Here is a 90,258-nt window from a genome sequence, read left to right on the forward strand (position 1 = left end):
GGAAGAGATGAGAGCGGCGGTTGAGATCGCCGACATGGGAAGAGATGAGAGCGGCGGTTGAGATCGCCGACATGGGAAGAGATGAGAGCGGCGGTTGAGATCGCCGACATGGGAAGAGATGAGAGCGGCGGTTGAGATCGCCGACATGGGAAGAGATGAGAGCGGCGGTTGAGATCGCCGTCGTCCTACACCGCCGAATCGCCCTCGTCAGGATCTCCCTGCGTCCAATGGATCTGCGCTAGCACCACAGGCAACGACTCCTCCGCGCGCTTCAAAACCGGATCATCGACGGACCATGCCCAGCCGCCCCGCGCCTTCAGCTCGGCGGCCGATGCCACCCACCCCGGCAGCGCCCCAGACTCCAAATTCGGCTGCCCCATGTTGATATCGAACGAATCGATCCGCGTCCGACCGCCCTCGGTGCTCGACAACCACGTCGCCCGTATCTCGTGTTCTCGCAGCCACGCCGTCCGCGTCGCCGAGTCCGATCTTTCCCACCACGCCCGCACGGTCTCACCGGTGCCCTCGTACCGCCACGACGGAGCCTCGACGGGCCGGGCGCGCAACTCCTCCTGCCGCTCCGTCAGCGCCGCGATGCGCGCGTCCAGCCGTTCACGCTGCGGCGTGCCGCGCCTGAACGCCCCCGTACCGAGTTGGTCGGTGAGATCCGCCAACAGCTCGTCGACCTCAGCCAGCTCGCTGCGCGAATCGCTGCCGCTGAACCACGTTCTCACCATCCGCTCCATCGAGCCAAGCCGATCCAGGACGTGCGCCTCGACCTCGTGGTCGGCCCAGTCGAGCGGCACGCTCCTGTTGTCGCACGGACCGAGCGCCCCGGCCGCACCCGAACGGTCTTGGGCGTAGGCGCACCGGTACCGCGGCTTACGGCCCGGTCCGCCCTTGAGCCGATACGCCGGTCGCCCGCACGCGCCGCAGAACAGCACCTGCAGGAGCAGGCCCGACTGCACCGTCGCGGTCCGATCGACCTCGCGCGACCGCAGCGCCGCGCCGACCCGGTCGAACACCGCCCTCGTCAAGATCGGCTCGGCCCGCACCACCGGAGCCCCCGTCTCGTCGGTGACGACGAACTCGGGGCCCAAGATCCGCTGCCCCTTGGCGTCACGCTGGATCTCCCCCTTCGCGTCGAGCACGGGGTCGCGCGTAATTACTTGTCCCAGAAGGGTTCTCGATAGCAGCGACTCCTTCATTCGCTGACTCGACCACGCATACCCTTTGACCTCCCGTCCCTTGACCTGGGCGAATCGGTCTTTGGGCGTCAGCACGCCGCGCTTGGTCAGGTCGGCGGCGATCGGCCGCAGCCGTTCGCCGGCCAGGACGCGCTCGGCGACCTCGTGGATGACCTCGACCTGCACCGGATCTTGAACGAGGCGCCAGACCTTGTCGTCGCCGCGCTCGGGCACGTACCCCCACGGTGGCACCCCGCCGCGCCATTTTCCCGACCGGATGTTGTGCGTCGACGCCGAGGCGTTGCGGGCCGAGATCGCCTCAAGTTCCATTTCCGCTGTCTTCGCCACGAGCATCGCGACGATGTCGCCAAATGGCGCGGTCAGGTCCAGGAACGCCTCGGTGGCCGACACGATCGCGACGTCGTGCTCCTGTCCCCAACGGATCACGTCGGCGAGGTCGAGCAGCCGACGAACCAGGCGGTCCATCCTGTACATCACCAGCACGTCGAACTCGTTGTGCCTGTTGGCCAGCCACGGACCCAGCTTCGGGCGCGTGAAAGGTGTTGTGGCACCGGCACTTACATCGAGATCGTCGGCGACGCCGACCACGTCGTAGCCGCGGTCATCGCACAGTTTGCGGCACGCCTCCAGCTGGCGCTCCGGCGATGTGGTCGCGTCGGTGACCCGCGACAGTCGGACGACGATCAGCGCCCTCGGCCTCGATTTCCCCATGTTGGATCATCCTACATGGGCATGAATAACGACTTACTGAGTACGCCATCGGCACCGTGGCCGCCGCCGCGTTCGGGGCGCTGCTGTACACGGTGGTGACCGGGGACTCGATCACCAGCGCGCTCAGCGGCATCATCAGCAAAGCGCTGAGCACCTCGGTCGGCTGATGCGCACCGATCTCGTCACCGACGAGTCCGGAATGGCCACAGTGGAAGGCGCTTTCGTCATCGCCGCCATCGTCACCGTACTCATCGTGTCGGTGGGCGCCGTCACCGCAACGATCGCTCAGATCCGCTGCACCGACGCCGCGCGGGAGGTCGCCCGGCTGACCGCCTCCGGTGACACGTCGGCGGTGTCGGTGGGCAAGCAGGTCGCGGGCGGTTCGGCGTCGGTGGAGGTCTCGGAGGGCACCGACCTGATCGAGGCCACCGTGAGCATGGGCGTCCGGCTGCTGCCCGGCCTGCGCGTGTCCGCCCGGGCCGTGGCGGTGCCCGAACCCGACGGACTCGGGCAGGTGCAGTTCGCGCCCGGGGTGGGCCGGTGACCGGCCGGTTCGCAGCCGACGAGGACGGTTTCGCGACGCTGCTCGGCGCGTTCGTGATCGCCGCGATCGTCGCCGTCGCCGCCGGGGTCTGCTATCTGGGCGCGGCGACGGTGGCCCGCCACCGCGCCCAGTCGAGCGCCGACCTGGCCGCGTTGGCGGCAGCAACCGAGCATGTCGCCGGCGGCGACGGCTGCACGGCGGCAACGGCACTCGCCGAAAGGCAGGACCCGCCCGCCACCGTCGCCGACTGCCGGATCACCGACCCCGACGTGTCGGTGACCGTCGAGGTCCCGGTCCACCTGGGTGCGGTCGGACTGCGCACGGCGTCGGCGACGGCGCGCGCCGGACCGGCCGGAACGGGGTGAACACAACGGAACGGCGCCCGCACCTTCGTGTCGAAAGTGCGGGCGCCGAACCGGATCGGTGCTGCGGCTACTTGGGCGGTTCCTGTCCCGACAGTGCCGCCAGCTCGCGTTCGACGGCGGCCGCGTGTGCGTCGGCGTCGGCCTTGGCCTTGCGCGGGTCCCACCGGCCGGTCATCACGAAGATGAAGGGGATGAACAGGATCTGGGCGATCAGGCAGATCCACCACCACCGCTGCCACTGGTGCGGGCTGTCCTTCTGGGCCTTCTGCACGTCGGCGGCGTGCTCACCCAGGTAGGCCAGGTCCTCGGCCGGCACGGGTTCGGTGGACAGCTGCTGCAACCGGGCTGCCGCCGACGCCGGATCGGTGGCCAGGCCCGCCTTGATGAGCTGACCCACGGCCGCCGCACCGGCGGTGGCATCCGTCGGGTTCTTGGTCAGCGCGGCCAGCGTCGCCGGTTCGACCGCGCTGATGGTCTTGATCTGGTCCGGGTACTGCTCGGCGATCTCACTGACCTTGGTGCCCTTGTCGATGAGTGTCGAGGTGGCGGGCACCGCGAACACCAGCGCGAGCAGCGACAGGCACACGACGGTGCGGACGGTGTAGCCGTAGACGGCCAGGCCGGTCGCGGTGGCCGCAGGGTTGCGTTCTTCCACGGTCTCGGTGAAGGCGGCCATCCACGCGCAGTACGACATGCCCGAGCCGAGTGCGATCAGCACCAGCACCCAGGCCAGCGTGTAGTAGCCGGTGTCCTGCTGGGTCGTGAGCGTCGCGAAGATCGCGACACCGACCATCGAGATGACCGTGCCCAGGAACATCAGCGGCTTACGCACGCGGATCTTGTCGGAGAAGATGCCGGCGATCAGCAACGCGAGGGCGTTGGTGATCCAGTACCAGTTCGCCAGGGAGTTGCCGCGCTGCTCGGTGTACCCGAAGTTCGTCGCGAAGTACACCACGAAGAAGCCGACCGCGATGTAGTAGAACAGCAGGAACAGGCTGATACCGACGGCCGGGCCGATGATGTTCAGGTGGGCCATCTGCTTCCAGTGATTCTGGGCGGCGGCCTCGGTGTCGATACCGCGGGCCTTGGCCTCGATGAGCGCCTGATCTTCCAGGTCCACCATCAACTGATCCCGTAGACTGGGCGACAGTTCCTTGAGCCCGAGCATCGCCAGCACGGCCACGATCAGACCCACAGTGCCGCACACATAGAACTGGAACCGCCAGTTCGGGTGGGCGTCAAGGGTGTTGCTGGAGACCAGGGTCACCACCAGGCTGCCCAGCACCGGGCCCATCGTCCAGAACGCCATCGCCGACGCGCGGCCGACCTGCGGCGAGAAGTCGCGGACCAGGGCGGGCGTGGCCACCAGGATGAGGCCCTCGACGATGCTGAGCGCTCCGAAGGCGATGGTGTACGTCAGGGTGTTGGGCGCGTGCGGCAGAGCGAAGAGCACCAGCAGGCCGGTGATGAACAGGCCGCCGACGACGAGATTCGCCCGGCCCCAGCGATCGGCCAGGCCCGCGACCAGAGACGCGAACGCGCCGAGCAGGTTACCGATGATCGAGACCGTCACGAACATGGTGAAGCCCATGTCGTAGTCGGCGATGATGTGCGTCGCCACCGCGCCCGGGATGTAGAGCTCGTAGTACAGGACAATAGTGGCCAGCACCGTCAGGGCGAGATACCGATAGCGTGCCGACGTCGGTGGATAGTGGGGGAGTTGGCGGTCCCACAGTCCGCCCAATCCTTTACCGGCAGATGACGCTGCCGGGCCGGTGGGTTCGGCAATGATCTGTGCCATTCGGCCTCCTCATCGCGGGTATCCGACATCGGTCCGCAGGGGCCGGACCGCATCGAGCCACGGGCGTATGTGTCCGTTGCCGGTTCAGCATGGTGGACCACCCCGCAACTTGCGGGCGGTTTGAAACCTGACCGGAAGGGCAGTCACCTATGGCAGCGATAGGGAACAGAAGGATTGATACACGTGCTAAGAAGTGGTATAAGTCACAATCCCGACGGTCACAGCGCGCCGCGGATGATTGCCACGAAGGCCTGCCCGGCCGGCGACAGTGTGGCCTCGTCGAACGCGATCACCAGCGGATACGCGAACCGGGGCGAGGCGGTGTAGACGTCGACGGCGTCGCCCGCGGTCTCGGCCACCGCGCGTTCCATGACGGTGCCGCCCATGCCCGCCCGGACCATCGCCAGGCGCGTCTCGGGGTGATCGGTGATCGCCGCCACCGGAGGCCCGCCCGACCCGCGCGGCATGGCCGTCGAGATCTCGTTGGCGATCGTGTAGCGCGCCGACGCCAGCGTCATCGGTACCGGCGGCAGGTCGCTCAGCGGAATCGGTTCGGCCGGAACATCCGTGCCGGCCGGATACACGACGACATACTCCTGCTCGCCGATCTCGACCTGCGTCAGCCGGTCACCGGCCGTCCGGGGGGTGCACACCACGAACTCGCAATGTCCCTCGGCGATCATCGAGTCGACCTCGCTCTCGGCGTCGAGTAGGCCGAGTCGTACCGGGACGCTCGGATGCGCGACGCAGAACTCGGCCAGCAGGTCGGTGAGCTGCCCCGAGACGGTCGCAGGGAACGCCAGGATGTCCAGGCGCCCGGCGAGGCCACCGCCCGACCCCTGAAGCTGGCCCACCATCCGGACATCGCGTAACAGCTGACGGGCCGGGCCGATCAGTCTGCGGCCCGCCGCCGTGGGCACCATGCCGCGGCCGACCCGATGGAACAGTGGGATGCCCAGTTCACGCTCCAGGGTGCGCAGCGCCTGGGACACCGTGGGTTCGGAAATGCCCAGTGCCGTGGCGGCTCCGCTGACCCCCTGATTGTCGACGACGGCCAGGAAGTATTCCGTCTGTCGGATCTCCATGCGCCGCTTACCTTTCCGTTTTCGAGATCGTCGCGGTGGGCCGGTCGACGGCTGCGGCGACGAATGCCGCCGCCGCCGGCGACAACGCGCTCGGCCGGGTCACCAGCCCCCACCGCCGGCGCAGCGGCGGATCCAGCGTGAGGACCCGGGCGCCCGGGAGTTGTTGTGCGGCAAGCCCGCGCGGGAGCACCGTCGCCCCGACGCCGCGGTTGACCAGGGCCCAGATCGCCGGCGGGTGGGCGCAGTCGACGACCACGTTCTTCGCGTCGGTGCCGATCATGTCCGCGAGCAGTGCCTTGGTGGTGCGGTCGCCGTGGTCGATCACCAGCGGCAGTGACCGGACCCGCTCGCGCGGCACCGGCCCGGTGAGGCCGGCGAGCAGTTCCGGAGCCGCCGCCAGGACGAGTTCCTGTGTGCCGACCGGTATTTCGGTGAACTTCTGCTGCTCGTCGGACATTTCGGCCACCCCGATCTCCGCCTCGCCGGCCCGCAACGCCGCGGTTACCCCGGCCGGTGCGGCGACGTCGACGACCCGCACCCACAGTGACGGGTAGCGCTCCCGGAACCGCGTGACCACCGGCACCAGCGGATCGATCCGGAAATCGGCTGCGACAGCGATATCCACGCCACCCGCCTGCAGTTCCCGCACCTGCGCCACCGCCGACTTGGCCTGCTCGACGTCGGCGAGGATGCGCCGCGCCGCGATCTCGAACCGGCGGCCCGCCGCGGTGAGTTCGCACCGCCCGCCGACGCGGTCGAACAGGACCGTTCCCAGCCGGTTCTCCAGCGTGTGCACCGCCTGGTTCAGCGACGGCTGCGACACGTACAGGACCTGCGCGGCCTTGGCGACCGTGCCGTGGTCGACGATCGTCACGAAGTACCGAACGAGGTAAAGCTCCACACGGCGATCCTAGTGACCTCGCCGGTGGCGGTGGGTCATACGGCGACGTCGATGTACCGGTGAGCCCAGGGCGCGGCCTGTTCGAGTTGCGCGGCCAGCGTGAGGAGGCCGCCGTCCGAACCCAGCGCGCCGACGAACTGCACGCCCAGTGGCAGACCGCCGCCGGAATTGCCCGCTTCGGTCCAGTACAGGGGTACGTTGATCGCGGGGCGGCCGGTGAGGTTGGCCAGCTGGGTGTATGGGACCCAACCGAGATTTTGTTCGACGAGGTCGTCGATCATGCCCGTCCGGGTGACGATCGAGCCGCCGTGAACCTTCGCCATAATCCGCGAAACCGATTGCAGCAGTGGTGGTGTGGAGATCTCGCCGATCCTCAGCGGGGGCTTGGCCAGGGTCGGGGTGAGGAAGTAGTCGTAGGTGTCGTGGAAGGCGGACAGCGACTTCACGTAATCATTGACTCGTTCGAAGGCGGAGAACGCGGCGACGACGCCCGCGCTGCGGCCGAGTTCGGCGGCGGCGAGGGTATCCGCCTCGAAGTCCTTGTCGCCCGCGCCCGTCCGGCGGCGCGCGTCATCGACCTGGGAGGCGAGAGACGCGAACCAGATGGTGAGAAAGTCCCGGGACAAGGCGGCGTCGTCGTACGGCGGGTCGATCTCTTCGACGATGTGCCCGAGGTCGGTGAGGATCCCGGCGGCGTGCTCCACCGCCGCCAGTGCCTCCGGATGCACGGTGGGTGTCAGCGCGGACTTCGCCGAGAATCCAATGCGGAGTGTGCCTGGGGGAGTGGCGATCTGGGACGTGAACGGGGTGTCGGGCGTCGGGGTGGTATACACCGACGACGGGGTGGGGCCGACGATGGCGTCGTACAGTCCGGCCGCGTCGCGCACCGTGCGGGAGACGACGCCCTGCACGGCCATCCCGAACATCTGCTCCCCTCCCGCCGGGCCGAACGGGGACAGCCCACGGGTCGGTTTCAGTCCGACGAGGCCGTTGCACGCCGAGGGAATCCGGATCGAACCACCGCCGTCGTTGGCGCCCGCGGCGGGAACGACACCGGCGGCCACCGCCGCGCCCGAACCGCCCGACGAACCTCCCGGCGTGTGGCCCGGATCCCACGGATTGCGGGCGGGGCCGAACAGTGTGGACTCGGTGATCCCCTTCGCCCCGAACTCCGGGGTGTTGGTCTTGCCGAAGATCACCAGGCCGGCGTCGAGGAAACGCCGGGTGACGTGCGCGTGTTCTGCGGCGGGAAGTTTCGACAACGAGCGCGAACCGCACGAGGTCGGATGCCCCTGGTAGTCCTGGGCGAGATCCTTGATCAGGAAGGGCACTCCGGCGAACGGGCCGCTCAAACTCGGATCGGCGGCCTGGGCGTCGGCCTCGTCGATGGCGGCGACGATCGCGTTGAGGGCCGGATTGACGTCGGCCGCTCGGCGTCGGGCGAGTGTCAGAAGCTCGACCGCCGTCACCTGTTTCTCGGCGACGAGCCTTGCCAGCTCGGTGGCATCGGACGCACGGTATTCATCGAGATTCATCGCACCAGGGTAGGACGGTGACCGGCCGGCCGTCCCCGCCTTCAGCCGATGCGGTCGGCGTCCTCGTCGACGACGATCCGCCGCGGATATACCCGGCGCGACTGCATCGGGGTGAACCACAGCTGCCCGAACCGGGTGGTGGTGTCGCCGCGGTAGGCCAGGCTGTACTCGCGGCCGACGGTGGCGATGGGGATGAATGGTTCGACAGCCCGCACGAACGCGGACCAGTGGATGAGCTCGCCCTCGGTGAGGAATCCACCCGCCACGGCCTGATGCTCGCCGGCGTCGTGGACGGCGAGGTACACATCGCCGAGTGCCGGACTGAGCCGCGGCCCCACGATGGCGCTCTGCAGATACCACTGCGCGGTGGACACGACGGTGCGGTCGAGGCGGGCGTCGCACCACGCGTAGTGGATGTCGAGGGCGTCGAGGGCCTCGTCCTCGGTGGCGAAAACGTCCAGCTCACCGATAGTCGACGGCAGGGTGTCGGTGTTGGTGGTGGGCCGGGCGAGAAGGAAGAACACCTGCTGACGGGTGGTGATCAGCCGCGCCGAATCGACCGGCGGCGACGCCTCGGATTCGTCGTACATGGGTCAGTCCTCGTCAGCGGATGGTGGAGAGCTCTCGTGGACGTGCGAGGCACCGCGTGACCGGGAGCCGCACCGCCCGTACCGGACCGCGAAAGCGTGCCCACGGGAGAGCTTTACGCAGAGCTTACTGTATAGCCGTCGTGACGGCGCCCACTGTGAGCGCAGTTCCGTGCGCGGAACGTCAGGCGCCGGACAGCTGGTCGGTGATCAGGCCGAGCACGGCGATCGCCCCCGCCTTGTCCAGGGGTTCGTTGCCGTTGCCGCATTTGGGCGACTGCACACACGACGGGCAGCCCGAGGCGCAGCCACACGACGAGATGGCCTCGCGGGTGGCATCGATCCAGGTGGCGAACGCCTCGTGACCGCGTTCGGCGAAGCCCGCGCCGCCGAGATGACCGTCGTAGACGAACACCGTCGGCAGCCCGGTGCCGGGGTGCGCGGTGGTGGACAGGCCGCCGATGTCGCCGCGGTCGCACGTCGCCACCAGCGGCAACAGCCCGATCGCCGCGTGCTCGGCGGCGTGCAGCGCACCCGGCACCCGGGCCGGGTCGATACCCGCGTCCGCCAGCGCCTCGGGGGTGAGCGTGTACAGCACCGCCCGCGTCGGCAGCGTCTGCTCCGGCATGTCCAGCGGCACCGAGTCGAGCACCTCGCCCGTGAGCAGGGTGCGCAGGTACCCGATCACCTGATGGGTCACCTCCACCTCCGCGAAGGCGACGGTCAGCGGGCCGTACTTGCGCTCGGAGATGATCCGCCCCAGCGTGATCCCGGTCCTCTCGCGGGCCGATGTCGTCCAGTCCGGTTCCTCCGGGTGCGTCAGGGCCAGACCGTCGTCGAGGTCGAGTTCATCGACGACGAACGTCTCGCCCTGGTGGATGTGCACCGCCCCGGCGTACACCGTGGACATCGCGCGCACCGCGTCGACGGTGCCGAGCAGGCGCGAAGTGGTGGTGTCGACGATCAGCACCTCGTCGCCGCTGCCACCGCGCAGGCTGATCTGCGCGTGCGGCTCGATGCCCGCGCCGACGTACCAGCCGGCCCTGCGCCGTTTGAGCTCGCCCCGCGCGGTGAGATCGTCGACGACCGTACGGGCGTCCCAGTCGTCGACGTCGCGTTCGGTGAGCGGCAGTTCGGCGGCGGCGCACAGCAGGTGCGGACCGAGGATGTACGGGTTTCCCGGGTCGGTGACCGCCGCCTCGACGGGCTTGTCGAGGAGCGTCTCGGGATGGTGCACCAGGTAGGTGTCGAGCGGATCGTCGCGGGCCACCAGCACCACCAGCGAATCACCGGAGTGGTGCTGACGCCCGGCCCGGCCCGCCTGCTGCCAGAAGGAGGCGACGCTGCCCGGATAACCGGCGACGATGACGGCGTCGAGGCCGCTGATGTCGACGCCGAGTTCGAGAGCGTTGGTGGTGGCCACCCCGGTCAGCTCGGCGTCGTTGATGGCGCGTTCGAGCCTGCGCCGGTCGTCGGCGAGATACCCGGCCCGGTAGGCGGCCACCTTGCCGACGAGATCGGGTGCGGCTGCGGCGAGGAGCTGCCGGGCCTGCCGGGCGGTGAGTTCGGCACCCACCCGGCTGCGGGTGAAGCACAGCGTCCGCGCCCCCTCGATCACGAAATCGGCCAGCAGCCGGGCTGATTCGGCTCCGGCGGAGCGTCGCACCGGCGCGCCGTTCTCGCCGCTGACCGCGGGCACGAAACCGGGTTGCCAGAGCGCGACGGTGCGTTCGCCGTGCGGGGAGCCGTCGTCGGTGACGGCGACCGCGGGCTCGCCGATGAGCCGGGACAGCGACTGGGCGGGCCGGGCCACCGTGGCGCTGGAGGCGATGACCACCGGGGCGGCGCCGGCGGCCCGCGCGACGCGGAGCAGTCTGCGCAGAACCAGCGCGGTATGTGAACCGAAAACCCCCCGATAATGGTGACATTCGTCGAGTACCACGTAACGCAGGTTGCGGAAGAAGTGCCGCCATCGGGTATGCCCCGACAGAATCCCGACGTGCAACATATCGGGATTGGTGAAAATCCAGCGGGAATGCGCGCGCGCCCACTGCCGTATCTCCGGCTCGGTGTCGCCGTCATATGCGCACGGCTGTAGGTGGCCGAATTCCGGACTGGCCGAGGTCAGTTCGGCGACGGCGCGGATCTGGTCGGCGCCGAGGGCCTTCGTCGGGGCGAGGTACAGCGCCGTCGCGGTGGGGTCGGTGAGCAGTGCGGTGAGGATCGGGAGCTGGTACGCCAACGACTTTCCCGACGCCGTCGGCGTGCTCACCACGACGTGGGAGCCGGTGTGAGCGAGTGAGGCGGCGCGTTCCTGATGGGTCCACGGCCGCGAAATCCCGTGCTGCGACAGGGCTTGCGCAAGGGTACTAGGTACCCAATCCGGCCAATCCGCGAAATTTGCTGTGGTGGAATTGATTACGGAAATGTGGGTCAGGGGTGAGTCTTTGGTCCCGATGTCACCTGTTTTGGCAGTACCGGTTTCGTGGCCGGGACCGGCGGTGGCCCGGACGCTCGTACGCTCGATTCCGTTGTGGGTGCTACCGGAGCGGGACGCCGGTGTGCCAGTCCCCGTGTCCGTCGTGAGCCGCTCCCCGTCCGTTGTCGCGGGGCCGTGGCGGTGGGCGGCGGCGGATCCTGGGCCGGGGAGGGGGCCGGGGAGGGAGTCGGTCAGTACATGAGCGAGGAGTTGCTCTCCGTAGGAGTGGCCCTGGTCACCCCGGAAATGTTGTGTGTTCTGCATTACTCGATCGTCAGTGTGTACGTGGTTGCTCTTCGTGGACGCTGATATTACGTGTCTGCACAAAACGCGAGCGCGACGGCAAGGTTTATGCACAAGTTGGTGTGCTGACTATCGCATGGGCTCAGAACGTGCTTCACTGGTTGCGGTCGCAGCTTTCGAGACCGCCGGAGTACGGGGGTAGCGAGATCGATGTTGCGGTCGTGGTACTGAAGTTGGTTTGCGGGTCTCCGCGGGGCTCTTACGTATGGCGGTCGGAACCGGCCACGGCGCGATACATCTCGCGTCGGCTCAGTTGGAATGCATGAAAAGGATTCAGTAATGGCACAGGGGACTGTGAAGTGGTTCAACGCGGAAAAGGGCTTCGGCTTCATCGCGCCTGACGAGGGCAACGATGACGTGTTCGTCCACTACTCGGAGATCCAGGGCTCGGGCTTCCGCACCCTCGAAGAGAACCAGCGCGTCGAGTTCGAGGTCGGCCAGGGCACCAAGGGTCCCCAGGCCACCGGCGTCCGCGCCGTCTAGGAAGCATTTTCGCACCTGCGAAACCGCTTCGAGCAGCCGCTCCCGACCACCGGTCGGGAGCGGCTCTCAGTATCTGGCACGCCCGTGTGGGAACACGTGCCGGGGAGTGGGAACGGGAGCGTTGCGGGAAGGCAACGTTTCGGCGCCCGGATCGCCGCTCGGGTGGCGCCGCCGGGCCAGGGCAGTAGGGTCAGTGAGGTGGTGCAGTTGTCGTTATTCTCGGCGGACGTCGACGAGCCCGTCAGCGCGGATCTCGCCGGGCTGCTCGCTGCCCACGGACAATCCCAGCACACCGACACCGGCACCCGCATCTCGATCGCCGTCACCGAACCGTGGCGGGCCCAGGCCATCGTGCGTGAACTCCTCTCCACCGGGTTGCCCGCAGAGATCGGCGCCTCCGGCGAGGGCAATCCGATCGCCCGCACCACACCCGGCCGCGAGCTCGACGAACTCGTCGGACGCTGGACGTCCGGCGCGGTCAAGGCGGTTCCGGCCGGCTGGATCCCGTCCCCGCGGGCGCTGCGCCTGTGGGTGCTGGCCTCCGGCCACCCCGAGGGGGACCGCTACCTGCTCGGTCTCGATCCGCACGCACCCGAATCCCACGCCCCGCTCGCGACGGCGCTGATGCGCGCCGGGATCGCGCCGACCCTCGTCGGCACCCGCGGGACCGCACCCGCGCTGCGTATCGCCGGTGCCCGTCGCCTGCAGCGGCTGCTCGAATACGTGGGCCGTCCGCCCGCGATCGCCGGCGCCGCCGCAGCCTGGCCGCACGGCTACGGCGATGTGCACGGCCTCGACGCCCACTCGGCTCGGCACTGACCTTTCCGGTGTCGGCGCGCCGCCCGGGGCGGTAGGGACTTTCGTCCCATTCTTGCGGGCTTCATCGGGTATCTGACCTGCGGAAATTGCCGATCCGGGAATAATGTTCGCGTCGATTCGTGTCACACACGACACGTCGCCGGGTAATGGTGATGTGCATACGGCGCTATACATAAGGTACAAACCGTTCCAGATGACCGACGTGGTGTCGGCGGGCCAGCCGGCCCGTCGCGACCACAGATGACCCGAGAAGGACCCCCGGTGGCAGAGACCAGCACCGCTTCGCCCGCGAGTGGGAAAGCGATTCGACGACTTGTGATCGTCGAGTCACCGACCAAGGCTCGCAAGATCGCGGGCTACCTGGGGCCCAACTACGTCGTCGAGTCCTCCCGCGGCCACATCCGTGACCTGCCGCGCGGCGCCGCCGATGTCCCCGCCCGGTACAAGGGCGAGAAGTGGGCCCGCCTCGGGGTGAACGTCGACGACAACTTCGAGCCGCTGTACGTGGTGTCCCCGGACAAGAAGTCCACGGTCACCGAACTGAAGTCGCTGCTCAAGGATGTCGACGAGCTCTACCTCGCCACGGACGGTGACCGCGAGGGCGAGGCGATCGCCTGGCACCTGCTCGAGACCCTCAAGCCGAAGATCCCGGTCAAGCGGATGGTGTTCCACGAGATCACCGAACCGGCCATCCGAGCCGCCGCCGACAACCCGCGCGACCTCGACAACGACCTGGTCGACGCCCAGGAGACCCGCCGCATCCTCGACCGCCTGTATGGCTACGAGGTGTCACCGGTGCTGTGGAAGAAGGTCATGCCGAAGCTGTCGGCGGGCCGCGTCCAGTCGGTGGCCACCCGCATCATCGTCGACCGCGAACGTGAGCGGATGGCGTTCACCTCCGCCGACTACTGGGACATCGCGGCCACGCTCGATGCCGGTGCGGATGCGACACCGCAGACCTTTCCGGCCCGGCTCGTCGGCGTCGACGACGCACGCGTCGCCACCGGCCGCGACTTCGACTCCACCGGCCGCGTCAAGAAGCCCGAGGGTGTCGTCGTGCTCGACGAGACCCGGGCCCGGGCGCTGGCCGCCGGCCTGCAGGGTGCGGCCCTGACGGTCACCTCCGTCGAGGAGAAGCCGTACACCCGCAAGCCGTACGCGCCGTTCATGACGTCGACGCTGCAGCAGGAGGCCGGCCGCAAGCTGCGGTTCACCTCCGACCGCACCATGCGGATCGCGCAGCGGCTGTACGAGAACGGCTACATCACCTACATGCGTACCGACTCGACGACGCTGAGCGAATCGGCGATCAGCGCCGCCCGCGCCCAGGCCGCCGACCTGTACGGAGCGCAGTACGTGCACGCGACCCCGCGTCAGTACACGCGGAAGGTGAAGAACGCGCAGGAGGCGCACGAGGCGATCCGCCCGGCCGGCGAGACCTTCCGCACCCCCGGCCAGGTGGCCGCCCAGCTCGACACCGACGAGTTCCGGCTGTACGAGCTGATCTGGCAGCGCACCGTCGCCTCGCAGATGGCCGACGCCAAGGGCACCACGATGAGTCTGCGGATCTCGGGCACCGCCGCGTCGGGGGAGACCGCGACGTTCGCCGCATCGGGACGCACCATCACCTTCCCCGGCTTCCTGCTGGCCTACGTCGAGACCGTCGACGAGCAGACCGGTGGCCAGGCCGACGACGCCGAGTCCCGCCTGCCCAACCTGGTGCAGGGGCAGGGCCTGACCGCCGCGGAGCTGACCGCCGACGGGCACTCCACCAACCCGCCGGCCCGCTTCACCGAGGCCTCGCTGGTCAAGGTGCTCGAAGAGCTGGGCATCGGCCGGCCGTCGACGTACGCCTCGATCATCGGCACCATCCAGGACCGCGGCTACGTGGTCAAGAAGGGCAGCGCGCTGGTCCCGTCGTGGGTGGCGTTCGCCGTGGTCGGGCTGCTCGAAGGCTATTTCCACAGCCTCGTCGACTATGATTTCACCGCCTCACTCGAGGACGACCTCGACCAGATCGCGTCGGGCAACGAGAACCGCACCGACTGGCTCACCGAGTTCTACTTCGGCCGCGACACCGCCAAGTCCGACATCGCCAAGTACGGCGGGCTCAAGAAGCTCGTCGGCGTCAACCTTGAGGAGATCGACGCCCGCGAGGTCAACTCCATCAAGCTGTTCGACGACGATCAGGGCCGGCCGGTGTTCGTGCGGGTGGGCCGGTTCGGGCCGTACCTCGAACGCAACGTCGCGGGTCCGGACGCCCCCGAGGAACTGCAGCGGGCCAACCTGCCCGCCGAGATGACCCCGGACGAGCTGACCATCGAGGTGGCCGAGAAGCTGTTCGCGACCCCGCAGGAGGGCCGCGTGCTGGGCGTCGACCCGCTCAGCGGGCATCAGATCGTCGCCAAGGAGGGCCGGTTCGGGCCGTACGTCACCGAGATCCTCCCCGACGAGGACGAAGACGACAAGGATGAGGGCGACGAGGGCGAGCCGCTGACCATCGCACCCGGCCCCACCCCGCGCGACGGCGGTGGGAGCGGCACCGGGCCGGATCCCGCTGTGGTGCCGCTCGATTCGCCGGACGGTTCCGGAGCCACCACCAAGACGGTCCGCAAGACCGCCAAGAAGGCGGCCAAGAAGGCCGGTCCCAAACCGCGCACCGGGTCGCTGTTCAAGACGATGGACATCGCCACGGTCACGCTCGACGACGCCCTCAAGCTGCTGTCGCTGCCGCGGACCGTCGGCGTCGACCCGGCCTCGGGCGAGGAGATCACCGCGCAGAACGGCCGCTACGGCCCGTACCTGAAGAAGGGCACCGACTCGCGGTCGCTCGCAGGCGAGGACCAGCTGTTCACGGTCACCCTCGACGACGCGCTCAAGCTCTACGCAGAACCGAAACGACGTGGCCGGCAGGCCGCCGCGCCGCCGCTGCGCGAACTCGGCAACGACGCCGTCAGCGAGAAACCGATGGTCATCAAGGACGGCCGGTTCGGTCCGTACGTCACCGACGGCGAGACCAACGCCAGCCTGCGCAAGGGCGACGAGGTCGCCACGATCACCCCCGAGCGGGCGATGGAACTGCTCGCCGATCGTCGCGCCCGCGGCCCGGTGAAGAAGGCGGCCAAGAAGACTGCCGCCAAGAAGACCACGACCGCGAAGAAGACGACAGCGGCCAAGAAGACCACAGCGGCCAAGAAGACGACGGCGGCCAAGAAGACCACAGCCGCCAAGAAGGCAACCACAGCGGCCAAGAAGACCACGACCGCGAAGAAGACAACCGCGGCCAAGTCCACGACAGCGGCGAAGAAGGCCGTCGCCGACGACACGACACCACCCTGGTGAACTGATGCCGCCCCGGCGTCGGCCCAGAGGTTCGGCGCGGCGTCAGCTCAGGAGTTCGGCGGACTCCGCCTGGTTCGCGAGCTTGCGATCGAACGTGTACAGCGGTGCGTTTCCGGACAGACTCGCCAGCGACGCCAGGTAGGTGTCGGCGATCGACAGTTTGGGGCGCGTGCGATAGTCGTTCAGCGCGTCCTGCCAGATCTCCCGGTTGATGTCGAGGTTGGCGATCGCGAGCACCGCTTCGATCGAATCGGAAATCGTGCCGCGAGAGAGCCGCATGACGCGTTCGAGTACGTAGACGGTCTCGATCAGTACGACATCGGGAACGACACAGGTGGTGCTGTCGAACAACTTCTGTGCCGCGGCGGTGTGGGCAGGAACGTCGTCGAGCAGCCAGCGCAGCATGACATTGGTGTCAATCGCCGGCACGGAAGTCCTCTGCCCGAGCAGTCCATCCGTCACCGGCGGCCGGAACGATGCCCCAGGTGCCGCGCCTGGTCGCCTCCTCCCGGATGCGAGCCCGGAGGGACTCGACGCTCTCCGGGGCGTCGATGACCAGCGAATTGCCCTCCACCCGGACGCTGACCTTCTGGCCTTCACGCAGCCCGAGAGCCCGCCGTGCCTCGACAGGCAAGGTGATCTGGCCTTTCGACGTGATCGTCGCATACATCGCGGTCATGTAAGGAGTTTACGTCGAGTAAGGTATCGTTGCCAGGAATCGGACTCAGGTCCCGGCCCCGCTTGTGTTGTCCGGGTCTGTGTTGACCGGATTTGGGGTGCCCTCGGCCGGAACCGGGTCGACGGGCACCTCGCCGGGCCGGGCCAGCAGGGTTTCGATGCCGCGTCCGCGCAGCTCCACACCCTCGCCGATCTCCCAGTGCGTCGCCTCCTCGGCGGAGGCCAGGAACACCGCCCGCGCCGACCCGAGCACCCGGGTCGGTTCGTCCTTGGCGAGTTCGGTGAGGCGGGCGGCCTCGTTCACCGGGTCGCCGATCACCGTGTACTCCAGCCGCTGCTCCGAGCCGATGTGGCCGGCGATCGCCTTGCCCGCCGAGACGCCGATGCCGATGTCGGTGTCGCCGAGCGAGTGGAACAGTTCCTCGCGCAGCTCCCGGGCCGCGGCGAGGGCGCACCCGGAGAAGTCGTCGAGGTCGAGCGGGGCGCCGAAGATGGCCAGCGCCGCGTCGCCCTGGAACTTGTTGACGAAGCCGCCGTGCTTGCCGACCACCCTGACGACGACGCGGAAGAACTCGTTGAGCAGCTCGACCACCTCGCGGGGCGGATGGTCGACGGCCAGCTTCGTCGAGCCGACGATGTCGACGAACAGCACGCCGACGTAGCGTTCCTCGCCGCCGAGTTCGGTACCCGTCTCGATGGCCCGGCGCGCCACGTCCTCACCCACATACCGGCCGAACAGGTTGCGCAGGTCCTGGCGTTCGCGCAGGCCGGCCACCATGTCGTTGAAACCTGCCTGCAGCAGGCCGAGATCGCTGCCGTCGTAGATCTTCACCGCGGCGTTGAGGTTGCCCGCCGACACCTCGTTCTGGGCCTTGCGCAGTTGCCGGATCGGGTCGTTGATGGCGGAGACGACGCGGGCGATGGCGACGGTGCTGAACACGAGGGCGGCGCTGGCCATCCACACGATCGGCCGTTGGATACCCACGGCGTCGGTGTTGATCCAGTGCAGCCGCTGCAACGTGATGAGCAGCAGGATCACCGCCAGCGGCACCCCGACGCTGACCGTCCAGAACACCGTGATGCGGGTGGTGATGCTCGGCGCCGACGCGGTGTCCGGGTCGTTGGCCATCGCCGCGACGGTGATGGGCCGCAGCACCTTCTCCACCTGCAGATAGCCCAGTACGCAGGTCACCAGCGCACCGATCAGGGTGGCGACCGCGCCGATGAAGGCGTTCTTCTGTGACACCGCCAGGTTGGTGATGGCGAAGACGCTGCCGCCGAGGAACCACATCGCCAGGTTGAGGCCGGTCAGCAGCATGGGCAGTTGCAGGGCGCGATGCCGGGCGAACTCGTCGTCGAGCCGGGAGCGGCGCCGCTGCCAGATCAGGACCGGCAGCGACAACCGGATGGTGAAGTAGCCACCGATGATGGTCGCGATCACCAGGTAGCTCAGGAACACCGCCTGTGAGGCGCCCGCGACCTCGTTGAACGCCAGCGAATCCTCGGTGGGCATGCCGAACCGGAGGAAGGCGAAGGTGAACAGTGCGCCGACGAGGTTGGCGCGCAGCATGTCGAGGGCGAGCAGAGGCCAGGGCGTGTGCACCAGCCAGCGGGCAAGGTGCACGCCCTTGGACCATCGTGATCGGCGCTCTACCACGACACCACGTTAGCTGGATGCTTGCAAAAGTTACACACTATTCGGTCGTACGTCGGGGGCTGACCAGGAGATTACAGTTGGCGACTGTGACAAATGTCTTTGATCGGCTGATCGGGCAGACCGCTGCCGAGGCGGAATTGCGCGCCGCCGCGCGTGCGGCCAGGGGGGCCGCGGCCCGGCTCGACGAGGCCGCCGCGGGCGCCGTCTCGATGTTCGCCGACCCCGGAGGCGACCCCGACGGTGACACCCCCGATGGGGGCACGGCCGACGAGTTCGACGCCGCCTCCCGGGCGTCGATGACGCACGCCTGGCTGTTCACCGGCCCACCCGGATCCGGCCGGTCGGTGGCCGCGACCGCCTTCGCCGCCGCCCTGCAATGCCAGGCCGACGACCCCGCCGACGTCGGCTGCGGCGAATGCCGCGCCTGCGTGACCGTGATGGCCCAGACCCACGCCGACGTCCGGCACGTCGTTCCCGACGGTCTGAGCCTGTCGGTCGCGGTGGTCCGCGAGATCGTGCAGCTGGCCTCGCGCCGCCCCGGCACCGGACGCTGGCAGATCGTCATCGTCGAGGACGCCGACCGGCTCACCGAGTCGGCCGCCAACGCGCTGCTCAAGGTGGTCGAGGAGCCGCCCGCCCGCACCGTGTTCCTGCTGTGCGCGCCGTCGGTCGACCCCGAGGACATCTCGGTCACGCTGCGTTCGAGGTGCCGGCACGTCGCGCTCGGCGCCCCGGCCGTAGACGCGATCGCCCGGGTTCTCGTCGAACGCGACGGTATCGACGAGACCAAGGCGCGCTGGGCGGCGTCGGTGTGCGGCGGTCACGTGGGCCGCGCCAAACGCCTGGCCACCGACGACGACGCAGTCGCCCAGCGCGAACAGGCCCTCGGCCTGGCCCGCGCCGCCACCCGCGACTCCACCGCCTACGCCGCCGCCGAGGCCCTCGTGCGCTCGGCGGAGGAGGCCGCGAAGGCGCTCAGCGCCCAGCTCGACGCCGCCGAACTCGAGGAGTTCAGGACCGCCCTCGGTGCGGGCGGCGAGGGGAAGGGCACCGCCCGCATGCCCCGCGGCAGCGCCGGGGCCCTCAAGGACCTGGAGAAACGGCAGAAATCCAGGGCCACCCGCGTCGGCCGCGACGTCCTGGACCGGGCACTGGTCGACCTGGCCGCCCTGTTCCGCGACGCCCTGCTGCTGTCGATGGGGGCGCACGTCACCGCGATGCACCCCGACAAGACCGACTCCCTCACCACCGGCATGGCCGACTACGCAAGTCCCGAACAACTGTTGTGCTGTGTCGACGCCGTCCTCGACTGCCGCGAGGCCCTCGACCAGAACGTCAAACCCAAGTTCGCGCTCGACGCGATGGTCGGCAAGGTCAACCTCGCACTCAAACGCTGAACCCTCCGATGCTGAACCCGAGACGCCGGACAACCATGATGGTTGTCCGGCGTCTCGGCATCGGTGTGACTCAGGCGGTGACGTTGCCGAAGCGCAGCCCGTTCCCGAACGGATCCCGGGCACCGAAATCACGACCGTAGTCCTTGTCGCTGGGCGGATCGGTGATCTCGACACCCGCCGCGACGAGTTCCTCGTACGCCGCGTCGACGTCGTCGGTCTGGAACGCCAGCCAGCCGCCGCCCGCCCCCTTGGCGACGAGTTCGCGGACGGTGTCGGCGGTGCCGGGATCCTGGGCGGGCGGCCCCGGGCGCTCCAGCAGGATCTCCCGGTTGTCGCCGGGGACGCGGACGGTCAGCCAGCGCATGAAGCCGAGGTCGGCGTCGGTGCCCACTTCGAGGCCGAGCTTGTTGACGTAGAAGTCGAGGGCCTCGTCCTGGTCGAGAACGAAGATCGAGGACATTCTGGTGTGTGAGAGTTTCATGGGAATGACGCTAGGCGTCGCCGCCGGGGGCGCGCTTCCTTGAAATCGACGGATGTGTGTGGGTGCTCGGCCGGGTCCACCGCTTCACGAAACTGTTGTGCGGGCCGTCGGGCGGATGGTTCGCGTCGTCGGCCCGGTACGCGGACGGCGACACCCCGACAACCGACGAGAACAGCTGGCTGAACGCGCCCAGACTGTCGTAGCCGACCCGCAGGCACACCTCGGTGACGGGCAGATCGGTGGTGCGCAGCAGGAACATCGCCCGCTCGACGCGGCGCCGCTGCAGGTACCGGTGCGGGGTCTCACCGAACGTCGCCGCGAACGTCCGGATCAGGTGGTCGGGCGACATCGCGGCCTGTCTCGCGAGAGTCGCGATGTCGAGGGGGTCGGCGTAGTCGCGGTCGAGGCGGTCCCGGATGCGCAGCATCTCGCGGTTGGCGCGGACCCTGTCCTCGGACGTACCGGCCATCAGTAGAGGGCCCACTCGGATTGGGCGTACCGCAGGATCCGGGGGTCCATCAGCGTCGACGCCGGTACGTCGAGGCGACCGCGGTCCTTCGGGAACACCGCTGCGGCGGCCAGCTCGTCGGGGGTGAGAAAGCGCAACGAGGCCGGGTCGCCGCCCGGGTACCGCATCGTCAGCGCCGGGGTGCCGCGGCCGGCGAGGACGAAACCCCAGTCGCCGAACGACGGCACGTCGACGTGGTAAGGGACGGTGCGCAGCCCGGCCGCCCGCACCGTCGCATCGATACACCAGTACGAGCGTGGTGCGAAGTACGGCGACCCCGCCTGCACGACGAGCCGGCCGCCGTCGGCGAGGTGCGCGCGGGCCAGCGAGTAGAACTCCACCGAGTACAGCTTGGCGGTCGCCGTCTCGTCGGGGTCGGGCATGTCGATGATGATCACGTCGTAGTGCTGCCGGTTCTTCCGCAGCCACGAGAATGCATCCGCGGCAACGATATTCGCGCGCGGATCGGTCATCGACCCCCGATTGAGTGCGCGCAGGCGGGGGTCGTGCCGGGCCAGCGAGATCATCTCCGGGTCCAGTTCGACGAGCGTGGCCTGGCGGACCTCCCGGTAGCGCAGCACCTCCCGCAGTGCCAGACCGTCGCCGCCACCCAGGATCAGCACCGACTCGGCGCGGCCGGCCCCACCTCCCCCGGACATCGCCGGATGCACCAGCGACTCGTGATACCGGTATTCGTCGATCGAGGAGAACTGCAGGTCGCCGTTGAGGAACAGCCGGGTGTCGGGGCCGGCCGGGGTGCCGCGTTCGGTGATGACGATGTCCTGGTAGGGGGTGCGTTCAGCGGCGACGATCGGGTCGCGGAACAGGGCCTGACGTGCGGTGACCTCGAACCGTCCGGACAGAACCAGGGCCGCCACCAGCACCGCGGCCACCGCGCACGCCGCGACGCCCAACAGCGTCGCGACGAGTGGCCGCAGCGCCCGCCGGAACAGCACGAACACCAGAAAGCAGCCGGCGACGGCGTTGACGAGCCCGACGATGATCGCCCCGCGCAACTGCCCGAACCACGGCAGCAGCAGGAACGGGAAACACAGGCCGCCGACGAGGGCGCCGATGTAGTCGACGGCGAAGATGTCGGCGACCGCCGACCCGGCGTCCTGCCTGCGGATCCGCTGCAGCAGCACCATCAGCAGCGGTATCTCGGCACCGATCAGCAGACCGAGCACGAACGCCACCACGACCAGCGCCGGCGTGTAGAACTCCAGATAGGCGAACGCCCAGTACAGGGCCATCACCGACAGGCCGCCGAGCAGCGCCAGCGCCAGTTCGATCACCGCGAACGCGACCGTCGCGTGCCGTTGCAGCGGTTTGGCGGCCAGCGACCCGATGCCCATCGCGAACACCATCACCGACAGCACGATCGACGCCTGGGTGGCGGTGTTGCCGATGAGGAACGAACCCAGCGACACCAGCGCGAGCTCGTACACCAGCCCGCAGGCGGCACACACGAACACGACGGCCAGCAGCGCCGCCCTGGCTGTCGTCCGTCGCCCGGCCGGCTGGGCCGCGGCCGTCACCACTACAGGATCGACACGGCGACGATGACACCGATCGCCACGTGCAGGGTGACGTGCACCCACACCGCCGGATGCGGGTTCTCGTCGAGCAGGATCTCGCCGAGCCGGCCCGGGGTGAGCAGGTCGATCAGGACGAACGCCACCGCCATGATCACCAGCCCGATCAGCGAGTACACGATCGTGTAGATGAGTCCCTCGCCCAGATCGCCTTCGCTGGCGACGATGGCGGCGGCCACGATGATCGCCTCCCCGGCCAGGTTGGAGCTGACCAGGACCGCCGCGTTGCGGTTGCGGGTGCCCCACAGCTGGGTGCTCAACTTGCCCGGGGTGAGGGCGTCGACGACGACGAACGAGACCGCCATCAGCACCACACCGACACCCGCGTACGCGGCGGCCGAATACGAGTTCTCGATCAGGTTGTCCAGCATGCCTCTCCTCTGTCTGCCGCGTTATTTCCCGCTGCCCCTATTTGCCAGTGCCCCTATTTGCCACTGCCGCTGCCACCGCCGCGATTGCCGCTGCCCGACCCCGAGTACGCCGGCGTCGGCACCCAGTAGTGGCCCACGTAGCTGTGGTAGTGGGTGTACCCGCTGCTGTAGTCCTTGCTCACCATCACCCGGGTCTTGGTCGACTGATAGGGGAACAGGCCGATCAGGTAGTCCGGGTACTGCAGGAAGGTCCCGGACTGCCCGCCCGAGGTCGCGGTGCGCTGATCGGTGGGCTTCTCGGCCTTGCGCAGCTGCGTCACCACCGTCGACGGGGGCTTGTCGGCGATGTACGCCTTCACGTTGCCCTCGTCGAGGGAGGTGGTGCGCGTGTACTTCGATGTCACATAGTTGCGGGCCCCGCTGCGCGCGACGTCGGCGGTACAGGTGGCGACCATCGCCAGGGCGGCGACCACGATGATCAACCCGATGATGATGTTGCGGATCCGGTTGAGCCGGTCCCGCGGATCCCCGGAATCGCTCACCGCCGCACCCGGCCCGTCACGCTTGCGTCCTGTTGTGCGCGACGCCCTGACGCCACAGCGAACTCGACGTCACCACCACCTCGCCGGTCTGCGGATACGTGTGCCAGGTGCGCCAGGTGATCAGCACCTCCGACCCGGGATCGCCGGTGCCGGGACCGGCGACGATGGCCGTCAGCGCCAGCGGCGACCCGGGGAACCGGCCGAGCAGCGCGGGCAGTCCGCGGCGGTGATGATCGTCGACCTCGGCGACGATGTCCGCCACCGCCGCGGTGAGGCCGTCGTCGTCCATGGTCTCGGTGCGGGCGTTGAAGTAGTAGCCCGACTCCTGGAACGACGACGGCAGATCCGAGGTGACCTCCGGCAGGCAGGCCACGGTCTCCAGCAACTGTCCGTGCCGTTGCGGATGCTGCCCGACCAGCACCTGATGGCTGGCGCCGAGCAGCCGCAACGACACCGGCAGTCCGGCCACCTCGCCGTCCGCCTGCGCCAGGGGTTCCTGCAGCGGCGCGGTCAGCGAGAAACCGAGCCCGCTCGCCGAGGTGTCGGCGTAGGCGACGGACAGGTCGGCGTACGGGGCCGGTTTCACCGGGGCATCGGGGATCGGGGCGTCCGGGGTCGGGGGTGTCAGGGGAGTCATCACACGCCCGGGGTCGTCGACGGATAGATGCGGTACTCGCCGCGGCCGAGCACCTCGCCGCGCGCGGCCTCCCAGCCGCTGCCGTAGTCCTCGAACGACAAGCGCTGGTCGCCGCTTTCGTAGTCGTGGTAGGCCATGACCCCGCTCGCGGCCACCCCGGTGGTGCCCGTGGAGGTGAAGCGGGCCTGCCCGGACTCGTCGGACGTATACCGGCGCCCGTCGAGGTCGAGGGTGTACGGGCCGGGGCTGATGGTGTCCGGCCCGACCTCCTGCCAGAGCACGACTTCGAGATCGGGGTCGTCCTCGACGGAGATCCAGCTCTTGCGGCCGGTCCCGGTGTCGATGAAGTTCTCGGTCCACTCATAGCCGTCCTGCCGCAGCCGCAGCGTGCCGCGCACGGCGAAGGTCTGGCCACGGATCTCGATCATGTCGCCCGGGACGAGGTTGCGCGGGTTGCCGCGGACGGCGTCGTCGTCGGCGCTGGAGAACGGGTCGCGCGGGGCGTACGCCCGGGCGGCCACCGCATCGGTCTGCGCCTGCCGGGCCCGCCGATTGCCCAGGAAGTTGAAGATGACGACGACCGCGATGATCGCGAGCAGAGCCACGACGATGATCAGCAGGTACTCCATTGGGTCGACAATACTGTGTACCGCGGTGTTCATCCCGGCGCAGGACCCGCACGTGAAAGGGCGCACAGCACCGGGTTGCGGTGCTGTGCGCCCTTGCCTTCCGGGATCAGGGCCTTCCGGGGGTCACTCGGCGGTGGTATCCGCCGCGGTGGTGCCGGCGGTGCTGTCCGCAGTCCCCTCCGGGGTGGCCTCCGCCGTGGTTTCGGCGGCCGGGGCGGCGTCGGCGATCTCGATCTTGCGGGCCTGCGCCGGCTCGGCCTTGGGGACCTCGAGCCGGAGCACGCCGTCGGCGAGCGTCGCGCCCACCTGATCGGCCGCCACCTCGCCCGGGAGCGAGAGCCGGTAGTCGAACGAGCCGGTGCGCCGGGTCTGATGCCGGACCTGTCCCTCGCGCTCGGTCACCGTGGTCTGCCCGTGCACGTGGAGCGCGTTGTCGTCGAGTTCGACGGTGATGTCCTCACGCTTGATGCCGGGAAGTTCGGCCTCGATGACGAACGCCTTCTCGGTCTCGCTGACGGTAACCGCCGGAGTCCACGCCGCGGCGCGCTGCTCGACGCCCGCGAAGGCGTTGTCGAACAGGCGGTTGGACAGCTCGAAGAATTCGCGGCCGAACGGGTCGTCGAAGACACCGAACGGACGGCGGGCGGGGGTGCGCACGTAGCGGGCGGGAACGGGACGGCGGGTGGCAACCGTTGTCTTGTAAGCAGGCATGGTCTGCGCCTTTCTGAGTCTGGGTGAACCTACACAAAGTTGAGCGCATCTGACTCAACTTCTATTCCCGTGGATTTCGCCGGCTCTGTCGGACGCCCGCGATACCGGGCAGTACTCTCGGCTCGTGCGACTGTGGCGACGCCGATCCACCGAACCCGCCGGGCATGCGGAACTGACCGTTCGCGCCGTCGTCGGGTCCGGGCGGATATCGGTGACGTGGGCGGCGCCCACCGCAGACACAGGCACCTACGCCCATGCCCGCATCTTCGTCGCCACTACCGGCGGCCGACCCGACTTCCTCGGTGTGATCGCCCCGGGCGCCACCCTCACCACCGACATCGCCCCGGGCACCTACATTGCGATCGCCGAGTCCTACAGCAGCGGAAGCTGGGGCGGCGGCCGCCTCTCCGGCTACGGCCGCAGCCCGGAGTTCACCGTCGACCCCTGATCGGCTATCTCCCTGATTCCGCTGGTTGAGGTGTGAGGAGCGCACGCGACGAGCCTCGAAACCACGCGAGCCGAAATTGTCCGTTTCACACTGTTCCGCAATTCGATTGCCGATATTCGATCGTCGTGACCGAAAGTGTTGAAGGCCGGTCGCTCTTGCGTGATCGTCTAACTCGCACCACCAATCCGGGGTCTGATCACGCATCGAACCGCACCGTGAGCGAGAGGGGGATCGATGGCTGTCAATCTGCTGGGCCGCGCCAGGTCCGGCGCACCGGTGATCCCGGCGACCGCAGGCCGCGGCGCGTCCGGGGATTCCGCGTCGACCGCGAAAACCGTTCCCTGGTACCGGCGTCCGGCACTGCTGCGCGCGATCGCGCCGCTGACCCTGCTCGTCGCCTGGCAGATCGCCAGCGGCACGGGGCTGCTGTCGGAGGAGATCCTGCCCGCGCCGTCGAAGATCGTCGACGCCGGGGCGCAGGTGTGGCGTTCGGGCGCGCTCACCGACGCGCTGCTGGTGTCCACGCAGCGCGCCGCGCTCGGTTTCCTGCTCGGGGCGGTACTCGGTATCGGTCTGGGAGTGCTTGCGGCACTGTCGAAGTTCGGTGAGTACGCCGTTGATCCGCCGCTGCAGATGCTGCGCACCGTGCCGCTGTTCGGCCTGATCCCGCTGTTCATCATCTGGTTCGGCATCGACGAGGCGCCCAAGGTGTACCTGATCGCCCTCGGTGTGCTGTTCCCGTTGTACCTCAACACCTTTGCCGCGATCCGCCAGCTCGACCCGAAGCTCATCGAGGTGGGGGAGGTCCTCGGTCTCAGCCGCGGTGAACGGCTGACCAACCTGGTGATCCCCGGTGCGCTGCCGCAGATCCTGGTGGGTATGCGGCAAAGCCTCGGCATCGCCTGGCTCACCTTGATCGTGGCCGAACAGGTCAACGCCGGTGCGGGCCTGGGCTACATCGTCAACAACGCCCGCGAGTTCCTGCGCACCGACATCGTCATCTTCGGCCTGCTCGTGTACGGGCTGCTCGGCCTGATCACCGACTCGATCGTGCGCCGCATCGAGGTGTGGGCGCTGCGCTGGCGACCGGAGGCCGTGCGATGACCAGAACCGGAACCGAATCCGCAGCCGACGTCGCGGGATTGGTGAAATCCTTTGACGGCCGCCGGGTGCTCGACGGCATCGACGTACGCATCGGCCGCGGCGAGATCGTCGCCCTCGTCGGCCGCAGCGGCTCGGGCAAGTCGACGCTCCTGCGCGTACTGGCCGGGCTCTCCCACGACCACACCGGTGAGGTGTCCGTCGACGGCACCCCGACGGTGGTGTTCCAGGAACCGCGACTTGTGCCGTGGCTCAACGTCACCCGCAACGTCGTCCTGGGCTACCCCGGCCGGCGTCGCGACAAGACCGCCGCCAGACTCCGCGCCCTCGACGCGCTCGCCGACGTCGGCCTCGCCGAACGCGCCGGCAACTGGCCGCTGACCCTGTCCGGCGGTGAGGCGCAACGGGCCTCGCTCGCACGGGCACTCGTCGCCGATCCCACGCTGCTGCTGCTCGATGAACCGTTCGGCGCGCTCGACGCCCTCACCCGGCTGTCGATGCACAAGCTGTTGCTCAGGCTCTTCGGCGAACATCGATTCGGCGTGCTGCTGGTGACCCACGACGTCGCCGAGGCGGTGACGCTCGCCGACCGGGTGCTGGTGCTGGAGGACGGCCGGATCGGGGCCGAGGTGGTCATCGACCTGCCCCGCCCGCGCCGTGCCGCGTCACCGGAAGCCGCTGTGTACGAAGAACACCTGCTCGCACTGCTCGGCGTCGAGCACTGACGTCGCCGCTGTGCCCGCACTGTCATCTAGAGAAGGAATGTCCTGATGAAACCGTCGCGCCGAGTGCACTGGGCACTGCTCGCGCTGCTTTCCGTGCTGACCCTGCTGATCGGCGCCTGCTCGTCCGACGACGGCGGTGACGAGGGCTCGGCATCCGAAACCTCCACCGGCCCTGTTGATCTGTCCAAGGTAACCCTGAAGGTCGGTGACCAGAAGGCTATTTCGATTCAGGTGCTGCTCCAGGCGTCGGGCAAGCTCGTGGGCGCCCCGTACAAGGTGGAGTACTCGGAGTTCACCGCGGGCCCGCCGCTGGTGGAGGCCGCCAACGCCGGCGGCATCGACCTGGCGCAGGTCGGCAACACCCCGGCCATCTTCGGTGCCGCCGCCAAGGCCAAGATCAAGATCATCGGCGCGCTGGAGGCCACCGGCAAGGGCGACGCGATCGTCGTCGGCAAGGATTCGGCGCTCAAGTCCCCGGCCGACCTCAAGGGCAAGAAGGTGGCGGTGACCAAGGGCAGTTCGGCCAACGCCAACCTGCTGCTGCACCTGAAGAAGGCGGGCCTGTCGCTGACCGACATCACGCCGGTCTACCTGCCGCCGGGTGATGGCTACACCGCCCTCACCAAGGGTGACGTGGACGCCTGGGCCGTGTGGGATCCGTACACCGCGATCGCCGAGAAGGAGGCGGGCGCCAAACTGATCGGTGCCGCCGACACCGCCGGCAACGGCTACAACTTCTGGATCGCCTCCGACAAGTCGCTCGGAGACCCGGCCAAGAAGGCCGCGATCCGCGACTTCCTCAAGCGCTACGCCGAGGCCACCACCTGGTCGGAGCAGAACCTCGACGAGTGGACCAAGAAGTACGCACAGCTCACCGAGATCAGCGAGGACGCCTCCCGCACCACCTGGACCCGCTCCATCAAGAAGCCCACCCCCATCACCGACCGGATCGTCGCCTCCGAACAGGACATCGCCGACGCCTTCACCGACGCCAAGCAGTTCCCCGGCAAGGTCGACGTCAGGTCCTTCATCGACGATCAGTTCGAAGGGCCGTCGGCCGGCTGAGCACGCCGGAACCGACGGTAAGTGGCAGATCCGCGCGCCTATGGCGCGCGGATCTTCCGCCATGTCACCGGAGCGGTGGCCGGGCGGTTCAGCTGTCGGCGGACACCTTGCACTCGCCGGGGCCGAGTGCTAAAACGGTCTTTGGCACTCGCGGACTGTGAGTGCCAGGTCGGGACGGTGAGGCCGGTCCTTTTTGACACGCCGGTCGTCCGTCGCGGGCACCGAAGTTCCGGCCATAGATACCTGGTGTCACCCCCTACCGGAGGATCACTTACCCATGGCCAAGCAAATCGCGTTCGACGAAGAGGCCCGGCGCGGCCTCGAGCGTGGGCTCAACAGCCTCGCCGACGCAGTCAAGGTCACGTTGGGACCCAAGGGCCGCAACGTTGTCCTGGAGAAGAAGTGGGGCGCCCCCACCATCACCAACGACGGTGTGTCCATCGCCAAGGAGATCGAGCTCGAGGATCCCTACGAGAAGATCGGTGCCGAGCTCGTCAAAGAGGTCGCCAAGAAGACCGACGACGTCGCGGGCGACGGCACCACCACCGCCACCGTTCTGGCTCAGGCACTCGTCCGTGAGGGCCTGCGCAATGTCGCTGCCGGCGCCAACCCGCTGGGTCTGAAGCGCGGCATCGAGAAGGCCGTCGAGGCCGTCACCGAGTCCCTCCTCAAGAGTGCCAAGGAGGTCGAGACCAAGGAGCAGATCGCTGCCACCGCGGGCATCTCGGCCGGCGACCCGTCCATCGGCGAGCTCATCGCCGAGGCCATGGACAAGGTCGGCAAGGAAGGCGTCATCACGGTCGAGGAGTCCAACACCTTCGGCCTGCAGCTCGAGCTCACCGAGGGCATGCGCTTCGACAAGGGCTACATCTCGGGCTACTTCGTCACCGACGCCGACCGTCAGGAAGCCGTCCTCGACGACCCGTACATCCTGCTGGTCTCGGGCAAGGTCTCGACCATCAAGGACCTGCTGCCGCTGCTGGAGAAGGTCATCCAGGCCGGCAAGCCGCTGCTGATCATCGCCGAGGACGTCGAGGGCGAAGCCCTCTCGACCCTGGTCGTCAACAAGCTCAAGGGCACCTTCAAGTCCGTCGCCGTCAAGGCACCGGGCTTCGGTGACCGCCGCAAGGCCATGCTGGCCGACATCGCCATCCTCACCGGTGGCGAGGTCATCAGCGAAGAGGTCGGCCTGTCGCTGGAGAGCGCCGGCGTCGAGCTGCTGGGCACCGCCCGCAAGATCGTCGTCTCCAAGGACGAGACCACCATCGTCGAGGGCGCGGGCGACCCCGACGCCATCGCCGGCCGCGTGGCTCAGATCCGTGGCGAGATCGAGAACAGCGACTCCGACTACGACCGCGAGAAGCTGCAGGAACGTCTGGCCAAGCTGGCCGGTGGCGTTGCCGTCATCAAGGCCGGCGCTGCCACCGAGGTCGAGCTCAAGGAGCGCAAGCACCGCATCGAGGATGCCGTGCGCAACGCCAAGGCAGCCGTCGAGGAGGGCATCGTCGCCGGTGGTGGCGTCGCCCTGCTGCAGTCCGAGCCCGCCATCGACGCCCTCTCGCTCGAGGGTGACGAGGCCACCGGCGCCAACATCGTCAAGGTTGCGCTGTCGGCTCCGGCCAAGCAGATCGCCTTCAACGCCGGCCTCGAGCCCGGCGTCGTCGCCGACAAGGTGCTGCACTCGCCGCTGGGCACCGGCCTCAACGCCGCCACCGGCGTGTACGAGGACCTGCTGGCCGCCGGGATCAACGACCCGGTGAAGGTCACCCGCTCGGCGCTGCAGAACGCGGCCTCGATCGCGGCTCTGTTCCTCACCACCGAGGCCGTCGTCGCCGACAAGCCGGAGAAGAACCCGGCCCCGGCTATGCCGGGTGGCGACGAGATGGGCGGCATGGGCTTCTGACAGCCCCTCGCTCGACTCGGGTTCGCGCCTGATCGCAACAGCAGACACCGGATGGCCGGTCACCCTCGCGGGTGGCCGGCCATCCGGCTTTTATCTGTGACACCAAGGTCGGATAGCGTCCCGGCCCCGTCAGGCCCCCGGGACTCAGGTTCCGGGGGTCTGTTCGTCGGTGCCGCGTTGCTGCTGCTCGCGGGCCTTGCGGCGCTGCTCCTCGGCCCGGGCCCGCACCTGGCGCAGGAACTCCCGGTCGGCCCCGGGATCGGCGGCACGGGCGCGGTGGGGATGGTCGTACTCGGGGAACTCGCCGCGCGGCCGGGCCGGTTCGGCGGCGATGTCGTCGGCGGTGGGGCGACCGAACCCGATCCACAGCAGCGCGCCGATGATCGGGATGACCACCACCAGCATGATCCAGGCGAGTTTGGGCATGCCGTGGATCGCGCCCTCCTCGGCGCGGATGATGTCGATCAGCGCCAGGATCAGCACGGCCAGGGTGATCAGACCCAGGTAGGGCATGCGGTCCTCCCCTCCGGCGGTCGGTGTGTCGAGCCGTTCACTGTTCCTCAGGGTATCGTCCACCGCTCTGGGGACGGGAGTATGTCGGCCGTTCAGAGGTGCATGACATGATGGGCCACATGGCAGGTGAGCAGTCGATATCAGGTGAGCAGGCACAACCGGGACAGCTCATCGAGCTGGCCACCCTGCCCAACCTGCGCGATATCGGCGGCTGGCCCACCGCCGACGGCCGCGTCGTGCGCCACGGCATGGTGTTCCGGTCCACGGCGCTGCATTCGCTCAGCGACGACGACGGTGCCGCGCTGCGGGCGCTCGGCATCACCACCATCTACGACCTGCGCACCGCCAAGGAACGCACCGAGGCTCCCGACCTGGTGATCGGGGAGCGGGCCAACCTGTCGCTCGACGTGCTCGCCGACGCCGCCAGGGACATCCCGGCCAAGCTGCACGAGGTGCTGGTCGACCCGGTGGTCGTCGCCCGGATGAACGCCGAGTGGACCCGGGGCCAGGGCGCCGAGCACATGAGCGAGTCCTACCGGCACTACGTGAGCCTGCCGAGCGCGATCGTGTCGTACCAGCGGATGGTTGACGGGCTGCTCGGTGAGGATCCGGCGGCGCTGCTCATCCACTGCACCACCGGCAAGGACCGCACCGGCTGGGGAGCCGCGGTGCTGCTCAGCGCGCTCGGCGTGGCCCGCGAGGACATCTACCGCGAGTACCTGCTCACCAACGACCACCTGCTGCCGACGTTCACCGGGCTCTTCGAGAAGTTCGCCGAGGCCGGAGGCAACCCGGAGGTGCTGCGCCCGCTGCTCGGCGTCGACGCCCGCTATCTCGACCAGTCGTTCGCCGAGGCGGACCGGGTGTGGGGCGGGATGGACGAGTACCTCGCCGGCTGCCTGGGCCTCGACGATCGGGCCCGCGGCACCCTGCGTGACCGTTTTCTGCAGTGACCGATTCCTGCGGTAGTCACACCGACAACGCCTGGGGATGGTTACGGTAATTACAACCGTAACCATTCCCAGGAGGTGCGTATGCAATCCGAGATCGAGGCCCTCAGAACGCTGAAGGCACAGTACTGCCGGTTCCTCGACACCCGCGACCGCGACGGGTGGCGTTCGCTGTTCGCCGACGACCTGGTGGTCCGCCTAGACATGGCGCCGGCGACGCTCGGCGGCGACCCGCAGACCGCCCCGCCGATCGAGGGAGCCGACACCTTCGTCTCGTACACGCTGGGTGCGCTGGACGGCGTGCGCAGCGTGCACCACGTGCACACCCCGGAAATCGAGCTGACCTCGGACGACACCGCCACCGGCATCTGGGCGATGGAGGACTGGCTGATCTTCCCCAACGGTGCCGAACTGCACGGCGCCGGGCACTATCACGAGACGTACCGCACGACCGGTGACCGCTGGCAGATCACCTCCCTGCACCTCACCCGGACCGTCGTGAAGGTGACCGAACCCACCGCCTGACCGAGGTATGACCGTAGTCCCTGTTTTGGGGACCATAATTGACCGCCCCGTCGGTGTGTCGTAGTAGATTCGTTACCTGTCCGGGGGAGAACCACGTCGTGAACGAAGGGGGTGGCGGTGGCACCCGTCTATCAGGACATGCTGGGGTCGGATTTCAATCGTCTGCATCCCAACGTCGCCTGGCGGTACAGCGTCGACTCCACGTCGGGGGTCGCGCAGATCGCGTCGGGCATCTACGAGTCGGTGTACACCAACACGGCGTTGTCGTCGATGTTCTTCAAGCACTACTCCAACCGGCACGCGTTGCCGGCCAAGTCCAGCCGCATGGTGCCGTTCGAGCAGGCCCAATACTGTTACGTCGACGAGCTCGGCCGCGAATGCCTGGCCGTGCTGCGCGAGTTCCAGTACACGACCGGGCCGAAGAATGTGAACTCGCTGCTCGTGTCCGGCCACGACGGCCTCGTCGACTACTTCGGCGACGGCCCTGAACTGCTGTATCCGATCGAACCGTCCGTCACCAAGGCCGGTGAGCTGCTGCTTGAGAGCGGTCCGCTGCGCTGGCTCGGCCGCGGACCCAAGCTCGGGATGCGCGGCCCGTTCGCCACCCAGATGAAGTACATCGAGGGCTGGGACGAGCGGCATCAGCGGTTCCGGTGCGATGCCACCGTCAACAACCCCGTCCTCGGCGAGATCCTGCACTTCCGCGGCTGGTTCACCGCCGTCGACCAGGCGTGCACGTTGCAGCAGATCCCGGACGAGGCGTGGCCGGTCAACCTCATCGAACGCGAGCGGTAGTGGCGCGTCGATCGACCGTCGGATATGCCGGAAGCGATTTGCCACAATCGATGTCATGACGCAACCACCCGACGACCCACGCCGATACGGCGAAGCCGGCCATGGACCCTCCGGCGACGGAGGCGGCTCGTCCACGCGCAAGTTCGATGAGGTGCCGCCGACCTCGGCGTACGGGCATCCGGGCTACCAGGAGCCCTACCTCGCCCCCCAGTTCAACGATCCCCAGTACAGCGAGTCCCAGTACGAGGAGTATCCCGGGCAGTACGGGCAGACCCAGTACGACCCGCAGGGCTATGGCGGCCGGTCCCAGGGGCAGCCGCAGCCCGGCGCTCAGGGAGCACCCGACGGCGGGCGGCCGGGCGGTTCCCGTGGCCGCACCATCGCGCTCATCGCGCTCGTCGCCGTCGCGCTCGTGGTGATCGGGGTGGTGGCGGCACTGGCGCTGACCGGCGGTTCCGGCGACGACGATTCCGGCGGGACTGCCGCCGGAGCTTCTACCACCACCTCCCGCAGCACTGCGGCGAGCCGGGCACCCACCCGCACCACCGAGAAAAGCACCACCACCTCGCAAACCCCGTCGTCCACGACGACCACCCGGACGGCGCCGTCCGGGGTGACCTACCAGATCACCGGGCGCGGCGACGTGGTCGGACTCAACTACGTCGACGGCGGCAGGGTCAACATCGTCGCCGCCACCAGCGCGCCGTGGTCGCAGCGGGTGGAGATCTCCGGTGGTCAGGCGCGCCTGACCGCGGTGGTCATCCGCGGCCCGCTGACCTGCACGATCATGTACAACGGCGAAACGCTGGCCACCCAGACCAGCAACGGCGGGCTGCTGACCTGCGCGGCCTCGGTGCCTGCGGAGGACTGAGCCTGCGCCTCCCGCCCCGTCAGCGCTTGCGCAGCACCAGCACCAGGTTGGTGCCCAGCACCTCCCGCAGCCCCGGTACCCGCATCACCCACCACATCCACGACGGCAGGTACCGGGGGAAGGCGAGCGTGGTGTCGGCGGCGCCGGCCACCGACCGCGACCACGCCAGGCCGTCGGCCGCGGTCACCTTGAACAGTGAGGTGCCGTACAGGTTCTTCGGCGGATGGCCGTTCCTGCGGGTGTACCAGCGCGCGGCACGATGCCCGCCCGCGTAGTGCGTCAGCCCCATCTCGTGGCCGCCGAACGGCCCGTACCAGAGCGTGTAGCTGACGATGACGGTGCCGCCGGGCCGGGTCACCCGCAGCATCTCGGCGCACATCTCCCACGGCGCCGAGGTGTGCTCCACGACGTTCGACGACAGGCAGATGTCGAAACTGTTGTCGGCAAACGGAAGTTGCTGCCCCGACGCGCGCACGCCCGCCCGTTGTTCCAGGCCGCCGGCGTGCATCTCCGACGGGTCGGGTTCGGCCGACAGGTAGGTGGAGCCGCGATCGGCGAAGGCGTCGGCGAAGTAGCCGGGGCCACCGCCCACGTCGAGCACCGTGGTGCCCGGCAGTCCGCCCGGGTGCACCGACTCCGCCATCACCGCCGTGTCGGTGGCGATCGCGCCGTAGAAGCGGGCCGGGTCGGTCTGCTCGAACCGGAAATCGTTGAGCAGCCGCGCGGCGCGGCGCAGCGTCGCGTAGCGGGCGAATGCTGATCGGGAACTCACCGGACCATCTTGGCCGCTGCCCGTCGATGACCGGCACGGTGGGTCGGATGGGCGGTCCGGTCCGCAGGTGTAAGGCGCCAGATTACGTACCCGGAATGGGGCGTTCGCGCTTTACGTTCTGCTGATTCCAACCGTTGGCGCCGACGTTGCCGATTTGCACACTCCATTCATGTCCTCAAATGCAGCAGATCGTGCCGCCGAGCACGCCCTCGAAGTGGCGCACCGGCCACTGCAATTCGCCTACTGGGTGCCCAACGTCAGTGGTGGCCTCGTGGTGTCCAAGATCGAACAGCGCACAGACTGGAGCTACGACTACAACAAGAAGCTCGCCGTCCTCGCCGAGAACAACGGCTTCGACTACGCCCTCTCGCAGGTCCGCTACATCGCCTCCTACGGAGCCGCCTACCAGCACGAGTCCACCAGCTTTTCCCTCGCACTGCTGCTGGCCACCGAGCGCCTCAAGGTGATCGCCGCCGTCCACCCGGGCCTGTGGCAGCCGGGGGTGCTGGCCAAGCTCATCGCCACCGCCGACCAGATCTCGGGCGGACGCGCCGCGGTGAACGTGGTCAGCGGCTGGTTCAAGGACGAGTTCACCAAACTCGGCGAACCGTGGCTCGAACACGACGAACGCTACCGCCGCTCCGAGGAGTTCATCACCTACCTGCGGCAGATCTGGACCAGCGAGCACGCCGAGTTCTCCGGTGACTTCTACCGCCTGCACGACTTCGACCTGAAGCCGAAGCCCGCCGAGGTCGACGGCCGCCCGCACCCCGAGATCTTCCAGGGCGGCAACTCCACGGCAGCCCGCGCGATGGCAGGCCGCGTGTCCGACTGGTACTTCAGCAACGGCAAGGACCTCGACGGCATCACCGAACAGGTCATCGACGTCAAAACCGAAGCGGCCCTGCATAACCGGACTGTACGGTTCGGTCTCAACGGTTTCCTCATCGGCCGGGACACCGAAGCGCAGGCGCGGGAGGTGTTGCGCGAGATCGTCGACAAGGCCGACCGCGAGGCCGTCGAAGGATTCGGTTCGGCCGTCAAGCAGGCCGGCAAGTCCGCCGCAGACGGCAAGGGCATGTGGCAGGACTCGGAATTCGCCGACCTCGTGCAGTACAACGACGGCTTCCGGACCGGCCTCATCGGCACCCCCGAGCAGATCGCCGAACGGATCGTCGCCTACAAGACGCGCGGGGTCAACCTGCTGCTGCTCGGCTTCCTGCACTACCTGGAAGACGTCGAGTACTTCGGCGCCAGGATCCTGCCGCTCGTCCGTGAACTCGAGGCCGACCTCGCCACCTCCGGCAGGCTCGAATCCGAACTCGCCCGCAACGGCATCCTCGCCACCGCCGCCGGTTGAGGTGCGACGAGCCGCTGGGCGAGGAGCCTCGAAACCCCGTGAGACGACAATGTCGTCTCCCCCTCTCCCACAGAAAGTTTCACACCTGTCATGACCGCAACGATCACCACTGATCAGCAGACCCGTTTCGACGACGCGCTGCGTCGCGCCGACCTGGTGGCCGCCGAACTGCGCGCCACCACCGCCGCCTACGGGTTCGACCGGCACTGGCGCAACCTGCGCACCCACACCGTCCACGACCCGGTGGTCTACAAGGCCCGCGAGATCGGGGACTGGATCCTCAACGAGCGCGTCCCTCAGTTCACCCTGTACAGCTAGCCTGAGGTTCATGAGCGAGCAACTGGGCGCCGAAGGTGCGGCCGGGCATTACGGCACGCGATCGGCGAGCCTGCGAGCGGGCGCCATAGACACCGCCACCGCACTCGCGTCTGCCTTCGCGGCGGGCGCGAGTGCGCGCGATGCGGAACGGCGGCTGCCCGTCGACGAGATCGAACAACTGTCGGCGTCGGGACTGCTCGCGATCACGGTGCCACAAGAGTTCGGCGGTCCCGGTCTCGGGCCGTCGACGCTCGCGCGGGTGGTGGCGATCCTCGCCGCCGCCGATCCGAGCATCGCCCAGATCCCGCAGAGCCACTTCACCTTCCTGGAGGCGCTGCGCCGAGCAGGTTCCGACGAGCTGAGATCGTGGGTCTACGGGCGGGTGCTCGACGGCGGCCGGCTGGCGAACGCGCAGAACGAACGCACCGGCAAGACCGTCACCGACGACTCGACGACGGTCACCGCCACCCCGGATGGGCTGCGGCTCAACGGAACCAAGTACTACTGCACCGGTGCCTACTTCGCGCACATCCTCGCGGTGCGGGCGGTGGTCGCCGACGAGACGGGTTCGCAACGAAAAGTGTTGGTGTACCTGCCCGTCGACACCCCCGGCATCGACATCGTCGACGACTGGGACGGTTTCGGGCAGCGTACCACCAGCAGCGGCACGGTCACGTTCACCGACGTCGCCGTCGATGGTTCTGCGCTGCTGGACTTTTCGGGTCTGCTTGCCGAACCGTCGACGTACGGGGCCCGGGCGCAACTGGTACACGCCGCCATCGACGTCGGCATCGCCCGGGGCGCATTGCGGGCGGCGGCCGAGGTGGTCACCGCGGCCCGGCCCTGGTTCGAGTCCGGACTCGACCGCGCCGTCGACGACCCGTACCTGATCGCGCAGGCCGGTGAGCTGGAACTGTCGGTGCGGGCGGCGGAATCGCTGCTGGAGACCGCGGCCCGGCGCATCGAGGACGCGGACGAACCGGACGGCGTCGCCGAAGCATCCCTGGCCACGGCCGCGGCAAAAGTGGCGGCAGGCCGTGCAGCCAGAGACGCGGCGGCCCAGTTGTTCGACTTCGGCGGCACCCGCTCGGCGTCGGGCAAGGCCAACTGGTCCCGCTTCTGGCGCGACGCCCGCACCCACACCCTGCACGACCCCGAACGCTGGAAGGTCCACCACCTGGGCAAATGGGCACTAGCCGGCCAACCACCCCCGTCCCACACCTCGCTGTAGCCGTGGGGTTCGGGACAGTGCCGTCGATAAGGGGGAGGAACGGTAGGCGGACATTGCTTCGAGTGAGCGCCGATAGTTACCGGATCACTCAGGTCAGGCGTCCTTTCCAAGCCCCGGAACTCCGCCGCCGACTGTGCGTACGCTGCGTCTGTCTCCGGACGGGTAGTTCACTGCCTTCAATAGCGGAATTTCCGTTCCGAGTACGCCGGGTGGCTGGTCGCCAGTGCCACCGGCACCGTCGTCAGACATTGGTGTCGAAGCTGTCGAGGTCAAGGGAGACTTCCATGCCGTCCTTCTCGACGACGATCCGTGGATGCTGGGCGCCTGCGGCGGCGAGATAGTCCCGCAGCGTTGACAACAGCAGGTCGTGACGGCGTTCGATTTTCGACACGGCTGCCTGCTCGACGCCGAGTTCGCGGGCGACGTCGGTTTGAGTGAGGCGGCCTGCCTTGCGAATATCGGCGAGCGTCTGAACGTATACGCGGTCGGCGTGTGCGGTCGCCGCACGTACCTGTTTGACCTGTTCGGCGATCGCTGGATTTGCTGCCAACTGTTCGATGCGTTCATTGCCGGACCGAAAGGACCGACCCTTCCTGTGGTCAGTCATCGCTGGTACCGCCTTCCGTCTCAGATATCCATCGATCGATTGCGGCGTCGGCGCGTGGACCGACGCTGCTGTAAAAGACATCGCCCATGCGAGCCTTGTCCGCAGCGAGCAGGGTCACCACCACGGTGTCGCTGTTCGGTGGGAACCAGCAGATCACCCGTACTGCCACGCCGGGGTCGTAGGGGTGCGCAGTGCGCCAGACCTGGTATCGGCGCGACTGCCGAACCCGTTTGAGTCCTGGCGTGTCCTCGGTCGGTGGGACCTCCAATGCCGCAAGGTCGGCCAATGCGGCCACCACGTGTGCCAGCACCTTTATCGAGTGCACGTCACCCGCGGTGACCTTCGCCTCGAGCCTGTCGAGATAGTCGAAGAACTCCTCCGGCATGTCGACGATCACACGAACAAGTATTCCCAAGAAGGACTATTCCGTCAAGGGAGTGGTCGCGTGCCAGTCGTGCGGCGGGTTCGGGGCGTTAAACTGACCCGCGATGAATACCCCGTCGAGAGTGCTGCTGCTGTGCTGGCGCGATACCGGACACCCGCAGGGCGGGGGCAGCGAACGCTACCTCGAAAGGGTCGGCACCGAACTCGCCTCCCGCGGGGTCGAGGTCACCCTGCTCACCGCGCGGTATCCGGGTTCGGTACGCCAGGAACGACGCGACGGTATCCGCATCATCCGGGCCGGTGGCAGGCTCGGCGTGTATCCGTCGGCGCTCGCGATCATCGCCGCCGGACGGCTCGGCGCCGGTCCGCTCGCCGGTTTCGATCCGGACCTGGTCGTCGACACTCAGAACGGGGTGCCGTTCTTCGCGACCACCGTCAGTGGCGCCCCGACCGTCGTCCTCGTGCATCACTGCCACCGCGAGCAGTGGCCGGTCGCCGGGCGGCTGCTCGGACATGTCGGCTGGTTCATCGAGTCGCGGCTCTCGCCATGGGTGCACCGCGACAACCGGTACGTGACGGTGTCGCGGCCGTCGGCACGGGAACTGGCCGAACTGGGCGTAGACCCCGAACGGATCACCGTCATCCACAATGGCATCGACCCGGTGCCTGCCGACCTGCTCGCGCCGGTCGGCTCCCCGTCGACGGCCCGGCTGTGCGTGCTGTCGCGGCTCGTCCCGCACAAGCAGGTCGAACACGCCCTCGATGTGGTCGCCGACCTGCGGCACACCCGCGACGACGTCCACCTCGACGTCATCGGCGGCGGCTGGTGGGACGGCAAACTGCGCGACCACGCCACCGAACTCGGCATCGACGCCTACGTGACCTTCCACGGTCACGTCGACGAACGCCGCAAACACCAGCTGCTCGCGGCCGCCGACGTCCACCTGATGCCCTCGCGCAAAGAAGGCTGGGGCCTGGCCGTCATCGAAGCCGCGCAGCACGGCGTACCCACCATCGGCTACCGCTCCTCGGTGGGCCTGGCCGAATCCATCACCCACGGCGATACCGGCCTGCTCGTCGACAGTGTCGACGAACTCATCAGCGCCACAAGGAAACTCGTCGACGACCCGGCCGCCGCCCGGCGTCTCGGTGACAACGCCCGCCGCAAGGCAGCCGGATACTCCTGGTCATCAACAGCCGACGGCTTCGCCAAGTTGTGAAACGGCTGGAACACGCGCCGGGCTTCAGTTGGTCAGTGACTGGGCAGGTGCCCGGCGAGACGCTGATGCCGGTCGGCGCTGGCCAGGTTGAGGCCGACGATCTCGACGGTCTTGCCTCTGCTCTCGTACTTGGTGGTCACGGCGTCGAGAGCGGCCACGGCCGACGCGTCCCAGATGTGTGAGCCGGACATGTCGATGACGACGTGGTCGGGGTCGCGGGTGTAGTCGAACTGGTACACGAGGTCGTTGCTGGAGGCGAAGAACAGCTCCCCGCGGACGGTGTAGGTGCGGACCCCGGTGTCCGGATCGTCGGCGGGTGTGACCTGCGCGAAGTGGGCGACCCGGCGCGCGAACGCGACCATCGCGGTCAGTGTCCCCACCACGACGCCGATGGCGAGGTTGCCGGTGGCGACCACCACAGCCACGGTCACGAGCATCACGAGGGTCTCGCTGCGCGGCATCCGGCGCAACGTCGACAGCCGGATGCTGTGCCAGTCGAAGGTGCCCACGGACACCATGATCATGATCGCCACCAGCGCCGCCATCGGGATGTCACCGACGATGTCGCCCAGGCCGACCACCAGCACCAGCAGGAACACCCCGGCCAGGAACGTCGACAATCGGGTGCGCGCGCCCGACACCTTCACGTTGATCATCGTCTGGCCGATCATCGCGCACCCGCCCATGCCACCGAAGAAGCCGGTGATGATGTTGGCGCCGCCCTGTCCGCATGCCTCCCGGGACTTGTCGGTGTGGGTGTCGGTGATGTCATCGACGAGTTTGGCGGTCATCAGCGACTCCATCAACCCCACCAATGCCATCGCGAACGCGTAGGGGGCGATGATCTTCAGGGTGTCCACCGTCCACGGAATGTCGGGGAGTGTCGGCGTCGGAAGGCTGTCGGGTAGTTCGCCCTCATCACCGACGGTCGGCACACCCGAGTGGGTGAGCATGGTGAACGCGCTCAGCAGCAGCACCACGACGAGCGGCGCGGGGACGGCGGTGGTGATTTTGGGCAGCCCCCACACGATGAGGATGCCGACGGCGATCAGCGGATACACCACCCAGCTCACGTGCCACATGTGGGTGAGCTGGGCCATGAAGATCAGGATCGCCAGCGAATTGACGAACCCCACCATCACCGACCGCGGTATGAACCGCATCAGCTTGGCCACCCCGGCCAGTCCGAGTGCCACCTGGAAGATGCCGGCCAGGATGACCGTCGCGATGAGGTAGTCGAGGCCGTGATCGCGGACCACAGGCGCGACGACGAGCGCGACGGCGCCGGTCGCGGCCGAGATCATCGCGGGACGGCCGCCGAGGAACGAGATCGACACGGCCATCGTGGCGGCGGCGAACAACCCCACCCGGGGGTCGACGCCGGCGAGGACGGAGAACGAGATCGCCTCCGGGATCAGTGCCAGCGCCACCACCAGGCCGGCGAGCACCTCGGTGCGCAGCCTGGCGGGGGAGCGCAGCGCCTGCCGCACGGTGATCAATTGGCCATCTGGGATCAACTGTCCATCCGCTGAGGTGGGCCGCTGGTCCTCTCCCGGAGCCGGGCGACGGTTGGGCAGACGGAAGCGGGACATGCCGGGTGCTCCTGGTTCGGGCCCAGTCGATTCGGGCGCAGTGGGTTCGGGCGCAGTGGGTTCGGGCGCGGTGGGTTCGGTCTCGGCGGCCGGCGGTGATGCGCCGCCGCGGGCGGGTCATGCCTTGCTGCCGGCCTCGCGTTCGTCGTGACCGTGTCGATCGGACATGAACGCGGTGGTCAGACATGAAAACGAGGTGTGCGACCCGCACCGCAGCGCGCATCAGTACCGGCGGAAGACTACTCGGCCGTCACCGGCGGGTTCAACTCGCCGAACCGGCGGCCGGATCGGGTGGCGCGGCTCCGGCCCGCGGCGACAATGGCACCGGTGACGATCGTGGCCAGCCACAGCAGATGGGCGGCCCACGCGGCGGCGCGGATCCCCGACCCGGCACCGGTGTCGCGGATCTCGCCGGGGATGCGGACAACCGTCATATCACTGTGAGTCATCACGGGCGTGATCGTCCGGAGCAGCGCCGGGATGTCGTGGCCTTCGACGATCACCCAGCCGACGCCGAGTTCGGCGAGCCGGCGCGGGTCGCCCCCGGCTCGGAGAGCGGCGTCGATATCGGCGCCGCGACCGGACGGTGGATCGACGGCCACGTCATCGACGGTCAGTGCCCCGGCGTCGACGACCGATGCCCGCACCATCCGCGGCAGCGGATCGAGCGACGGGGTGCCGGTGAACGAGAACCGCCGGATCTGGCCCGGCGGAGAGATCGCCACCATGCCGTGATCGGCTGTGATGACCTGTGCCGCCTGCCGGAACGAATCCGGGAGCGCGACGGTGCGGAGGGACCCGCCGACACCCCACGCGAGATCGGGCAGTGGTGCGACCACCAGCAACAGCCCGGCGGCGACCGCGAAACCCGCAGGTACCCAACGCCGTAGGGCGCCCACCGCCGCACACGCGGCGATCGCGTAGAACGGCACGGCGAGCGCCACGTACTTCTGGGTGTCGCGCACCAGTCCCGCGCCGGGAACGGACTCGACGAGCCGGCTGAGCACGGACTCACCGGGCCCGGTCGCCGCTGCGGCCACCGCGACCAGTGCCACGACGGCACACCCGGCGAAAACGGCCCAGACCGGCGAATCCCGGTGGTGCCGCCACAATTCGACGACCCCGACAATCGCCACCACCACAAATGCCGCGGTGGCGACCCCCGCCCACCACACGCCGCGGCTCCCCGGCACCGCGTCGGCGTTCCAGATGCCACCCAGCCCGGCAGCGGTGCCCAGGCCCCCGAGCCCCGGTTCGGCCCGCATCCCGAACGCCTCGACCCCGGCTCCCGACGACGTGGTCGTCGCACCCCCCACCAGCGATGCCACCAGCCACGGCAGCGCCCCCACCACCCACGCCGACGCGATGGCGAGGCCCCGGTGACCCGAGACACCTGACGCCACCACGGCCACAACCGCTACAACAGCCCCGAGAACCGAACCCGACGGCGTGAACCCCGCCCACGCGAACAGCGTCGCGAGAACAACCCAACCGCGCCACCCGTTCGGCCTGTCGAGGACGGTGACGATCAGCCACCCGAGCGCCGCGTACGACACCAGCAGACTCCAGTGCCCCTGCAGAAGACGTTCGGCTACAAACGGATTCCACACCGCAACCACGGCAGCGACACAAGCCCCGGCATGCCCGGACCCCGGCACGACCCGGGCGGCCAGCCGCCCGAACCCCACCCCGGCCAGCACCAGTCCGACCGCGAGCAGGGTGACCACCACGATCCCGCCGTCGACGACAGGCGTCAGCACCGCGAGCAGCCAGTCCTGCGGAACCGACCGCGCCGGAACACCTCCCACTCCGAGCGCGGTATCGGTGACATACGAACGTGGCGTCGACACCGCATCCCGGTACAGCAGATACCTTCCGCCGCCGAGGGACCGTAGCATCGGACCCAGGATCACGACGGCCAGGACGGTGCTGATCGCGTACAGCTTCAGCAGCAGCGAACGGTCCGTCGGCATGGATGCAGTGAAAAGCTCAGTGGTGGAAGGTATCCGACGGAGCGGGCGGATGGCCCGGCTCGACGTCGTCGAACTCGGAGGTGGTGATCCCGTACGAGCGGGCCAGTTCGAGGATCTTGGTGGCGCGGGCGATGCGCGGCAGGTCCGAGCCGTTGCGGATCTCCCCGCCGTCGGCCTCGAACTCGGCGAAGAACTCACGCGCCCAGCTGATCTCGTCCTGCGACGGCGACAGGCCCTCGTTCACGAGGTGGCACTGGTCGGGGGTGAGGCAGATCTTGCCGGTCATGCCGAACTCGACGCTGACGGCGGTGGCCTCGCTGAGTTTCAGCGAGCTCGACCCGACTGTCGGACCGTCGATGGCCGACGGCAGGTGTGCGGCCTTCGCGGCGATGGTGAACCGCGACCGCGCGTACGCGAGGGTGAGCGGATCACCGCCGAAGCCGGTGTCGCGACGGAAGTCGCCGATGCCGAACGCCAGCCGGAAGGTGTTCTTCGACGACGCGATCTCGCTGATCCGTTCCAGCCCGCGGGCCGTCTCGACGAGCGCGACGATCGGCACGTTCGGCAGCCGCGCCGCGGTCTCGGTGACATGATCGGGGGATTCGACCATCGCCAGCATCACCCCGCCGACGGGCACGGTCGCGAGGGCGGCGAGGTCGTCGGCCCACCACGGGGTGCCGAAACCGTTGACCCGCACCCAGTCACCCTTGCCCTCGTCGGAGGAGAGCCAGCGCACCACATTGTCGCGTGCGGACAGTTTGTCCTTGGGGGCGACGGCGTCCTCGATGTCGAGGACGACGATGTCGGCGCGCGAGAGCCCCGCCGGCGCGAACTTCCCGTACTGAGCACCGTTGACGAGCAGCCAGCTCCGCGCGAGCACCGGGTCGATCCGGAACCCGGGTTCGCTCGCGTCGATCTCTGTGGTCGTGGGCTGGTCGTACATCGGGGCCTTTCCTTCGGTAAGCCTCCATCGTCGCCCATCGGGCACACGCCCCGCAAAACCATGCACCGACTCCGGCTGCGTTCGGGGTGGTCGCGCCAGGTCCCGGCGACGTGCACGCATGAAGTGACCGGCTCCTTCGCGACGATCAGCACTCACAGCGTGGACCGGCGATATCGGTACCGCTCCGCCCCGGACAGATCCACCACTGACAAACTGGAGGCCATGTCCGACACCTCCCAGCGCAGCATCGCGGCCTCGGTGGGTCTGGTGACGGCGGGTTCGATGGTGGCCAATATCTGCGCCTATCTCGTGCACGTTCCGGCCGGCCGCTGGCTGGGGGCGTCGGCGTACGGCGAGTTCGCGGTGCTGATGGCGGCGATGCTGGTGTTGGCGGTGCCCGCGCTCGCGCTGCAGGCGGTGGTGGCCCGCGACATGGTGCACGGACGTCCGGTGCGCGCGCTGATCCGGTTGACGATGCTGGTCACCGCGGTGGTCGCGGCGCTGATGGTGCCGGCGGTACCGCTGTTCATGTGGCTTGCCGACACCGGTGTCGCGACAACGGTCGCGGGTCTTGCCGCGGCCCCCGTCCTGGTGCTGATCGCGGGGGCACAGGGCGTACTGCAGGGTGGCCGGGCGTTCCCGGCGCTGGCCACGGTGCTGGCCGGGGTCGGTGTGCTGCGGTCGGTGCCGGTGGTGGTCGCCCTCGCGTGCGGAGGCGGGGCGGGCACGGGCCTGGCGGCCGGAACCGCGGGCGCGATCGCCGCGGCGGGTGCGGCCTGGCTCATGGTCGGTTCGGGTCTCCTGCGGGAATCGCACCCGGGCGAAGCGGCCTCCGGCGCCGGCGCACTCAGCGTGATCCGGGCATCGCAGGTGCAGTTCGTGCTGGTGGTGGCGGTATCCCTGGACCTGCTGGTCTCCCGGGGAGTCCTTGGTGCCGACGACGCGGGCGTGTACGCGCTCGGCGCCGTCGCCACCAAGGCCGCGTTCTGGTTGCCGCAGGCCATCGGCGTCGTCGTCTATCCGGCGCTGGCCGACCCGACCACCTCGCGCCGGTCGCTGGGACATGCGGTGCGGGTGGTGGCGCTGGTGGGGGCGGTGCTCACCGTCGGCGCGGGGTGCGCCGGTCCGCTGGTGCCGCTGGTGTTCTCCGACGACTACCGCCCGCTCGTGCCGATCCTGTGGATCTTCGCGTTCACCGGGTCGACGCTGGCGGTGCTGCAGGTGACACTGCTGTGGGCCATTGCCCGCGACCGCACCCGCGTGGCGGTGTTCACGTGGGCGGCGCTCGCCGTCGAGGGCACGCTCATCCTCGCTGTCGCCGACTCCGTGCTGAGTCTGGCGCTGGTGGCGACGTCGGCGGCGGCCGCCGCGACCGGAGCCACGGTCCTGTGGGTGTGGCGGGCACATCTGGAGACGACGGGACCGGCCGCCCCGGGCGCCGCCGAGGACAGTGCTGTGGCAGCGGAAACAGTCGCCGACCAGTAGGAAAGCCTTTCCGGCGGACTTGTGCTGGTCGCCGTCGATCGGCTACCGGGCAGTGGTGCCGGCCCCGAGATCAGCAGCTCTGGGCCGGTCGTCCGTCGAGGTACCCACCGGCGGCGAGCGGCGCAGCAGCCAGTGGATCCCGGCACCGATCAGCAGCACACCGACAACCCCGGCCCCGATGGGAACCCACCGTCCCCACACCGTGACCGGACGTTCCAGCGACCCGGCCCGTGCCGCCGCGTCGTCGCGGGTGCTCTTGGTATAGGTGAGCGTCGTGGCCAGGTTGACCAGTGAGAACGCCTCGTGAGGTTGGCCCGCGAGGCGGTACCGCTCGTCGATGGTGATGCGCTCGTCGAGGATCGTTCCGGTCGCGGGGTCGACGGAGATCTCCCACGTGCTGCGATGGTGCAGGTGCAGCGTCGTCGGGGAGTTCCCGGGTAGCCCGAACCACGACGCCGGCCGCACGATCACCGTCGGCCTGCCCGCGGTGTCGGCGCCGCCGTGCCGGTCGTACAGATCGGTGTCGGGGATCTCGGCGACAAACCGGAGTGCCTCCTCACCTTCCACCTGGGCGTCGCCGTCGTAGCGCAGCGGCACCGTGGTGCGGGTGACCGGATCGAAGAACCTCGCATCCCGGCGCGGCACGTCGAACGGGAAGGCGTAGGTGACACCTTCCCGGTCGGGCACCTGGGACGGCGCCTGCTTGTCGTCGTACTGGATTTCCGACGATCCGCTGCGCCGGAACGTCGCCGTCTCCCGGTCGAGGGTGACGCGGTCGCGGATCGCGCTGATGGTGCCGTCGGAGCAGTCGTCGAGTTTGTCGTCGGCCCGCAGCGACGTCCCGGCCTGCAACGTCACCTGGCTGCGGCCGGCGGGGCGCACCGCCACGACGCGCTGCTGCCGGGTGACCGGGGTGGTGACCACCCGCGCAGCCCGGGTGTCCAGCGAACACTGGTCGAGTACCTGCGCGGGAGCCGTCGACCGGGCGACGACGGTGTCGTCGGTGTCGAGCGGCAGGACCTGCAGTTTTCCGACGAACAGCGCCGGCAGCGCGATCGCCGCCGACACCAGGAAGGTGCCGACGAAGATCATCGTCGGCCCCACCAGTTCCCGCCCGCTGAGCCGGGGCCGGACCGGTGCGTTCGGGTCCCCGGCCGGTCCCGCGTCAGCCGGTCGTCGCACGGTGCCCGGTTCCTCGGTGATGTCCGGCTGCTCTGTCGTGCCCGGCTCTTCTATGGTGTCCGGCCGGTCCACCGTCTCCGGGACCTCGGGGCCCCTGGAATCGTCGGTGACGTCCGGGTGCGCAGGGTTCTCCGGGTTCGTGGGATCTCCTGGGCCACTCGGGGCGTCTGACGGCATAACGCTGACCTTAGGGCATGGGGTGATTTCGGTGCCCGCGTCATTCGACGGTGGTACGGCAGTCCCTGTCCTGCCGCGTGCCAGACGCTCGGTCACCGGTTCTCACCAGGCATTTTCCCGGCGGTCACCGTTTCGTGACCGGTTTCCTATCCCGCGCTCAGGCACCACCCGGAGCGTGGCCCCTATCGTGGGCGGACCAGAACACAACGACTGTGATCAAGAAGAAGGTGATGGCACACACCGCCGCACGGCAAGGGTCGTCGGCACACCGAAAGGGGAATCCCATGTTGATCTTCGTAATCGTGGCGATCATCGTCATCGCAATCGCCGGTTTCGCCATCTTCGGCGGGGCATTACGCGGTGGAGGTTCAAGCTGGTCCGGTGGGTCAGGGGGCGGTTTCTTCGCCGGCAGCTGGAGTGACAGCTTCGGCGGTGGCGACGGCGGCGGCTGGGGCGGCGGCGACGGTGGCGGTAGCTGCGGCGACGGTGGTGGTGGCGGCGGTGGCGGTGACGGCGGCTGCTGATCCGGCCGACGCCCCGGGGCCGGGCGTACCCTGATCTCCCGAGATGAGCACCAGCCCGGACCACCAGGTACAACCGGCACAGCGAGCCACGACCGCGCGCAGATTCTTTCCGCAATTGGAGGGCATGCGTGCGGTCGCGGCGATCGCCGTGCTCACCACCCATGTGTCGTTCCAGACGGCCGCGGTCAACACCGGGGTGATCGGCCCGATCCTCGGCCGCCTCGACCTCGCCGTCGCCCTGTTCTTCGGCCTCTCCGGTTTCCTCCTCTGGCGCCCCTGGGCGGGGGCGGCCCGGTCCTCCACGCGGGCCGACGTCGTTCGTCCGCCGGATGCGGCCCTTCCGCCGCCGGATACCGGGGTCCCCGCGCCGGGCGCCGCGTCGTCGTCGGACGCCGGGGTTCCCGGACTGGGTGCCGCGTCGTCGTCGGACGCCGGGGTTCCCGGACTGGGTGCCGCGTCGTCGTCGGACGCCGGGGTTCCCGGACTGGGTGCCGCGTCGTCGTCGCCGGATACCGGGGTTCCCGCGCCGCCCGCCGCGTCGTCGTCGCCGGTTGAGGTGCGAGGAGCCGCCAGGCGACGAGCCTCGAAACCCGGTGAGACAAAGATGTCCGCTCCCGGCCCCTCCCGCGCCCCGCGCCCCGATATCGGCCGGTATTTCCGGCACCGGATCGTCCGCATCTGGCCGGCGTACATCGTCGTCGTGGTCCTGGTGCTGACCCTGCTGCCCGACGCCAAGGGTGCCGACCTGACTGTGTGGCTCGCCAATCTCACACTGACGCAGGTGTTTGTGGCGCTGTCGCTGACCGCCGGCCTCACCCAGATGTGGAGTCTGTCGGTGGAGGTCGCGTTCTATCTGCTGCTCCCTCTGATCGGCCTCGTGCTGGTGCGTCTGCGGGGAGATCGTGCGCGAGTACGCATCCCGGTGATCCTCGCGGTCGGGGTGCTCAGTCTCGGCTGGGCCTGGTTCGCGGCGACCCTGCCGCTGGCCGACGGCGTCGAACCCAAGAACTGGGTGTTCGGCCACCTGCCGTGGTTCGTGTCCGGCCTGGTGCTGGCCGAGATCGCGGCCACCGTCGAAGCGGCACACCACGATCCGGCGTCGTACCCCGGGGGGCTGCGAATCACGGTCGCGCTCAGCGCGAATCGCCCACTGATGGCCGCCGTGTTCGTGGTCGCCTACGCGCTGGCCTGCACCCCGCTGGCCGGCCCGACGGGTCTCGGTGAACTCACCCACCTGCAGTTCGCCACCAAGATGGTCCTCGGCGCCATCGTCGGCTACGCCCTGCTCGCCCCGCTGGTGTGCGCTACCGGCCCGTTCGGTTTCCTCGACTCCCCGGTCATGCAGGCCCTCGGCCGCTGGTCGTACGGCATCTTCATCTGGCACCTCGCGGTCCTGGCCGTCGTCTTCCCCCTATTCGGCATCGTCCCGTTCAACGGCAACATGCCGCTGGTCCTGGCGATCACCGTCCCCCTCACCATCGGCGTATCGGCAGCAAGCTACACGTTCATCGAAGACCCGGCCCGCCGGTGGCTGAATGCCCGGGAAGCGGTGAAAGGTTCTGTGTCGTAAGGCGGGCGTGGTCATCGCTCTCAAGGATCGAGCTGGCGGGCCGCCGAAGGGTCGTCGGGCGATCTGTTCCGTGCGGGTGTGAATACTGTCGACCACACCAGGATCGTGATGGCGACGAGGGCGGGGAACTGGGTCCACCACTCGTCACCGTGGTAGCCGGTGGGGGAGTGCCACGGACCGGAGGCGAGGGCGAGGGCGGCGGCGAGCATGGCCGCGAACACCGCGACCACACGCGCGGACGGGCGCATCCGGTACGTGAGAAGTGCTGTCGTACAGCCGATACCGACTCCCCACCAGCCGGTCAGCAGCCAGACGGCACCCAGCACGGGAAGCACGGCAAGACTCGCCGCAACCACACCTCTTGATCCCTGAGGCCGAAGCGACGAAGGAGCGAGGGTCTCGAAGGGTCCGGTGACGCCGGCATCATGACGCGACCACCTCGAACGCGCGAGCACCGGCGGCAGCCACGCCAGCGCCAGGAGCACGGCCACCAGCAGCAGCCCGACCACCAGCACCCACCGGTACGGCGTATCGAGGCTGTACCGCAGGGTGACCGGGCCAGACAGATTCGCGGGCACCACCCAACCCTGTTGCCATCCGTTCACGGTGATCGGATGCAGGTTGATCTCCCCGTCGGGTGTGTCGACGGTCGCCCGCCACCCGGAATTGGTGCTCTCGGCGACGGTCAGGATCCGGTCCGCCGCCGACGCCCGCACGTCGACCACCCGATGGGTCGCCGACCACTTCTCGACGGTCGGCAACACCGTCGACGCCGACGGAATCTGCTGTGCAGTAGAAAGATTCACGTCGAGAACGCTGAACGCCGATCCGGGATTGACCGACAGCTCCTGTTCGCCGGCTGCCAGCGGGATCGGCGTCGAGCCGCATGGCCGGGCGACCACCGGGGTACCGTTGCGCAGGTCACCGGCGGTGGTGCGCAGGCTGAGTCCGATCACCCGGCCCGCCACGGTGATTCCGATCCCGTCGCCACAGCCGACGGTGACCACCCGGTCGGGGTCGAACGGCCGTGCGTCGGGTGCCGGAGAGATCTTGATCTCCGCGATCCCGGCGGGTGCCCTGGTGGCGAATCCAAGCGAGTTCACGTCGATGACGTCGGCGGATTTGTTGACCCGCAACCGGATCCGGTCGGTGCGGGCACCGGTCAGGGTGACCGTCCCGTCCCGCGTCACCGTGCGGGTGAGCCAGCGCTCGCCCAGGTTCACCGACACCTCAGTGGGTGCCGCCGGATACGTCTCCGGCGCGACGATGCGCAGCTTGTCCACGCGTTGCACCTCGGGGAGGCGGATGGTCAGCGTCGGCCCGGAATCGCTCTCTCTCCCAGAGTCTTTCTGCCCGGACTCCTGTTTGCCAGGCTCCTCCTCACCCGAGTCTGTCTCCCCGGAGTCGCCGGCCCTGGAATCCTCTCGGCCCGAATCCTTCTGGGCGGGATCCTCCTTGGCGGGATCCTTGTGGCCAGAATCCTTCTGCCCAGAATCCTTCTGGGCGTCATCCCCGTTCTGTTTCTTGCTGTCCGGGTCACCGTATCCGCCGGTGTTGCCGGCCTTTCCGTCGGACGTCGCCTCGTCGCCGCTCTCGCGGTCCGACGTCGTCCCGTCATCGTCGGCGGGGTCCTCATCGTCGTCGCGGGCACCGTCCGCCGGTGCGGTCCACACGGTCGCCGGATCGCCGTCGACGGCGGCCTGCGCCGCACCCCGTGGATCGGTCACATCCGACGGACCGTCCGCGACAACCGATCCGGGTACGTGCAACAGCGCCCGCAGACCGTCACCGGGCATGGGGACGAGGGTGACGGTAGGCGACACCGAGGTTGCCGACGGCACCGACAGTGCGCGGGTGAACACCCCGGGTGTCTCCGGGGTCAACCCCAAACCGGAAGCGCACCTGAACAGTTCGTCGTCGGAGGAGGTGTCGCGCACGCACGCGGACCGCCCGGTGAGCTCCTGTGTCAGCACCCACTGTGCGACAGCTGAATTCTTCTGCTGGGCGGGCAGGACGACCCGCTGCCGGATCGACAGGGGGTTGCCCGTGGCGAGGTCGGTGAGCGTGACCTCGCCGAGCGCGAACTGGTTGCCCGCGGTTCCCGAGCGGGTGTGCGAGGCCCGGATCTCGATCCACGACGTGTTCCCGCCGGGCAGTGTGACCGTGAACGGTTTTCCCGGGGAAATACCCTGGGCCACAGAACTTCCGGCGTTGGTGGTGACGACGACGGTGTCGACGTCGGGGCCGATCGCCTTCGCGGTGGTCAGCGTCAGCGACAGCGCAGTGCGCGGCCGGGTGAAGCTCAGCCGCAACCATTTTCCGGCGGCCGCCGCCAAACCGCTGGACACCCAGGCGGTTCCGGGTTTCCCGTCGAAGGCTGCGGCGGTGGAGTTGGCCGGCGAGGTCTGCCCGGGCTGCGTCGCATCGGCCGCGGCCCCGGAACTCGACACCCGCACCTGCCCGGGCTGATTGTCGAGCAACCACTGAGCCCGCACCAGGTCGCCGCGTCCGATACCGTCCCACGCCGGATAGTCGGGGACCGCGTTCTGGGTGCGGCGCGGATCGTCGGCGGTGCGGATCGCCGAACTGTGGTCGTCGACCCGCCCGACGTCGACCTCCCGGTCGGTGGGTGTGTCGGTGACGATCCGTGGCGACGCCGGCAGCGGAGTGTCCGGGTGCTCGGTGTCGAACCGCCGGGCGTCGGCGTCCAGCACCGTCGGCCCCACCGCGGGCAGTCCCGCACGCCCGCGCTGCGCGTTGATCGTCGCGATGGCCTCGGGACCACCCGAGACCCGCGGCACCGACGCGGCGTCGACCAGTACCGGCCCGGTACCGCCGGCCCGGGCGGCGCCGTCGACGGTGTAGATCGTGATCGCCCGCAACGCGGGCCGCAGTCCGTTGTCGCGGACCACCCCTGTGACGGTGGCCGGGCCGACGCGCGGCCCGAACCGGGCGGCCACCGACAGACCGGGTGAATCGTCGAGCGCCTGTCGGGCGACCAGCGGCCGCGCCGAACGCGACGTGTCCGGGTCGAGATCGGCCCGCAGCACCACGAACCCGATGCCCTGGGAGGCCAGCGTCGCGGCCAGGCCGGGGGAGCCGCGCCCGGAGGCGATCTGCCGCTGCACCGCATCCATCGCCCGGATCGCTCCGGGCGGGACCAGCGGGATCGCATCGCGCACCGCCCACGGGGTGTCCGCCAGCGCCTGCAGCGGCTCGTCGCGGGTCAGCCCCCACACCTGGTCGGCGAACGGCGCACCCGGCACCACCAGGGACCTCAGCGCGGGACGCGACGGCCCGTCCGGCGAACTGTTCTGTTTCAGCCATGCCGCCGCCTCCGTCCAGTACGACGGCATCGACGTGTAGGTATCGGCGGGCGTGAGCTGCCCGGTCCACATCAACGACCCCGCGCCGCCGATCGCGACGACCACCGCGAGCGCCGTCGCCACCCCCCGCGACATCGCCGGCCGCAGGAACGCCCGCGGCTCGGTCAGCGGCACCCGCGCCAGCAGATGCGCGATGCCCAGCACCACCGGGATTCGGATGAACGGCTCGAACTTGTGGATGTTGCGCAGCGGGGCGCCCGCGCCGTCGAGAAACTCGCGCACCGGTTCGGCGATCGGTGAGCCGAGGGTGCCCGCGTAGCCGACGCACATCACCAGCAGCCCGGTCACCAGGATCGTGACGAGCCTGCCGCGGCCCGGCATCGCCCGCATTGTCAGCCCCGCCAGGCCCGCGGCGACGAGCACCCCGGTGGCCAGGACCGCCGCCGGCTGCGTCACCAGCACCGCACCGGCCACCCGCTCCGGTGAGACGAACGGCGTCCACGCGCTCGTCCCGCGCAGCACCTCGGTGAGCGAGGACCATTGCGTCGTGGTGCGCGCCGACTCGATGAAATCCAGGAACGGCGGGCTGACCTGCGACATCATCAGCAGCGGCAGGATCCACCAGGCGCACGCCAGCGCCAGCCCCAGCGCCCACCACGCGGCGAACCGCACGGCCCGCAGTCCCGCCCGGCGGACCGTCAGCAGCCACCACAGCGCGGCGACACCGAGCGCGGCGACCGTCGCCACCGCGTTCACCGCCCCCATCAGCGCCACCGCCGCAGCCGACAGGAAACCCTGCCGCCACAGCGGGCCGGTGTCACGATCGAGGGCCCGGATCACCGGGAGCAGCACCCACGGCGCCAGCATCATCGGCAGTGTCTCCGACGAGATCGACCCGAGCGTGGTGAGCACCCGCGGGCTCAGCACGAATACCGCCGCCGCGACGATCCGCGACGCAGGCGAACCGGCCCGCAGTGCCTCGGCCAGCCGGACGATGCCGACGAACCCGATGGTCAGCAGCAGCGCCCACCACAGGCGCTGGGTGATCCACGGCGGGATGTGCGCGAGGTCGCCGAGCGCGAAGAACGCGCCGTGCGGGAAGAAGTAGCCGTACGCCTGGTTCTGCACCTGCCCCATCGGGGCGTCGGGCGACCACAGGTGTGCCGCCCGGCCGAGGAAACCGAGCGGGTCGGCGGCGAGATCGAGCTTGGTGTCGGCCGAGATCCGGCCGGGGGCCTGCGCGAAGGAGACGATCAGCGCGCACAGAGCGGCGATGACCACGCCGCGCGAGGACATCCGGTCCTGGTTCCCGCACGAAAGCCGGCCACTTCGCCGGTTGAGGTGCGAGGTCGGCCGGCGACCGAGCCTCGAAACCCGGTGAGAAGACATCGTTATCTCACCGGGTTTCGAGGCTCGTCGCTTGCGCTCCTCACACCTCAACCAGCGACGGGAGGCGTTCGGGAGCGATCAGTTCTGCTGCTGATCAGTCTGCTGCTGATCAGTCTGCTTCTGCGGCGGAACGTGAACCGTATTCGACGGCGCCCTGTACGAAGCCGTCCTCGGGCGAAATGCTGTTCATATCGGTGGCCGGCTTGGTGTCGGTGGCCACGACGCCACCGAGGAGCACCGCGCCGAGCCCGATGACAATACCCGCGACAGCGGCGACACCACCGGTGACAAGACGGTTCTGCATGGGAAGTGAACTTACCAGAGCGCACGAGCCGTCAGCAGTCGCACGCGCGGTAACCGGGACAGCGCGCCGAAGTCGCGATCCACGGCTCCCGCGGGTGAGAATTGCGGGCACCGAAATGCCAGGTCGCGGTGGCCGCGCGACCCCATTCGAAGCGCAGGGTCCGCCTCGGTGACCGGCAAACATGACAGACTGGCCACCATGGGCTTTCTCACGAGTCGTTCACGAACCGCCGCTCCGGTCCGCGTAACCGTGCTGGCCGCGGCCCTCGCGCTGGGGGTGGGACTGACCTCCGGCTGCGGTGGCGACGAGGACGTCGCGGCGTCCGATTCGTCCCAGACGACCACGGCCCGGACCTCCGCGACCACGTCGAGCACACCGCTGCCGACGAGTTCGGCGACCCCGTCGCTGACCACCCTCACCAACCGCTGCGGCGCGGCCAAGCTCAAGAGCATGACGCAGCGGCAGAAACTGGCGCAGCTGATCATGGTCGGTGTCACCGGCACCGCCGACGCCCGGCAGGTGGTGCGGTCGGAGCAGATCGGCGGCATCTTCATCGGCAGCTGGACGGACAAGTCGATCCTCACCAGCGGCGCCGCCGCCAACATCTCCCGCAGCGCCAAGATCCCGCTGATGGTCTCCGTCGACCAGGAGGGCGGCCGGGTGTCGCGGCTGTCGGACCTCGGTATCGACGCGCCTTCGGCCCGCCAACTCGCACAGTCCAAGACGCTGGCGCAGGTGCGGTCGATCGCGGCGCAGATGGGGCGCCAGATGAAGCGCCTGGGCGTGACCGTCGATTTCGCGCCTTCCATCGATGTCAGCAATGAATCCGACAACGAGGTGATCGGCGACCGTTCGTTCAGCAACGACCCGAACGTCGTCACCCGCTTCGGCGGCGCGTTCGCCCGCGGCCTGGCCGACGCCGGCATCATCCCCGTGTACAAGCATTTCCCCGGCCACGGGCACGGTTCGGGCGACTCGCACCTCGGCGTGGTGCAGACCCCGCCGCTCGCGTCGCTGCAGAACAGCGACCTGGTGCCGTTCCGCAGGCTGCTCGCCAACCCCGGTCCCGCCGCCGCGATGGTCGGGCACCTGATCGTGCCGGGCCTGACCTCGCCCGACATGCCCGCCAGCCTCGACGCGAAGGCGATCCGGATGCTGCGCACCGGCAAGGGCTACAACGGCCCGGCGTTCAACGGGGTGATCTTCTCCGACGACCTCGGCTCGATGGCCGCGATCAGCTCCAAGTACCCGATCACGCAGGCGGCGGTACTGTCGATCCGGGCGGGCGTCGACGTCGCGCTGTGGACCACCACCGATCAGGTGCCGGCAGTGCTCGATTCGCTGGAGGCCGCCGTCCGTGACGGCCGTCTCAGCAAATCCGCCGTCGACACCAAGGTGGTGCGGGTGCTGCGGGCCAAGGGTGTCCTGACCTGCTGATTCGCCGCCTCGTTCGCCACCGGAACTTACCGAATGGTAAGTTTGGTTGACGTGTGCGGTGGAGGGCCACGCACGTGAACCCACGGAATGAGGCGGATATATGGTCGGCGGAACCAAGCGACTTCCCCGCGCGGTACGCGAACAGCAGATGCTCGACGCCGCGGTGCGGGTATTCGCCGACCACGGCTTCCGGGACACCTCGATGGACGCCATCGCCGCCGAGGCGGAGATCTCCAAGCCGATGCTGTACCTGTACTACGGCTCGAAGGAAGAACTGTTCGGCGCCTGTATGAGCCGCGAGTCGAGCCGCTTCATCGAGGCGATGAGCGTCGGTTTCGACCCGAACCTGGCCCAGCGTGAGCAGGCCCGCACCGTGGTCCGTGAGTTCCTGCGGTACGTGCACGAGAACCGGCGGTCGTGGCGGGTCCTGTACCGCGTCGCCATCGGCACCGCGGCCTTCACCTCCCGCGTCATGGAGAGCCGCCAACGGATCACCGAGATGGTCGCCGGACTGATCCGCGCCGGCACCACCGTCGAGGGCGCCGCCGACATCGACTTCGAACTCACCGCGCTCGCCATCGTGGGGGCCACCGAGGCCGTCGCCGACCGCATCGCCGAGGGTGACGTCGACCTCGACGCCGCCACCGACCTGCTCGTCGGCATCGTCTGGCGCGGCCTCAAGGGTGTCGGCACCGACCGCGCCACCACCTAGCCCGCGGCCGTTCGCCCACGGGACCGGATACGGCGCGCGGCCGGACCCAAGACCTGGCACCGGACCTGCCTGCACTCGGCGTGGTCAACTCCAGCGCCTGCCGATACCACCGCGAACTGCATTTCCGAACCGCGGTCTCAGGTATCACCGAGAACTGATCACAAGGTTTACTCCTGGATCAGCCACGGGTTGACGATAGCGACGCCCATCGGCGCAAAATCCGCAACATTGCGTGTGACGACGGTGAGTCCGTGAACGAGTGCTGTTGCCGCTATATACCCGTCGCGTTCGGGACGGGGGTCGGGGACGTGTAGGAGTGCTGCGCGACGGGCCACTTCACAATCGACGGGGAGGGTGCGCCTGTCGAAGGCATTGATGACGCGGGCGTCGAACCACCGTCGTAGCGACCTGCCCTGAAGCTCGTCCCGGCGCTCGACCCGAAGGATGCCGAGTTCGATCTCGGAGACCGTGACCGAGCTGAGGTATTGTTCGGTCGCCGGTTGTGCGGCCGCCCATGCCGCGACGCTGTCGTCGATCCGGCCCGGTTGCTTGCGGAGTTCGCTGACAACATTGGTGTCGAGCAGGTAGGTCACAGTTCGGCCGCTCGGGGCAGCGTACGCGACACGACCGGCTCGAAGTCGATGTCTTCCGTCATCTGCAACACCTCGAGCAGGCTTCGCCGATCGCGCATCTGCTCATACTCGGCAATGGACAGCAGGACGTATGCGGGTTCACCACGGTCCGTGATGACGACTGGACCGTTGTCGGCAGCGCGTTTGGCTCCGCTCACATCTTGGTTGAATTCTCGTGCACTGAATGTCGTCGCCATTGGTACCCCCTTGTAGGAACGTTTCTACAATACCGCACATAGTGGCTCGGTGGGGGCTCCCAGAGCCGGCTACGGCAGGAGTTCGAACGACCTGACATGTCGGGGACGCACGACGGAGAAGTGACGCCGGTCGACAGTGGCAACCGTGCGCACTCCGAGGCGCTCGGCAGTGGCCACCACCGACGCATCGGCGGTGCCGAGTGGCAGGTCCCGGTATCGGGCCACCAACTCCGCGATGCGCAGCCAGTCCGCCGCCGCAACAGGTTCGACGGTGAAATGGCCGGCGGCGAGATCGCCGAGAAACCGCACCTCGGCTTCGGCACCCAGCCTGGTGCTGAGAAGATACGTGACTTCGGTGATGACCAACGTCGGGACGATCAATGGGCCAGGGTGCGTTTCGAGAAGCTCCAGCGATGCGTGATGGTGCGCGTCGTCGGCGTCGACGTAGGCATACAGTGGTCCGGCATCGACGATGAGCGGCACTACTGTTTGGCTTCTGTGGATTCGGCCCCGGCGTTCTGGAGCTCTGTGGCCAGGATCTCTTCGATGCGCTCAGAGATGTCGCTTCGCCCGCTGCGACCCGCGGCTGCGGCAGCGAGCCTTCTGCGTGACCCCGTACCGAGGAAGGTTTCCAATGCTTCCCTGCTGACCTCGGAGATCGTTGTACCCCGCAGATTCGCCTCGTGACGCAGCCGCGCATCGAGTTCATCGGGAATCTTGATGGTCGTCCGCTTCATGTATGCCAGCATACCTGCCATGCACTACACTGGCGGCATGGATGATCTGATCATCGATGCCGGCGACGCCTACTAAGCGAGGGCCGGGCGCACGCGGGCGGCCGAGCGATTTGTGGAGCTTTCGCGGTAACTGAACGGGAGTAGCGGTGGCCGCGGTTGGACACGTGAGGAGTTGTCCGCACCCCCGTCGAATGGACCGACCGAAAGCGCTGTGGGCCACCGGTTTCCCGGTGGCCCACAGTCATGTCGGTGTTCAGTTGTGGCGCAGGGTGGCCGTCAGGTGCGGGTAGCCCTTGCGGCGGTTGCGGATTTCGATGTCGAAGTTGCCCTTGCCGTCGATGCGCCGGGTGTACAGGTTGACCTTGGCGGGCAGCAGCAGCGGCTTGCCGAACTGCACGTCGTAGGTCACCTCGCCGGGCAGCTGGGCCTCGATGTTGGCCAGCGCGGCTGCGGCGCTCCACATTCCGTGGGCGATTGCCTTGGAGAAGCCGAACGCCCTGGCGGGCAGGTCACCCATGTGGATGGGGTTGCGGTCACCGGAGGCGGCCGCGTACTCACGGATGCGTCCGAGGTCCACCGACAGCACGGCGTCCGGCGGCGGCGGGGCCGAGTTCTTCGGGACGGGACCGCGCGGTTCGCCGGACAGGCTGGTGCGCTGCTGCTTGAGGAAGGTGGCGGTCTGCACCGCGACAACCTCGGAGCCGACGGTGAACTCGCTGATCATGTCGATCAGCAGACCCTTGCGGTGCTCGCGCAGGTTCTCCGCGTGCGTGGTGATGGTCAGCGGCTCGTCGACACCGATCTCGCGCTTGCGCTCGATGGTGTTGGCGATGTGCACCGAACCGACCGCGCCGAACGGGAACGCGCTGTCGGTCATGATCTTCATCGACAGCGGGAACTGCAGCACGAACAGGTAGGTCAGCGGCACCGTCGCGGAGAACCGCTGCCCCGTGGTCCGGCAATACGTTTGCAGCGCAGCCGGATCGACGCGCACATCGGCGAGCCGGTACCGGGTGTCGGGGACCGTGGCGGTCGGTGAGACCTTGGCGGGTTTGCCGATCACCGGCAGCATCGCCGCGACCGCTTTGCCGTAGATCGAGGCGGTGCCGGGGGCGCCGCTGAGTGTGATCGTCTTACTCATCACGCACCCAGGAAGCCCTGGCCGCACACGCGGACGACGTTGCCGGTGACCGCGTTCGACGCCGGGTTGGCGAAGTAGGCGACGGTCTCGGCGACGTCGACGGTCTGGCCGCCCTGCTGCAGCGAGCTCATCAGGCGGCCGGCCTCGCGGGTGGCCAGCGGGATGGCGGCGGTCATCTTGGTCTCGATGAAGCCGGGGGCGACGGCGTTGATGGTGACGCCCTTCTCGGCGAGGATCGGCGCGTAGGCGTCGACGAGGCCGATGACGCCGGCCTTGGAGGCGCCGTAGTTGGTCTGGCCGCGGTTACCGGCGATACCGGCGATCGACGACACGTCGATGACGGCGCCGCCCTCACGCAGGGCGCCCTTCTCCAGCAGGCCGTTCACGAGGGCCTCGGGGGCGAGCAGGTTGACCGAGATCACCGAATCCCAGCGGGCGTCGTCCATGTTGGCGAGCAGCTTGTCACGGGTGATGCCGGCGTTGTTGACGATGATGTCGACGCCGCCGTGGCGTTCGAGGGCGTGCTCGGCGAGCTTGGCGCCGGCGTCGGGGGCGCTCACGTCCAGCGGGAAGGAGGTGCCGCCGACCTTGTTGGCGGTCTCGGCGAGGGCCTCACCGGCGGCCGGGATGTCGGCGCAGATGACGTGCGCACCGTCGCGGGAGAGGACCTCGGCGATGGTGGCGCCGATGCCGCGGGCGGCGCCGGTCACCACGGCGACCTTGCCGTCGAGGGGCTTGTCCCAGGACTCGACGGATGCGCCGTCGGCGGCACCGACCCGGAACACCTGGGCGTCGACGAACGCGGACTTGGCCGACAGGATGAAGCGCAGCGTCGACTCCAGGCCGGTCAGGCCGGTCTTGGCGTCGGGGGAGACGTACACCAGCTGCACGGTGGAACCCTTGAGCAGTTCCTTGCCGAGCGACCGGGTGAAGCCTTCGAGGGCGCGCTGGGCGATCCGCTCACCGGTGGTGCCGGCCAGTTCGGGGGTGGTGCCGATGACCACGAAGCGGGCGCAGGCGGCGGTCGAGCGCATCGCCGGCTGGAAGAACTCGAACAGCTGACGCAGTTCGTCGGGGGAGGTGATGCCGGTGGCATCGAACACCAGCGCGCCGTACTTGTCGGCGGAGCGGCCCGAGGTGGCGTTCTGGATCAGGGTGTAGTCGGCGCCGGTGAGGATCTCGCGCAGCGGCTCGACGAGACGTCCGGAACCACCGAGCAGCACCGGGCCGGCGAGTGCGGGTTCGGACGGCTTGTAGCGGCGCAGCGTGGGCGGGACGGGCAGGCCTGCCTGCTTGGCGATGAACGAGCCGGGTGCGGAGTGGACGAATGACGAGTACAAGCCGGTGTTGGCCACTGTGGATCTCCTGTTCTGCGTGCCTTTGTGTGCCCTGTCGTGGGTGGCACGTGCGGGGCACTTGCGCCTACGGCGAGCGATGGTAGCTGCCGAGCGCGCCGGGCCGGGCGTTCGACAACGAACTTACTGTTGAGTAAGAATACGCTATAGATACCAAACACCACCCTGGGAGATCGAAGTGGCCAAAGCACCCAAGACCCGCAGCGAACGTCCGGTAGCGATCCTCGGCGGCAATCGGATTCCGTTTGCCCGCCAGGACAAGGCATACGCCAAGGTCAGCAATCAGGAAATGTTCACCACCGCCCTCGACGGCCTGGTCAGCCGGTTCGGTCTGCAGGGCGAGCAGCTCGGTATGGTCGCCGGCGGCGCCGTCCTCAAGCACGCACGTGACTTCAATCTCATCCGCGAGTGCGTCCTCGGTTCGGCCCTGTCGCCGTACACCCCCGCCTTCGACATCCAGCAGGCGTGCGGCACCGGCCTGCAGGCCATCACCGCCGTCGCCGACGGTGTGGCCCGCGGCCGCTACGACGCCGCTGTCGGCGGTGGCGTCGACACCACCTCCGACGCCCCGATCGCCGTCTCGGAGTCGATGCGCCGGCAGATGCTCGAGGTCAACCGCTCGCGCACCACGCAGGACCAGCTGATCAACGCGCTGAAGCTGCTGCCCAACCTGGGTATCGAGATCCCGCGCAACGGCGAGCCCCGCACCGGCATGTCGATGGGCGAGCACGCCGCCATCACCGCCAAGGAGTTCGGCATCAAGCGCGCCGACCAGGACGAACTGGCCGCCGCCAGCCACCAGAAGATGGCCGCCGCCTACGACGCCGGTTTCTTCGACGACCTGATCACCCCGTTCGGCGGCCTGGTCCGCGACCAGAACCTGCGCGGCGACTCCACCGCCGAGAAGCTGTCGAAGCTCAAGCCGGTCTTCGGTGTGTCCCTGGGCGATGCCACCATGACCGCCGGCAACTCGACCCCGCTCACCGACGGCGCGTCGACGGTGCTGCTGGGCACCGACGAGTGGGCCAAGGACAAGGGCCTGCCGGTGCTGGCGTACTTCGTCGACAGCGAAACCGCCGCCGTCGACTACGTGAACGGCCCCGACGGCCTGCTGATGGCCCCCACCTACGCGGTGCCGCGCCTGTTGGAGCGCAACGGCCTGACCCTGCAGGATTTCGATTTCTACGAGATCCACGAGGCCTTCGCGTCGGTCGTGCTGTGCACGCTGGCCGCGTGGGAGTCGGAGACCTACTGCAAGGAGCGTCTGGGTCTGGACAAGGCGCTGGGCTCGATCGATCGCGCCAAGCTCAACGTCAACGGCTCGTCGCTGGCCGCGGGTCACCCGTTCGCCGCAACCGGCGGCCGCATCGTCGCCCAGGCGGCCAAGCAGATCGCCGAGAACGGCGGCGGACGTGCGCTGATCTCGATCTGCGCGGCCGGTGGCCAGGGCGTCACCGCCATCATCGAGGGGTAGCTCACCTCGCCGGTTGAGGTGCGAGCTTGCGAGCCTCGAAACCTCGTGCGATGACAGTGTTGTCTCACCGGGTTTCGAGGCTCGTCGCTTTCGCTCCTCGCACCTCAACCGACTGGTGGGGCCGCTTTCGCTCCTCGCACCTCAACCGATGAGCCGGGTACGAAGCAGAGCCGCAACAGGCCGCTGTCAAAGCATCACGATGTTTGGTCGCCCCGAGGTGGATTTTTCGGGCGGAGCGTCCCGTGTCTGGACGACCGAGCGAGCGCAGCCCGAAAAAACCACCGAAAAGTAAGGAGCCCCGATCAATCTGCCGGGTCGGGGGTCTGGCAGCTGATCGGGGCTACCCACATTTGTACGCTACTTTTCCGCGTAATTCACGTTCCGCCGCAAACTGGTGCGTTTTTCTTGCCGGGCCGGTGTTGTGGTGTGGTGGTGGCGGGTCGGCGGGGGCGGTCGGGCCGGCGCGGGGCACGTTACTCTCGGTGGAGTGAGCAGATGGTCGTCGGTGCGGGTCGGTACGTATGCCGTGCTCGGGATTCTGTTCGCCGGCATTCTTGTCGTGGGGATCGACCTGCTGGTCACGCACGGTAAGACCACTCGTGGGGCCACCGTGGCGGGGCTGGATGCGGGCAATCTGTCCCCGACGAAGACGCGTGAGGTGCTCAATCGGGTGGCCGCTCGCGCCGAAAAGCCTGTGACTCTTGTCACTCCGCACGGTGAGGCGAAGCTCGGCGCGAAGGACCTGGGTCTGGCTTTCGACGCGGAGGCGACGCTGGAGCGGTTGCGCGATCAGCCGAACAACCCGTTGCGCCGGATCGCGGGTCTGTTCGGTGCTGAGTATCGCGTCGATCCGGTGATCACGGTCGACCGCAAGAAGCTCGATGCCACGCTCGACGCCAAGCGCAAGGAGTTCGAGCTGTCGGCGATCGAGGGCGCGGTGCATTTCTATAAGGGCAAGCCGGTGGCGGATCTGCCGACGGCGGGGCAGCGGATCGCCCGTGACGAGTTGCCTGCCGCGTTGCGGGCCGGCTGGCTGCGGGAGCGGCCGATCACGATGCCGACGGAGAAGTTCGCACCGACGGTGTCGGCGGAGACGGTTCGCACGACGCGCGACGGGCCGGCGGCGACGGCTATGGCGGGGCCGATCGTGCTGAACGGCCGTGAGGGGGCGAAGCGGTCGATCACGCCGACTTAGTTGGGTACGGTGCTCAAGTTTGTCGCCGACGGCAAGGGCGGTCTGTCGCCGACGATGGATCAGAAGGCCGCGGTGAAGTTGTTCAGTCCGGCGCTGGCGAGCACGGTGCGGGCGCCTGTCGATGCGACGTTCACGTTGTCCGGTGGCAGTCCGCGGGTGGTGCCGGCCAAGGACGGTGCGCGTATCGACTGGACCAAGACGCTCGCCAAGATCCAGAAGACGGCGATCACCACGGATCCGGGTTCGCGCCGCGCGGTGGATGTGGTCTATGACGTGCAGAAGCCGAAGCTGTCGACGGCCAAGGCGAAGGGTCTGGGTGTCAGCGAGGTGGTGAGCGAGTTCACCACGGGCGGGTTCGCGGAGGCCTCGGGTGAGAACATCCGGCTGGTCGCGCAGACGGTCGACGGTGCGGTGGTGTTGCCGGGTGAGAGTTTCTCGCTGAACGGGTACACGGGTACCCGCGGTTCGGCGCAAGGCTATGTGACGTCGACGATCATCGATCACGGGCATACGTCGAAGGCGGTGGGCGGCGGTATCTCGCAGTTCGCGACGACGCTGTACAACGCGGCGTATTTCGCGGGCCTGGAGGACGTGGACCACACCGAGCATTCGTATTACATCTCGCGGTATCCCGAGGCGCGGGAGGCGACGGTGTTCGACGGCGCGATCGATCTGGTGTTCCGCAACAACACCGATCACGGCATCGTCATCGACACCGAGTGGTCGCCGAGCGCGATCACGGTCCGGTTGTGGAGCACCAAAACCGTTGAGGTGGAGTCGATCACCGGTAGCCGGTCCAAGCCTACCGATCCGGAGAAGATCACCCTGCCCAAGGGCGACAACTGCATGCCCGGCGAAGGCTCGAAGGGTTTCACCACCTCCGACACCCGGGTGATCAAGGACGCGAAGACCGGTGCCGAGATCAGCCGCCACACCCGGACGGTGAAGTACGATCCGGAGCCGATCGTGCGCTGCAAGTAGGGGGCTGTTCAGCCGCCGACTCTGACCGGGTCGAGGCTGTCCTGGGTGCCGCCGGATCCGAGTTGGCCTTCGGTGTTGTCGCCCCAGCAGTACACGTCGTCGTGTGCGATGGTGCATCGGGTGCCGCCGGCCACTGCGACGTCGTTGACGCCGGTGAGCGCGACGTCGCGCACCAGCCAGAGGCGGCTCTTGAAAGTGAGTGGGCCACAGTAGATCTGCATCGATGACTGCGTGCACACCAGGATGCTGCCCTGCTTGTTGCGGCCCGACGACAGCGCGTAGGCGCCGTCGGCGCCGACCGGCTTGGTGAGCTTTCCGTCGCCGGTGGCGTCGCAGTAGGCGTCGCCGTCGGCGATCACGCACACCCCGGTGCCCGTCGCGCCGCCGCTGGGCACGATGACCTTGAACACCTTGCTGATGCCGCCGAGACCTTTGAGCGTCGACGGTTGTTCCGAGTAGTCCAGGCCCCAACAGGATGCGGTCTGTGCCGGGTAGGTGACGGCGCAGGAGATGTTGGAGCCGGTGGAGATCGCGGTGACCCCGGCGATGCCGTCGACTTTGGTGGGGACCTGGTAGTCCATGTCCGCGGTGGAGGGGGAGTAGTCGCCGACCTGCCGCTGCCCGTTGGCACCCCAGCAATAGGCGTCACCGTCGGAGATCGCGCAGACGGTCACCTCGCCCTTGTCGTTGGTGCCGACGGAGATGGCGGTGACGTCGATCAGCCCGGTCTCGGTGGGTGCGAGGACCGGCCGGCCGCTGCGGTTGAGGTCGGGGCCACCGGTCTGCAGGTCGCCGTCGGCGCCCCAGCAGTAGGCGCGCCGGTCGGCGACGGCGCAGGTGGTGCCGCCTTCGGTGCTGATGGCGGTGACGTTGTTCAGGCCCTGGATCTTGACCGGGCTGGTGCGCTGGTCGCCGGAGGTGCCGGTGCCGAGCTGGCCGCTGGAGTTGTCGCCCCAGCAGTACGCCTTGTAGTTGAACACGCCGCAGATCGTGACCTTGCCGTCGGCGGTGATGCCGCCGTCGATGGCAGTCGCTTTGCCGAGTTCGGCCTGCCGGCCGCTGGTCACGACCGGGGCCGATCGGTCGACACCCGAGTTGACGGGGGCGACGGCGAGGTCGTCGCCACTGTCGTTGCTGCCGCTGCCCTTGACCAGGATGATCGTGGTGGCGACGGCGATGACGAGGACGGCCACCGCGGCCGTCGCGCCGAGCAGGATCTTCGTCGTCCGGCCGGGATTCCGGGGCCCGGCGGCCACCGGCGGTTCGGGACGGGTCGGTCCGGACTGTGTCGGGCTGTACTGAGCCGGGCCGTACTGAGCCGGGCTGTACCGATCTGGGCTGTGCCGCTGCGGCCCTGACGGGTGGTTCCCCGGTCCCACGTTCAGGGCGGGGACGCCGGGCGGGGGCAGGGTGTCGGGTGCGTCGCCGGTCACGTGCGGTGGTGGTGTGAAGCCGCCCGGTGCACCGCCGTTCAGCGCTGCGGTGAAGGCGTCGGCGAACGCCCGGCACATGGGGAACCGGCGGGCGGGATCCTTGGCGAGCGCCACGTCGAACACCGGATCGAGGGCGGCGAGGTCGGGGCGCAGGGCACTGACCGGGCGCGGTGGCCGGGTGGCGTGCGCCATCATCAGCGCCGCCGCAGACGTCTCGGTGAACGGGGTGGTACCGGTGACGAGCTGGTATGCGGTGCAGGCCAGCGAATACTGGTCCGACCGCGGCCCGGCCGGATGACCGGCGGCGATCTCCGGGGCCAGGTACGCCAGGGTGCCGATGACGGCGTTGGTGGCGGTCAGACCGGTGGCCTCACCCGCCGGTTTGGCGATGCCGAAGTCGAGCACCACCGCCCGCTCGACGACGCCGCCCGGGTCGCGGGTGACCACGATGTTCGCGGGTTTGATGTCGCGGTGGATGATCTGCCTGCGGTGCGCGTAGTCGAGGGCGTCGGCCACCTGCCCGACGACGAGACCGGCCTCCTGCGGCGACAGGCGCTGATGCGCGAGGTCCTGGCCGTCGGCGTAGGCCATGGTGAACCACGGGGTGCCCTGCTCGATGCCGTAGCCGTAGACGGTGACGATGCCCGGATGGTCGAGGGTGGCGGCCATCCGGGCCTCGGCGGTGAACCGCCGCTCGAACTCCGGGTTGCCGCGCGCGGTGATCACCTTGAGCGCTTCCCGACGGTGCAGGTGCGCGTGTTCGACCAGGTAGACCTGGCCCATGCCGCCCTCGCCGAGCAGCGACACCACGGTGTATCCGGCGAACCGCGCACCTGGCCTCAGCGCTGCCGGTTGCTCTTGTGGCGCTTGCTCTTCCGGACGTGGGTCTTCCGGCACTGAACCTCCCGCTGACCGGCGCGTCCGGCCGGGTGGGATGCGGCGCGGAATGCGAGCGTGGTGAACTGCTTCGCGACGCTATCAAAGTCGCGTGCCGGTCGCGGGGTGGTTCGATCGGGCGGATGACGCACCGCCTGAGCCCGATGCTCAGTTGGTGAGCATGCCCCCGTCCACGGGCAGCGTGATCCCGGTGACGTAGCTGCTGGCGTCGGAGGCCAGGAAGATCAGGGCCGGGTTGAGTTCGCCCTCGTTGCCGAGCCGGCCGAACAGGGTGCGCGGGATGACGAAGTTGTCCATGTACCCGCCTTCGATCAGTTCGGTGGTCATCTCCGAGGCGAAGTATCCGGGGGCGATGGCATTGACGCGGATACCTTTTCGGCCCGACCACTGCTGTGCCAGGTCGCGCGTCAGGCCGATGACGCCGGACTTGCTGGCGCTGTAGCCCGCCTGCGGCATCAGGACGCTGGTGATGCCGAGGATGCTGGCGATGTTGATGATCGAACCGCCGTTCTTCATCACCCGCGCGCACGCCTGCGCCATGTAGTAGGTGCCGTTGAGGTTGGTCTTGACGACGGCGTCGAATTCTTCGGTGGCCTGCCGGGTTGCCGGGGTGGCGTCGGAGATACCCGCGTTGTTCACGAGGATGTCGAGGTGACCGAAGGTCTCGATCGCGCCGGCCGCGACGGCGGCGCAGGCCTCCGGATCGGCGACATCGCACGCAACGGCGAGCGCGCGCCTGCCCTTGCTCTCGACCAGTTTCTTGGTCTCCTCCAGCTTTTCGACGCGGCGGGCCGCGAGCACCACATCGGCGCCGGCGTCGGCGAGGGCCCCGGCGAAGGACACGCCGAGTCCGCTGGAGGCGCCGGTCACCACCGCCACCTTGCCGTCGAGCCGGAACAGATCGAGCACAGCCGACATGAGTGATCTCCTTTACATCGGACGAGATATGTACCCCAGAGCATAGGAAGTCAGATCGGGTGGCATTCCCGAAACCACAGTTCTGGTCGCGATCGACCGACCGTGCGCTCGGTCGCCACCCGCCCGGACGTCGTCGGTGCGCCCGGAACTAATGTGCATCGCCCCAGGTCAACGGTGACGAAAGGGCAACAGTAAGGGGCACGTGTTCCATCTCATAGAAACACCCGCTAACCTACGGATCGTGGATATCAACGGAGCAAGTGCAATCGTCACCGGCGGTGCGTCGGGAATTGGTGCCGCCTCGGCACGCGCCCTGGCCGCCAAGGGTGTCAAGGTCGTCGTCGCCGATATGAACCCCGAGAAGGGTGAGGCGATCGCCAAGGAGATCGGCGGTGTCTTCATCAGCGTCGACGTCACCGACTCGGAGCAGATCAAGGCGGCCATCGCCAAGGCCGAGGAACTCGGCACCTTCCGCATCCTGGTGAACTCGGCCGGTATCGGCTGGGCGCAGCGGACCATCGGCAAGGACGGCAATTACGACTCGGCGCACAACCTGGACTTCTTCAAGAAGGTCATCAACGTCAACGTGTTCGGCACGTTCGACTTCGTCCGGCTCGCCGCCACCGCGATCAGCCGCACCGAACCCCTCGCCGACGGCGAGCGTGGCTCCATCGTCAACATCTCCAGCGTCGCCGGCGTGGAGGGGCAGATCGGGCAGGTGTCGTACTCGGCGTCCAAGGGTGCCATCAACGGTATGACCGTGCCGATCGCCCGCGACCTGTCGGCCGTCGGCATCCGCGTGAACACCATCATGCCGGGCCTGATCGACACCCCGATCTACGGCGAGGGCCCGGACTCGGAGGCGTTCAAGGCCAACCTGGGCAAGAACGTCCTCTTCCCGCGCCGCCTCGGCACCCCCGACGAGCTGGCGTCGATGGTCGTCGAGCTGACCGTCAACTCGTACATGAATGCCGAGATCGTCCGCGTCGACGGCGGCATCCGGATGCCCCCGAAGTAGCACCCAGAAAACAACAAAGCGGAAGGTTGGTGCTGGTATTCAGCACCAACCTTCCGCTTTGTCGTTACGGCCTTACATCAGAAGGCGGCTTCGTCGAGCTCCATGATGTCGTTATCCACGTTCTCGACGGTGACGCGCACGGAGGTGAGCAGCGGCAGCATGTTCTTGGCGAAGAACGATGCGACGGCCACCTTGCCCTCGTAGAACGACTTGTCCTCGCCGGTGGCACCCTCGTCGAGCTTGGCGATGGCGATCTCGGCCTGGCGCAGCAGCAGCCAGCCGATGAGCATGTCGCCGACGGCCATCAGGTAGCGCACCGAACCCAGGCCCACCTTGTAGAGCTGCTTGGGGTCTTCCTGCGCCGACATGAGGGTCGCGGTGAGCGAGCCGGTCATGGCCTGCACGTCTTCGACGGCGGTCTTGAGCAGCGCGCGCTCGGCCTTGAGGCGGCCGTTGCCGGCCTCGGTGTCGAGGAACTGCTGGATCTGGCCGGCGACGTGGGCGAAGGCCTGGCCGCGGTCGCGGACGATCTTGCGGAAGAAGAAGTCCTGCGCCTGGATGGCGGTGGTGCCCTCGTACAGCGAGTCGATCTTGGCGTCGCGGATGTACTGCTCGATCGGGTAGTCCTGCAGGAAGCCGGAGCCACCGAAGGTCTGCAGCGATTCGTGGCTCAGCGCGGCGTAGGCACGCTCGGAGCCGACACCCTTGACGATCGGGAGCAGCAGGTCGTTGACGCGGTGTGCGAGGTCGGCGTCGGCGCCGGAGACGATCTTGGCGGCGGCGGCGTCCTGGTGCGAGGCGGTGTAGAGGTACACCGCGCGCAGGCCCTCGGCGTAGGCCTTCTGGGTCATCAGCGACCGGCGCACGTCGGGGTGGTGGGTGATGGTGACGCGCGGGGCGGCCTTGTCGGTCATCTGGGTCAGGTCGGCACCCTGGACGCGCTCCTTGGCGTAGTCGAGGGCGTTGAGGTAGCCGGTCGACAGGGTGGAGATGGCCTTGGTGCCCACCATCATGCGGGCGTGCTCGATGACCTGGAACATCTGCGCGATGCCCTTGTGCACCTCGCCGACGAGCCAGCCCTTGGCGGGGATGCCGTGCTGGCCGAAGGTGACCTCGCAGGTGGCCGACGCCTTGATGCCCATCTTGTGTTCGACGTTGGTGACGAAGACACCGTTGCGCTCGCCGAGCTCACCGGTCTCGTGGTCGAAGTGGAACTTGGGGACGAAGAACAGCGACAGTCCCTTGGTGCCGGGGCCTGCACCCTCGGGGCGGGCGAGCACCAGGTGGAAGATGTTCTCGGTCATGTCCTGGTCGGCGGAGGTGATGAAGCGCTTCACGCCGTCGATGTGCCAGGTGCCGTCTTCCTGCTCGACGGCCTTGGTGCGGCCGGCACCGACGTCGGAACCGGCGTCGGGCTCGGTGAGCACCATGGTGGAGCCCCAGCCGCGCTCGGAACAGATAATGGCCCACTTCTTCTGCTCGTCGGTGGCCTGGTTGTAGAAGATGTCGGCGAAGCCGGAACCCGCGGAGTACATGAACAGCGGCGGGTTGGCGCCGAGAACCATTTCGGCCAGGGCCCAGTACAGGGAACGCGGGGCGGGCAGGCCGCCGAGCTCCTCGTGCAGACCGACCTTGTCCCAGCCGGCCTCGATGTAGGCGTTGTAGGACTTCTTGAAGCTCTCGGGGATGGTCACCGAGTGGGTTTCGGGGTCGAACACCGGCGGGTTGCGGTCGGCGTCGGCGAACGAGTCGGCGATGACGCCCTCGGACAGCGACTTGACCTCGCGCAGCATGTCGATGGCGGTCTCTTTGTCGAGGTCGCCGAAATCGCCGTCTTCGAGAACCTGCTCCAGGTTGAGGAGTTCGAAGAGGTTGAACTGCAGATCACGCAGGTTGCTCTTGTAGTGACCCATGTCTGGTTCCTATCTGGGGTGTTACTGCATTTGTGGGCAGAAGCGAGGGATGGTTCTTCGCCCGGGTGTCTCGGGCACCGTAAGTTACTCGCCAGTAACCTTAGTTTACCCCCGATCTACATATGCAACAACCGGTGCGCTTGTGATCGCGCTAACTTTTGTTAGCGGTTACTTTGATCAACCGCATATCGGTCGTTCTGGGCAGCGCAAAGCCGCCCTCCACGGCGATGTCGCCGCACATATGCAGGGGCGGGCGTGTGGAGGGCGGTTTCTGTGCCGGGTGTGTCAGAGGTGATCGCGCAGGTACGCGAGGTCGCCGGGGATCCCGTCGGCGGGGGTTTCCAGGATGATCGGCGCCCCGGCGGTGCGGGCCACCTCGGCGAGCACGGCCGCGTCGATGTGGCCGGATTCGAGGTTGGCGTGCCGGTCGCGGCCGGAGTCGAACTCGTCGCGGGAGTTGTTCAGGTGCACCAGGTCGATGCGGCCGGTGATCGCCTTGACCCGTTCGACGAGGCCGACGAGGTCCTCACCGCCGGCCCAGGCGTGACAGGTGTCGAGGCAGAACCCGGCCTGCTCGAAATCGCCCACCTCGCTCCACAACCGGTCGATCGATTCGAGGGTGCGGGCCATCGCGTGATCGCCGCCGGCGGTGTTCTCGATGAGGATCGGCACGCCGAACCCGCCCTTGTCCACCTGACGGTCGAAGAGTTTGCGCCAGTTGGCAAATCCCTCGGCCGACTCCTCGCCGTCGCGCAGGTGGCCACCGTGCACCACGAGTCCGAACGCGCCGAGTTCGGCGGCCGCCGTGGCCTGCTGCTCGACGGCCTTGCGCGAGGGCATCCGCAGCCGGTTGTTGAGGCTCGCGACGTTGATCGAGTAACTCGAATGCACCACGACGTCGATCTCCGATTCGCGGAACTCGGTCGCCCGCGGATTGGGGAGGGGCTTCTTCCAGCTCTGCGGGTCGGTGACGAACATCTGGAAGACGTCGATCCCGAGTTCCGCCGCCGTGGCGAGCGGGTCGGTGTCTTCGCGAAGGTGGGCTCCGATGCGCATGTGTCAACGATAGTTCGCCCGCACGGGCCACAGGGACGAGCCGTCAGTCGAGCAGTTCCTCGATGGTGATCGGCACGCCGGGGGCGATCAGGATGCGGCAGGGGGCCTCGGTACCGGGGTAGAGGTTGAACCATTCGTGGCTGCGGCCGGGACCGTCGTAGACGGCGGCGAGCGAGCGGTGCAGCCGGGCCTCTGCCTCTTTGCTGATGATGTAGCGCTGGTCGCCGTAGCGCAGATACCTGTTGGACACGGGAGGCTCCGTTCTGACGAACCGGCTCGTCTTGCGAGCTGATCACCGGGGCTGCGAGAGGTGTGATCTAACGCACAATCGTACGTGTCGGCGGGGAAAAGTTCAGGTCCGGTCACGGGGAAGTGTTGCCGATCGTCGTCTTCGGGGGGTTTGCCGGTCATTCGACTACGGTCGGCCGCCGTATCGGCCGGTCATGAACGCGCGGGGCCAACTAGGGTGACGGGAACTGTCATGTCCGTGAAGAAACTGTGGAGCAGCCCCGGTGAGCATCTATGAGTCGGAAGCACCCGCACCACCCCAGGGTGTGGAACCGCTGCTGACCGATCTGGGCAAGGCGGCCGAGCTCGATCCCGACATGGCCACCCGGCGCGACCTGACGTGGGTGCGGCGCGCGGCGATCGCGCTGTGGGCACTCGGCATGTTCGCCGAGTTCTGGGTGCACGGCCTGGCCTTCGATCGCACCCGGCTCATCCTGCTGATGTGTTTCGGCATGTTCGCCGCGTGCATCGGCAGGCGCCGGGCCATCACGGTCGTCATCGACTGGTTGCCGTTCGTGCTGATCCTGCTGTTCTACGACTGGACGCGCAATGTCGCCCAGCTCATCGACATGCCGACGCAGTGGCATCTCGCCCCCGACGTCGACAAATGGATGTTCGGGGTCAACCCGACGGTGTGGCTGCAGAGCCACCTCAAGTACGCCGAACCCACCTGGTGGGAGGTGGTCACCAGCGTCGTCTACATCTCCTACTTCATCGTCCCGTACGCGATGGCTGCCATCCTGTGGGTGCGCGACCGCACGGTGTGGCGACGGTACGCGGCGTGCTTCCTGGCGACGACGTTCATCGCGCTCGTGGGCTACACCCTGGTGCCTGCCGCTCCGCCGTGGGCGGCCGCCCAGTGTACCGCCGAGCAGGTCAAGGACCATCCGCGAGATCCCCCGTGCATGCATGCGGCGCAACCGGAGCCCGACGGCGGACTGCTCGGCCAGGTCGAGCCCCGTCACGACGGTGCCGCGCCCTATGTCGAACGGATCTCGTGGCGCGGCTGGAGTGTGCTGAAGATCCACAACGCCTCGCAGTTGTTCACGATGGCGCAGGGCAAGTCGAATCTGGTCGCGGCGATTCCGTCGCTGCACGCCGGACTGACGATGCTGCTCGCGTTGTTCATGTGGCCGCGGGTGAAGGCGCTGGGCAAGACGCTGTTCATGGCCTACCCCTTCGCGATGGCGTTCGCGCTGGTGTTCACCGCCGAGCACTACGTCATCGACATCCTGCTCGGCTGGGCGCTGGCGGCGAGCGTGATCGCGGTGTGCCGCTGGGTGGACCGGCGCTGGCTGATTCCGAGGCAGCAGCGATTGCACGCTGAGCAGGACGACGCCGCGGCTATCGAGGTCACGAATCAGAAACAAGAGTTGAATATCTGAAAAGGTGGTCATTGCGGGCCGCCGGGCACGCGATAGCGTGAGGCGTCACGGCACACCTGTGTCCCTGCCGAGATCTCTACCGAGAGGCGAGTGATGACCAGCGAGACCACAGAGCCGGAAAAGCCCGCACCGCTGGCGGGCAAGAGCCCCTGGCTCAAGATCGGCATCGTGGTCGGCGGACTCGCCGTCGCCGTCTCACTGATGGTGCTGGTGTTCCTGGCACCGTCGATCAACTCGGGCGCCGACGATCTGCCCGTCGGCATCAGTGGCCCCGCACAGGCGACGGCGCAACTGCAGCAGAAGCTCGAAGCCGCCCAGCCCGGTGCCTTCGACTTCAAGTCCTACGACGACGCGGCCGCGGTCGTCGACGCCACCCACGACCGTGACGTGGTGGGCGGCATCAGCATCGAGACCGACGGCAGTGTGAAGGTCACCGTCGCCGGCGGCGCCGGCACCCCGTACGCCCAGCTGCTCAAGACCCTCGGCGCGAGCCTGGCCTCGGCCGGCCAGAAGGTCAGCTACACCGACGTCGCGCCGCTGACCGCCGACGACCCGAACGGTTCGGGTCTCAGCGCACTCGGTCTGCCGCTGGCGTTCGGCGGCATGATCTCGGCGGTGCTGCTGTCGACGCTGCTCAAGAATCAGCCCCTCTACAAGATCGCCGGTTCGCTCGCCGGATCGACGGTCGTCGGTTTCGTGGTCGTCGCGATCCTGCAGTTCGGTTTCGGATCCGTCGACGGCAACTACTTCCTCACCGCGCTGTCGCTGTCGCTCGGCGTGGCCGCGATCTCGTTGTTCGTCCTCGGGATGGAATCACTGCTCGGCTACGCCGGCTTCGGTGTCGGTGGTCTGGTGATGATGTTCATCGCGAACCCGTTGTCGGGCATGGCAACCGGCTGGCAGTGGCTGCCGTCGCCGTGGGGCTTCATCGGTCAGCTCCTGCCGATCGGCTCGTCCGGCACGCTCATCCGGTCGGTGGCCTTCTTCGATGGCGAGGGCATCGGGATGCCGCTCTCGGTCCTGTTCAACTGGGTGATCGTCGGCGTGGCACTGACCATCGGCGGCGGAGTCAAGAAGCAACAAGCCGCGGTCGCGGCCTGATAAGGGGGTACCGAATGGCATTCGGAGATATCTCGCGGGCGTTGCCCGAGAACGCGCTGATCGCGGTGCGCAACACCATCATCGGCATGTCGATCGTCGGGATCCTGGTCGGCCTGATCGCGCTGATCTGGCCGGGCATCACGCTGCTGGTGATCGCGGTGCTGTTCGCGATCTCGCTGTTCGTCATCGGCGCGTTCCGGCTCTACCTCGCCCTCGCGGGCAAGAACCTGCCGGGCGCGTGGCGCGTGGTGCACGGTGTGCTCGGCGTGATCGTGCTGATCGCCGGCATCATCGCGCTCATCCGCCCCGGCGAATCGCTGAACATGCTCGCGATCTTCATCGGCGTCGGCTGGATCTTCTCCGGCTTCGGTGACATCTTCGCGGCCACCGACACGCCCTACGCCCCCAAGTGGCTGATGATCGTCTCGGGCATCGTGTCCGTGATCGCGGGCATCGTGATGATCGCCTTCTCCTGGGTCGCGCTGAGCACGCTGGTGTGGATCTCGGCGATCATGCTCATCGCCCTGAGCATCGCCAACCTCTTCACCCTCCCGAAACTGCCCGCGGCACCTACGGTCTGACCGCTGCCTTCTTCGCGAGCCGTTTCTGTTCGCGCGAGTTGATCGCGTTGAGCAGCCGGTTGCGCCGGGTGTTCTGGAACGCCGCGCACACCCACCGATCAGGTTGGCGCACAAAGACATAGGTCTGCATCTTGTTGTGCCTGACGGTCTTGCCCTTGCCGATGCCGCCCTCGGTCACCACGACGACGGCGTCGTCGCGGAGTCGGTTGACGTCGAGGACACGTATCGACAGGCGGCTGCCCTTCTGCCACGTGGTGAACAGTGGTACGTGGTCATCGCGGATCGACGCGCTCCCGACGGTCAGGGCGCCGGTGAAGATCACATAGGTCGCATGTTCGGTGAACTCCGCCGCGTAGGCGTCGGCGTCTCCCGCATCCCAGGCCTGGCGCATGCGTTCCAGTGATTCGGTGACCCCGGCCGGCAGGTCGCTGTTCTTCAGATCGTCCTCGGTCATGCTTGCACCTCTCTGCATTAGTGCAACTTGCACTAATCAAACGATAGTGCAAGTTGCACTAATAGGGAAAGGGTTTCGTAGACTGTCAGCCGTGACCGACGGCAGAGCTCTGACCCGTGACGAACGTGACCTCGCCGCTCTGACCGTCTTGGCGTTGCTCACGATCGGCCCGCGCCATCCGTACGACATCCATCGGCTCTGCGTGCAGACGCGCAAGGATTTCGTCACCGGAACTCCGCGCAGCATCTACCATGCGGTCACCAAGCTGCATAAGGCGTATCTCATCGAGCCGGTGGGTTCGGAGCAGGACGGTGGCCGTCCCGAACGTACGGTATTCGCGCTGACCGACGCGGGCCGCGCCGAAGGCCGGCGCCGGGTCGCGAAGCTGCTGGCCACACCCCAGGACGATCGAACCCTGACGACGGCGGCGCTGTCCTTCCTCGGGATCCTCTCCCAGGGCGACGCGATCGCGGCGATGCGCGCCCGTGTCGCCGCCCTCGCCTCGGCGTTGTCGATCAAGGACTCCGACCTCGCCGAAGCCGGCCACCTGCCGCCGATCCTTCTCGTCGAGACCGAGTACGAGCGCGATCAGCTACGCGCCGAACATGATTGGTTCGACACTCTCGCCGGGCGTCTGGAATCAGGGGAGATTCCCTGGGGCCTGCCTCCGGCTACTGCGGAGCTGTGATCAGTACGACATCGCATGGAGGCTCGGCACGTGCGAGGCGCGCATCGGTTGTCACCAGCGGGCAGGACAGCCGTTCGGCCAGAGCCACGTAGAGAGCGTCCAGAACGCGTAGCCGCCCGTCCAGCGTCAACGCGCGTTGCAGGAGATCTTCGTCCAAAGGCACGTGGTGCTGGGTGAGCGTGGCCGCGTCGCCGATGGCGGCCCGCGCGTTCTCCGCATCGATGAGTCCAGCCCGCCTCATCCGTGCCACCGCCGAGACAACCTCCGCGAGTTGATGAGCGGGCGCCGAAATAGGTCCGGCAAGGCGGTCGAGGACACCTGGTTTCGCCGGCTGGTCCGTGATGACGTCCACGAGAGCCGACGCATCGAGAACGATCACGCGCCGAACTCGTCACGCACGGCGGCGATGATCTCGGCGGTGTCGACGGCCGACGCGCTGCGCGCCGGGCGCTGACGTGCGCGCGTTATCCACTCCCGGTTGTGTCGTGAGTCGAGTGCGTCACGGAAGGCGTCCTGTGCCAACGTTGAGATCGGTAGGTTCTGCCGACGCAACTCCGCGTAGAGATCGTCCGGAACGTAGATGCTGATCTTCGGCATACCCGAGTGTACCCCCATTCGGGGTATACGGTGCTGCCGCCGATGTCTGACCCCGGCCCGGGCCCGGGGTTCCGCCCGGTCAGCTTTCCGCCCGGTCAGCTTTCTGCGTAGTGGCCTTCCATGTCGACGTTGGCGAAATCGATCTGGGCGGCGACGTTGTTGACGGCGGTGACCATGCCGGTGCCGAAGCGGCCCCGCGAGTCGTAGAGACCGGTCGACGAGGTGGAGATGCCGTCGTGTTCGGTGTGTGATTCGGCGCGCACGTGGATGCGGCCGTCGACGGGTAGCCGGCTGAGTGCGACCGTGAGATCGCAGTTGATGAAGGCGATGCCCTCGGTGCCCCAGTTGCCCATCAGGCTGGTTGCCTCCGACGCCATGACGGTGCGCTCGAACGGGGTCGGCTGCACCCCGGCGACGACGGACGCCGACCGGCTCCACACGGCCTTCTGGCCGTCGGTCTGGTTGACGCCCATGTCGTTGGACCAGTTGCCGTCGGAGCCGAACCAGGGGGCGAGTGCCGGATCCCACGGCCCCTCTCCGTTGAAGCCGCCGGCAGCGGCGGCCTGCTGTTCGGGGGTGGGGATGTCACGGGCGATGACGTCGTCGGCGGGGTTGAACCAGCGCCCGCCGGGCGGGTTGGCCGATTCCTTCAGGAACACCGTGGTGCTGCGCGCGACCAGCACCTCGTCGGTGCCCTCGCCGGCGGGTTTGTCCTGCACTGGTTTGTCCTGAACGACATCCACCTCGACGACCCGGATCCGGCCGCCGTCCCGCAGGATCCGGCCGGCGGTCCGCGTGGGCAGCCCCTTGGCTGACTTGAACAGGTCGATCGTGAACCGGGTGGGCCGGAAACCCTCTCTGCCATAATCATTTTCGGCGGCACGGGCGGCGATGCCGCAGACTGCCGGACCGGTGAGGGTGTCGGCGCCCCACAGGCTGCGGGCCAGCGGAAGCGGCAGGTAGTGCCCGTCTTCCTCGGTGAAGAAGGCGAGCTGGGGTCCGTCGGTCATAACACTCCTCGATCGTTCTCCCTTCGCACACTATGCAAGGGACCGGGGGTGCTATTGCACGGGGGTGTCAGGCGACCTGGTCGGCGAGGCCGTCGATGGTGAGGGTGACGCTGTCGTCGGTGGCGGCGCCGGCGAGCCAGTCGGTCAGGTCGGCGAGGGCCGCGGTGACGGCCGGTTCGTGCAGCAGCGGCCGGGGCGAGGTGGGGGTGTCCAGTCCGGCGCGGGCGCGGTAGGCGGCGGCCGCGCCGAGGAGTTGCCGCGCCTGGGCGGGGTCGATGTCCCATAGCGCGTCGGCGGTCATCAGATACAGGCCCATAGCCGGGGGCAGCTGATCCAGATGCACCAGCGCCCACGCCCAGTGCTTGGCGACGTCGACGGTCAGTGCCTCGCCCCGGCCGTGCGTCCGCACATATTTGGCGTGCAACTCCCGGCACGCCTCGTCGCTGTCGGACCACAGCGACAGCTGCGACATGCATCGCACGCAGTCGTGCAGATTCGACAGGTAGGTGACCGAGTACGGGCCCTCGCGGCGCGAACGGATCTCCCGCAGCACCGAGTACTCGGCGAGGGCGTGTGCCCACTCGCCCGCCGACAGGTACTGGGCCGCCTCTGCCTCGATCTGCGCGAGAACTCCGGTGTCAGTCATGCAGACATTGTGACGGCAATCACAGATTTGCGCCACGGTTGCATCGTTACCTGGTGGATCGGGGTTCACCACCGGGTCCGATCGACCACATAATCGGTCACGACGACATCTGGCGCGGTAAACCTGGAGTCATGAGCGACGACAACACCGAGTACGGCGACCTCAACTTCGGCGACGCGGGGTCGAGCACCGAGGACAGCGACCAGCTCCAGACATCGGACACCCTCGACGACCGCGGCGTCGACGACGTCCTGGACGAGGGCTACTCGCCGCCCGACCACGAGCCGTCCCACCACGGCGACACCCCGCGCGAACGCTGGGAGGGTGAGACCCTCGATCGGCGCCTGGCCGAGGAGGAACCCGACGTTGCCGCGAGCGACGACGAACCCGACCCCGACTATCCCGAGTTCGACCCCGATCAGCCGGGTGCGCGACGAGCCGGCCGGCTGGTCGCGCCCGACCAGGGCGCCTATGACGACAACGAGTCGGACGCGGTGGCCGGTGACGTCGGCATCGACGGGGCGGGTGCGTCGGCGGAGGAGGCCGCGGTCCACATCATCGACCCAGACTGAGACAGTCCAGACTGAACAGGCCCCGGTCTACAGAGTGGTGTTGGCGACGCGGCGGGCGGTGTCGTTGATGAACTCGATCTGCGCGGACAGGTTCGCGTTCATCGAGTCGATGGCCTCGGCACGCGGATCGGCGCTCACCGCACCCGGATCGAATTGGGCGAGCAGTCGCTGGTGGCGTTCGGAGTCGCGCAGCACCTCGCTGTAGTGGCTGCACCGCCCGGCGAGATCGGCGAGCCGGGACACGTTCTCCAGCAACTCATCCCAGTTCTGGCCGACGCGTTCAAGCCGCTCGTTGATGGCCCGGTTGAGGGCGCGGGCCACATCGGAATCGGATTCGGGACGCTCGATCGTCGTGCGCAGCTGCCAGATGCGGTGGCACTGATAACTCGTCGCGAACACCGCGTCGCCGACCTGCGCGATGATCGCCGGCCCGTTCACCATCCCGCTCTGCACCGCGTACGTGAGTTTGATGAAGTTGGCCAGCAGCACCGCGGTGCCGAGCAGTTCGGCCTCCGGGCGCATCAGTTCCGAATCGCCGGGCAGGGTGCCGTCGGCCCGCACACCCTCGGCCCCGAACGGCCACGGATTGTTCGCCCGCGCGGCCTGCTGTGCGTTGCGCTCGCGGGCGCGTTTTGCCGACGCCCTGGCCCACTCGAACATGTGATTGGCGGCGTACTGGTCGGTCAACGGGTTCCCGATCGGGGCCTGGGGCCGGTTGGCGGCCGTGAACTGGCCGAACGCCGACGCCGCCATCGGCGAGTTGATCGATTCGAGGACCCGGCGCACATGCGCCGTCTCCGGGCTGTCGGACGGGGATCGCCGGACACACCGGCGCGTCAGTTCCTTGGTCAGCGGCGAAGCCACGCAGATCCCCTTTCACGTCCGACGACACCGACGGTCCGGCACGAATATCTCCCAAAGTACCGTCAGCCGCCGACAGGACGCCGGGGCCGTCAGGGGCCGGTGTACCCGAACTTCGCGCTGAGCTCGGCGACGGCGTCGGCCAGGGATGCCGCGATGGTGGGTGCGTCGGCGGGATCGAGCCGGTAGCGGGGGCCGGAGATGCTGAGTGCGGCGATGACCCCGCCGGTGTGGTCGCGGACGGGGACGGCGATGGCCACCATCCCCACCTCGAGTTCCTCGTCGGCGACGGCCCAGCCGCGTTCGGTGACGAGGGCGAGTTCGTCCAGCAACTCCTTGCGGTCGGTCACCGTGTTGGCGGTGTACGACGCCAGTCGCTCCGGCAACAGGTCGCGCAATTGGGCGGCGGTCAGGGAGGCCAGCAGCACCTTGCCGCTGGAGGTCGTGTGTGCCGGGGTGGCCTGCCCGATCCAGGTGTGCAGCGCCACGCCCGCAGTGCCGAGCGCCTCGACGACGTTGATGGCCTGGTCGCCGTTGAGCACCGCCAGGTTGGTGGTCTCGCCGGTGTCGGCGGCGACCTGGTTGCACACGTCCTGCCCGTACTTGTTCAGGTCGAGTTTGGCGGCGGTGGTGCCGGCCAGGCGCACCACGGTGAAACCGATCCGGTACCCGCGTCCGCCGGGCACCTGCTCGACAAATCCACGCGCCTCCAGCGATCCGATCAACCGCGACACCGTCGACTTGTGGACCCCGAGTTGCAGGGCGAGTTCGCTGACCCCGGCCGAACCGGCCTGCCCGATGAGTTCGAGGATCTGCAACGCCCGGTCGACGGACTGGACGGTGGTCCCGGACTGCCGGTCGCTCCCCGAGGTGTCGATCGCGCTCACGTCCGCAGGCATGATTTCCCCAGAGTACATGTCGGTTCTGTCGGTTTCTGTCGCTGGTTGAGGTGTGAGGAGCGCAAGCGGCGAGCCTCGAAATCCGGTGAGATCGCATTGTCCGCTCACCGGGTTTCGAGGCTCGGTCGCCGGGCGACCTTCGCACCTCAACCGGCGGAGGCAGGTCGGGGGATTTCCGGCTATATCGACGTCGTCTCGCCCTCAGGTTCCGCCGCCGGGGACCCGTCGCCCTTGGCCGGCACCGCGCCGTCGACGGGGGTGATCAGGCCGGTCTTCGGGTCGACCGTGACCACTCCGAGCTCACCGGTCTCGCTGAACTTGGCGGCGCTGGTGCGCACATGGTCGTCGAACTTCCCGAGGTAGTGCGAGCGGGCGACGATCAGCGGGTCCTTGCGCAGGTCCAGGTACAGCGACAGGCACATGCCCACCATGACGATGACGAACGGCAGCGCGGCGATGATCGCCATCTGTTTGATGCCGTTGAGGCCGTCGTCGCCACTGGCCGCGAGCAGCACCGCCGCCACGATTCCGGTGAGCGAACCCCAGAAGATGGTGACCGTCCGGCTCGGATGGTGCGAGCCGCGTTCGGACAGCGTGCCCATCACCAGCGACGCCGAGTCGGCGCCGGAGACGAAGAAGATCGCGACCAGGATCATCACCAGCGTCGACGCGATGCCGGTGAGTGGCAGGTGGTCGAGGACGTCGAACAGGGTGTCCTCGGAGGCCGCGGTGTTCGGGTCGAACTTCAGGGTGCCCGTGCTGAACTGCCGGATCGCGGTGCCGCCGAACACGGCGAACCACACCAGTGACACCGTCGACGGCACCACCATCACACCGATGACGAATTCGCGGATGGTGCGGCCCTTGGAGATCTTCGCCAGGAACAGGCCGACGAACGGCGTCCACGACACCCACCACGCCCAGTAGAAGATGGTCCAGCCGGCCAGCCAGCTGTCGGCGTCGGTGGTGGCCGACGACCGCGCCGACATCGAGGTGAGGTCGGTGAAGTACGCGCCGAGCGAGGTGGGCAGCAGGTTCAGGATGAACAGGGTGGGGCCGACGACGAACACGAACACGGCGAGGATGATCGCCAGCACCATGTTGGTGTTGGACAGCCACTGGATGCCCTTGGCCACGCCCGACACGGCGGAGGCGACGAAGCAGGCGGTGAGGACGGCGATGATGGCCACGAGCAGCGTCGTCGACGGGTTGTCCACCCAGCCGGACTTGGTCATGCCCGAACCGATCTGCAGGGCACCGAGGCCGAGGGAGGCGACGGTGCCGAACAGGGTCGCGAAGATCGCGAGGATGTCGATCACCTTGCCGCCGGGGCCGTTGGCCTGACTGCCCATCAGCGGGGCGAATACCGCGCTGAACAGCTGGGTGCGGCCCAGCCGGTAGGTGCTGTACGCGATGGCCAGGCCGACCACGGCATACATCGCCCACGGATGGAATCCCCAGTGGAACATGGTGGTCGCCATCGCGACCTTCACGTCCTCGGCGGTGGTGCCGGGCGGTGGTGAGCTGAAGTGGAACAGCGGCTCGTAGGAGCCGAAGAACATCAGGCCGATGCCCATGCCGGCGCTGAACATCATGGCGATCCAGCTGACGGTGCGGAATTCGGGTTCGTCACCGTCCTTGCCGAGTGGGATCTTGCTGAACTTGCCGAAGGCCAGGTAGAGCGCGAAGGTCACAAAGCCCGACGAGGTGAGGATGTAGAGCCAGCCCGCGTTGTCGGTGATCCAGTTCAGGGCGTCGGAGGTGGCGTCCGACATGTTCTCCGGAGCCACCAGGCCCCAGATCACAAAGCCGATCACAAAGGCGGCGGTGACGCCGAAGACGATCGGATCTATCTGTGGCTTGGTGATCTGGGGTTTCGTGCGAGGCAGAAATTCCGTCTGGTCAGAACTCATGTCGCGTTACCTTTCCCTATGCGGTTGTCGGGTCGGCCGCGACGCCGTCGGCGCGGTGGACTCGGTGCGTCGCCGGATGACCGGCGGTGCCCGAGGAACGCTGTCACCGGATGCTACTTCCGTATCCGTGACATGGACGGGTCGACGACCACATCGTCGACGACCGTGGCGTCGTATGCGGTGCGCAGGTAGCGCACGGTGACCGCGGTGCCGGTGTCGGTGCCGGCAGGCAGCCAGGCATAGGCCAGGCAGGTGCCGACGGTGGCCGACCAGCCCGCACTGGTCACATAGCCGGCCACGGCGCCGTCGATGATGACCGGTTCCTTGCCTAACACCACCGCCGACGGGTCGTCAAGGCGAAGGGTTTTCAATACCTTGGGGCACGGTTCGCGTTGTGTCAGCGCCTGTTTCCCGATGAAGTCGTCGGGTTTGGTTGCGCGTACGGCGAATCCGATACCGGCGGCGTCGGGGGTGTGTTCGGTGGTCATGTCGGTCCCGGCGCTGCGGTATCCCTTCTCGATACGCAGGCTGTTGAAGGCGATGCGTCCGGCTGCGATAATCCCCTGTGGCTCTCCGGATTTCATCAGAAGATCCCACAGGGCGCGACCGTATTCGGCGGATGTATAGATTTCCCACCCTAATTCGCCGACGTAGGACACACGCATCATCGTTACCGGAATGGTACCGATGGTGGTGCGCAGGCAGCGGAAGTACTTGAGGCCGTCGTTGCTGAGGTCGGCGGACGTGAGCGGCGCTACCACATCGCGTGCCAGCGGCCCCCACAGGCCCAGGCAGCACGTCGCTCCGGTGATGTCGCGCAGTGTAACCCGATCCCCGTACCCACCGTCGGCGATCCGGCGAGAAATCCAGTCGAAGTCGGCGGGACCGTTGGCGCCGATCTGGAATACGTCGTCGGCGAGGCGGGCGACGGTGAGATCGGAACGCACTCCGCCATTCTCGTCGAGCATCAGCGTGTAGGTGACCGAACCGACGGATTTGGCAAGGTTATTGGTGGTCAGCCACTGCAGCAGGTCGAGCGCGCCGGGACCGGACAGCTCATAGCGGGTCAGCGGTGTCATGTCGTAGAGGGCCACGTTGCTGCGGGTCCACGACGCCTCGGCGACCGAGATGGGGGACCAGTGCCGCGCCGACCACGAATCGCGTTCGGGCACAACCAGCCCGTCGGCCCGGAGTGCGTCGAGCAGTCCGGCGTTGGCCTCGAACCACGCGGGACGCTCCCACAGTGCCGCCTCCCAGAACTCGGCGCCGAGCGCGGACTGCCGGTCGTAGAACGGGCTGGTGCGTACCTGCCGGGGAGCTTTGCGCTGATCGTGCGGATGGATGATGTCGTACACCTCAACGAACTGCTGCGAGCTCGTGGTGACGATGAAATCGTCGTTCAGCGCGGCGTCCTCGAAGCGGTACAGGTCGATCTCGTGCACGTCGACGGCGGGGGTGCCGTCGATCATCCACTCGGCCACGGTGCGAGCCACGCCGGCCGAATGGGTCACCCACACCGCCTCGGCCACCCAGAACCCGGAGAGCTCGCGGTGCTCACCCACCACCGACTGCCCGTCGGGGGTGAAGGAGAAGATGCCGTTGAATCCTTCGTCGACCTTGCCGCCGCCGAGTTCGGGCAGCAGTGTCACGGTCTCGGTCCAGGCGCCGGTGAAGTCGTCGGGGGTGAACATCAGTTTGGACGGCATCTCGTCGAGGGAGATCTTGCTCGCGTAGTCGAGGTTGTTCACGTCCGACGGCATGGGGTGGTGCCCGTAGTAGCCGATACCGATCCGGTCGCCGTGCTCGCGGTAATACAGGTCCTGGTCCTGGTGCCGCAGGATCGGCAGCGATGCCTCGGCCACCGGCGAGTTCGTGCCGGCGCGCGATTCGACCGGGGTGGTGATCGCGTACTGATGCGCCATCGGCACCAGCGGGATGGTCAGGCCCACCCGGCGGCCGAACTCGCGGCCCCAGAAACCGGTGCAGCACACCACGATATCGGCGTCGACCACCCCGGTGGTGGTGCGCACACCGCGCACGGCACCGTTCTCCTCGACGACATCGATGATCTCGGTGTTGCCGATGAACTCGGCCCCACGCGACCGGGCCCGCACCGCCTGCGCTTCCACGGCGCGCAGGGCTTTCGCCAGACCGTCACGCGGGGTATGTAATCCACCGATGACGATGTCCGGGTCGAGCAGCGGGTGCAGCTCGCCACACTGCGCGGCGGACAGCAGCTCGTGGTCGACACCACGCGACGACGCCCAGCCGGCCTTGCGGTGCAGGTCGTCCCACCGGGCCTCGGTGGTGGCCACCTCGAGCCCGCCGACATGCGAAAAGCACCAGCCGTCAGGATGTTCGAGCGCCGAGAATTTCTCCAGGGTGTAAGTGGCCAGTTCGGTCATGGTCTTGGACGGGTTGGTGGCGAACACCAGCCCGGGGGCGTGTGAGGTGGAACCACCGGTGGCGAACAGCGGGCCGCGGTCGAGCACGGTGACGTCGGTCCAGCCGCGCATCGTCAGCTCGTCGGCCAGGGAGGTGCCGACGATGCCTGCGCCGACGATCACGACTTTCGGACTGCTCATGGGGAGGTTCCTTAACGGGGTGGGACGGTGGTGTATTCGATGGCGGCGTCGACGATCCACGCGGCGAGGTAGTCGGCGAACGACGAGCGCACATACAGTGCGAAGCCGTCGCCGTCGCGGTGCAGGACGACTCCGGCCTGGGCGAGGAGGGTCTGGACGGCGGTGGTGTCACCGAATCTGGTGGGGGAGAGGTCGATTGAGCAACCGTGCGCGAGAATCGTTGCCGCCCGGGGGCCGTGGAGGGTCAGCCGGGTGCGCTGGCCGCTCGCATCGGTGAGATAGGTGCCGCCCGGGGCGGACTGGGCGTCGTCGACAGTCTCCTGGAGCGTCGGCAGCCAGTCGTGGGCCGCGACACCCGGCCGGGTGAGAATCCACTCGTCGGGGCCGAGCCAGATCGCCTCGGTGCCATCGCCTTGACGGCCAACCGAGCACACGCCGGGTAGGCCCAGCGCCTCGATCACCGCGGGATCGGTACTGCGCACGCTGATCTGCGCGACGGGTGTCTCGGCGACGAGCACCGCGGGGGCGAGCGCCGCGAAACGGTCGGACCACCCGGCCAGTGGGGTGCGGAAAGTCGGCTCAGCCATCGCGGCGGGCTCCTTCGGGATCGACGAACACGGGGGAGGTGACCTCGACCTCGACGAGCCGCTCACCCACGGGCACGTCGAGGCGGGTGCCGATACGACCGGTGCCGCCGCCCACGAGGGCCAGGGCGAACGGCCTGCCGAGTTCGGCGCTGTCGTAGCTGGAGGTGACGTGCCCGAGCATCGGCACCGAGGCAGGCGGCAGCGTCCGGTCCGGGCTCTGCTCGATCACCTGCGAGCCCTCCGGCAGTCGGGTGGTGGCATCCACCGGCAGCAGCCCGACCAACTGCTTGCGGTCCGGGTCGAGATGGGACTGCCTTGTGTATGAGCGCTTTCCGATGAAGTCCGGCTTCTTCTTGGACACCGCCCAGCCCAGGCCCAGGTCGTGCGGGGTGACGGTGCCGTCGGTGTCCTGCCCGATGATCGGATAGCCCTTCTCCGCGCGCAGCACGTGCATCGTCTCGGTGCCGTACGGGGTAATCCCGTATTGTGTACCGGATTCGATGAGAGCATCCCACACGGCGCGGGCGTACCCGGCGGCGACATTCACCTCGAAGGCCAGTTCGCCGGAGAAGCTGACCCGGCCGACCCGCACCGGAACACCGGCGAAGGTCGTGTCGCGCCACTCCATGAACGCGAACGCCTCATTGGACACGTCGAGATCACCGAACACCGCACCGATCACGTCCCGCGAGCGCGGCCCGACAACCGGGAACGTGGCGGTGTGGTCGGTGAGGGAGGTGGTGAACACCCGCAGCTGCGGCCACTCGGTCTGCTGCCACTCCTGCATCCAGTCCAGGATCATCGCCGCATTGCCGGTGGTGGTGTACACCCAGTAGCGCTCGTCGTCGATGCGCATCACCGTGCCGTCGTCGATGACCATGCCGTCGGCGCCGCACATCACGCCGTAGCGGATCTTGGCGGGTTTCAGGGTGCTCATCAGGTTTGTGTAGAGCATGTCCATGAACGCGGGGGAGTCCGGTCCGGCCACCTCGATCAGGCCCAGCGTCGAACCGTCGAGAATGCCGACACCCGAACGGACGGCAGCGCATTCGCGCTGAACAGCGGCATCCATGTCCTCGCCGCCGCGCGGGTAATAGCGCGGCCGCTTCCACTGGCCCACATCCTCGAACACGGTGCCGGATTCGACGTGCCAATCGTGAATGGGCGTGCGACGCACGGGATCGTACAGATCACCGCGGTCGCGGCCGGCGAGGACCGCGAACGACACCGGTGTGTACGGCGGCCGGAACGTGGTGGTGCCCGCGGCGGCCACCGGGGTCCCGGTCAGCTCGGCGACGATGCCCGACGCCACGATGCCCGATGTCTTGCCCTGATCGTGCGCGGTGCCGATGGTGGTGTACCGCTTCACATGTTCCACCGACCGCATCCCGGCGCCCACGGCGCGGGCGATGTCGGCGACCGTCGCATCGCGCTGCAGATCGACGAACGACGTTGTGGCGGTGGCCGGGTCGCCGGGGGTGCGCCAGCACATCGCCGTCGCCGCCGGGGTCCGCTCGGACACCTTCGGTACGCCCCGGAACTCCGGCAGCGCCACGTTCAGCTTGCGCAGTGCCGCCAGTGCGCCGCGCCGGCCGTCCGTCAGGCACCCGCCCTCGGTGAGCAAACCGGTTGCCGCCCCGACGATCTCCACCCCACCCAGGCTCCCGACGGGCAGGAATGCCGCCGCCGTCTCGTCGAACGCGATGGCCCCGCGCAACTGACTCCACAGATGCGCCGCCGGATTCCACCCGCCGCTCACCAGAATGGTGTCGCAGTCGATGACGGTCCCCGCGTCCAGTCCCGGCGCACCGACCACCGCCCCGCTCACCCCGGCGGGGCCGTGGACATCGCTGTCTTGCGAGGTTTCGAGGCTCGTCGCTAACGCTCCTCGCACCTCAACCGGCGAGTGGGTCGCCTCCTGATCTCCGGTGCCGCCGTCGCTGTCGCCGGTGGTGTCCCCGATGTCGGTTGAGGTGTGAGGAGCGTTAGCGACGAGCCTCGAAACCCCGTGAGCCGAAGTCGAAGCAGAACCCACCGCCCGGACCACATGGCCGCCGGGATACACCGGGATGCCGAGACCGCGCGCCTCGTCGAGCAGATCCGACGACACCTGTTCCCGCACGTCGATGATCGCGGGAACAGCACCACCGGAACGCACCAGCGCGAACGCCGCCTCATATGCCGAGTCACCCGCCGTGTACACCACCGCCGACGACCCGGGCCGCACCCCGTACCGGGACACATACTCGGCGGCCGACCCGGCCAGCATCACCCCGGGAAGATCGTTGTCACCGAACACGATCGGCCGCTCGTGCGCACCGGCGGCGACGATGATGTGCCGCGCCCGGATCCGGTGCAGCCGCTGCCGCGACACGTGCGCGGGCGCGGCGTCCCCGAGGTGGTCGGTGCGATGTTCGACGGCCAGCACGAATCCGTCGTCGTAGCCGCCGAACGCGGTGGTGCGGATCAGCCGGGTGGTGTGCCCGAACCCGTCGAACTCGGCGACCGCCGCCTGCACCCAGGCGGCGTCGGGAGTCGCCCCACCGGGCGTGTTGCGCTCGTCGACCAGCAGCACCGACACCCCGGCCCGCGCGCAGATCAGCGCCGCCATGAGGCCGGCCGCGCCGGCCCCCACCACCAGCACGTCGGGATGATGGTGCAGCCGGTCGTACCGCGCGGTGTCGGGCTCGAAGCTGAGCCTGCCCCACCCCGGAACCCCGTGCGCCACCAGCCCGGGACACAGTTCGACGGTGGTCGCCGGGATCATCGGCTCGATGAACGGGGCGTCGACCCCGATCTGGGCGGTGGCGTCCTCGGCCCACGATCCGCTGATGCCGCGGACCCGGCCGAGGTTGACGCTGGTGGTCACCTCACGAACCCCATTGGCCAGCAGCGCCGACGCGAGGGTGTCCCCGGCGTACCCGGTGTAGGTCCGTCCGCCGAACACGAACTCGATCGGCCGGTCCCGGTCGATCCGGCCGCCGGTGGGAAGACGGTTGGGCTGAGTCATGATTCGGCGACCTTCGGGGAGGTGGGGCGGAAGGCGTAGGTGACGGTGTCGCGTTCGAGGGTGAACCACTGCCGGCAACCGGCGGTGTGGCACCAGCGTTCGGCCAGCGCACCTTTCGGATTCGGCCGGAAGAACAGGTAGTGGCCCCACTCGATGTCGTCTAGGTCGCCGGGCTGCTCGGGGTAGGCGATCCCGGCGGCGGCGCCGTAGTGGAACTCGGTCTCTTCGCGCGGCCCGCAGTTCGGGCAGGGAATCAGTTGCATCGCAGAGTCTCTCGGGTCAGTGGGCGACCGCGGCGGCGCCGTGTTCGTCGATGAGGGCGCCGGTGTAGAAGCGTTCCAGCGTGAACGGGGCGTTGATCTCGTGCGGCACACCGGTGGCGACGGTGTGTGCGAGGCACCAGCCGACACCCGGGGTCGCCTTGAATCCTCCTGTGCCCCAGCCGCAGTTGAGGTAGACGTTGTCGTACGGGGTGGTTCCGATGATCGGGGAGGCGTCAGGGGTGACGTCGACGATGCCGCCCCAGGTGCGCAACAGCCGGGCGCGGGCGAACACCGGGAACAGTTCGACGGCCGCCGCCATCTGCCGTTCGATGATGTGGAACGCGCCGCGCTGCCCGTATCCGTTGTACGAGTCGACGCCCGCACCCATCACCAGCTCACCCTTGTGTGCCTGGGACACGTACACGTGCACCGCATTCGACATGACCACCGTCGGGTGGATCGGTTCGAGCAACTCGGAGACGAGCGCCTGCAGCGGATGGGACTGCACCGGCACCGGCACCCCGAGCAGGTCGGTGAGGGTGGAGGTGTGCCCGGCCGCGCACAACGCGACCCGGCCCGTGCCGATCCGCCCGCGCGTGGTCTCCACGGCGGTCACCGTCCCGCCGTCGGTGACGAACCCGGTCACCTCGCAGTTCTGGATGATGTCGATGCCGGCGTTCACCGCGCTGCGGGCGAAACCCCAAGCCACATAATCGTGTTTGGCGATTCCGCCGCGCGGCTGGAAGGTGCCGCCGAGCACGGGGTAGCGGATGTCGTGGGAGGTGTTGACGATGGGGCACACGTCGAGCACCTGTTTCGGGTCGAGCCACTGCGCGTCGATCCCGTTGAGCCGGTTGGCCTCCACCCGCCGGATGCTGTCGCGCACATCCTGTTCGGTGTGCGCCAGGTTCAGCACGCCGCGCTGACTGAACAGGATCGGGTAGCCGAGTTCCTCCTCGAGACCTTCCCACAGTTTCAGGGAATGCTCGTAGATGCCCGCGCTTTCGTCCCAGAGATAGTTGGACCGGATCAGGGTGGTGTTGCGGGCCATGTTGCCGCCGCCGAGCCAACCGCGTTCGAGGACGGCCACATTCGTGATG

85 protein-coding genes and 1 pseudogene are annotated in these 90,258 nt (G+C 68.2%); 34 read left to right on the top strand and 52 right to left on the bottom strand.

What is annotated here, in order from left to right; all coding sequences use genetic code 11:
- Positions 1 to 185: 185 nt before the first annotated feature.
- Positions 186 to 1,919 (bottom strand): recombinase family protein, encoded by a 1,734-nt coding sequence (locus tag GOAMR_RS22380; protein ID WP_005193398.1) that lies wholly within the window; start codon positions 1,917 to 1,919, stop codon positions 186 to 188.
- A 38-nt stretch (positions 1,920 to 1,957) separates the two neighbouring features.
- On the opposite strand from GOAMR_RS22380, the pseudogene GOAMR_RS24405 reads away from it, so the two are divergent.
- The 3 genes and pseudogenes from GOAMR_RS24405 to GOAMR_RS22395 form a co-directional block, all read left to right on the top strand.
- Positions 1,958 to 2,086 (top strand): annotated as a pseudogene (locus GOAMR_RS24405) (DUF4244 domain-containing protein); the annotation flags it as partial.
- Positions 2,086 to 2,463: a TadE family type IV pilus minor pilin gene (locus tag GOAMR_RS22390; RefSeq protein ID WP_005193399.1), complete on the top strand. Its 378-nt coding sequence runs from the start codon at positions 2,086 to 2,088 to the stop codon at positions 2,461 to 2,463. The pseudogene GOAMR_RS24405 and the gene GOAMR_RS22390, both read left to right, overlap by 1 nt.
- Positions 2,460 to 2,828: an Rv3654c family TadE-like protein gene (locus GOAMR_RS22395; RefSeq protein ID WP_005193400.1), complete on the top strand. Its 369-nt coding sequence runs from the start codon at positions 2,460 to 2,462 to the stop codon at positions 2,826 to 2,828. Before GOAMR_RS22390 ends, GOAMR_RS22395 begins: the two co-directional genes overlap by 4 nt.
- A 67-nt stretch (positions 2,829 to 2,895) precedes the next feature.
- Here the strand turns inward: GOAMR_RS22395 and GOAMR_RS22400 are convergent, their stop codons facing one another.
- From GOAMR_RS22400 to sftH, 6 genes are all read right to left on the bottom strand, one after another.
- A complete protein-coding gene (locus GOAMR_RS22400) occupies positions 2,896 to 4,629 on the bottom strand; it encodes an MFS transporter (RefSeq protein ID WP_005193401.1) in 1,734 nt (577 codons plus the stop codon).
- Between the two features lie 218 nt (positions 4,630 to 4,847).
- Positions 4,848 to 5,714: a LysR family transcriptional regulator gene (locus tag GOAMR_RS22405; RefSeq protein WP_005193402.1), complete on the bottom strand. Its 867-nt coding sequence runs from the start codon at positions 5,712 to 5,714 to the stop codon at positions 4,848 to 4,850.
- A 7-nt stretch (positions 5,715 to 5,721) separates the two neighbouring features.
- The gene (locus GOAMR_RS22410) at positions 5,722 to 6,615 is read right to left on the bottom strand and encodes a LysR family transcriptional regulator (RefSeq protein WP_005193403.1); all 894 of its coding nucleotides are present in this window, start codon (positions 6,613 to 6,615) and stop codon (positions 5,722 to 5,724) included.
- A gap of 35 nt (positions 6,616 to 6,650) precedes the next feature.
- Positions 6,651 to 8,150: an amidase gene (locus GOAMR_RS22415; protein WP_005193404.1), complete on the bottom strand. Its 1,500-nt coding sequence runs from the start codon at positions 8,148 to 8,150 to the stop codon at positions 6,651 to 6,653.
- A 41-nt stretch (positions 8,151 to 8,191) separates the two neighbouring features.
- Positions 8,192 to 8,740, bottom strand: a complete 549-nt coding sequence (locus GOAMR_RS22420) for a hypothetical protein (RefSeq protein ID WP_005193405.1) — start codon at positions 8,738 to 8,740, stop codon at positions 8,192 to 8,194.
- 181 nt (positions 8,741 to 8,921) lie between these two features.
- Positions 8,922 to 11,195, bottom strand: a complete 2,274-nt coding sequence (gene sftH, locus GOAMR_RS22425) for a DEAD/DEAH box helicase (protein WP_050942874.1) — start codon at positions 11,193 to 11,195, stop codon at positions 8,922 to 8,924.
- 603 nt (positions 11,196 to 11,798) lie between these two features.
- Here sftH and GOAMR_RS22430 point away from each other — a divergent pair.
- From GOAMR_RS22430 to topA, 3 genes are all read left to right on the top strand, one after another.
- Complete coding sequence (locus tag GOAMR_RS22430) at positions 11,799 to 12,002, top strand: cold-shock protein (RefSeq protein ID WP_005193408.1); 204 nt, start codon at positions 11,799 to 11,801, stop codon at positions 12,000 to 12,002.
- 198 nt (positions 12,003 to 12,200) lie between these two features.
- Positions 12,201 to 12,821, top strand: a complete 621-nt coding sequence (locus tag GOAMR_RS22435) for a hypothetical protein (RefSeq protein WP_005193409.1) — start codon at positions 12,201 to 12,203, stop codon at positions 12,819 to 12,821.
- Between the two features lie 261 nt (positions 12,822 to 13,082).
- A complete protein-coding gene (gene topA / locus GOAMR_RS22440; RefSeq protein ID WP_040516161.1) occupies positions 13,083 to 16,163 on the top strand; it encodes a type I DNA topoisomerase in 3,081 nt (1,026 codons plus the stop codon).
- A 42-nt stretch (positions 16,164 to 16,205) separates the two neighbouring features.
- On the opposite strand, the gene GOAMR_RS22445 is transcribed toward topA, so the two are convergent.
- Genes GOAMR_RS22445 through GOAMR_RS22455 form a run of 3 tightly spaced genes read right to left on the bottom strand, consistent with a single transcriptional unit; the run spans position 16,206 to position 18,411 of the window.
- Entirely contained in the window at positions 16,206 to 16,592 is a 387-nt protein-coding gene (locus tag GOAMR_RS22445; RefSeq protein ID WP_005193411.1) for a type II toxin-antitoxin system VapC family toxin, read from the bottom strand.
- Positions 16,579 to 16,842 (bottom strand): AbrB/MazE/SpoVT family DNA-binding domain-containing protein, encoded by a 264-nt coding sequence (locus tag GOAMR_RS22450; RefSeq protein WP_005193412.1) that lies wholly within the window; start codon positions 16,840 to 16,842, stop codon positions 16,579 to 16,581. The genes GOAMR_RS22445 and GOAMR_RS22450 overlap by 14 nt, the downstream gene beginning before the upstream one ends.
- 45 nt (positions 16,843 to 16,887) lie before the next feature.
- Positions 16,888 to 18,411: an adenylate/guanylate cyclase domain-containing protein gene (locus GOAMR_RS22455; protein WP_083837103.1), complete on the bottom strand. Its 1,524-nt coding sequence runs from the start codon at positions 18,409 to 18,411 to the stop codon at positions 16,888 to 16,890.
- A gap of 173 nt (positions 18,412 to 18,584) precedes the next feature.
- Here GOAMR_RS22455 and GOAMR_RS22460 point away from each other — a divergent pair, with 173 nt between their 5' ends.
- On the top strand, positions 18,585 to 19,895 hold the full coding sequence (locus GOAMR_RS22460; RefSeq protein WP_040516163.1) for a DNA polymerase III subunit delta': 1,311 nt from the start codon (positions 18,585 to 18,587) through the stop codon (positions 19,893 to 19,895).
- A gap of 70 nt (positions 19,896 to 19,965) precedes the next feature.
- On the opposite strand, the gene GOAMR_RS22465 is transcribed toward GOAMR_RS22460, so the two are convergent.
- From GOAMR_RS22465 to GOAMR_RS22500, 8 genes are all read right to left on the bottom strand, one after another.
- Positions 19,966 to 20,376 (bottom strand): VOC family protein, encoded by a 411-nt coding sequence (locus GOAMR_RS22465; protein ID WP_005193415.1) that lies wholly within the window; start codon positions 20,374 to 20,376, stop codon positions 19,966 to 19,968.
- A 10-nt stretch (positions 20,377 to 20,386) separates the two neighbouring features.
- Positions 20,387 to 20,845 carry a helix-turn-helix domain-containing protein gene (locus GOAMR_RS22470; RefSeq protein WP_005193416.1) on the bottom strand — a complete coding sequence of 153 codons (459 nt, stop codon included), beginning with the start codon at positions 20,843 to 20,845 and terminating at the stop codon, positions 20,387 to 20,389.
- Positions 20,845 to 22,425: a polyamine aminopropyltransferase gene (locus tag GOAMR_RS22475; protein WP_005193417.1), complete on the bottom strand. Its 1,581-nt coding sequence runs from the start codon at positions 22,423 to 22,425 to the stop codon at positions 20,845 to 20,847. The genes GOAMR_RS22470 and GOAMR_RS22475 overlap by 1 nt, the downstream gene beginning before the upstream one ends.
- A complete protein-coding gene (locus tag GOAMR_RS22480; RefSeq protein ID WP_005193418.1) occupies positions 22,425 to 22,850 on the bottom strand; it encodes a DUF350 domain-containing protein in 426 nt (141 codons plus the stop codon). Before GOAMR_RS22480 ends, GOAMR_RS22475 begins: the two co-directional genes overlap by 1 nt.
- Positions 22,851 to 22,903: 53 nt before the next feature.
- Positions 22,904 to 23,392, bottom strand: coding sequence for a DUF4247 domain-containing protein (locus GOAMR_RS22485; protein WP_005193419.1), 489 nt, complete (start codon positions 23,390 to 23,392; stop codon positions 22,904 to 22,906).
- Positions 23,393 to 23,408: 16 nt separating this feature from the next.
- Positions 23,409 to 24,029 (bottom strand): DUF2617 family protein, encoded by a 621-nt coding sequence (locus GOAMR_RS22490; protein ID WP_050942864.1) that lies wholly within the window; start codon positions 24,027 to 24,029, stop codon positions 23,409 to 23,411.
- Entirely contained in the window at positions 24,029 to 24,658 is a 630-nt protein-coding gene (locus tag GOAMR_RS22495) for a DUF4178 domain-containing protein (RefSeq protein ID WP_005193421.1), read from the bottom strand. The genes GOAMR_RS22490 and GOAMR_RS22495 overlap by 1 nt, the downstream gene beginning before the upstream one ends.
- A 123-nt stretch (positions 24,659 to 24,781) precedes the next feature.
- The gene (locus GOAMR_RS22500; RefSeq protein ID WP_005193422.1) at positions 24,782 to 25,369 is read right to left on the bottom strand and encodes an Hsp20/alpha crystallin family protein; all 588 of its coding nucleotides are present in this window, start codon (positions 25,367 to 25,369) and stop codon (positions 24,782 to 24,784) included.
- A gap of 124 nt (positions 25,370 to 25,493) precedes the next feature.
- Between GOAMR_RS22500 and GOAMR_RS22505 the strand changes: the two genes are divergently transcribed.
- The 5 genes from GOAMR_RS22505 (at position 25,494) to groL (ending at position 30,611) form a co-directional block, all read left to right on the top strand.
- Positions 25,494 to 25,817 carry a hypothetical protein gene (locus GOAMR_RS22505; protein WP_040516165.1) on the top strand — a complete coding sequence of 108 codons (324 nt, stop codon included), beginning with the start codon at positions 25,494 to 25,496 and terminating at the stop codon, positions 25,815 to 25,817.
- Between the two features lie 234 nt (positions 25,818 to 26,051).
- A complete protein-coding gene (locus GOAMR_RS22510; protein WP_005193424.1) occupies positions 26,052 to 26,921 on the top strand; it encodes an ABC transporter permease in 870 nt (289 codons plus the stop codon).
- Positions 26,918 to 27,643 carry an ABC transporter ATP-binding protein gene (locus GOAMR_RS22515; protein WP_005193425.1) on the top strand — a complete coding sequence of 242 codons (726 nt, stop codon included), beginning with the start codon at positions 26,918 to 26,920 and terminating at the stop codon, positions 27,641 to 27,643. Before GOAMR_RS22510 ends, GOAMR_RS22515 begins: the two co-directional genes overlap by 4 nt.
- 45 nt (positions 27,644 to 27,688) lie before the next feature.
- Positions 27,689 to 28,708: an ABC transporter substrate-binding protein gene (locus GOAMR_RS22520; protein ID WP_005193426.1), complete on the top strand. Its 1,020-nt coding sequence runs from the start codon at positions 27,689 to 27,691 to the stop codon at positions 28,706 to 28,708.
- Positions 28,709 to 28,985: 277 nt separating this feature from the next.
- Positions 28,986 to 30,611: a chaperonin GroEL gene (groL, locus tag GOAMR_RS22525; protein ID WP_005193427.1), complete on the top strand. Its 1,626-nt coding sequence runs from the start codon at positions 28,986 to 28,988 to the stop codon at positions 30,609 to 30,611.
- A 144-nt stretch (positions 30,612 to 30,755) separates the two neighbouring features.
- On the opposite strand, the gene GOAMR_RS22530 is transcribed toward groL, so the two are convergent.
- Positions 30,756 to 31,124: a PLDc N-terminal domain-containing protein gene (locus tag GOAMR_RS22530; protein ID WP_005193428.1), complete on the bottom strand. Its 369-nt coding sequence runs from the start codon at positions 31,122 to 31,124 to the stop codon at positions 30,756 to 30,758.
- A gap of 119 nt (positions 31,125 to 31,243) precedes the next feature.
- Here GOAMR_RS22530 and GOAMR_RS22535 point away from each other — a divergent pair, with 119 nt between their 5' ends.
- From GOAMR_RS22535 to GOAMR_RS22550, 4 genes are all read left to right on the top strand, one after another.
- Positions 31,244 to 32,077 carry a tyrosine-protein phosphatase gene (locus GOAMR_RS22535; protein ID WP_050942875.1) on the top strand — a complete coding sequence of 278 codons (834 nt, stop codon included), beginning with the start codon at positions 31,244 to 31,246 and terminating at the stop codon, positions 32,075 to 32,077.
- 81 nt (positions 32,078 to 32,158) lie between these two features.
- Positions 32,159 to 32,599, top strand: coding sequence for a nuclear transport factor 2 family protein (locus GOAMR_RS22540; protein ID WP_005193430.1), 441 nt, complete (start codon positions 32,159 to 32,161; stop codon positions 32,597 to 32,599).
- A gap of 138 nt (positions 32,600 to 32,737) precedes the next feature.
- A complete protein-coding gene (locus tag GOAMR_RS22545) occupies positions 32,738 to 33,394 on the top strand; it encodes a DUF4166 domain-containing protein (RefSeq protein ID WP_373278797.1) in 657 nt (218 codons plus the stop codon).
- A 55-nt stretch (positions 33,395 to 33,449) separates the two neighbouring features.
- The gene (locus GOAMR_RS22550) at positions 33,450 to 34,265 is read left to right on the top strand and encodes a hypothetical protein (RefSeq protein WP_005193432.1); all 816 of its coding nucleotides are present in this window, start codon (positions 33,450 to 33,452) and stop codon (positions 34,263 to 34,265) included.
- A gap of 19 nt (positions 34,266 to 34,284) precedes the next feature.
- Here GOAMR_RS22550 and GOAMR_RS22555 read toward each other — a convergent pair whose 3' ends face one another.
- Positions 34,285 to 35,037: a class I SAM-dependent methyltransferase gene (locus GOAMR_RS22555; RefSeq protein ID WP_005193433.1), complete on the bottom strand. Its 753-nt coding sequence runs from the start codon at positions 35,035 to 35,037 to the stop codon at positions 34,285 to 34,287.
- Between the two features lie 169 nt (positions 35,038 to 35,206).
- Between GOAMR_RS22555 and sfnG the strand changes: the two genes are divergently transcribed.
- The 3 genes from sfnG to GOAMR_RS22570 all read left to right on the top strand — a co-directional run bounded on the left by sfnG (position 35,207) and on the right by GOAMR_RS22570 (position 37,946).
- The gene (gene sfnG / locus GOAMR_RS22560; protein WP_050942866.1) at positions 35,207 to 36,397 is read left to right on the top strand and encodes a dimethylsulfone monooxygenase SfnG; all 1,191 of its coding nucleotides are present in this window, start codon (positions 35,207 to 35,209) and stop codon (positions 36,395 to 36,397) included.
- A gap of 90 nt (positions 36,398 to 36,487) precedes the next feature.
- On the top strand, positions 36,488 to 36,715 hold the full coding sequence (locus GOAMR_RS25950) for a hypothetical protein (RefSeq protein WP_005193435.1): 228 nt from the start codon (positions 36,488 to 36,490) through the stop codon (positions 36,713 to 36,715).
- Positions 36,716 to 36,725: 10 nt separating this feature from the next.
- Entirely contained in the window at positions 36,726 to 37,946 is a 1,221-nt protein-coding gene (locus tag GOAMR_RS22570) for an SfnB family sulfur acquisition oxidoreductase (RefSeq protein ID WP_005193436.1), read from the top strand.
- Between the two features lie 241 nt (positions 37,947 to 38,187).
- On the opposite strand, the gene GOAMR_RS22575 is transcribed toward GOAMR_RS22570, so the two are convergent.
- Together GOAMR_RS22575 and GOAMR_RS22580 are read right to left on the bottom strand one after the other, a co-directional pair.
- Positions 38,188 to 38,553, bottom strand: coding sequence for a helix-turn-helix domain-containing protein (locus GOAMR_RS22575; protein WP_005193438.1), 366 nt, complete (start codon positions 38,551 to 38,553; stop codon positions 38,188 to 38,190).
- A complete protein-coding gene (locus GOAMR_RS22580; protein ID WP_005193440.1) occupies positions 38,546 to 38,950 on the bottom strand; it encodes a hypothetical protein in 405 nt (134 codons plus the stop codon). The genes GOAMR_RS22575 and GOAMR_RS22580 overlap by 8 nt, the downstream gene beginning before the upstream one ends.
- 91 nt (positions 38,951 to 39,041) lie before the next feature.
- Between GOAMR_RS22580 and GOAMR_RS22585 the strand changes: the two genes are divergently transcribed.
- A complete protein-coding gene (locus GOAMR_RS22585) occupies positions 39,042 to 40,157 on the top strand; it encodes a glycosyltransferase family 4 protein (protein WP_005193441.1) in 1,116 nt (371 codons plus the stop codon).
- A 32-nt stretch (positions 40,158 to 40,189) separates the two neighbouring features.
- Here GOAMR_RS22585 and GOAMR_RS22590 read toward each other — a convergent pair whose 3' ends face one another.
- From GOAMR_RS22590 to GOAMR_RS22600, 3 genes are all read right to left on the bottom strand, one after another.
- Positions 40,190 to 41,749, bottom strand: a complete 1,560-nt coding sequence (locus tag GOAMR_RS22590; RefSeq protein ID WP_083837099.1) for a SulP family inorganic anion transporter — start codon at positions 41,747 to 41,749, stop codon at positions 40,190 to 40,192.
- A gap of 239 nt (positions 41,750 to 41,988) precedes the next feature.
- Positions 41,989 to 43,722: an MmpA family trehalose lipid delivery protein gene (locus GOAMR_RS22595; RefSeq protein ID WP_005193443.1), complete on the bottom strand. Its 1,734-nt coding sequence runs from the start codon at positions 43,720 to 43,722 to the stop codon at positions 41,989 to 41,991.
- 16 nt (positions 43,723 to 43,738) lie between these two features.
- Positions 43,739 to 44,665: an HpcH/HpaI aldolase/citrate lyase family protein gene (locus tag GOAMR_RS22600; protein WP_005193444.1), complete on the bottom strand. Its 927-nt coding sequence runs from the start codon at positions 44,663 to 44,665 to the stop codon at positions 43,739 to 43,741.
- Between the two features lie 222 nt (positions 44,666 to 44,887).
- Between GOAMR_RS22600 and GOAMR_RS22605 the strand changes: the two genes are divergently transcribed.
- Positions 44,888 to 46,150, top strand: coding sequence for a lipopolysaccharide biosynthesis protein (locus tag GOAMR_RS22605; RefSeq protein WP_005193445.1), 1,263 nt, complete (start codon positions 44,888 to 44,890; stop codon positions 46,148 to 46,150).
- Between the two features lie 42 nt (positions 46,151 to 46,192).
- Here the strand turns inward: GOAMR_RS22605 and pgfA are convergent, their stop codons facing one another.
- Positions 46,193 to 47,509 carry a cell envelope lipid trafficking protein PgfA gene (gene pgfA / locus GOAMR_RS22610; RefSeq protein ID WP_005193446.1) on the bottom strand — a complete coding sequence of 439 codons (1,317 nt, stop codon included), beginning with the start codon at positions 47,507 to 47,509 and terminating at the stop codon, positions 46,193 to 46,195.
- Between the two features lie 284 nt (positions 47,510 to 47,793).
- On the opposite strand from pgfA, the gene GOAMR_RS25265 reads away from it, so the two are divergent.
- Positions 47,794 to 48,033 (top strand): hypothetical protein, encoded by a 240-nt coding sequence (locus tag GOAMR_RS25265; RefSeq protein WP_005193447.1) that lies wholly within the window; start codon positions 47,794 to 47,796, stop codon positions 48,031 to 48,033.
- Positions 48,034 to 48,076: 43 nt separating this feature from the next.
- Complete coding sequence (locus GOAMR_RS25690; RefSeq protein ID WP_244427489.1) at positions 48,077 to 49,603, top strand: acyltransferase family protein; 1,527 nt, start codon at positions 48,077 to 48,079, stop codon at positions 49,601 to 49,603.
- A gap of 20 nt (positions 49,604 to 49,623) precedes the next feature.
- Here the strand turns inward: GOAMR_RS25690 and GOAMR_RS25395 are convergent, their stop codons facing one another.
- Positions 49,624 to 54,225, bottom strand: coding sequence for a DUF3367 domain-containing protein (locus GOAMR_RS25395; RefSeq protein WP_005193449.1), 4,602 nt, complete (start codon positions 54,223 to 54,225; stop codon positions 49,624 to 49,626).
- Positions 54,226 to 54,427: 202 nt separating this feature from the next.
- Positions 54,428 to 54,622 (bottom strand): DUF2613 domain-containing protein, encoded by a 195-nt coding sequence (locus tag GOAMR_RS22635; protein ID WP_005193450.1) that lies wholly within the window; start codon positions 54,620 to 54,622, stop codon positions 54,428 to 54,430.
- A 168-nt stretch (positions 54,623 to 54,790) separates the two neighbouring features.
- Between GOAMR_RS22635 and GOAMR_RS22640 the strand changes: the two genes are divergently transcribed.
- Positions 54,791 to 56,059 carry a glycoside hydrolase family 3 N-terminal domain-containing protein gene (locus tag GOAMR_RS22640; protein ID WP_005193451.1) on the top strand — a complete coding sequence of 423 codons (1,269 nt, stop codon included), beginning with the start codon at positions 54,791 to 54,793 and terminating at the stop codon, positions 56,057 to 56,059.
- A gap of 100 nt (positions 56,060 to 56,159) precedes the next feature.
- Positions 56,160 to 56,771 (top strand): TetR/AcrR family transcriptional regulator, encoded by a 612-nt coding sequence (locus GOAMR_RS22645; RefSeq protein WP_005193452.1) that lies wholly within the window; start codon positions 56,160 to 56,162, stop codon positions 56,769 to 56,771.
- A 167-nt stretch (positions 56,772 to 56,938) separates the two neighbouring features.
- On the opposite strand, the gene GOAMR_RS22650 is transcribed toward GOAMR_RS22645, so the two are convergent.
- From GOAMR_RS22650 to GOAMR_RS22675, 6 genes are all read right to left on the bottom strand, one after another.
- Entirely contained in the window at positions 56,939 to 57,364 is a 426-nt protein-coding gene (locus GOAMR_RS22650; RefSeq protein ID WP_005193453.1) for a type II toxin-antitoxin system VapC family toxin, read from the bottom strand.
- Positions 57,361 to 57,600 (bottom strand): type II toxin-antitoxin system prevent-host-death family antitoxin, encoded by a 240-nt coding sequence (locus GOAMR_RS22655; RefSeq protein ID WP_005193454.1) that lies wholly within the window; start codon positions 57,598 to 57,600, stop codon positions 57,361 to 57,363. Before GOAMR_RS22655 ends, GOAMR_RS22650 begins: the two co-directional genes overlap by 4 nt.
- A gap of 69 nt (positions 57,601 to 57,669) precedes the next feature.
- Positions 57,670 to 58,083, bottom strand: a complete 414-nt coding sequence (locus GOAMR_RS22660) for a type II toxin-antitoxin system VapC family toxin (protein ID WP_005193455.1) — start codon at positions 58,081 to 58,083, stop codon at positions 57,670 to 57,672.
- Positions 58,083 to 58,337 (bottom strand): ribbon-helix-helix protein, CopG family, encoded by a 255-nt coding sequence (locus tag GOAMR_RS22665; RefSeq protein WP_244427490.1) that lies wholly within the window; start codon positions 58,335 to 58,337, stop codon positions 58,083 to 58,085. The genes GOAMR_RS22660 and GOAMR_RS22665 overlap by 1 nt, the downstream gene beginning before the upstream one ends.
- Before the next feature lie 253 nt (positions 58,338 to 58,590).
- Positions 58,591 to 59,478, bottom strand: a complete 888-nt coding sequence (locus GOAMR_RS22670; RefSeq protein ID WP_005193457.1) for a MaoC family dehydratase — start codon at positions 59,476 to 59,478, stop codon at positions 58,591 to 58,593.
- Complete coding sequence (locus GOAMR_RS22675; RefSeq protein WP_005193458.1) at positions 59,478 to 60,833, bottom strand: 3-oxoacyl-ACP reductase; 1,356 nt, start codon at positions 60,831 to 60,833, stop codon at positions 59,478 to 59,480. The genes GOAMR_RS22670 and GOAMR_RS22675 overlap by 1 nt, the downstream gene beginning before the upstream one ends.
- A gap of 178 nt (positions 60,834 to 61,011) precedes the next feature.
- Between GOAMR_RS22675 and GOAMR_RS22680 the strand changes: the two genes are divergently transcribed.
- From GOAMR_RS22680 to GOAMR_RS25830, 3 genes are all read left to right on the top strand, one after another.
- On the top strand, positions 61,012 to 62,307 hold the full coding sequence (locus GOAMR_RS22680; RefSeq protein WP_005193459.1) for an acetyl-CoA C-acetyltransferase: 1,296 nt from the start codon (positions 61,012 to 61,014) through the stop codon (positions 62,305 to 62,307).
- A gap of 487 nt (positions 62,308 to 62,794) precedes the next feature.
- Entirely contained in the window at positions 62,795 to 63,502 is a 708-nt protein-coding gene (locus GOAMR_RS25825; protein ID WP_306302451.1) for a peptidoglycan binding domain-containing protein, read from the top strand.
- A gap of 9 nt (positions 63,503 to 63,511) precedes the next feature.
- Positions 63,512 to 64,483: a VanW family protein gene (locus GOAMR_RS25830; protein WP_005193461.1), complete on the top strand. Its 972-nt coding sequence runs from the start codon at positions 63,512 to 63,514 to the stop codon at positions 64,481 to 64,483.
- A gap of 8 nt (positions 64,484 to 64,491) precedes the next feature.
- Here the strand turns inward: GOAMR_RS25830 and GOAMR_RS22690 are convergent, their stop codons facing one another.
- Positions 64,492 to 66,726, bottom strand: a complete 2,235-nt coding sequence (locus GOAMR_RS22690; protein ID WP_050942872.1) for a protein kinase domain-containing protein — start codon at positions 66,724 to 66,726, stop codon at positions 64,492 to 64,494.
- Between the two features lie 234 nt (positions 66,727 to 66,960).
- Positions 66,961 to 67,731, bottom strand: a complete 771-nt coding sequence (locus GOAMR_RS22695) for an SDR family NAD(P)-dependent oxidoreductase (protein ID WP_005193464.1) — start codon at positions 67,729 to 67,731, stop codon at positions 66,961 to 66,963.
- Between the two features lie 241 nt (positions 67,732 to 67,972).
- Here GOAMR_RS22695 and GOAMR_RS22700 point away from each other — a divergent pair, with 241 nt between their 5' ends.
- Entirely contained in the window at positions 67,973 to 68,749 is a 777-nt protein-coding gene (locus tag GOAMR_RS22700) for an SDR family NAD(P)-dependent oxidoreductase (protein WP_040516170.1), read from the top strand.
- Between the two features lie 77 nt (positions 68,750 to 68,826).
- Here GOAMR_RS22700 and GOAMR_RS22705 read toward each other — a convergent pair whose 3' ends face one another.
- From GOAMR_RS22705 to GOAMR_RS22715, 3 genes are all read right to left on the bottom strand, one after another.
- Positions 68,827 to 70,662, bottom strand: a complete 1,836-nt coding sequence (locus tag GOAMR_RS22705; protein ID WP_005193466.1) for an acyl-CoA dehydrogenase — start codon at positions 70,660 to 70,662, stop codon at positions 68,827 to 68,829.
- 285 nt (positions 70,663 to 70,947) lie between these two features.
- Positions 70,948 to 71,718: a deoxyribonuclease IV gene (locus tag GOAMR_RS22710; RefSeq protein ID WP_005193467.1), complete on the bottom strand. Its 771-nt coding sequence runs from the start codon at positions 71,716 to 71,718 to the stop codon at positions 70,948 to 70,950.
- 43 nt (positions 71,719 to 71,761) lie between these two features.
- Positions 71,762 to 71,968: a hypothetical protein gene (locus GOAMR_RS22715; protein WP_005193468.1), complete on the bottom strand. Its 207-nt coding sequence runs from the start codon at positions 71,966 to 71,968 to the stop codon at positions 71,762 to 71,764.
- Positions 71,969 to 72,230: 262 nt separating this feature from the next.
- Here GOAMR_RS22715 and GOAMR_RS22720 point away from each other — a divergent pair, with 262 nt between their 5' ends.
- The 3 genes from GOAMR_RS22720 (at position 72,231) to GOAMR_RS22730 (ending at position 75,073) form a co-directional block, all read left to right on the top strand.
- A complete protein-coding gene (locus GOAMR_RS22720) occupies positions 72,231 to 73,391 on the top strand; it encodes a phosphatase PAP2 family protein (protein WP_005193469.1) in 1,161 nt (386 codons plus the stop codon).
- Positions 73,392 to 73,484: 93 nt separating this feature from the next.
- Entirely contained in the window at positions 73,485 to 74,492 is a 1,008-nt protein-coding gene (locus GOAMR_RS22725) for a hypothetical protein (RefSeq protein WP_040516172.1), read from the top strand.
- A 14-nt stretch (positions 74,493 to 74,506) separates the two neighbouring features.
- Positions 74,507 to 75,073 (top strand): HdeD family acid-resistance protein, encoded by a 567-nt coding sequence (locus GOAMR_RS22730; RefSeq protein WP_005193471.1) that lies wholly within the window; start codon positions 74,507 to 74,509, stop codon positions 75,071 to 75,073.
- On the opposite strand, the gene GOAMR_RS22735 is transcribed toward GOAMR_RS22730, so the two are convergent.
- A complete protein-coding gene (locus tag GOAMR_RS22735; RefSeq protein WP_005193472.1) occupies positions 75,063 to 75,527 on the bottom strand; it encodes an SgcJ/EcaC family oxidoreductase in 465 nt (154 codons plus the stop codon). The genes GOAMR_RS22730 and GOAMR_RS22735 overlap by 11 nt on opposite strands.
- A 91-nt stretch (positions 75,528 to 75,618) precedes the next feature.
- Between GOAMR_RS22735 and GOAMR_RS22740 the strand changes: the two genes are divergently transcribed.
- Positions 75,619 to 76,215: a PadR family transcriptional regulator gene (locus GOAMR_RS22740; protein ID WP_005193473.1), complete on the top strand. Its 597-nt coding sequence runs from the start codon at positions 75,619 to 75,621 to the stop codon at positions 76,213 to 76,215.
- Here the strand turns inward: GOAMR_RS22740 and GOAMR_RS22745 are convergent.
- From GOAMR_RS22745 to GOAMR_RS22760, 4 genes are all read right to left on the bottom strand, one after another.
- On the bottom strand, positions 76,199 to 76,594 hold the full coding sequence (locus GOAMR_RS22745) for a type II toxin-antitoxin system VapC family toxin (protein WP_005193474.1): 396 nt from the start codon (positions 76,592 to 76,594) through the stop codon (positions 76,199 to 76,201). The genes GOAMR_RS22740 and GOAMR_RS22745 overlap by 17 nt on opposite strands.
- On the bottom strand, positions 76,591 to 76,812 hold the full coding sequence (locus GOAMR_RS22750) for a type II toxin-antitoxin system CcdA family antitoxin (RefSeq protein ID WP_005193476.1): 222 nt from the start codon (positions 76,810 to 76,812) through the stop codon (positions 76,591 to 76,593). Before GOAMR_RS22750 ends, GOAMR_RS22745 begins: the two co-directional genes overlap by 4 nt.
- Before the next feature lie 95 nt (positions 76,813 to 76,907).
- Positions 76,908 to 77,822 (bottom strand): thioesterase family protein, encoded by a 915-nt coding sequence (locus GOAMR_RS22755; protein WP_005193477.1) that lies wholly within the window; start codon positions 77,820 to 77,822, stop codon positions 76,908 to 76,910.
- Positions 77,823 to 77,889: 67 nt separating this feature from the next.
- On the bottom strand, positions 77,890 to 78,468 hold the full coding sequence (locus GOAMR_RS22760; RefSeq protein WP_005193478.1) for a hypothetical protein: 579 nt from the start codon (positions 78,466 to 78,468) through the stop codon (positions 77,890 to 77,892).
- Between the two features lie 131 nt (positions 78,469 to 78,599).
- Between GOAMR_RS22760 and GOAMR_RS22765 the strand changes: the two genes are divergently transcribed.
- Positions 78,600 to 79,040: a DUF5709 domain-containing protein gene (locus GOAMR_RS22765; RefSeq protein ID WP_005193479.1), complete on the top strand. Its 441-nt coding sequence runs from the start codon at positions 78,600 to 78,602 to the stop codon at positions 79,038 to 79,040.
- 27 nt (positions 79,041 to 79,067) lie between these two features.
- Here the strand turns inward: GOAMR_RS22765 and GOAMR_RS22770 are convergent, their stop codons facing one another.
- From GOAMR_RS22770 to GOAMR_RS22805, 8 genes are all read right to left on the bottom strand, one after another.
- Positions 79,068 to 79,904 carry a hypothetical protein gene (locus GOAMR_RS22770; RefSeq protein WP_005193480.1) on the bottom strand — a complete coding sequence of 279 codons (837 nt, stop codon included), beginning with the start codon at positions 79,902 to 79,904 and terminating at the stop codon, positions 79,068 to 79,070.
- A gap of 89 nt (positions 79,905 to 79,993) precedes the next feature.
- On the bottom strand, positions 79,994 to 80,800 hold the full coding sequence (locus tag GOAMR_RS22775) for an IclR family transcriptional regulator (protein ID WP_005193481.1): 807 nt from the start codon (positions 80,798 to 80,800) through the stop codon (positions 79,994 to 79,996).
- A 179-nt stretch (positions 80,801 to 80,979) separates the two neighbouring features.
- Positions 80,980 to 82,713 carry a BCCT family transporter gene (locus GOAMR_RS22780; RefSeq protein ID WP_005193482.1) on the bottom strand — a complete coding sequence of 578 codons (1,734 nt, stop codon included), beginning with the start codon at positions 82,711 to 82,713 and terminating at the stop codon, positions 80,980 to 80,982.
- Positions 82,714 to 82,826: 113 nt separating this feature from the next.
- Positions 82,827 to 85,298: a GcvT family protein gene (locus tag GOAMR_RS22785; protein ID WP_005193483.1), complete on the bottom strand. Its 2,472-nt coding sequence runs from the start codon at positions 85,296 to 85,298 to the stop codon at positions 82,827 to 82,829.
- Positions 85,299 to 85,309: 11 nt separating this feature from the next.
- Positions 85,310 to 85,885: a sarcosine oxidase subunit gamma gene (locus GOAMR_RS22790; protein WP_005193484.1), complete on the bottom strand. Its 576-nt coding sequence runs from the start codon at positions 85,883 to 85,885 to the stop codon at positions 85,310 to 85,312.
- Positions 85,878 to 88,895 (bottom strand): 2Fe-2S iron-sulfur cluster-binding protein, encoded by a 3,018-nt coding sequence (locus GOAMR_RS22795; RefSeq protein ID WP_005193486.1) that lies wholly within the window; start codon positions 88,893 to 88,895, stop codon positions 85,878 to 85,880. The genes GOAMR_RS22790 and GOAMR_RS22795 overlap by 8 nt, the downstream gene beginning before the upstream one ends.
- Entirely contained in the window at positions 88,892 to 89,158 is a 267-nt protein-coding gene (locus GOAMR_RS22800; RefSeq protein ID WP_005193487.1) for a sarcosine oxidase subunit delta, read from the bottom strand. Before GOAMR_RS22800 ends, GOAMR_RS22795 begins: the two co-directional genes overlap by 4 nt.
- Positions 89,159 to 89,174: 16 nt before the next feature.
- A partial coding sequence (locus GOAMR_RS22805; protein ID WP_005193488.1) for a sarcosine oxidase subunit beta family protein occupies positions 89,175 to 90,258 on the bottom strand: 1,084 nt, incomplete at its 5' end.

It is taken from the genome of Gordonia amarae NBRC 15530 (assembly GCF_000241345.1).
Taxonomy (GTDB): domain Bacteria; phylum Actinomycetota; class Actinomycetes; order Mycobacteriales; family Mycobacteriaceae; genus Gordonia; species Gordonia amarae.

Coding starts and splice junctions, on each gene's coding strand:
- GOAMR_RS22795 (WP_005193486.1), bottom strand. CDS start 88,895: ATGACTCAGCCCAACCGTCTTCCCACCGGCGGCCGGATCGACCGGGAC.
- GOAMR_RS22550 (WP_005193432.1), top strand. CDS start 33,450: ATGACGCAACCACCCGACGACCCACGCCGATACGGCGAAGCCGGCCAT.
- GOAMR_RS22405 (WP_005193402.1), bottom strand. CDS start 5,714: ATGGAGATCCGACAGACGGAATACTTCCTGGCCGTCGTCGACAATCAG.
- GOAMR_RS22515 (WP_005193425.1), top strand. CDS start 26,918: ATGACCAGAACCGGAACCGAATCCGCAGCCGACGTCGCGGGATTGGTG.
- GOAMR_RS25950 (WP_005193435.1), top strand. CDS start 36,488: ATGACCGCAACGATCACCACTGATCAGCAGACCCGTTTCGACGACGCG.
- GOAMR_RS22585 (WP_005193441.1), top strand. CDS start 39,042: ATGAATACCCCGTCGAGAGTGCTGCTGCTGTGCTGGCGCGATACCGGA.
- GOAMR_RS22760 (WP_005193478.1), bottom strand. CDS start 78,468: ATGACTGACACCGGAGTTCTCGCGCAGATCGAGGCAGAGGCGGCCCAG.
- GOAMR_RS22780 (WP_005193482.1), bottom strand. CDS start 82,713: ATGAGTTCTGACCAGACGGAATTTCTGCCTCGCACGAAACCCCAGATC.
- GOAMR_RS22465 (WP_005193415.1), bottom strand. CDS start 20,376: ATGAAACTCTCACACACCAGAATGTCCTCGATCTTCGTTCTCGACCAG.
- GOAMR_RS22570 (WP_005193436.1), top strand. CDS start 36,726: ATGAGCGAGCAACTGGGCGCCGAAGGTGCGGCCGGGCATTACGGCACG.
- GOAMR_RS22695 (WP_005193464.1), bottom strand. CDS start 67,731: ATGTCGGCTGTGCTCGATCTGTTCCGGCTCGACGGCAAGGTGGCGGTG.
- GOAMR_RS25265 (WP_005193447.1), top strand. CDS start 47,794: ATGTTGATCTTCGTAATCGTGGCGATCATCGTCATCGCAATCGCCGGT.
- GOAMR_RS22600 (WP_005193444.1), bottom strand. CDS start 44,665: ATGTACGACCAGCCCACGACCACAGAGATCGACGCGAGCGAACCCGGG.
- GOAMR_RS25395 (WP_005193449.1), bottom strand. CDS start 54,225: ATGTCCTCGCGCGGCGTGGTCATCGCCGCTCTGTGCGCGCTGATCGTC.
- GOAMR_RS22500 (WP_005193422.1), bottom strand. CDS start 25,369: ATGCCTGCTTACAAGACAACGGTTGCCACCCGCCGTCCCGTTCCCGCC.
- GOAMR_RS22705 (WP_005193466.1), bottom strand. CDS start 70,662: ATGGGTCACTACAAGAGCAACCTGCGTGATCTGCAGTTCAACCTCTTC.
- GOAMR_RS22520 (WP_005193426.1), top strand. CDS start 27,689: ATGAAACCGTCGCGCCGAGTGCACTGGGCACTGCTCGCGCTGCTTTCC.
- sfnG (WP_050942866.1), top strand. CDS start 35,207: ATGTCCTCAAATGCAGCAGATCGTGCCGCCGAGCACGCCCTCGAAGTG.
- GOAMR_RS22450 (WP_005193412.1), bottom strand. CDS start 16,842: ATGACCGCGATGTATGCGACGATCACGTCGAAAGGCCAGATCACCTTG.
- GOAMR_RS22590 (WP_083837099.1), bottom strand. CDS start 41,749: ATGTCCCGCTTCCGTCTGCCCAACCGTCGCCCGGCTCCGGGAGAGGAC.
- groL (WP_005193427.1), top strand. CDS start 28,986: ATGGCCAAGCAAATCGCGTTCGACGAAGAGGCCCGGCGCGGCCTCGAG.
- GOAMR_RS22415 (WP_005193404.1), bottom strand. CDS start 8,150: ATGAATCTCGATGAATACCGTGCGTCCGATGCCACCGAGCTGGCAAGG.
- GOAMR_RS22635 (WP_005193450.1), bottom strand. CDS start 54,622: ATGCAGAACCGTCTTGTCACCGGTGGTGTCGCCGCTGTCGCGGGTATT.
- GOAMR_RS22510 (WP_005193424.1), top strand. CDS start 26,052: ATGGCTGTCAATCTGCTGGGCCGCGCCAGGTCCGGCGCACCGGTGATC.
- GOAMR_RS22575 (WP_005193438.1), bottom strand. CDS start 38,553: ATGACTGACCACAGGAAGGGTCGGTCCTTTCGGTCCGGCAATGAACGC.
- GOAMR_RS22595 (WP_005193443.1), bottom strand. CDS start 43,722: ATGCCGACGGACCGTTCGCTGCTGCTGAAGCTGTACGCGATCAGCACC.
- GOAMR_RS22755 (WP_005193477.1), bottom strand. CDS start 77,822: ATGACCGACGGACCCCAGCTCGCCTTCTTCACCGAGGAAGACGGGCAC.
- GOAMR_RS22645 (WP_005193452.1), top strand. CDS start 56,160: ATGGTCGGCGGAACCAAGCGACTTCCCCGCGCGGTACGCGAACAGCAG.
- GOAMR_RS22670 (WP_005193457.1), bottom strand. CDS start 59,478: ATGAGTAAGACGATCACACTCAGCGGCGCCCCCGGCACCGCCTCGATC.
- GOAMR_RS25690 (WP_244427489.1), top strand. CDS start 48,077: ATGAGCACCAGCCCGGACCACCAGGTACAACCGGCACAGCGAGCCACG.
- GOAMR_RS22490 (WP_050942864.1), bottom strand. CDS start 24,029: ATGACTCCCCTGACACCCCCGACCCCGGACGCCCCGATCCCCGATGCC.
- GOAMR_RS22530 (WP_005193428.1), bottom strand. CDS start 31,124: ATGCCCTACCTGGGTCTGATCACCCTGGCCGTGCTGATCCTGGCGCTG.
- GOAMR_RS22420 (WP_005193405.1), bottom strand. CDS start 8,740: ATGTACGACGAATCCGAGGCGTCGCCGCCGGTCGATTCGGCGCGGCTG.
- GOAMR_RS22470 (WP_005193416.1), bottom strand. CDS start 20,845: ATGGCCGGTACGTCCGAGGACAGGGTCCGCGCCAACCGCGAGATGCTG.
- GOAMR_RS22665 (WP_244427490.1), bottom strand. CDS start 58,337: ATGAAGCGGACGACCATCAAGATTCCCGATGAACTCGATGCGCGGCTG.
- pgfA (WP_005193446.1), bottom strand. CDS start 47,509: ATGCCGTCAGACGCCCCGAGTGGCCCAGGAGATCCCACGAACCCGGAG.
- GOAMR_RS22480 (WP_005193418.1), bottom strand. CDS start 22,850: ATGCTGGACAACCTGATCGAGAACTCGTATTCGGCCGCCGCGTACGCG.
- GOAMR_RS22785 (WP_005193483.1), bottom strand. CDS start 85,298: ATGAGCAGTCCGAAAGTCGTGATCGTCGGCGCAGGCATCGTCGGCACC.
- GOAMR_RS22800 (WP_005193487.1), bottom strand. CDS start 89,158: ATGCAACTGATTCCCTGCCCGAACTGCGGGCCGCGCGAAGAGACCGAG.
- GOAMR_RS22710 (WP_005193467.1), bottom strand. CDS start 71,718: ATGCGCATCGGAGCCCACCTTCGCGAAGACACCGACCCGCTCGCCACG.
- GOAMR_RS22455 (WP_083837103.1), bottom strand. CDS start 18,411: ATGCTGCGCGCCAACCTCGTCGGCGCACTGTTCACCTTCGCCTTCCTC.
- GOAMR_RS22775 (WP_005193481.1), bottom strand. CDS start 80,800: ATGCCTGCGGACGTGAGCGCGATCGACACCTCGGGGAGCGACCGGCAG.
- GOAMR_RS22495 (WP_005193421.1), bottom strand. CDS start 24,658: ATGGAGTACCTGCTGATCATCGTCGTGGCTCTGCTCGCGATCATCGCG.
- GOAMR_RS22535 (WP_050942875.1), top strand. CDS start 31,244: ATGGCAGGTGAGCAGTCGATATCAGGTGAGCAGGCACAACCGGGACAG.
- GOAMR_RS22790 (WP_005193484.1), bottom strand. CDS start 85,885: ATGGCTGAGCCGACTTTCCGCACCCCACTGGCCGGGTGGTCCGACCGT.
- GOAMR_RS22730 (WP_005193471.1), top strand. CDS start 74,507: ATGGCATTCGGAGATATCTCGCGGGCGTTGCCCGAGAACGCGCTGATC.
- GOAMR_RS22390 (WP_005193399.1), top strand. CDS start 2,086: ATGCGCACCGATCTCGTCACCGACGAGTCCGGAATGGCCACAGTGGAA.
- GOAMR_RS22655 (WP_005193454.1), bottom strand. CDS start 57,600: ATGGCGACGACATTCAGTGCACGAGAATTCAACCAAGATGTGAGCGGA.
- GOAMR_RS22430 (WP_005193408.1), top strand. CDS start 11,799: ATGGCACAGGGGACTGTGAAGTGGTTCAACGCGGAAAAGGGCTTCGGC.
- GOAMR_RS22735 (WP_005193472.1), bottom strand. CDS start 75,527: ATGACCGAGGACGATCTGAAGAACAGCGACCTGCCGGCCGGGGTCACC.
- GOAMR_RS22545 (WP_373278797.1), top strand. CDS start 32,738: ATGCTGGGGTCGGATTTCAATCGTCTGCATCCCAACGTCGCCTGGCGG.
- GOAMR_RS22765 (WP_005193479.1), top strand. CDS start 78,600: ATGAGCGACGACAACACCGAGTACGGCGACCTCAACTTCGGCGACGCG.
- GOAMR_RS22725 (WP_040516172.1), top strand. CDS start 73,485: ATGACCAGCGAGACCACAGAGCCGGAAAAGCCCGCACCGCTGGCGGGC.
- GOAMR_RS22540 (WP_005193430.1), top strand. CDS start 32,159: ATGCAATCCGAGATCGAGGCCCTCAGAACGCTGAAGGCACAGTACTGC.
- GOAMR_RS22605 (WP_005193445.1), top strand. CDS start 44,888: ATGTCCGACACCTCCCAGCGCAGCATCGCGGCCTCGGTGGGTCTGGTG.
- GOAMR_RS22380 (WP_005193398.1), bottom strand. CDS start 1,919: ATGGGGAAATCGAGGCCGAGGGCGCTGATCGTCGTCCGACTGTCGCGG.
- GOAMR_RS22750 (WP_005193476.1), bottom strand. CDS start 76,812: ATGCCGAAGATCAGCATCTACGTTCCGGACGATCTCTACGCGGAGTTG.
- GOAMR_RS22400 (WP_005193401.1), bottom strand. CDS start 4,629: ATGGCACAGATCATTGCCGAACCCACCGGCCCGGCAGCGTCATCTGCC.